Genomic DNA, 115343 nt, shown 5'->3' on the forward strand with positions numbered 1-115343 from the left:
ATACGGCATCGCTTTCCTTTGCAATGGCCCGCGCTAAAGCGCATCTTTGCTGCTGCCCACCGGAAAGTTGATCAGGCCGACGATTGAGCATGGCGCCAAGTTGCAGGATATTTGCAGCTTCTTCTACACGACCTTCAATTTCCGACTTAGCCATACCGGCAACACGCAATGGAGATGCGATATTGTCAAAAACGGTCATATGGGGATAATTCACAAAAAACTGGTGCACCAGACTGATATTTCTTTTCTGGGCGCTAACTTTCGAGATATCGCGGCCGTTCATAATTATCTGACCAGACGCCAAAGGGTCTAATCCGGCAGCCAATTTAATCAGGGAAGTTTTTCCGGAACCTGTCTTGCCCAGCAAGACATTGAAAAATCCCGGCTCAAGCACCAGAGATGTCGGTTTGATATGGGTATTCACCCCGACCTTTTTGGTTACTTCTTTTAACTCAAGCGCCATAGTACAGTCAGTCCCAGCACGTTAAACAAAATGTAAAATCAATGAATTGATAAAATAGGTTGTTGGGGCTCCGAAGAGCCCCAACCTCTCTGTAAGCGTAGGGAAAACGCTTGACAGGGGAGGATATTATTTCTTCCAGCGGGCTACGAGTGCATCGTAGTTTACTGTTTCACCCTGTGGCTTTTCATTTGCCAGTTTGGCTTTCGCGCCACCTTTACCGAGCCATTCAGACGGATCTTTAGGCTCGTTCAAGCGTGGACCACAACCACCATAGACATTTGCACTTTCATCAGCGCGCTGCATGCGGGCCATTGTGATGTCCATTTCTTCAGCAAGACGATCCATCGCTTCCTGAGGTGTAAATGCACCGGAGTTCACGTCACCAATTTGCTGCCACCAGATCTGAGCCAGTTTTGGATAATCAGGAACGTTAATACCGGTTGGTGACCATGCAACACGATCAGGTGAACGGTAGAATTCAACCAAACCACCAAGTTTTTCAGCACGTTCGGAGAATGACTTATGGTTGACGGAGCTGTCACGAATGAAAGTCAAACCAACATGGGATTTCTTCACGTCTACAGTTTTAGACACAACGAACTGCGCATAGAGCCAAGCTGCTTTCGCACGATCCAATGGTGTAGATTTCAGGATTGTCCAAGAACCAACGTCTTGATAGCCAACTTTCTGGCCTTTTTCCCAGTAAGGACCGTGTGGTGATGGCGCCATGCGCCACAATGGCTTACCGCTATCATCAACAGTGTTGTTACCTTCAGATTTTGGTTTCACCATGTCAGCTGTGAAAGCTGTGTACCAGAAGATCTGCTGGGCAACATTACCCTGTGCCAATGCTGGCAGCGACTGATAAAAATCGTAAGATGCTGCACCTGGAGGCGCGTAGTTACGTAGCCATTCGTCCCACTTACGGATTGCGTAGACAGCCGCCGGGCCGTTTGCTGCACCACCACGGGAAACGGAAGCACCTTTTGGATTACATGTGCCGGCTTCCATGCGGATGCCCCATTCATCAATTGGAACACCGTTCGGCTCACCTTTGGAACCAGCACCAGCCATTGAAAGCCAAGCGTCAGTCATACGCCAACCAAGGTCTGGAGCACGCTTACCATAGTCCATGTGACCGTAAATGGTAGTGCCGTCAATTTCCTTGATGTCTTTTGAGAAGAATTCAGCAATATCTTCATATGCCGACCAGTTCACTGGAACACCAAGCTCATAACCATATTTCGCTTTAAACGCTTTTTTCAGGTCAGGGCGATCGAACCAGTCTTTACGGAACCAGTATAGGTTCGCAAATTGCTGATCTGGAAGCTGATAAAGATCTCCGTCTGGGCCAGTTGTGAACTGAGTACCCATGAAGTCATCAAGATCCAACATTGGGTTGGTAACGTCTTTACCATCACCTGCCATGAAGTCTGTCAGGTTGTAAGCAAGCTGCAGGCGTGAATGTGTGCCGATCAAATCGGAGTCATTTACGTATGCATCATACAAGTTACGTTTCGTCTGCATCTGTGTTTGAACAGCCTGCACAACTTCACCTTCACCGAGGATCTGGTGATTGACTTTAATGCCAGTAATTTCTTCAAACGCTTTTGTCAGAACTTCAGATTCATATCCGTGTGTCGGAATACCTTCTGACAGAACGTTAATTTCCATACCTGAGAATGGTTTGGACGCGTTGATGAACCATTCCATTTCAGACATCTGTTGTTCTTTTGTAAGTGTAGATGGCTGAAATTCGTTATCGATCCATTTCTTTGCCGCAGCACTATCTGCATGCGCCGCTGTAGCTCCGGCCATAACAGCACATGCTGCTACAGCAGAGAGTAAATATTTTCGCATCGTTATTCCTCCCTAGGTGTTTCAATGCTCCGAATTTATCGGTCTTCTAAAATTTTAGTAGACACCGCTTTTGTCAACTAATTTATTAGTAGAAGAAATCTGAAAAATCTATCTAATTGAAATTATTATTTTTTTAATCACTGGAAATTCTAAAAACTGTTTTTCGACTTAAACTTTAGAATGAAATTGAAATATAAAACTGTCACATAAATTTATTGAAACGGTCATTTTTGATTCGAGTCGACAGGCTATTCTTTCTTATTTAGCTCGCCGCTTCAAACTTAAACACAACTTTTTTCTAATGTTAATATTCGCCAGCATCTTAAGGTGTTGGAATTGAAGCTTTCACTGGTTAGTTTACAGAAAACAATCTTTGCAAAAGTTCGATCTCTATAAACCGGATATGATAAGATTAAACGAGTTGGGGGCAAGTGTCGTTGAGCAGGCCCTATTCATAATCGGAGATGTTGTATCCTAGGAAGAATACATATTGCGGGTACAGCGGCTTTTGATTTCTTCAATTTGTTTTTGACCTAACTAAGCCTCCGTCAGCATTCTGACAAAATTACTTGCAATAAAGGAAACAATCCAAAGGGCTAAAGAAATTTTCCCATACCTACTTTTTAGTTTTTCAGAAAATTGAGGTTGCCTCTGCCTTCTGATTAAAAATCTATCGACACTTACGAAATACAACCAGGCAATTGAGAACCCTAATGCTGTCACATAGCCCAAGATTAAAATCACATACAAAGCTAAGACCATTTCACCACTCCACCACTGCCATGTCCTGACCATTTGGCGCAGGTTGTAATATCATCACTTTATTGTCCTCAAAGACTTTTTCGCGGAGTTCTTTGGTAGCTTCTTGTTGGTCGCTGAAGGGGAAGATTAGATCCATGGACCAACTGTGATCACCGGAACGCCAATAAGTCGGATCGATTTTGTAGCTTTGGATATAAAACTTTGTGAATGCCATTACTCGCCTACACGCCTTAAAATATGAATGCTTGATGAGTTCAAAATCGCCAACTGCTGTCATGAATGTAAAAAGTCTATCGAACTCCCTTCCCAGTGTTACTTGCCTAACATACACTCCCACCATATCCCGTTTCATGGAAATTTAGTTGTATCCTAGGAAGAATAGATGTAACGGGTTTGAAAATCCCACTAACAATGGATGAATTTGTCTATCATTTTTTTCAGGCATTAACCTTCTCTGCCCTAAAATGATAATAACTTTCGGTCAGCCAGAAAAAGAAGAGAGACCAAACGGCTCCCAGTAAGAACAAATTTAAAATCATCCAATAATTGCCAAAAAGTGAAACCGCAAATTGGATATAGTCCCTCAACAATCCTGCTGGATTTTGGTGCCCCTCAAAAACAGCAATGTAAAAGACTGAAGCCATACAAAGGAAAATGGTAGAACTAAACACCAGATAGCCGATTGAATTTTGAAGAGTGAAAATACGCCGAATTTCAAACAGACGATTAGCGCTACGCGCACCTAACATTACTCTTGAAACACAATATAAAAGAGTACTTATAAAAGGTGTTGTCACAAAACTAATTAAACCAGCGACAGCGTAAACTCTTGGGATATCTTTACAATTATCCACAAAGATTCCCTCACACGTCTTAATCGCTTGCTTAGATACTACTTCCGACACCGAAAGTGGTATGCCTGTCATTACTACCTCGATAATCAACTCATTCATTGAGGCAATCAGCAATATAAAAATACCGACAAGAATAGTAACCAAACCGCTTATTGACATCTCACCACTCCACAAAAGCACTGCCCTGACCATCTGGCGCAGGTTGTAATGTCTTCATTTTTTTGTCCGTAAAGACTTTTTCGCGGAGTTCTTTGGCGGCTTCTTGTTGGCCGCAGAAGGGGATGATTAGTTTCAACACACTCTCTCACCAATTTATTGTATTGAAAAGATTTTAGTGCCATCAAAAATTGAGTGTCAATCATAGAGTTTTGCCCGTACAGTTTTTGCTCGGGTATCCCTACTTTTAATGTGAATTTTTCAGCTCAAAAGCCTTCCACCTATCCCAAAAAAATTCAATTTATTTTATGGGTGACCTTATGTCGGCGGGCGCAGATGAGGACCAGGAATTCTTCTTTGCTTTTTGGGGAAATGGTTGTGATGTTTTCGAGGATTTCGCGCTCGTGCCGTTGCAAGTCGAAATTGCGGAGCAGGAATTTCTTTAGGTGATATATGGATCCGCTGAACCTGTTGCCCGGTTTGAAGACGGTCTCTGAATTTAATCCCGATCTGACACCCTGTTTGAGCTGGTTTATTTCCCGGGATTGGGAATACACAATCTTTTTGAGTTCTGTAATTTCCGTTTGGGCCACTTGCGTGGATTTTTGGCGCATCTGCTCCATCACCATTTCATAACTGAGGCCATGTTTTTGCAGTAATTTTCGGGACATCCGAACGGCGGCCAAGGCTTCATGATCCGCATCTGATGTGGATAATTCCAACAACTTCACCAGTTTTGCAAAATCACGCTCTTCCATCATTTGCCAACCAGTCACTCCGCACGGTTACAGAATTCTATTTGGCAAATATTGTAGCAGATTGAGCATCAAGCACAATATGTTGTTTGCCTAATGAGTGTGTGAAAGGTGTAACTAACTGGCGATGGGCAGATACAACTCAACCGTTGTTCCTTTTCCGGGAGAGGAAGCAACGTTGATCTTACCGTCAACACGTTTAATGAAGCCAAAAACTGTACTTAACCCAAGGCCAGCCCCTGCCCCAAACTCCTTGGTGGTGTAGAAAGGTTCAAACATATGTTTTTGGACAATACTATCCATGCCATTACCAGTATCTGAAATTGAAATAACAGCATGATCTGAATGAAGATCTTCACTGGAAATTGGCGTATATTCCCCTTCTCTGTTTGGAGAATAACTATAGGCCTGAATTTTTAAGACACCGCCCTCTGGCATGGCTTCTTTTGCGTTCATGACCAATTTAAAAAGACAGTCTTCCAGCTCTGACGGGTTTAACAGGCAGGCCGCTAAATCCCCATAGAGCAAATACTCACACGTGATGTCATCTTCTAATGTGCTGAGCAGACGTTCTTTCAAATCGCTCATAAAGGGACGCAATGATACTTCGGTAACTTCGAGTTCTGCCGATTTTGAAAAAGATAACAAAGACGTGGTGAGATTTTTGCCTTTTTCCAAAGACTGAAGTGTTTTTTCGAGATGTTTCAAACCTTCTGAATTAACATCCAGATATCCCATCGCCATTTCAGTATTTCCCATGGCGACATTCATCAGATTATTGAAATCATGAGCAATACCGCCGGTAAGCTGACCAATTGCTTTCATCTTCTCGGCAGATCTAAATTGGCTTTCCATCAGTTTGCGTCTGGTAATATCCTGCCCGGAACTCAAAGTCCCCACGATGTTATCATCTTTATCGAGTATCAGCCTGTTATGCCAAGAAATCATGTGCCTTTCGCCAAAGCGGTCCACAATTTCATTTTCATAATATTCAACAGGTTCAAGGTCGCCTGACATTATCCGTTCATACACGGCAAGGACTTCAGATTGTTGTTCTGCTGGAACGACATTTTCGAACCAGTTGTGGCCGATAATTTCATCCTCTGTGAAGCCCAATGATTTCAGGCCAACGTCACTGATACGCACCACGCAGGCTTTATTATCCAACTCGACGATAATGGCCTCTGAAATATTCAAATACTCTTCTGTTCGCCTCAATGAAGCGACGAGTGTTTCTCTATCCTGTCTATTTTGAATGGCCAGACTGGCAATGTTGGCCTGTTCTTCAATGAGTTTTATCTCAGCTTCTGAAGGGCTTTTTGCCTCGTCATAGTACATCGCAAACGTACCGATGACTTTTTTGTCTCTTGAAAGAATTGGATGGGACCAGCAGGCAGAAAAACCAACCTTCTTGGCTAGTTCGCGAAATGGAGCCCAGTAGTCATGTTCATAGACATTTTCAACGATAACTAACTTGCCAGTGGCCGCAGCAGTTCCGCAGGAACCTATCCCGACACCTGCTTCCAAACCATCAATGGCTTCAATGTAATAATCCGGCAAACTGGGGGCAGCTGCATGAGATACGCAATTTTCTACTTCGTTATAGAACAGAATACTGCATCGCATTCCCGGGTCGTTTTCCTCTGCCAAAGAACACAGCATTTCAAGGCAATCAGACAACTCACCGCCCTGAGCAATTTTCTCAAGAACGGAGGAGCGCGATACTAAAAACTGTTCATACTTATTCATGTAACAACCACGAGAACTAAAAAATATTCTTAGGCGGGACAGCCACAGTACACATACTCAAACTAACGTGTCCAATGGTAAAATGATCCATCCGGCACTGAACCTAAACATTTAGTGTTTGCATACGGTTAACATTTATTACTAATAAGTGTTTTTTAAGTTCTCCCTATTTCTCCGCAACCAATAGGCTTGCCGCCCTCCTGAAGTTTGATTAGGCTGCTATTTCCTTAACTTTTGAGTGTTTCATATGTCTTCATTCGCCACACATTTCACCCACGCCATCTCTCGCAAACCTGCACAGTCAATCACTGAAGGATTACGTGCGGAGGATGTTGGAAATCCCGACTATGATCTGTTTGTTCAGCATCATGATGCCTACGTGATGGCGTTGGAAAATGCAGGCGCACGCGTCACTGTTCTTGAAGCATTAGAAGAGTTTCCAGACTGCGTGTTTGTTGAAGATACCGCCCTTTGCTTGCCCGAGGGTGCCATTGTTATGCGCCCCGGCGCGCCAAGCAGATTGGGAGAAGCTGCGGCGATGGCGCCAAATTTGAAAACCTTCTTCGATGATATCCGGGTTATTGAACAGGGACATATTGAGGGCGGCGATATTCTTGTAACAGCAAAAGAAATTCTTGTAGGTAAATCCGCGCGATCTGATAATGCCGGGATTGAGGCCCTTCGCCAAGTTGTATCCGATTGGGGGTATCAGGTGCGCGCACTTCAAACACCACCAGAAGTTCTTCATTTTAAGACAGACTGCGGTTTGTTGGATGACACGACAATCCTTTCGACCCATCGCTTAGCGGCCTCTGGGTGCTTTGAAGGTTATAAAATTATTGAAACGGCCGCGGGTGAAGAAGCCGCCGCCAATGCCATTCGTTTCAACGATGTCGTTATCATGCCAAAAGGATTTGATGAAACCGCAAATCGTGTGCGGCAGGCAGGATTTGACGTTGTGGAGATCCCGAACACAGAGGCGGCGAAAGTAGACGGAGGCATGTCATGTCTCTCCCTCCGTCTAAATCCAAGTAAATCAGCTTAAAGGCTTATTTCTCTTTTCGGGGGTCTGCCGTTATTTTGTACCAGTCGATATTGCGAGTGATCGCCATGATAAAGGCAAGAACCCCGAAGAGCAGGAACGTCCCCATCAATAGTGCATAATCTTCTGAACGTATCAGCATATAAAGCGCTGCATAAAGGCCAATCAGGACAAGAGCAAAAACTGTCCCTCTGAGCAGACTTTTCAGCACAAAGCAAACGTAGAAACCGAGCAACCCGACACAGGCACCGCTCGCAATAAGATACGCCATCACAAAACTGATATGCTCAGATAGAGAAATCAAAAGAAGGTAAAAAAGAGATAACGCAACACCAACTAACCCATATTGCACAGCATGTATTTTCAGGTTTTTTAAAATCTCAAACAGGAAAAAGGCCACAAAAGTCAGACCCACAAACAATATGGCATATTTGATGGATCGGTCAGACTGCACATAGACATCTACCCCCTGATAAAGAGAGACGCCTAAAAAATTGCTGTTAAATGGATGGCACTTGTCCAAAAGGGCACAATCCTGGAACTGCTGTTTGATATTGCTGGAAAAATAGGAAGTTTCCCATTTGGCTTCAAATCCCTCATCTGACACCTCTCTAAACTCAGGGAGATAACGCCCCATAAAACTTGGATGGGGCCATGAAGAGGATAATTGAAGTGTTGTTGTCTCCCCCAGAGGCTGAAATACAATTTTTTCAATTCCCAGCAGCACAAGATCTATATCGAAGGACAACTGTTTTTGCTTCAGAATTTCTGTTGGAAATTCCGCGTGAACCCCTTCGTTTAGTAGTGACAGATTTGCCCCCGGTTCAAAGCTGTACGCCTGATCATTTACGGATACACTGATAGATTTATTGATACCTCTTACATCCTGAACACCCAGCACCAGATACGGCGCCTTCCAGGTAACGTCACCTAGTTCCTTTAGTTCAGAGAGATCGAAAGCACCGTTCATTTTCAAATCAGAACTATAGCCTGACACCTTATAGATACCTCGGTACCGATCTTGTGGAATAATATCCCCTTTAATATCGAGAGTTCTGGGCAGCAGGTATTTTCTCTTTTGATACACAAACTTTTCTTTTATCCGCTGCTCTTTACCATTTTCAATTTTTCGAACTTCTTTGAATTTTACTTGTTCATACGGAACAACCAGTATGGGGCCAGAAATCCGTTGTGCGCCAACCCAAGTATCTGCAATTTCACGCATAACCTGGTCACGATACCCTGCCCGTTCGTCAATAATTGCACCGATTAACATCAGGGGGATTAGCAATAACAATGCGATGCCCCCGATCACCAAAAACTTCAATAACAATGCACGTTGCATGACATTTCCCCTCTATTAATTTTGGAGAAATATAGGATGCGGCAATGCTCTTATTTTGCTGTGATTTAGGTAAGATTGTGAAATCTCGTATTTAGCTTCAGCAATTCTCAAAGGCATTAGAGGTGCGGATTTTAAACTCTGTTTTCACTTATGAATTTATCAGGAAAAACGCTTAATGCATTGTAAATTATATATTTTTTGAATTTTCATATAATGAATTGCTAAATTATATTTTGTGTGCCAACATACTAAAACGATCGACTTAAAAACATAAAAAAGATCGGATGGAGACAAACTGTTTCATAATTCTGGGAGGGTAATATGAAAACAGGAAAAGCTGGGAGAGGTTCAAAATTTGCCTATGTCTTAGGAGCAATCGCCTTTGGTGTGAAAGATAATGGCTTCACGACTTTTTTGATGATTTATTATAATCAGGTATTGGGGTTGTCAGCTTTCTACACAGGGTTAGCAATATTAATAGCCCTTGCCGTCGATGCCCTAAGTGATCCTTATGTCGGGCACTTATCTGATAACTGGAAATCCAAATGGGGGCGCAGGCATCCTTTTATGTATGCTGCAATCTTTCCAATTGCCCTCACCTACTTCTTCCTATGGAACCCGCCAGCAGACACAACTCAAATGACGCTATTTGTATATCTGGTTACGATGGCGGTTGGGGTGCGTCTCTTGATCACATTCTTCGAGGTACCAAACTCAGCGATGATTGCAGAATTGGCCAGTGAATATGACGAACGCACCAGTCTGGCCAGTCAACGCGTTACGGTCGGTTGGCTTGGCGGAGTGTGTATTGCAATAGCTGCCTATGTTGTCTTTCTGGTGCCGACAGAAGAATATGCCAAGGGTGTCTTGAACAAAGAGGGTTATCAGAATTTCGCGTTTCTTGCAGCAGTTGTCATGACCATTTCCATGCTGGTGTCCGCAATTGGAACCCATAAATTAATCCGTTTTTTGCCCCAAGCCCAAAGCACAACAGGCAACAAACAGAAATTCCTGAGAAACATCAAAATTCTGTTCTCCAATACATCCTTTAGATCTTTATTTGCGGCCTTCCTGTTTTCCATGATGGCCTTTGGCGTTATCATTACGCTACAGATCTATTACGCGACATATTTCTTTGGCATGACCACTAAGGAGATCTCTCTCTTCCCGGTCTTTATGGTATTGGCAGCGCTAATCTCAATGGCTGTAACACCTTTTCTTTCAAAAGGAAGAGAAAAGAAATCAGTTCTGAAAATGCTTACCCTACTCGCGTTTCTGTTAAGTAACCTTACGATTATTGCGCGGCTTATGGGATGGTTGCCCGACAATGGTGATCCACTTCTTCTACCCATATTGCTCGCCCATATTCTTGTATCAACTGCGGTCATGGTGGCGCAGCAATCCCTGTTTTCCTCCATGACGGCGGATTTGGTGGAAGATACGGAACGTCAGGCTGGACATCGCCTGGAAGGGCTTTATTTCGCGACCGTTTCTTTTTCCAAGAAAATCGTATCCGGACTTGGGATATTTGCATCTGGCGTCTTTCTAAGTTCCGCAGGCGAAACCGGACAACAGATGAGCGGTAGTATTATGACCGAAGTTTCCTATTACTACATTCCCTTCGTTTTTATACTATATGCCGCAACTTATGTGTTCGCCGGGCGCTATGTTTTGAACAGAGAACAGCATGAAGCAAATCTCAAAATTGTTCGCGGTAGTCAAATGGCGGAGTGATGTAAAATAGCGACCTGTGACAGAAAATTCCGGTCGCTATTTTTTAAAGGCTTATGTGTTTACAGTGAAAATTGATGAGTAAAATTAAAACAAAAGACAAACTTAAACTGGTCGCCCAACAGCTATTTGCGGAGCGAGGCATTGATGGGGTTAGTGTTCGTGAGATTGTTCACGCAGCGGAGCAAAAGAACATGGCCTCCCTGCACTATTATTTCGGTACAAAAGAACAACTGCTCAAAGAACTGTTGAAAGATGCTGCTGAAGCCATTGAAACAAAAAGAACTGTTTTACTGGACGCCATAGAAGCAAAAGGCGGCCCAGGCTCACCTCTTGAAGTATTGAGGATTTTTATTGAATGCGCAGTCATTGAGGACGACGACCCTCGATCGCTAAGTAATGTAAGGTTATTCCTTATGGCAGCACGCAGTGATCCCTCTCTCGTTCTTGGGACTGTAGAAGATACGCGAAAATCCGCCTACCTGAGATGTTTAGAACATTTGAGGCAGTTCATGTCTCATATGGATGAGACCGTTGTGGAACGAAGACTATTCCTACTTCAGCAATATGTTTTCAATGTACTGGCAACCAGAGAAAGGTCACTTTCTTCAGGCGATCCGCAACAGGCCTTATGGAAGAACAACGATATGCTTCATGAACTTGTAAAGACCGCTCACGGGCTGCTTTTTTCAGAGATCACAAATAAATAAAACAAATGACTTAAATTTTGCTATCATGTTGCCAATGATGTTGAATAATAAAAAGTAAACTGGGGGAATTTATGAATTTTCAGACGCAGCGTGGAGCTCCTGGGAACCGGGAAAAGGACCTAACAAAAGTGCAGGATGTCATTGTCGTGGGGGCCGGATTTTCTGGTGTTTGTATGGGGATCAAACTACTTGAAGCCGGTATTGAAGATTTTGTTATTCTGGAAAAGACTGATGGGATAGGTGGAACTTGGTACAAAAACACTTACCCTGGTGCTGCATGTGATGTCCCTTCACATTTTTATTGTTTCTCTTTCGCCCCTAATCCTGACTGGTCACGCGTCTACAGTCCTCAGGCCGAAATCAGAGACTATATTGAAAAATGCTCAAACGAGTATGGGGTTACCCCCCACATCAAATTCAATACGGAAATCAAAGAATTTGTTTTCGATGATGCCCTGTCTTTGTGGACTGTTACTTTGCCAGACGGAAGCGTCATCAGAGGGCGGCATTTGGTTCTAGGATCTGGTGGCTTGAACACCCCTTCCATTCCACAATTGAAAGGTATGGAAACATACGAAGGTCCCGCTTTTCACACGGCGACATGGCGATCAGATGTTGATTTGAAAGACAAAAATATTGTTGTTATTGGAAGCGCTGCAAGCGCCGTACAGGCCGTTCCAGAGCTTGCGAAAACCTGCAAGAAAGTCACCATGTTCCAAAGGACTCCCAATTACGTCCTCCCGCGCATGGACCGGGAATATACTGACAAGGAAAAAGCGTCCTTTCGAAATAGCAGCTGGAAACAGAAATTTACCAGATGGCGGATGTTCTGGCGCTTTGAGCTGGTCCTGTCACCCATGTTCAAAAAGAAATCCGCTTTCAGAGAACGCATACAGCGAAAGGTAAAAAAATATATCCGAAGCGCTGTTACAGATCCGGTTTTGGCGGAAAAACTTGTCCCGGATTATGATTTGGGCTGCAAACGAATTCTGATATCTGATGATTTTTACGCTGCGCTTAATCGGGACAATGTGGATGTAAACACCGACGGTATTGATCATTTTGTAAGCGATGGCATCATCGATAAAAACGGAACCAAAATTGAAGCTGACGCTGTTATTTTTGCCACCGGATTTGACCTGCAAAAACAAATGCTGTCCATTGATCTGGTTGGTCGCAATGGCGTTTCCCTAAACAAATTATGGTCCGAAAACGCAACGGCATATAACGGCTGTATGGTCAATGGTTATCCAAACGCTTATTTTGTCACCGGCCCTAACACAGGTGTTGGTTCCACATCCGTTGTTTTCATGATCGAAGCACAGATTAAGTTCATCATGGACTGCATAAAACTTTCTGGCAGATCAAAACTGATAGAACCAAAAGAAGATGTACTGACACGTCAAAATGACACTATACAAAAGGATCTGGAAAACACCGTTTGGGCAGGCTCTTGTCATAGCTGGTACAAAGATGAGAATGGGCGTATCCACACGCTGTATCCTCATACAGCGCGACAATTCTTAAAAGAGCGGAAAAAACTAAAACTCGACGATTTCAAGATCGAAGAGAAAACAACAGAACAGATGGCGGGCTAGCGGAGGTATTCATGTTACTAAAAATCCCATATTTCCTGTACAAGCGAAATCGACTGATGAAAGCCAGTGATGCGTACTGGGAAAAGAAAATGAAAGGCAAATGCCTTGAGCTGGACGGCCGCACGATCAAGCCAAGAGCTCAGGCCCTGATGAACCTTCAGGAAATGTTTGCTGTTCCAGTAGAAAAATGGACCCCAAAAAAAGTTCGTTTTGGATATCGCAAGTCTGTTGAACTTTTCGATGGGCCAAAACTTCCCGTAAACGAAGTGCGTGATTTCTCGGTAGATTTGGAAGGGCGCACCCTTGGCGCCCGCCTTTACAAACACCAAACAGCGAATGAAAACAGCCCTGCCATTGTCTATTTCCACGGTGGTGGATTTGTTATTGGCGATCTGGATACACATGATGGTGTCTGCCGTCGTTTGGCACGGGAAAGCGGTTATGCAGTTATCGCGATCGATTATCGCCTAGGCCCTGAAAGCCCCTACCCTGCCGCCATGCAAGATGCGGTCGACAGCTGGGTGTGGCTTCAGCAAAACGCGGACAGCCTTGGCATTGATGAAACGAAAATATCTGCCGCAGGTGACAGTGCCGGTGCTGCCCTGGCAATTGTTGTGGGTTCCGTTGCCTCCAAGGGGGAGATTGGACATAAGCCAACGGCATTGGGTTTGATTTATCCGCCCAGCATGACGGTGGACACAACATCATCTCGCGAATTGTTAAAACAGGAAAATATCGTCCTGAACGAGGAACTACTGGATTGGTTTTCATCTCAGTTCGCAAGTGAAGAAACCACATTAAATCCTTCATATCTTCAGTCATTGGAGAATGCCGTTGCCGGAAACATGCCGCCCAGCTGGATCCTGACATGCGGTTTTGATCCACTGAGAGACGATGGTGGCATTGTTCGTGATCAGCTAACCAAGCTGGGCTCAGAAGTTTCCTTCAAGGAATATGAAGACCTCTATCATGGATTTATTGGTGCTTCGGCTTTGTTCAAAGAAGTAGATGAAATGGCTGCTGATTTATCCGTCTTTATCAAGAAATCCACAGAAACAAGAAAGCAGCCACATGAAGCTGCTGCAGAATAAGAAGACATACCCATGAGATTTGAAAACAAAGTTGCCGCGGTAACAGGCGCGGGATCCGGTATTGGGCGGGCATTAGCCCTGTTGCTTGCAAAAGAAGGGGCGAGCGTTGCGATCAGTGATGTTGACCAACAGGGTCTGGATGAAACAGAGACGCTGATTTCTCAATATAATGTTGGATGCCATAAAACCATTCTTGACGTCAGCGATCGGGAAAAGGTTGAAGAATGGGCAAACAATGTCGTCCAGGAATTTGGCAAAGCAGATTACATCTTCAATAATGCAGGTGTTGCCCTTTTCGACACTGCAGACAGTAACGATTACGCCAACTTCGAATGGATCATGAATATCAATTTCTGGGGTATGGTCTATGGAAGTAAAGCCTTCCTGCAGCATTTCAAAGATCGCGGTGAAGGTCATGTAATCAATGTTTCAAGCCTTTTTGGATTGATAGGCTTTCCCAATCAAAGCGCCTATAATTCAAGTAAGTTTGCCATCCGCGGATATACCGAAGCATTGGCGTTGGAGATGGAAGGCAGCAACATCAAGGTCAGTAGCGTTCATCCAGGTGGTATCAAAACAGATATCGCCCGAAATTGCCGCTTTGCAGATGAAAATCTGACAGGTGGCAATAAACAGGATGCCGTTAAGAAGTTTGATCTGGCAGCTAAGACAACCCCGGCACAAGCTGCAGAAGTCATTGTGAGCGGCGTATTGAAGGGCGATAAGCGTATTCTGATTGGAAAAGATGCTAAAATAATGGACTGGATTCAGCGTTTAATGCCTCAGGGCTATGGCCGATTTATCTCTAAAGCCATCAACAGTAATTGAATAGGAAATCACTACGGCTTGCCCATGATAGCCATAGCATCCTCAGATTGAAGTAAATAGAACAGGCTTATCCGCGCCAATTTTTGGCAAACGGAAAGGTCTGTGCACTTGTTGGTGCCACCTTCAAAGTGATGTAGTCCTGCACTTACCCAGATGACTATTGAGACAGAATAGATTTGTCCGCAATTTCCGCAAGGACGTCTTCGACTGTTTGCTGGAGGGTGCGGCCTGAGGTGTCGACAGAAATATCTGCACGCTCGTAAAGGGCTTCGCGGCTCGTCAGAATGCTTTTAAGTTCATCCATGGCTTCGGGGTTCCCCGCCATCGGACGTTCATCCCCCTGCCCGCGCACACGGGTCATATGGTCCGTTGGTTCAGCCTTCAGCCAAATTGTATGATAGTGACGTAAGAGATAGTTGAAAGTCTCAGGTTCCGAGACAATACCGCCGGCGACTGCTAGTATAATTGAATCATTTGTGGCAACGATCCGTTCTACAGATTGCTTCTCCAGACGGCGATAACCTTCCTGTCCATAAAGGGCGATCACTTCATTGACCGGCATACCTGCGGCTTGTTCAATTTCCTCATTGAGCTCCAGAAATGGCAGATCAATTCGTTCCGACACCAAACGGCCAATGGTAGACTTCCCTGCCCCGCGCAGTCCAATGAAAGCAATACGGCGAGATCTGCGTAAATTGGGATGATCTGGATCCAGAACCTCCAAAACGCGCATCCGCTGCTCTGACGTTGCCTGTTTATAGAGGGAAATGATGGATAGAAGTTTGGAAGAATATGGATCTTCTTCTCCTACCAGCCATTCAATCTTGTAATCAAGAGCTTCTGCAACACGGCGCAAAAGGACAATGGATATGTTTCCTGAACCGGTTTCAAGCTGCGCCAAATAGCGTTGAGAGACGCCAGAAATTTCTGAGAGTTTTTTGCGGGAAATGTTTTTTCTAGCGCGGGCTGATCTTACACGATCCCCAACTAATTCCAGAAAGTCGCTGTTACCATTCGCTGCCTCTACGACATCCTCCTCATTGGGGGATAGAGCTTTACTTCCGAATGTTGCGATTTCATTCACCATGAGTTCTCTTCTGCGTCACATACCGCTCAAATTAAAACGTCAAAACTCTACATATATAAAACACTTACCGACTTTAGCCAACAATCAACGGCCCCACAATGGAGCGAATATCTTCAGGTGCTTTGCGCTTCACAAATTCATCCGCGACAACAAAAACATTTACGAAGTTACCACTAAAACAATCCACGCCATTCTGACGACCTATCACGTGAAATGATATGGAACTTTCCCCCAATTTCTTGAGCTGCACTTCACAAAGCAAAGGATGACGTGGCGTAACCGGGGAATGGAAATCCAGATCCAGATGCACGAAAGGTGTCCCGACATTTCGATCCAGATTAAGCCGATACCAATCATCCCCCACATGTGTTTCCCACCAGGCGTCGATGGCTTCCAAAGCAAAATTGGGAAGACGCCCTGTATAGGCAATCTGTGCGGGATCACAATCAGCCCAACCGACACGAATCTGATGAATAAAAGGCTGTTTCGTCATCGCCGATCCTCAATAAGTTTCCACGTGATAACGACCCTGATCCCGAAGGTCATCCCGGATATCGCTCCAGTTAATTCCGGAAGAGCTGGCAATGGTTTCAAAGGCATCTTCAACACCTTCTTCCATTTCTTTCAGACCACAAACATAGATATACGTATTTTCTGATTTCAGAAGATCAGCAATACGTTCCGCGTTCGCAATCATGCGGTCCTGCACATATTCTTTGTCCTTCCCCTCAAGCCGGGAAAAGACCAGTTCCTTGTGAAGGACATTATCCGGAATTTTGTTGAGTGGTCCAAAATATGGCAGCGAGTCAGGTGTGCGCGCGCCAAAGAACAATGTCATGCTTGCGCTGCTTTCAGGCGATGTGCGTTGACGGCGCATGGTGAAGGCTCGGAAAGGCGCTGAGCCCGTTCCCGTACAGATCATCAATAGATTTGCTTGCGGATCATCTGGCATCAGGAAAGTAGCACCAAACGGACCCGTCAGCTTTACCTCATCCCCTTTTTGCAGATCACAGACAAAGTTAGAGCAAACACCGTGCGGCTCCCGCTTTACTGTAAGGGATAGATTATTAGTATTGGGCCGTTCTCCATCGCGAGGGCTTGAAACGGAATAAAGCCGTGGCAGATACGGATTTCCATTTTCATCAGTGCCGGGCGGCGTAATGCCAACGCTTTGACCTTCCAAAACAGGAAAACGGTTTGATCCCAGATCCAGAATAATATGACGCACATCATTATCGGCATCATCTTTGGTCAACCGATAATTACCCTGCACCGTTGCAATGGCAGGGTTTCCAAGATTAAACAGGTTGATACTTGGTTTCGAAGCTGATGCTGGAGCTTTTGACTTTCCGCCTGCGCCCGCGTGAGCGGCAGCGAGAAGTTTTTCAACTTCGGAATCCAAGGCTTCTACATCACCGCCCTGATCCGGGTTAGAAAACTCAGCCTGTTCAGGCAGATCCAGCCATTCGAACTGTTCTTCCACAGTATAAGGTTTGTCTACGACCCGCCAGTTGTCGATGGATCCGGTCGGACATGGTGCAATGCAATCCATGCAAAAGCCGCACTTTGAAAAATCCACAACAACATTATCATCATTATGAGTAATGGCGTCCGCAGGACATGCCTCTTCACATGTGTAACAGCGAATGCAGATTTCTGGATCAATCACATGTTGTTTGACGGGTGTGCTCATAGTATCTCGCTTCTATACTCAGACCAGTAGAATGAGGCCGGATATACCGGCCCCAAATGCTATTTATCAGTCGTGAATTTCCACATAGGCAAAATCACCTGGTTTATTGTCGATACCAATGCGTGGTGGAGAAATCCAGCTTGCGAATTGGCCCGGCTCCAGACATGGCTTCATGAGAGACTGAATGTAGGCACCATCGTCTTTAGATGGTAGCCACTCATCTTTACGGGCTTCCCATTGTTCATCAGAAATGATCTGACCTTCAGGGTTCGCCTTGATCGCTGAAAACTCACCAATTTGACGGTGGAAAGCCTGATGAGGCACCACAAGTTCAAAATCAATGCCGGCTTTTTTGATAATGGCGTTCCAACGTTTCACCCCACCCGCGGCATCTTTGATGTAATCGTCACGCAGACGCATGTTTATCGCAGACAATGCAGGGACATCTTCCAATGTAATCTGGCCACCCACCAAACGGGTCACCGGATAGGTGGAGCTTGTCAGTTTATGATCATCATCGATTTTTGTTTCCTGATAGCGTCCTTTGATACCGGCGTTAAACGCATTGGCCGCATTTGTAGAAACTTCAGAACCGAACAGATCCAGAGACAATGTGTAGTGCAGGTTCAGTTTCTTCTGAATGGTTGGAAGATCAATGACATCCAACTTGCGCACTGCTTCGATATCATAAGGATCGTCGATGCCTGCTTCTTTCATGGCATCACATGTGCGCTGAATAACACGGCCAACACCAGTTTCGCCAACAAACATATGATGGGCTTCTTCGGTCAGCATAAAGCGGCAGGAACGAGACAATGGATCGAAGCCGGATTGCGCGAGGCTTTCAAGCTGCATCTTACCATCACGATCAGTGAAGTAAGTGAACATGAAGAATGACAACCAATCTGGAGTTTCTTCATTGAAGGCACCCAACAGGCGCGGTGCTTCTTCTGATCCAGATTGACGGCGCAACAGATCATTTGCTTCTTCGCGGCCATCACGACCGAAATATTTCTGAAGCAAGTAAACCATCGCCCAGAGGTGACGCCCCTCTTCCACGTTTACCTGGAACAGGTTGCGCATGTCATAAAGGGACGGTGCTGTTTTACCAAGATAGCGTTGCTGTTCAACAGAGGCAGGTTCCGTGTCGCCCTGAATAACGATCAGACGACGAAGCATGGAACGGTATTCACCTGGAACTTCCTGCCAGACAGGTTCGCCGAAATGCTCACCGCAAGGAATTGTACGACCTTCCACTTGTGGTGCCAGCAGGACACCCCAGCGATATTCAGGCATTTTCACATAACCGAACTTCGCCCAACCTTTGGGATCCACACTCACAGCGGTGCGCAGATATACCTGACTCTCATGAAAACCTTCAGGGCCCAGATCTTTCCACCAGTTAATGTAACCCGGGTGCCAGCGTTCAAGCGCTTTCAGCACACGTTTGTCTGATGACAGTCCAACATTGTTGGGAATTTGCGTGTCATAACTGACGTTAATGAGATCTACCATTTTATCTTCCTCTGCCTGTACGGGAGAAGCCGCTCCACCTCTCCTGAATATCGTTATTGTCTGCGCCGACTAGACCCGGCGCATGTCGTATTCACCTCTAATACCACTTCCATAGCGTTGCAGCGCACCGGTCTCACCAACGGCATTTGGCCGTTGGAAAATCCAGTTCTGCCAGGCGGTCAAGCGCCCGAAAATTCGTGTTTCCATAGTCTCTGGACCGGCAAACCTCAAGTTTGCTTCCATACCCGTCATGGCATCTGGAGAGAAGTTCGCGCGTTCTTCAAGGAAGATGCGCACTTCGTCTTCCCAATCAATATCGTCAAAGGCAAATGTCACCAGACCTAACTCGTCCGCATCCTCGGCTTCAAGTGCTTCCCCTTTGACATTTTCAAGTTTTCCAACCTGATCAGGATTGCCAATAAAGCGTGTTTCAAGACGTGTGAGGTCATTACCCATTGGGAAAGGACCGAAATTGCCATCCGTAAGAGTGATCGTTGCAATCGGGCGATTGTCGCCTTCAAACTCACCTTCTGCCATGTAGCTACGATCCACTGAGAACAGCAGTTCAGCCAGGAAACCAGCAAAGCAAGAGCCTGGCTCAACCATCGCCACCAAAGAACGAGAAGTTACATCCACCCGCTTCAAGACACGTTTCCAGTATTTCAGGATTTCATTTGCAAGCCAGTTATCCTTATTGGCGAGCAGCATCGCTTCATGAGCGGCAACCGCTTCTGGATCACCCTGAGTTTTAAAAATCCAGGTTCCAACTTCCAATTCATTCAAGCGCATGTGAAGAATGGCATCATCCAGTTCACGCGCCAAACGGAGCATCCAGCTTTGATCCCCCATTTCCACCAAAGCAGCCACATCTTTAGGGGCTTCTTCTTTAGGGCCTGAAATATGGAAAGTTCCAAGATTGTTATCGCGGTCAATTTCAACTTCTAATGACGAATAATTCAGATTACCACTTGCATCAATTTCACGCTGTAAAGGATTGAGTGAAATACCTTTTTCCGCCTTGGAAGGACCTGATTTTTCAGCAAATTCTTTTGCGCGTGCAGCAACAGTTTCATCAAATTTGGAGTTAGAGACAACTTCGTCCACCAAACCCCAATCTTTCGCTTTCCTGCCCCGAATACCTTCTTCGAGTGTGCAGAATACATCAGCCAAATCACGGCGGACTTTACGCTTATCGGTTACACGTGTTAGACCACCAGTACCCGGCAGCACAGCAAGCAGTGGTACTTCTGGTAGTGCAACAGAAGAGGAACCGTCGTCCGTTAGCATGATATAGTTACATGCAAGTGCAAGCTCATACCCGCCACCAGCACAGGCACCGCGAACAGCGCTAAGGTACATCTGATCGGAATCTTCCATCGCTGCTTCAAATGTATTGCGTGTTTCATTGGTGAATTTACAGAAATTCACTTTATGAGCATGAGCTGCACCGCCTAGCATTCGAATATTCGCGCCCGCACAGAATACTTTATCCTTGCCGGATTTCATGACCACCACTTTTACTTCAGGGTGCTCAAAGCGCATCCGTTGGACAATGTCAGCCAGTTCAATATCGACACCCAAATCATATGAATTGAGTTTCAGCTCATAGCCATCAAACAGGCCGCCCTTCTCATCAACATCCATGATGAGGTCAGCGACGTCCCCATTATACTCTACCCGCCAGTGGCGATATGCGCTTGGGTCTACCTGAAAATCGATGCGTTTAGTCACAACGCGCCTCCTCTTTGAATCTCTAGATGTAAAATAATGCACTTTCATGCATAATGTCTAGAGTAAATCTTTTGTTTTTTAAATTATTCTAATGATATTTCTAGAAAATATCACCTTATTGTGCATTTTAATGCACTTTTAAGCTCTTCACAAAAGTAGCAATATCTTCAAGCACCCTCTCCTGCTTCTCGAGCGCGGGGGAATGCCCACAATCTTCATAAATCTCGGCCACCAGCAGGGATGACAGATTTCCCTTTAACGCTTCCAGTTGTGCCAAAGTCCCATATGCATCCTCCCGCCCCTGTATAAAGAGTACCGGAACGTCAATTTCTTGGAGGTCTGCTTCGATATTCCAATTTCGAAATTCCGGGTTCAGCCAGCCATCACACCACCCATGAAACGCGCCATCCACATCAGCATGATATTTCGACAATTTTTGACGCAAATCAGTGGTTTTGTAGGCCTCCAAAGCAGAAGTGATGGCTCTGATACTGATATCCTCTGCAAAGAAATGCGGTGCCATTAACACAACACCCTTCAATCTGGGATCATCCTTCATTCCCGCATACGCAGCGGCAATCGACGCACCATCACTATGCCCAACCAAAATCACCTTTTTTAGTCCAGCTACATCCATAACTGGTCCAACCACTTTATCAGCTTCGACATTCATATAGTTCAAGGGACGCGGCAACGTGACAGGGTCGGACTTCCCATAGCCTTGCCGGGAATATGTAAAAACGCCAAACCCGGTTATTTCAGAGAGTTTTTGAGGGAAGTCGCGCCAAAGCGCCACGCACCCCAAACCCTCATGGAGCAATAGAAGTGTTGGTGCATCGTCAGGAGATGGACCAAAACAGGCCCCCTCTAAGCGCACACCAGCCACCATAAGCTCCACAGCTTCTCCACTTTTCCACTCCATAGACCAACTCAAGCCCGAAGTTTATATCGCTGAATTTTACCGGTAGCTGTTTTTGGAAGATCATCGACGATTTCAATCCATCGCGGATATTTCCACTTACCTACAGCTTCCTTTACATGATCCTTCAGCCTTGCCTCCAGATCATCTGAAGAAGCACTCTCGTTCAGAACCACAAAAGCTTTTGGCTTCTCCAGATTATTTTCATCAACAGCCGGCACGACCGCAGCTTCCAGAATATCCGGGTGGGACACAAGCGCCTGCTCAATTTCAAAAGGCGACACCCAGATACCGCTGACCTTGAACATGTCGTCTGTACGACCACAATATACAAGCCTGCCATCCTGCTGAATTTCATACTTATCGCCGGTTCGCGTCCAATGCCCTTCGAAAGTAGAGCGGCTTTTGTTGCGTTGGTTCCAATAGCCATCAGCGGATGAAGGACCATTTACCAGAAGCTCCCCTATACCGCCGGGACCAACCTCCGCCCCCGCCTCATCAACAACGCGAATTTCATAACCGGGAACAGCCGTTCCTGAAGTTCCATACACCACGTCACCTGGCTTATTGGAGAGGAAGATATGCAGCATTTCAGTAGATCCAACGCCATCCAAAATATCTGTTCCTGTGAGCTCCTTCCAACGATTACCAATCTCCGCTGGCAGCGCCTCCCCCGCAGACAATGACCGTGTCAGATTTTCAAAGCCTTCCGGCACACCACTTTTCATTGCCTCAACAAGGGCGGCATATAATGTTGGGACGCCACAGAAAATACTGGGGCGTGCACGCTTCATAATATCAAAGATAGTGTCCGGCGTGGGGCGCCCCGGATAAAGATACGCCGTAGCACCTACGGACATCGGGAATGTCATACCATTCCCGAGACCATAAGCAAAAAACAGCTTAGCCGCGGAAAATATGCTATCTTCTGGTTTAATTTTCAGCACTTGGGCGCCATAGGTATCAGCCGTCGCCTGCAGGTTTCCATGGACATGACGAACACCTTTTGGCTGCCCTGTCGATCCTGACGAATAAAGCCAAAATGCACACTCATCGGATGAGACAGGCAATGTTTCTGAAGGCTCACATCTCGCAATCTCTTTCGAGAAGTTCATATGGCTTCCAGAGGATTTACCAATAACAAATATGGCTTTCAGATCTGGTGCCTCATGCAGGATTGGTTCAACTACTGGAAGCAGCTCTTCTGAGACGAACAAAGCTTTTGCTCGACTGTCTCTCAAGATCACGGAATATAGCTCCGACGACAGCAATGTATTAACCGGCACCGCCACAACACCCGCTTTCAGACTGCCCCAGAAAATGACCGGAAACTCAATACAATCCAGCACAATCATTGCCGCACGGTCTTCTCGTTGAATACCATGCTTATTGTATAGATCAGCCATTTTTGCAGACTGAACCGCTAACTCACCAAAAGTCAGCTCTCTACCACCTTCTATAGCTTCCATAAATGCGGCTTTGGAAGCCTGCGCCCCCTCCCCATGACGGTCCACAAAGTAGACGGCGGCATTTCCGTTCTTTTCGCTCACCTTATCCTCCCGCGCTCAAATCAGAGCAATAAAACTAGCGCTCTATCAACGGCACCATTATTTCTGCACTATTATGCCTATCTGTTTCTTTTTGTGCAAGATATTACCTAGAAATTTTCTACAAAACGCCCGTTAGGTTTATATTTTCTTTTGTTTTTAATGCCTTATCTATATTTCCAAATATATGCATTATATTGCTTGTTATATTTTACTCATTGGGATACGCTAATGAAATAGAAGATGACAAATAATGTCGCTCTACATAGATGGACCTCGGGAGGTTGGAGATGAAAAAACTGTTCGGTTCCGCCCTAATGGGCGCCGCAGCACTCGCGGCTGCAAGCACTGTTAATGCATCAGAAAAAATTGACGTAGGATTATTGTTACCTTACGGCGGCGTATATGCGTCTTTGGGTAAAGAAATTGAAAATGGCTTTATGCAGGCCCTTAACGAATCCGGGATGGCAGACAAATTTAATGTCATCAAGGAAGATACTGAAGTTAAGCCACCAGTTGGATTGGCAAAGGCTCGCAAACTGGTTCTACAAGATAAGGCAGATGTTCTGGTTGGACTGGTATCTTCAGGTGTTCTGGGCGCAGTACGTGACTTCGTTGACGGTGCAAAAGTACCGCTGATCGTTGCAAATGCGGGTAATGACGCGGCAACGGGCGCAAAATGCAGCCCATATATTACACGTGTTTCCTTCTCTAACTCTCAGGTCACGCGCCCGATGGGTCAGTGGATGTATGATCAGGGTATTCGCAAAGTATATACTTTAGGACCTGACTATGCTGCGGGTCACCAGATGATTGAATCCTTCAAAGCAGGATTTGAAAAAGCAGGCGGTAAAGTAGTGGGCGGTGCCTACACACCTTTCCGTAAAACCAAAGACTTTGGCCCTTACCTGACAACCGCCGGTGCTACAGACGCTGAAGCTGTCTTTACTTTCTATGCTGGTGGTGAAGCGATTGCTTTCGTTAAGCAGTATGACGCGTTTGGTTTGAAGAAAGACAAACCTCTTTATGGTGCCGGCTTCCTGACCTCTTCACTTTATGTGAATGCTCAAGGCCCAGCTGCGAAAGGTGTGATTACATCCCTTCACTATGCACCAACACTGGACACTCCTGAAAACAACAAATTTGTAGGTGCTTTCTCTAAAGCAAATGGCCGTGCCCCCTCCGAGTTTGCTGTTCAAGGTTATGATGCCGGACGTACTTTGGTTGAAGCTGTAAAATCTGGCGCCAACGATCCTGCTTCTATCACAGCTGCCTTATCGAAGGTCAGCTACACAGGCCCTCGTGGTCCAATGAAAATCGACCCGAAGACAAACAATGTGGTGCAAAACATTTATGTTTATGAAACGGTCGATAACGGCGGAAAACTGACCCAGAAGATCCTGGGCACAATTCCAAATGTTCAGGATGAAGCAAACGGCTGCAAAATGTAGTTTGGCGTCACTGAACGGGGTCCGGTCCCCTGTCCCGGACCCCTTTTTTGTTTCCTTGTTTAAATTCAGTATTTAATTGCGATAAGAAAATGGACATTTCTTTTTGGGTAGTTCAGACCCTGAACGGGCTGCAACTTTCCATGCTCCTGTTCCTTCTTTCCATCGGCTTGACAGTTATTTTCGGGCTGATGCATTTTGTGAACTTGGCCCATGGTGCACTTTATGCTTTTGGCGCTTATGCCGGTGTTTCTGCTGCCAGCTTCCTAGGATCATATTGGGCAGGCTTTGCAGCCGCACCAGTTGCTGTTGCCGCTGCAGGTTTGGTTCTCTATCTAGGCCTTATTCAGCGCATGAGAAAAGCAGGCCCAATGAACCAGGTGCTTGTTACTTTCGGTCTGATTTTTGTCTTCCTCGATCTGATCCGGCTGATATGGGGGGATTTCGCCCTTGGTGTTTCTGAACCTGCACTTTTCACGGGCCGTAGTGAATTCTTTGATGTGACCTACCCGACTTATCGCTTGTTCATCATTGGACTTGGTGTCTTGGTCATGCTGGGGTTAGGCTTTGTTCTTACCAAGACACAGATCGGCGCCATGATCCGAGCCGGTGTTGATAATGATGACATGGCCTCTTGCCTCGGTATCAATGTAGAACGTCTTTTCTTCTTCGTTTTCTGCTTTGGTTGTGCCCTTGCGGGTCTTGCGGGTGCTGTTGCAGCCCCGGTTTTTTCAGTGACGCCGGAAATGGGCATTGAAATTCTGATCCCAACATTGATCGTAGTGGTTATTGGCGGTTTGGGTAGTTTGAAAGGCGCGATTGCAGGATCCTTGCTTGTTGGATTTATTCAGACCTTTGGCGCCGTCATCGCCCCACAAGTAGCCGCGATTGTGGTATACGCCTTGCTCGCTGCCATATTGGTTTTGCGTCCAGCTGGATTATTCCCGGCGAAGGGGGCGTAATATGTTTTACAATACAAAAACAAAAGCCATTTCCCTTCTTCTGCTGCTGGTGATCTCGATCATCTATACAAACTTCACCGGGTTTTATGGGCAAGAACTAGTCATCGAGGCCGCCATTCTAGCAATCTTAGCGCTTAGCCTTGATATGGTCGCGGGTTACGGGGGAATGGTCTCCCTATGTCATGGTGCGATCTTCGGCCTTGGGGCGTATACCTTCGGTACATTGACCACTCTCTTCGGATGGCAAACGGAAGTCTCCATTCTGGTTGGTATTCTCACCTGCGCAGTGTTTGGTTTCGCTGTTGGCGCTGTCACAAGTAAAACAGCGGGCATCTTTTTCATCATGGCAACCCTCGCCTTTGGACAGATGGTCTATGTTTTGATTTTCGACGCTCGTGCCCTTGGTGGGGACGATGGCATGTCTGGCTTGCCGAGGCTCGATCTTTCCTGGCTTGGTATCAATATGCAGGATGGCCTGACCTTTGCGCTTTTCACTATTGTCATCACCCTGATCGTCTATCTTATCCTATCTCGCGTCATGAGCTCAGGCTTTGGTAGAACTTTGGTTGGCATTCGATCCAATGAAAGCCGTATGCGCGCGGTTGGTCTTGATGTCTGGAAATACAAATCTGGTGCCTTTGCCATCTCAGGTGCCATTGCAGGTCTCGCCGGAACCCTGGCAGGACAGCACACCATGTTTATATCCCCACAGATGTTGGCCTGGACAGGTTCTGGTGAAGCCTTGGTTGTTGTCATCCTTGGCGGTCTCGGCACGCTTATTGGTCCGATTTGGGGGGCAATCCTGTTTGTGTTCCTCAAACATGAAGTAAGTGCCCTCACCTCCTACTGGCATCTGGTGGTTGGTCTTGTGCTAATTGCTACCGTGTTGATGGGCAATCGTGGTATCTACGGCCAAATTGAACATATGATTGAGAATAGAAAAACTCTGAAAAACTCAGATAAAAAGGAGGTGAACAGCCATGCTTGAAGCCTCTAATCTGTATAAATCATTTGGTGCCTTGAAGGTAACAAACGACGTATCTTTCTCACTGGAAAAAGGTGAACGGCGTGTCATTTTGGGACCGAACGGTGCCGGTAAAACGACGTTGTTCAATCTTCTTGTTGGCGAATTGGAACCAACGAAAGGTACCATCAAGCTAGGTGGTGAAGATGTCACCAACATCTCCATGGAAAAGCGGGCTCGTATGGGCATGGCCAGAAGCTATCAGAAAAACAACTTGTTTGAGGACCTGACCATTCGCGAAAATCTGGCACTTGCCGTTTCTGCGGCCCAGGGAAGTTCCAGTTGGATTTCCAGAGACTCTTTAAAAGATAGCGAACTTAACCGGGTCATTGAAGATGTCTCTGATCAGGTATCACTCAGGCAGTTACTTGAGACACCTGTCAACAGCGCTTCATACGGTGTCAGGCGTCAATTGGAAGTGGGTATCGCCCTCGCGACAAATCCGTCTGTCTTGTTGATGGATGAACCTACATCTGGTGTGGGACCTGAAATGATCAAAGGCTTTCATACCCTTTTGAAAACCCTGCCTGAAGATCTGACCGTTCTTATTATTGAGCATGACATGGATCTGGCACTGGATGTGGCAGATCGGGTTACTGTTCTGAATTACGGGGAAGTTGTTTTCGAAGGCACGCCTGAAGAAACACGCAAAAGCCCGCTGGTAGAAGAGATTTATCTGGGAGGATGGGATACAGATGCTTGAGGTAAATTCTCTTCATACCGGATATGGCGAAACTCGTATTATTCGGGGTCTTTCATTTTCATTGCAGTCAGGTCAGGTATTTGCACTGCTTGGGCGAAATGGCGCAGGTAAAACAACAACCCTGAAATCAATTATGGGATTGCTTCCTGCTTTTGAAGGTGCGGTTCAACTGGAAGGACAGGCCATCACTGGCACTAAACCTTTCAATCTTGCCCGCAAAGGTATCGCTTATGTCCCTGAAACCAGAGACATTTTTCCATCCCTGACGGTGAAAGAAAATCTGGAACTCGCGGCACGTCTGATGCCAAAAACGGGCGCGGAATGGACGATGGATCGGGTATTGAACTTCTTCCCCCGTCTCCACGAACGCCTCAGTAATGGTGGTAATCAGCTATCTGGTGGAGAGCAACAAATGTTGGCAATTGCCCGCGCTTTGTTGATGAACCCAAAGCTGTTGATTTTGGATGAGCCTACAGAAGGTCTCGCTCCGATTATCGTGAAACAGATCCACGACAAATTACAGGAACTTAAATCCGAAGGCATGACCATTCTCCTTGTTGAGCAGAATTTCGGCTTTGCCACAAGCCTCGCGGATCAAGTCGCGATTGTCGGAAAAGGACAAATCGTCTGGTCCGGAACTTCCGCGGAAATTCGTGCAGATAAGGAAACACAACATAACTGGTTGGGGGTATAACCCCCAACCGCTTCCCATCAGCCTTCTGGACAAAACATACCGAACCCCATACTTTAGGTTTTAATCAACAAAAACTCCGGAAAAACCGGAAGGGGGAAATATGTCTGCTATTGCTTTTGAACTCGATGAAGAAATCCGTCAGGTGCGCGACGGAATTATCGCCTTCGCCAAATCTGAAGTCATGCCACGGCATGATGCCAATCGTGATTTATTTGATGATGCACGCCGCAAATTCGACGAAAATGGTCGCCTTTCCAAACCTGTCCGTGACTTAATCCGGGAAATTCGTATGGCGTCTGCCGAAGCTGGTTATTACCATATGTGCGTGCCGGAACATTTGGGGGGTGGCGGATTTGGCATGCAGGCGTACTATGCTTGTTGGCAAGCGTTGTTTCATACATGCGGCCCACATAACTGGATGATGCTATACGCTCTCTCCCACTGGGCATTTGGTCCAAGTCGCTTGCTTGAAAAAGTTACAGATAAAGCCCGAGAAGAATTTATGCCCGATTTGATGTCTGGCGAGAAATCCATGTGTTTCGCTTTGTCGGAACCTGGTGCAGGATCTGATGCGACCATGATCAAAACAAGGGCAGTGAAAACCGATGGTGGATGGAAGATTGACGGGAGAAAAATCTGGATTTCAAATGCCCCAATTGCTGATTACAGCGTTATATTTGCAGTGACAGACCCAAACTTGGCGGTACAGAAAAAGGGAGGTATTTCAGCATTTATTGTCCCAACTGATGCGCCCGGCTTTGAAATGCAAAGAGTCGTCAAACTGTTTGGTCACATAGGCGGAGATGAAGCAGAACTTCGCTTTGAAGATCTACATGTTGAAGACTGGCAGTTGGTTGGTGAGTTAAATAACGGCTTTTCCGCCGCCCTTTACGGGGTCTCACTTGGACGAATTTACAATTCTGCGCGTGCAGTTGGTCTTGGTCGCTGGTCTGTAGAATTGGCCCTAGAATATGCCAAAACACGAGAAGCTTTCGGCAAAACCATTTCGGAATATCAAGGGGTTTCCTTTCCCCTCGCAGAAGCCGCCACAGAACTTCATGCCGCTCACCTTATGGGTCTAAATTCCACAAAGCTGCTCGATCAGGGGCATCCAGCCATTAAAGAGCTTTCCATGACGAAGGCATATTCAGTTCAAATCGGCCTAAAAGCCATTGATAGGGCAATGCAAGCCCATGGCGCCATGGGACTTACAAATGAAGTTGGTCTTGCCGAAGCCTGGCAGTATTTGCGCATTATTAATATTGCAGACGGTTCCAACGAAATTCTCACCAAAACCATCGCCCAGCGGCTATTGAAAGGGGATGTGGACCTCTGATCTGCCCCTTCACAAGACAACATCTTTTAAATAGACTTTCCTGATTAGGTTTAGGGAAGTCTATTGTGAAAAAACATATTATCGCCTGTATTTTTGGGATGGCAGTAATGGCACCGCAGATAAGCGAGGCACAAGCGCCCCCCACGCGCTATCACCGTGCAACAGAAGCTGGCGACATTCAACTTCGAGAAGCTGAAATTGATCCTATTACCGCCAGTAAAGTAACGGTGACTGTTAAGGGGGATCGCAGGGTAATATCCGCCAACGGTATTTCAAAGCACAAAACCGGGCGTTTTCCCGGTGAGGGAAACCCAAATCATATCAGTGAACAAAATCTGGAGTTTTCACTTCCCTTAAAGCCAAAGAAAAGCACTGCACCTCGTTTTTATACACTGGGTGTTTTTGGGATCGGTGTAAATGGCGTACTCTTCGACCCACAGGCTGCGGAATGGTATCATGGGGACCGCAATTCCAAATGGCAATATGATCCGTTAGGGAGTGCTTTGCCGTTGGGTTTTGATGCCCATCACGCCCATGTTCAACCCAATGGAACCTATCACTATCACGGACTTCCTACCGGCCTTTTGAAGAATATCGGGTTTTCAAGTGGGAAACATTCTCCACTCGTTGGCTGGGCTATGGATGGTTTTCCGATCTATGCCTTGTTTGGACAAAAAAACGGGCAAATAAAAAAGGTCAAACCCTCTTACAGCTTGAAAAATGGAAATAGACTCTCAGGCGGGAATAATCCTGGCGGTAAATATGACGGTGCTTTTGTCGCCGACTGGGAATTTGTGGAAGGGCATGGTGACCTTGATGCCTGCAATGGGACCATGACCATTTCAAAGGAATTTCCAAACGGAACCTACGCTTACTTCCTGACGGAAACTTTCCCTGTTGTCCCAAGGTGCTTTATGGGCACCCCCGTTGCATTAGGTCCGCAAGGGCGTGGTAGAGATCGCCAAGGGCCCGGCGGAGGGCGACCTGATTTAAATGCAGCGGCAGACAAACTGGGTATTCATGTAAATGACCTTAGACGCGCTTTGGGCCCACCTCCCCCAGATTTCAGAGATGCAGCCCGGCAATTGGGCATTTCAGAAGAAAAACTAAGGCGCGCTTTGCATCCTAGATAAAAAAGAACTCCAGCAAATGCGTTGGCTGCATTCACTGGAGTCAAAGCTGGGTTCGATTAGATTGGATAATGCAGGCCCCCATCCTGAATTGTAACCCATCGAACCTCAGTAAATTCATTTATACCGGCAGAGCCACCAAAACGGCCGTATCCCGACTGTTTAACGCCTCCAAATGGTACTTGTGCCTCATCGTGAACAGTTGGCCCGTTAATATGGCAGATACCACTTTCAATGCGCTTGGCGACTGACATAGCGCGTGTTGTATCTTTACCGAAAACAGCCGCTGACAAACCATATTCGGTGTCGTTTGCGATCCTTACCGCTTCATCAATACTGCCGACACGGAACACACAGGCCACGGGACCAAATACTTCTTCATTAAATATCCGCATGGACGTGTTGACGTGATCCAAAAGGCAGGCGTCCATAATAGTTTCTTCTCTGGCTCCACCGGCAAGAAGAACAGCTCCTTTTGACACAGCGTCCGAAATAAGAGATTCAACACGTTGTGCAGCAGTTGTATCGACCAACGATCCAAGGGGTGTATTTCCTTCAGAAGGATTTCCAGCTTTCAGGCTTTTCACCTTCTCTGTCAGCTTTTCGACAAATTTGTCTGCAATCTCATCAACAACAATGACGCGCTCTGTCGACATACAAATCTGTCCTTGGTTCATATAGGCACCAAATGCGATGGACGCTACTGCGTGATCCAGATCGGCATCATCAAGAATAATGGCCGGTGCTTTGCCGCCCAGCTCAAGAAGTGCCGGCTTCAAATAGCGCCCCGCGGTTTCCGCTATGACGCGCCCTACTCGCGTAGAACCTGTGAAGTTCACGCGGCGAACAGCGTTATGTGCAATCAGTTTTTCAACGATTTCACCAGCTTGTGCAGGGGCATTGGAAATGCCGTTTAAAACACCAGCAGGAACCCCACCTTCCTGTAGAGATTCCAAGATCAGCATATGTGTTTTTGGGCAAATCTCAGACGTTTTCATAACGATGCTATTGCCGCAGGCAAGTGGCGCCGCAATGGATCTGACACCCAAAATAACGGGTGCGTTCCAAGGGGCAATTGAAAGAACGACACCAACCGGCTGACGGATTGCCATTGAATGGCTACCTTTCCTGTTAGAAGGCAAAATCTCGCCGGTAATCTGAGTAGTGATTGAGGCCGCTTCCACCAACATATCAGCGGCCAACCCCACGTTAAATTCCGCCCAGGCGCGGGTTGCCCCGATTTCATCAGCCATTGCCGCCACAAAATCTTCTTTTCTGTTCAGTAGCGCCTGGGAGGCATTTAACAGTATGCTTCTTCTTTCCTTAGGCGTTGTATTTGACCATTCTGGAAATGCCGCAGCTGCACTATTCACGGCTTTTACAGCGTCATCAATTGTGGCAGCGGCTGCAACGGTTGCCAATTCTCCTGTTATGGGGTTTTGGCGTTCAAAACTCTCTCCCGATGATGATCCAACAAATTCACCGCCGATAAGAAGACCCAACTGTTTCATTATAGAAATTCCTTAAACTTTCTAGTGAGAACTACCCAAGAATGCTGTTTTGACATCAGAACTATTCAGTAGCTCTTCTGCTGTACCCTCACCGACAATATCCCCTGTATCAATGAGATATCCTCGGTCGGCAATTTTCAGGCTGATTTTGACATTTTGCTCTACAATGAGCATGGAAACACCGGTTTCCTTTATTCGTTCAAGTGCTTCAAACAATTCGCTTACGACAATGGGCGCGAGCCCCAAACTTGGTTCATCAAGAACCAGTAATTTTGGGTTGGACATCAATGCCCGCCCAATAGCAACCATCTGCTGCTCTCCACCTGACATGGTTCCAACCAACTGCCTTGAACGTTCTTTTACCCTCGGGAAAAGTTCGTGCACCAATTCCAGTTTTTCTTCTTCCAAGCCACGTGAATTCTTGGGGTTCGCCCCAAGTTTTAAATTTTCCAGGACACTTAGTTGCGGAAACAATCCACGACCTTCCGGCACCAGAGCAAGACCTGTTTCGACAATTTTATGATTGGGAATTGCCTTCAGGGAGTTTCCAAAAAAATCAATTTTTGAGCTCGGATCAGAAGGCACAAGGCCTGCGATTGCCTTCATTAGAGAAGTCTTCCCCGCTCCGTTTGAACCGAGGATAACAACTGTTTCATCTTTCTCAACTTGTATTGAAACAGAATTGAGAGCCTGATGTTTCCCATATGCGACAGACAGGTTTGATACATCAAGCATGGTCATCTCCCAGATACGCAGAGACAACATGAGGATCGTTCAGTACATCCCCCGTGGGACCGTCCGCAATTTTTTCACCAGAGTTCATAACGACGCAACGTGGGCAAAGCTCCCTCACCGCATCAATTATGTGTTCAACCATCAAGATACCTATGCCTTCTTTTTGCAATGAACGAATGAGTTCAATACCAGTGTTTAATTCCGTCGGGTTTAGACCTGATAACCACTCATCCAACATCAGAAGTTTTGGCTGCCCTCCCAACGCTCTCGCAAGTTCCAACCGTTTGCTATCGATGTAGGTAAGAGAGCTGGCGCTTTCCCTTTCACGTCCTTGAAGCCCTACTTGTTCCAAAATAGCCAATGCGAGAGATTGCGCTTCATTTCCCCACATTTTCCTTGGGCCAAATGCCAAAGAGGTTTGAATATTTTCAAGAATTGTGAGGCTTGGCAAAATGCGAACCAATTGGAAGGTCCTAGCAATCCCATAATTGAAGATCTGGTCTGATCTCTTTTTTGAGATATCAATATCATCAAATATTATTTGCCCATGCGTAAGAGGAAGTGCACCTGATATCAGGTTCATCATTGTAGTCTTTCCTGAACCGTTAGGCCCAAGCAACCCAATGATTTCACCTTCGTTCATCTCAAAGGAGACTTCATTTACTGCAGCCAAACCGCCAAACCGCTTTACAACATGTTCTACTTTCAGAAGACGTGTCATTTGATGTCTCCTTCTGCTGTATTTCTTCCAATGCGGCTTGAGATTTTTGCATAATTCTCTTCAAAGAATGCCAACACACCTCTTGGCAGGACAAAAACAATTCCGATAAATAGAATGCCCAAAATAATGGAATAGTGGTTCGGGAAGTTTGCCGACAGCCATTCAAACAGCAAAAACAGAGGAATGACGCCAAATACCGGTCCAAATAATCGGTTGGAACCGCCAAACAACGCCATAATCACTGTCAAAAAGGAAACAACCGGATTAAAGACAATGCTTGGCTCCACATATACCCATCTTGGAGCCTGAACAGCACCGATCAAAGTCATAATGGACGCGCTCAATGCAAACAGAATGAGCTTAATGTTTGTGATATGAATACCTGAGTGCTTCGCAACCATTTCATCGTCACCGATAACACGAAGGGCGAGACCTATTCGGCTCCTTTTTATTCCCCATGAAATGAGCAGAGTGAAAATCGCGATGGAGAGAAGCATCCAATAAATGTGCCGCGTTTCCAATTCTAGAAATATGTAACGGCCTAACTCTCCTGTTACATTCACTTCGAACCAGGTTACCAATTGAACAACCAATTCAGTTAGCCCGAAGGAGAAAATTACAAAATAGACGCCTGCCAAACGAAGGGTGGCCACCCCAACAATCAATGAAAGAACCGCACCTATTAACAATGATACCAACAAGATAGCTGGATAAGCTAAATGCTCTCCCAATACTGCCATTGTATAGGCACCAATACCGTAGAACGCGACAGTGGCGAGCGATATATATCTGGTAGGTCCTGAGAAAATTGACCAAGCCGTTGCCAGGCCAACGTAACTTGCAATACCAACCATCAACCCCAAACCATAACTGTCGAGAATATAGGGGGCAGAAAACAAGCCGCCAGAAATTAAGGCAAAGGCTAAATAAGATACTTTAAACATTTGATATACTAGCCTTTTCCATAGAGCCCCTGTGGGCGCCATAGCAATATTACGAGAAAAATAAGATACACAGCGGCCAGCGTTAATCCCGGGTCTATATATGATGAAACCAGGGCTTCAACTAATCCAAGGATCAATCCGGAAAGAAGTGCGCCCATGAAATTTCCAACCCCTCCCATGATCACGACGATCAGGGCTTTCATGGTGAAAATGACACCTGCCGTTGCCGTAAAGGTTTGGAACATGGAGACGATGACACCGGCCAATGCCGCCAACATGCCGCCTACAGCAAAAGCAGTTCGGGCTGTTCTTTCCAGATCAATACCGACAAGTGGCGCATTTTCCGGGTTTGTCGCAACGGCCCGCAAATTCCGCCCCCATCTACTGTTGTTGATAAACAGATAGAGACCGCCGCCCAGCACCACCGCTGCAACAAGTGCGATCAGTCGGTTTGCAGCCAAAACAACACCGAAGATTTCAACCGGTGTATTTAAAAAAGTATAGCTGGTAAAATCCGCTCCAAAAATTACGAGCAAGATACCTTGCAACAAGAACAACAATCCAAAGGTTACAAGAATTGAGTCCACCTCTAGTGCCCCAGCGTCACTTGCCCGCTTTGCCAAAGGCGACATAAGAAGCCCATAGATGACATAGGATAAAATAAAGCCGCCTGTGGCTACTGCCGGCAATGCCAGTAATGGATTGATCTCAAACGTGGAAAACAAAACAAAGGTGGCGAAGGAAGCCGTTATCATTAACTCCCCATAGGCTAGATTCATGATCCGGGCGACGCCATATTGCATGGTCATCCCCAATGCGGCCAATGAATAGGTCCCCCCAAGAACCAGCCCGATCATAAGAGTAGTCATTAACATCTGACACTTCCTTCGACGCGTTACGCTACTTAATTCTTTACCCAGCGGGCTTTAGGAATGACAACATCCGTGGCACCCTCTCTTGAAGACGGAGAGACACCCACGAATTTGTTGTTTTGCCACTGGCCTGCAAACCATAGTGTTCTCAACTGGTTATCCTTAAGTTTGATATTGCCAAGAATGGTGTCAAAACTGCCACTAGAGATTTCCTTGGCAACCGCTTCGCGGTCCAGACCTACTCTTCCAATAGCTTGTTCAAGCATTTGAAGGCTGGCATAGGTTACGCTACTTGCCCAATAGTCTGGAGGACTACCGAGAAGATCCATGTGCGTTTTGGCGTATTTCTGAAAGGCTTCACTTTTGTGATTAACTCCACCCAAACTCATAATGCCATCGATGTTTTTTCCAGCAATTTTCTCGAATACCGGAAAGCCTACGCCAACACCTAAATAGAAGATCTTTGGATTGAAATCGACAACTTGCGCCTGTTTCACCAATGCAAAAGTGTGAGGTGGATAAGAGAAAGCAATAAACGTATCTGCACCTTTGGATTTTGCGTCATTGATCATTGAACTGAAATCTGACGTTTTGATCGGGAAAGTCTTATCGTAAACAAGATCAAACCCTGCATCCTTTAATGCAGGACGAGCAGCTTTGATCAAATCAATACCAAACCCATCAGCAACGGAAACAACAGAAATTTTACCGTTGATTTTTCCTGCATCTTTAGCGGATTTAAGAATGTTGGATAGTTCCGTCGCATAATCCCGACCACCGCCTAAGAACCAGAAACTTTTTTTCCAGCGTTTTGCAAACTGAGGCGCTTTATCGGTTACCGCAGTTACCGCGAGCTGCGGATAGTTATGTTTATCCATCAGCGGGGCGATGGCGAGGTTAAAACCGGTTCCCCATGGCGGCAGAATGAAATCCACCTTGTCCCGGACAGCCAGCCTTTCGACGGCCCTCACCGCTTCTTCTGAGGATGAACGGTCGTCATATTCAATCACTTCAATTTTACGGCGTTCACCACCGGGAAGTTTCAGACCGCCGCCTTTGTTAACCTGATCGACCCAAAGTTTGTAATTCGGAACAGTTGTAATATTAGCGCCCGCGGAATTCTGTCCGGTCTTTGAAACCGCATATCCAATCTTTACTGTTTTTTCCGCACTTGCGGTGCTGACGATCGAAAATGATGATGCAACAATAGCCGTCGCGGCCAGCTTAAAAGCTGCCCCAAAATTTAATTTCTTCATGTTTTCCTCCCGTTTCGAAAGGCAAACTGCAACATCACAATGATCTGGCAGAGGTCCCCTTGTTAGGGTTGCTTTCCGAATACACAAAGAGCTTAAATTTGGAACTTGAGTAGAAAAATAGACTAAAAGAGGAAAAAATTGTACTTTTGCAGGAAAGAAACGGGAAGCGGTAGGCATTTCCATCAATTTTGCCTAATGAACTGACATCCGAATTTCAAGAAGTATGAAATATGCTGCCATATTCGATAAACAACAGCCGATATCTAAGCTCTGACAATACAGAGTCGCATGAAATAATCAGTACACTCGATGCGCAAACATTTGAACTTCGCGGGGGGCGATCCCATTGCTTTATGATTTCGGATGGCACCTGCCAAACCAGTGATGCCATTATTATCCAATCCCCGTGTCTGATCTGGCTTCCTCAAGGGACGAAATCCAGTATTACAGTTCACGCAGGTGGGATGGGCAATGTAATTAGTATACCGGAAGTCAGCCTAGGCGCCGCGCTTCCGGCAGGCGCGCTGGGCAATGAAGTTCGTCTTGCGCTCGGGAAAGTCAATATTTCAAAGAATATCGACCCGAAAACACTAAGCCGTCTACACAGTTTGGCTAGTAATATCTCAGAGGAATTGTATGCAAATCAGCCTGCATCGCAAAGTCTGGTCAGGTATAGTCTAACCTTGCTCATGATTGAAATCTGGCGAATATCCGAGCCTGAATTAACAACAAACAAATCTTTCCCCCGGACGATATATCAAAACTTCAATTCTCTTCTGGATTTGCATTTAACAGATCACTGGACTGTAGAGACTTATGCCAAACATATCGGAGTCTCAAAAGACAGGCTAACATCTGTCATACAGCGGGCAACTGGTCGTACACCGCTTTCAGAAATCCACCATAAAATGATCCAGGAAGCGGAGGAACTTTTGATCAACTCCACTTATCAGATTTCAGAAATTGCGTTTAAGCTGGGTTACAAAGATGCTGCGTATTTCAACCGGTTTTTCAAACGAATTACCGGCAAATCACCCGGAAAATTCAGAGCAGAGTTCCAACGATTGGAGCTTGATAATTCTTTCGCGTCCTGGCCATAAAATTGAAGCCGCTATACCTTTCTGCGAAAGCTATCCAACGCACCCGAATGCATCACCCGCCCCATAAGGCTGCGGCCAATGATCTGTTCCGCCAGACGAGAGGCACTGATTAGTTTTTCAAGATCAATTCCTGTTTCTATTCCAAGTTCATGACACAGCAATACGGCATCTTCTGTACAGACATTACCGGCGGCATTTCCGTGTCCATGTCCTGCAAAAGGACACCCACCCAAACCGGCCACTGAACTTTCAAACAAATCTACACCCATGGAAAGCGCCGCATAGACATTTGCGATCCCCATTCCCCGGGTATCGTGGATATGCATGCCAATTCTGGTATCCGGGGCAAGGTTTCGGACTTCACCAATGAGACGTTTTACGGATTCCGGGTTTCCCCACCCCATCGTATCCGCGAGGAAAAGGTTCGGGATCGGGATATTTTCCTCTTCTGACAAACGGATAATGAATTTGAAATCTTCCATAACCCGTTCAGTGGAAATATCACCTTCCATGTTACATCCGAAAGCCGCCATGACATACGCACTGTCTGGCACCAGATCATGTTCTTTATAAAGATGAACCCAATCGCGCTGACGCTCCCTCATTTCTGAGGCGCGGCAATTGTTATTTTGCTGCGCAAAGGCATCTGATGCGTAAAACAGAAGCTTGGGTTCCATATCGATTTCCGGTATGGAAACAGCCTTCTTGAAGCCTTTTTCATTCAACCATAGAGCTGTGTAGTGCACGCCTTCCTTTCGATTGATGCGCTTGAACAACTCTCCTGTATCTGCCATCTGCGGTACATAAGTTGGGCTTACAAAAGACCCAACCTGGATGGTTTTCAAACCTGTTTCGCTGAGTGCATTAATCAATTCAATCCGCTGCTCTATCGGGTAAATGGTCTTTTCAATCTGAAAGCCTTCCCTTGGGCCTTCTTCACGAAATTCCACAGACTTAGGAAAATCAGTCATGCTTTTACCTTACACCGGATTAATTTCAGCCAGAACCTGACCACGATCCACCATGGCGCCAATAGAAACGCAAAGGCCATCAACTTTGCCGCTTAAAGGAGCTTTCACCGAGATCTCCATTTTCATGGATTCCAGAATTACAACCGTGTCACCGGCAGCAACCTGATCCCCATCTGAACTTAAGATTTTGATGATTGCGCCCGTCAGAGGTGACAGAAGCTGATTGTCTGCCCCCTCACCCGCAGATGCATTTTCAAGGGTCGAAGCAACATTAATATGATACAGCGCGCTTCCAATTTTCAGACACAGGGATGTTTCAGCAAACTCGGTTGAAACCATAAGAACTTCATTTCCGATAGTAACCTGCCACCTGCTTTCACCAAGGGAGGTGATTTTGAGAACAAGATTGTCCTTATTTTCATCAGAAACCAGATAACAATCATCGCCATCAAGCGGCGACACAACAACCTGTTTGTCTATGTCCACACAGGTCAGGCTAAGTGGTATTCCGCTGACCCTACTTTCTTCACCAAGGCCGGAGCGCCACCCCGTAAAACTTTTATCATTTAACCAGAGATCTCCTCCATTGCCATCGCGATTTTTATATCCCCAAAGGCAGCCAGCGATAGCAAAGACCTTAAAGTTCTGACCCCCTGTATTTGCCAGAATATCATCAAGACTTTCATCAATCATTCGTGTGTGAAAATCTAGATCTTGAACCGCAGGGACTTCAATCAGTGATTGAAGGAAATCCTTATTGGTGACCAGCCCATCAATATGGGAATTTTTCAGTGCTTCTGATAATTTCGACAATGCGTCTTCGCGGTTCACTCCATGAGCGATCAACTTCGCAATCATTGGGTCATAGAATGGAGTGAAACTGTCTCCCGCCTCAACGCCGCTATCAATCCGAATGTCCTTTGATAGAGAAATATCAGAAATTTGACCCGTTGCGGGCGCAAATTGCATTTCTGGATCTTCTGCATATAGCCGGGCTTCAACGGCATGTCCCGTCAAGGTCACATCGCTTTGATCAAGGTCCAGACCTTTCCCTATCGCAATAGAAAGCTGCAGAGCGACTAGATCCAGCCCTGTCACAGCTTCAGTCACTGGATGCTCGACCTGAAGGCGCGGATTTACCTCAAGAAAGAAATATTCGTCCTCGCTTACCAGAAATTCAACGGTTCCAAGGCCTCGGTAATTTAATGATTTGCCCAACCGAACCGCATCATCAGCTATTTTGGAAAGAAATGCACGATCAAGCCCCGCAGCGGGCGCCTCCTCAATCACTTTTTGATGGCGACGTTGCAAGGAACAATCCCTCTCAAAAAGGTGAATGACATTCCCGGCCCCATCCCCCGCGATCTGAATTTCGATATGGCGCGCGCCAGTGATCTGACGCTCCAGCAACAAATCACTCCGCCCAAAGGCACTTTCTGCTTCACGGAGAGCCGCTTCGATATCGTCTGAGAGCGTTTGCATTGACGTGACCAGACGTTGCCCGCGCCCTCCGCCGCCAGCTGAGGCTTTCAACAAGACAGGAAGCCCTAGTTCTTTTACAGCCGTTTCGATTTCGGCAGGATTATCATACGCTTTGTCACTTCCCGGGATCACCGGAACCCCTGCGGCGATTGCGGCCTCTTTTGCCCGGGCTTTATCGCCAAACTGAATAAGAGTTTCAGCAGTCGGCCCCATAAAAATCAGCCCCGCCTCTTCTACAGCATTGGCAAATTCAGGGTTTTCCGAAAGGAAGCCATATCCCGGATGAATGGCATCCGCCCCGGCTTGTTTAGCTGCTGCCAGAACTTTTTCAATATTCAGGTAACTCTCAGACGCTGCGCTGCCACCAATATGAATGGATTTACCAATATCTCTCACATGTTTGGCTGTTGCATCTGCATCTGAATGTACACCAACTGGTTCAATACCAAATGCACGAGCGGTTCTTGCGATCCGGCAGGCAATTTCGCCGCGATTGGCAATAAGTAAAGTTTTGATAGTCATGATCACCCCTAGAACCGGAACACACCGAAATTTGTTTCAACTTTTGGACGGCGCGCGGCGACATCTAGAAGCAGTGCCATAACATCCCGGGTCTCAAGTGGGTCAATAACCCCGTCCACCCATAGATTGGACGCAAAATTGTAGGCTGTCTGGAAATCCTCATAGATTTTGCGGACAGGTTTTTTAAATTCTTCCTCTTCCTCCGCCGTCCAGGTCTTACCTTCCCGTTCATTAATTTTAGTGCGTACCTGCGCCAGAACACTGGCAGCCTGTTCAGGTCCCATAATCGCGGAACGCCCACTTGGCCACATAAACATGGCATCCGGTTGAAACGCGCGACCGAGCATGGACAAGTATCCGGCACCGTAAGATCCGCCTGTGATAACAGTATATTTTGGGACCCTTGCCGATGACATAGCGGTGATCATCTTGGCACCGGCTTTGGCAATGCCTGCCTGCTCAGCTTCACGCCCCACCATAAAACCGGTGACATCCACCAAAAACAGCAAAGGAATATCGCGCTGACAACAAAGGTTTATAAAATGGGCCGCTTTGTTAGCGCTTTCCGTAAACAGAACACCGTCATTGGCAAGGATACCAATTTCATGGCCATGAATACGGGCAAAACCGGTCATCAAGGTGTCACCATATTGGGGTTTAAATTCGTGAAACTCACTGCCATCCACAAGGCGCGCCAGGATCTCGCGATTATCTGTTGGAATTTTGGCATCGCGGCTGACAATCCCGTAAATCTCTTCCTCAGGGTATAAGGGCGCACGGCTTTCATCTCTGGTTTTACGGGACGTTGGAGCCTCCCCTAAATGCCCAACGATGTCGCGGGTGATAGAAAGGGCATGGGCATCATTTTCTGCGATGTGATCCGTCACCCCGGAAATGGAGCAATGCATTTTGGCACCACCAAGCGTTTCAGCATCCACTTGCTCCCCTGTCGCTGCATAGGTAAGCTCCGGCCCACCAAGATACATGAACCCCTGTCCACGGACGATGACAACTTCATCACACAATGCTGGAATGTAAGCACCGCCTGCCGTACACGGCCCCATCACCACCGCGATTTGGGGAATATCATCACCAGACATACCTACCTGATGATGAAAAATGGAACCAAACTGACCTTCATCCGGGAATATATTCGCCATATCTGGCAAAAAGGCCCCGCCACTGTCCACAAGCGTGATAACCGGTAGCCTGTTATTCCACGCTATTTTCTGGGCACGTACGTGCTTCTTGCAGGTGAGGCCAAAATAGGTTCCTCCCTTAACTGTGGAGTCATTGGCAATAATCATACAAAGCCTGCCAGAGACAACGCCGATACCCGTAATCAGACTGGCTCCGGGCGGCACATCATCATATTGATCAAGGCCAGCAAGTTCCCCCAATTCTAAGAAAGGAGCGCCGGGATCCAGCAGTGCCTCCACACGGTCGCGAGGCAACATCCGCCCGCGATCCTGATGCCGTTTTCTAACACTTTCAGGTCCACCCTGTTTTTGACTATGGCGGAGTTTGAAAAGCTCAACGAGCTTTTCCTTCATCGCTTCACGGTTAAGCTGAAAGGCTTCATCCGCGGTATTCAGGTTAGATTTGATGACTGACATTTATAGAAACTCCGGCTTTTCGCGGAGGGTAAGCGCTACTTTTGCGGCCCCCGGTTTATCGAAACTATCTGCGGGAACCAAAATAACTTCTGCTCTGAAAACCAACGCGTTACGCAATCTTGTTTCGATTTCAGATTTAAGTATTGGATCTTTTTCCGCCGGCTGATCCGCCCCACGTTCAACAATGACTTTAAGGTTGCCCTGTGTCGTGTGTCCTTCGAAATCAGCGAAAACCCGCATGACGCCATTTGTCTCCGGTGTCATGTCGCCAATGATGCTTTGAATGGCGGAAGGAAACACATTTGCACCACGTACAATCAACATATCATCGGTTCGCCCGGTACAGCGAATTTTTGGACCGGTCCGCCCACAGGCACAATCCGTGCCCAGAACTTCAATATGATCACCTGAGCGAAACCGCATGAGCGGGCTGGCTTCTCTTCCTATAGCCGTGTAGATCAGTTCCCCTTCTGCGCCTTTTTCAAAAGGAATGATACTGTCACTGGCTTCGTCATAAAGTTCCGTGATGATATAATCGGGGCAAAGCATATGCATCCCGCTTTGATCATCACATTCGGACCAATAAGTCACACCAAGGTCGGTTCCCCCTAAAAGCTCGCAGCATTTTGCACCCCAAAGCTCTTCCAGTTTTCTTCGGAAGGCTGGGATCCCGCCGCCCGGCTCCCCGCCTACGATCAAACGTTCGATACCAAGATCTGACGCTTTGCACCCCACCAGCTCCGGCGCTTTTTCTGCCAGATGAAGAATGAAGTTCGGAGCACCGATAATGGCACGGGGTTTTAGATCAACAATGGCGCGCAATAATCTATCAACGCCGCCATCGGCACCAATAGGAACATCTACAGCCCCCATATATTGAACTGCCTGTGTCAATGGAACACCGCCGACAAAACCCTTGGCGAGTGAGAAACCGTGAAGGACAAGATCATTTGGACGAATGCCACCAGCAAACAAACATCGTGCTGACATTTCATTCCACATAACGACATCATTCTCTGTCATCGCAACATAGGACGGACTTCCTGTTGTCCCTGATGAGGCTTGCATCTGGATGATATCGCTCATATCTGCAGCGCGATGATGGCCAAATGGTGGGGCTTCCGACAGGCTATCACGTATTTCAGTTTTATAGGTGAAAGGAACTTTTTGAAGATCTTTCAGTGTTTGAATATCTTCAAATTTAATGCCAGCCTCAGTAAACTTTCGGCGGTAGAATTCGGAATTTTCCTCAAGATACTTCAATTGTCGCCGCAGTTTTTCCTCCTGAAGATGCGAGATATCAACGTGGGAAGAGTGTTCGACATCATGCCAACAGGATGCCCCGATTTTGCTTTTAAAATCAGGACGGCGATAGGTCATTCCGAATTCTGCCATGGAAACTCTCCTTAATAGGACCTTGGAAGGCCCATGACTTTTTCACCAATGAAACTGAGACATAATTCCCTGTTTACCGGCGCTGTGCGAAGAACACGGAGCATCGGATACATTTCAAATATGCCAGTATCTTCGGTGTAGGCAGACCCTCCAAAAGCCTGAATTGCGGCATCCACTGCCTCAATACCTGCTTCGGCGGCGGCATACTTCGCCATGTTGGAGGCTTCGCCCGCGGCAAGGCCTTTATCAAATTGCCAGGCAGCCTTTCTGGCCATCAAACTTGCAAGTTCGATATTCGCTTTTGCTTTGGCAAGGGGATGCTGCAATCCCTGATGGGCCCCAATGGGTTGACCAAATACTTTGCGTTCAGACGCATATTCAACGGCACGTCCAAGGGCATACCGTCCTACCCCCGCGCACATTCCTGCGACCGTGATGCGTTCGGGATTTAGCGTATCAAACAGGATATTAAAGCCTTTATCAACCTCACCAACGACATCTTCCGGCCCAAGATCCACCTCATCAAAGAAAAGTGTCCATTGCTGCTCAGGTACTGGCACAGCGATTTTTACGCGCTGCATATCAACACCCTTTTTCTTGAGATCCACGAGGAAAATTGTAAACCCGTCCGTTTTCTGTGCCACATCGCCAAAGGGTGTTGTTCGGGCGACTACAAGGCAATAATCAGCAAGATCCGCACCTGTGATAAAGGTTTTTTCACCGGAGAGACTGAACCGGTCACCTTTTGGTTTAGCGATTGTGGTGATTTGCATGGAATTGGAACCGGCGCCCGGTTCTGTAATCGCAAAACAAAGCTGCATGTCGCCGCGGCACGCAGCCGGCAGAATTTCTTTTTTATGAAAATCAGTACCATGTGATGCCAGATGAGACATGGCCATACAAGGCCCTACCACCATCATCAAAAGCGGAATGCCGTTATTAGCCGTCCCTTCCATAAACAAGGACATTTCCTGCATCCCAAGGCCTGCACCGCCATATTCTTCGGGAACCATCATGCCAAGGAAACCGTCTTCTGCAATTTGCTTGAACATTTCGGTTGGAAAAGTGTGAGCACGTGCATGTTCCAGCCAATAATGAAAATCAAATTTCTGGGCCAGACTGTCCCCATATTGATAGATTTGACGCAGCTCGTCGTTAAGTTCAAATTCCATGTTTCATCCCTGTTTTTTTATTTGGTTTCGGGTTTTCATGCACCTTGAGAGCTTTAGTATTCCAACATGCCCTTTTACATATTGAGGACAGGTTCAGCCGCTGCATTTCCCGTTTCTTAGTTGTTTTGCCAATTATTCTAATTTTGATTAGAAAAAAAGCAAACAGATTCTCACCCTCAAACCAATTTGTAAGTTTTTTATTCTAACTTATTGCTTTAATTTTAGTTTTTCGATTGAGTCCGGGTTTGACAAGGAAGAGAGATCTCCCGGATTTTCATCAAGATAAGTGGCGCGAATTACCCTTCGCATGGTTTTCATGCTTCGTGTTTTGGGCAATTCCGGGGCAAATAATATCTCTCTGGGTGCGAAGGGTTTACCGACTTTCTCTGCCACCAGAGACCGCAAAGAAACAACAAGATCTTCACTAATGCCAGCTCCTTCTTTCAAGACGCAGAAGCAAACCACAGCAACCCCTTTGATGTCATCAGGTACGGAAATGGCAGCTGCATCTGCAACGATAGGATTTTCCATCAACGCCCCTTCAATTTCAGGAGGTCCCACCCTTTTCCCTGCAACATTGATGGTATCGTCGGACCGTCCGTGAATATGCCAGGTGCCATCTTCATTTCTATGCGCCCAGTCTCCGTGATGCCAAACGCCCGGAAATGTCGACCAATATGTTCGAATATATCGATCATTGTCCTTCCAAAGCCCCATAGTTACTCCCATTGGGGCTTCGGTCATCACAAGTTCCCCTACTTCACCTATATCAGCCTCTGTCCCATCGGCACGCATTACCTTTGCCCCGACCCCAAGGTTTTGTGTTGAAAATCCACAAGGTGGAATTGGTTGCAAAACTGTAGATGTCAGAATAGCTCCGACCAATTCCGTACCTCCTGACATATTCACAGGGACAGCGCGCCTCTTGCAGATATTCTCCAATGCCCAATACCAGGCATCTGGTGTCCACGCTTCCCCTGTTGAGGCCACAATCCGCAATGATGATAAAGACAGGCCCGCCAATTTTGATTGATCCAGTGTCATGAATTGCCGCGCAACTGTTGGCGCAATCCCCAAGTGACTGATTTTCAGCTCATCCACCAAACGAAGCAGTCGGAACGGATCTTCTTTCGTTGTCGGCGCCCCTTCCGCCAGAATGACAGTTGCCCCCGCCAGCGATGAGGACAAAATCGTCAGCGGTCCCATAACCCATCCCATATCAGTCATCCAGATATGCCTGTCCGTTTCCTTCATATCCAGGCACAAGAAAAAGTCTGTAATGGTCTTTCCAATGATACCAAGGTGCCCTTGCACCACTCCTTTTGGCTTTCCCGTGGTGCCAGAGGTAAAGGCAACAAATAGAGGGTCTTTGTAAGTAACGGCGACAGGCTTTCGTGTTGGTGATTGAGAAGACGTAGTTACTGCCCAATCCGATAAACCTTCCTTCTCAGGCAGATCATCTCCCTCGCGTTTCAAACATAGAACGCTCGCAACCGTTGGGCAGGTTTCTACAGCTTCCAGCAAGGCCGGCAGCATTTCAACTTTTCGCCCTGCCCTCACCGTTGATGTTGCTGTGACTACAGCTTTCGCCTCAGCATCTTCCAGACGTAGCGCAATGGCTGGGGCCGCAAAGCCGGAAAATAAAGGAATGGCAACCGCACCCAATCTCGCAATGGCCATAAAAGCCGCTGCCATTTCAGGGATCATCGGCATAAAAATGGCAACCCGATCGCCTTTACCTATTCCCTGTTCAGCGAGAGTGTTTGCCACACGGCAACTTTGTTCGTAATAGTCGCGATAGGTCCAAACCCGATGATTTCCGGCTTCATCAATGGCCTCAATGGCAGGTTTTTCCCATTTATCCGTATTTTCATAACAATCCAGGCATGACGATACCAAATTCATCTGCCCATTGACGCACCAGTCAATAAATTCAATTCCGGCACTCGTATCCCTGATTTTCGTATAAGGCTTTTCGAAGACGATCCCTTGCCATTTAAGGATCATATCCCAGAAAGTATCAGGGTCCTGAATGGAAAAGTCATTGAGCGCCTCATAACTTTCAAAGCCATTTTCCTTTAGGAAAGCACAGAGGTTGCTGTTTTCCTGAATGTCTTTTGGTGGATAAAAATAGTCCAATTGTGACATATGGCCCCTACCTGTGTTATGAAGCGCTTGTTATTATTCTGACAATTAATCTAATTTGAATTAGAATAGCGGTCGCATAGGCGAGGTCAAAGAAAAAGTGAGTACTTCAACTGTCATGCAGCAAAAACCAGCGAACGAAACAGTGCTTAGAAAAAAGGAACGCACTCGCCGCACCATTCTGAATGCCGCCGCCAAGGTCTTTAAACATCTGGGATATAATGCGACCACACTAAAAGACATCGCGGAAGAAGCCGGCCTAAAAGCAGGTAGCATGTATTACCACTTCTCCTCCAAGGATGAGATAATGGATGAAGTGCTGGATACCGGCCTTCGTGCCATCAGTGACGCCGTAAACGAGACCATCGAAGAATGCGCCGATAAAAACGACAAAGAAATTCTGGAAGCCGTTATCCAGACCCATCTTCGCATGTTGTTCCTGCAAGGTGACTATGTGTCGGCAAATATCCGCCTTTACAGTCAATTACCGGAAGAAATTCGCGAAAAACACCAGGATTTGCGGCGCGGCTACGCGAAACTATGGGACAGATTACTACGAAAAGCCCGCGACAGCGGCCACCTCAGGTCAGAACTTGAAATCACCCCTCTTCGTCAGTTTATTCTGGGCGCGCTAAACTGGAGTATCGAATGGTATGATATCGAAAATTATACCGTTGAAGAGTTTAGTGAAAAAGCCATCAAACTCATCGGCCACGGGATGTACACATCTGACTAAATCTTGACCCGGGCCGGGTCAGGATTTATTGCCAAAGGTGGTCTCAAACGCATTACTGCCATCATCGGCCTGCTGCTTTTCAATGAGATGACCAATCAGTTGAATTTCCTGTTCCATCAACGGGGCAATACCGTTATTCAGGCTTTGTTTTACTAGATTTTTGGTTTGTATCATTGCCTCACGTGGATTTTGGGTGAGGATATCAAGTCGCTGTTTAACCGCATTTTCCAGCTCATCTTGGTCTACCACCTGACTTGCAAGCCCTAGTGACACCGCCTCATCCGCGCCTACGCGGCGCCCCATCAAAAGAATATCCATGGCCCTCTGTAGCCCCAATTTTTCGAGCAGAAGACGCGTGCTGGCTCCTTCAGGGACAACACCTAGCTGAATAAACGGATATTGCAGATATGCTTTCTCGCTCATGATCACCATATCGCAATGAAGCAACATTGTAGCGCCACCCCCAACAGCTCCCCCTTGCACCGCTGCCACGATTGGCAACTCACATTCATGTAGGGCTTTGAAGAACCTGAAAGCGTGTCCATGCATGGCTTGAGGCCAGTCGGTAACAAATTCTGATTTCCGATTTCCCGCGCAAAAAGTTGGTCCTTCACTGCGGATAAGAACGGCATTGATTTCTTTATTGTCCACCGCCGTATTAAGCGCCTCTTCAAAGACTTGAAATTCGTTTGTGCCGACAGGATTACGTTTGTCCGGCTCTGTAAATTCAATAATCCGGACACCCACCTCGTCATAATATCTCGCCATTGCACATCCAATCATTAATTCTAACATACGTTAGAATACTAAGATGAGGTTTTCACTTTTGGCAATCACAAATTTTTGTTCCTGCTAATTTATCCTATTGCGCGAGATAGCCACCATCGATCGGAATGGCACTTCCTGTCATGAATTTTGCTTTGTCTGATGCCGCAAATAAAATGCCAGCAGCAATGTCGGCTGGCTCCCCAAAATGACCAATAGGATGCAATGACTTCAACTTATGACCAAAACTTCCTGGTGAGCCTTGTTGGGCCATAACTTCTTCGACCAAAGGCGTTTCCGTATAGCCGGGCAAGATCGCATTGACGCGAATGTTATACTTGTATTGCCCACAATAAAGGGCTGTCGCCTTTGTAAAATTCAAGACAGCGGCCTTACTGGAACAATAGGCTGGAGCCGCAAAAATACCGACCTCACCAGCAACTGATGAGATATTGACGATGGCACCACCGCGCCCTTTCATCTCTTTGATGGCAAAGCGCGTACCAAGGAAAACGGCATCCAGATTAACCGCATGTTGAAGACGCCATTCTTCCAACGACATTTCCTCAAGTGGGGTTGAAATGGCAATTCCTGCGTTATTGACGAGGACATCAAGTGTTCCAAATTCACTTCTGACAAATTCGAACACTTTTTCCCAATCTGCTTCCTCTGCCACGTCCTGTCGGATAAATCTGATGTTGTCAGGGTTTTTTGAAGTGGCGCATACTTCTTCACCTGCCCCAACATTCAAATCCGTAATCACAACCTTTGCTCCCTCTTCCAAAAACTGGCGCGCAGTTTCCTTACCAATTCCGGAAGCTCCCCCGGTTATCAGAACCACCTTATCTTGAAAATCACCACTCATCCCCTCACCCTTATTGTTCTTGATTGCTAGATTGATAAGCTCGCTTATTATCGTTGATCCCTTCAACGGTAGATGTCAAGTTCTACTGCGCTGCTTTCAATTGACCTCTGGGCCTACAATTCAGTCGATTGAACATAAATAAAGGGCGACACTAGTTAGGCCGCCCTTTTGAACTGATGGATTGTTATATTAAATCACTTGCCGCAACTTTACCTGTTCCTGAATTCCTGTTTCTTCTGAGTGGAAGAAACTTATTAAATCATTTAGTGATTGCGCTTCGACACTCAAATTTTCTGCAGAATTCAAGCTTTCCATTACCAATGAAGCATTTTGTTGTGTCATTTGATCCATATCAGAAATGGCCGCATTAGTTTCCTGTATCCCTTGAGCTTGTTCTTCACTCGCCACAGAGATTTCTCCAATAATATCTGTTGCCTTCTTAATGGCTGTAACAATCTCCTTCAATGACTCTCCTGTCTCATTGGTGAGAGAAACGCCTCCTTTTATTTGTTTTTCACTATGGGTAATGAGGGTTTTGACATCTTTCGCTGCCGTTGCTGTTCGCTGAGCCAGTGTTCCAACTTCAGCAGCGACTACGGCAAAGCCCTTTCCAGCTTCACCCGCCCTTGCAGCTTCAACCGATGCATTAAGGGCCAACAGATTTGTCTGAAAAGCAATCTCATCTATGACCCCAATTATTTCAAATACTTTTCTAGAGGACTCTTCAATATCAGACATAGCGTTCATTGATTTCTCGACTACTTGCCCCCCACTTTCAGCAACTCGATATGCTTCGATGGAAAGATCATTTGCATTACGCGCATGTTCTGCATTTTGCTTCACAATCGTAGACAATTCCTCCATTGAAGCAGCAGATTCCTCAAGATTTGCCGCTTGAGTCTCTGTGCGTTGATTTAATCCTCGGCTGCCTGATGTTATTTTTTCTGCAGAAGCTCCTATTGAATGTGAGGACCTAATAATCTTAGTGACAATATCATTCAATTGCTCAGCAGTCCGATTGCTATCTGATTTCAGTTGGTTAAAGGTCCCCTCATACTCCTTGGAGATCCGATAGGTTAGATCACCATTTGCAAGAGCTGAGAGAGCAGCACCGACTTCACTAATAACACTATCAACCGTGTCATTCAGATCATTCATGGCAATAGCCAGGCGTTTCATAAACCCTTCTTTGCCCTCAATAGGCACGGATTTGGTGAAATCACCCGCAACAACCGCTGTTACCATCGCATCAATTTCTTCGCGGACGGATAGCTCTTCGGTAATATCTTCCCACTCCAAAGTCGTGCCGATAACTTCACCTTCACCATTCTTTACTGCAGAAAAAATCACATCAAAAGTAGTGTTACCGAACACAAAACGACCTTTTTGATTGGTGCTAGCCGCGTTCATCAGGCTGTTTTCGAAATTAGCAGCCTGTAAAAGTGGCTGTACCGAGTCGCCAACAAGATTTCCAATGTCAAATCGGGGATAAGATTTTTGAATCTCAATCTGTGTTTTACTCAGCAGATAATAGAGAGCCTTGTTTGCATATAAAATCTGACCATTTGTATCGGTTAAAAGAACACAAGCTGCACAATTATCAAGAGCAATTTTGATCCGCATATTTTCAGCCGCGATTTCTAATTGCTTGGCAACTTTCAGTTTCTCTTCTTCCTGACGGGCTTTTTCCTCCTCCTCTTTTTTGAGCCTTTCGTTTTCCATTCTGGCCATTTCAATCGCATTGTCCTGGAAGATCTTTATGGCACGGGCCATATCGCCAACTTCATCTTGCTTTTCCTGCATTGGAATAGCCGTTTCAGTATCTCCATCTGCTAACTGCTTTGCAGATGCAATTATTGCGATGAGGCCGTTGACTAACTGACGAGAGAAAAACACACCAACCGCGCCAACAATAAACAAAAGCGCTATTCCCAAAACGAGCATATTATTTCTGACATCTGCTATTGGCGCACTATATTCTGCCTCATCTATTTCTGAAAGGATGGCCCAACGAACCCCCATGAATTCAAGTGGGCCATAAATGGATTTCACATCTACACCGCGATAATCCGGTGCAATGATTGCTCCTTGTTCTCCTTTTAGGGCAAGACGGGCTGGCTCTGTATCTACTGTGCGCGCCAATATGGTAGATTTCTCAGAAAATCTAGAGTCGCTCCGCATCAGCAAGTCCTGACCGACAATGTAACTTTCACCGCTTTCACCCAGTCCCGTTGCATCCTGCATTAGTGTATTAATCCGGCTAATCGGCATTTGAAACACGAGTACACCAACGGGAGTACTCTCGTCTAAAATTGGCATTCCGATAAAACTCGCAGGGGCACCAAAACTGGGTGCGTAAGGTTCAAAATCTATAAATATCTGGTGGTCCAATTGAAGCTTGGATTTGGCGGCGCGATATACATCACCAAGACCACTATCTTGCCATTTACCCGTTTCCAGATTGGTTGCGTAATCAAGTTCTTTAAATACGCTGTAGGTCAAGTTTCCCTCTAAATCGAACAGGAAAATATCATAGTACTCGTTGGTATAGAGTTTCTGCCGAAACCAGGGATGGTAACGTTTATGGACATCACTATAAAAGGATCCATCAGCAGCGTAATCCAATTTTTCTTTCTGCCCCGTAGGGAAAGAATTTTCAGTTATGTATAGGGATTGCAGGGTCTTTGTCTGGTCACCAGACAAAGATTTCCAAGAAGAGTTAAATAGCTTAGTCGCCTCAATAACAGCTGGGTTAGAAGCTGTTTCCAACAAATCTTCTTTGATACTGGTCAGATAATTCTCAAGCGCATTAGTTCGTGCCTGTTGCGCTACTTGAAGTTTCTTCGTCACTTCAAAATCAATCGTAGAAGCGCTTTGTATATAGCTAATGCCACCTAGGCTCACGCCCAACAGCAAAGACGAGACAATAATTAGAAGTGGTAGTTTTTGCGAAATTCGCAGGTTCTGGATACTCATGGGGAAGCATCTCCGAAATTATAAATAAATTAAATTAGGGATAAGCGAACTGGAACTGATACGAGGCTCGTTGTTATAGAGAAAGGTCGCCAACCTTTATCCTATGGATAGAATGATCCATACGACTCACACATATATTAGTAATATTAATATTCTCTAAATTGTTGCATCTAAATTCTTCTGATAATGTAATTATAACGGGTGACGGTGTTTCAAATTCCGATCACACTTCACTCAGATAGTTTTTAATTCTTTGCAGGAATCTCTCTGCCACAGGCGTCAAAGGGCGTGACCTACTTTTCGTCGCGGATAAAGTATGTGTTGGCAGTTGCAGAATGTTATCCAGTAACACGAAATCCTTTTGCAAATGCGTAAAAGCAGGATCAACGCCAAAGACCGGAGACGCCGCGTCGGTTCTTCGGACAATATCTCTTACGAGATCAAAATCGTCGCAGAGATAATGAGGACGAAACTGTTTATCACCTAGTGCATTGAGACTTCTGGTAAGGTCACTATCAATTTCCTCGATGGAGGAGGATTGCACCCAAGGGTACTTGGTTAAATTCTCAGGTTTCACTTTCTTCTGTGTCGTCAGCGGATGATCTTTACGGATCATCATTTTGCAATGCAAATCCCTTAAATGAAGAATTTCAAGCTCCGGCCACCTGCGAAACTGGCGGGCTGTCCCAAAAACAAGATCAAGCTCTCCGCTCAATAACTGCGGCGCGTGATTTTCTGCAGATCCGGTATACATTTCAACCTGTATCTGAGGGTGAGTACCGATAAAATCCATAAGGGCAGGAGAGAAGAATTTCTGAAAAGCACCGGGAGAAAACCCAACGCGTAACTTACCCGCTTTCAGGTCTCGATAATCTCGAATGCCTTCCACAAGATCTTCCGCGTCTCCCAGGATACGTTTTGCGGTGGTGACGAAATCCCGTCCTGCATCAGTAAGACGTACGCCCCTCGGAAGTCGCTGAAACAGTTTAACTCCAAGGTCTTCTTCTACGTCTGCAACACTTCTGGTAAGGGCCGATTGCGTGATGGACAAATTATGTGCGGCGAGCGTTATTCCTTCAGACCGCGCAACTTCCACCACATGGCGCATTTTTTTCAAATCAATCATATCGAATGCCATTCATATTATGCATGGCAAAAACTTTATTTTGAATTTGTAAGAATGGCAATTCTGACTTCTAATCAATCTAACTAACAAAAACCCGATAAAGGGAAGCAATAAAACATGAAATCAAAGCTTTGTAGTGATTTAGGAATTGAGTTTCCCTTGTTTGCCTTTTCCCATTGCCGGGATGTGGTTGTGGAAGTGTCTAAAGCCGGTGGCATGGGTGTTCTAGGTGTTGCCGGTCTCACCCCAGAACAGCTGAAACAGGAGCTTGTCTGGATTGACGATCATGTGGATGGGAAACCTTATGGCGTTGATCTGATTGTTCCCGCTGTGTTTGACGGTAAAAATCAAAAAACAAAATCAGATGAAAAACCATCAGAACTGAAAGTGCCGGAAACTCATGCGAGTTTTGTGCGCGAATTGCTGGAAAAACACAACATTGACGCATCAGAGTTCACAACCGAGCGTTTTCAAGGTGGGACGCGCCTTGGCGACAATGCCCGTGATGATGCATCAGCGACAATGTTGGATGTTGCCTTTGAGCATCCAATTTCATTAATCGCGAACGCACTTGGCGTTCCGCCTAAACACATGCTGGAACGGTCCAAAGCAGAAGGTGTTCCGGTTGCCGCCCTTGTTGGTACGCCAGATCAGGCCGTGAAACAGGCCAAAGCAGGTGTTGATTTGATTATTGCTGCGGGCGGTGAAGCTGGCGGCCATTGCGGCAGCATTTCAACCTTGGTTTTAGTCCCAGAAGTCGTTGACGCCATTTCTCATATTGCTGACATACCGGTTCTTGCCGCAGGTGGCATAGTCACAGGCCGACAAATGGCTGCCTGCATGTCCATGGGTGCTGCGGGTGCCTGGACAGGGTCTGTTTGGCTTACCACAGCTGAGGCCGAGACATCAGAAGTCATCAAAGAAAAACTGATCGCTGCCTCATCGCGTGATACCATTCGGTCAAAATCAAGAACAGGAAAGTTCTCGCGGCAGCTAAGAAGTGCGTGGACCGATGCGTGGGAAGAAGAAGATGCACCAACACCCCTTCCGATGCCACACCAGTTTGGGCTCACAGAACGAGCCATGCGAAAAATTCATAAGCTCGCTGACGGTGGACATGAAGGGGCAAGAGAGCTCGTAAGTTATTGGGTTGGGCAAGGCGTTGGCATGATGAATAAACGCCTCTCAACACGTGCGGTCATGTATGAATTTATGGAAGATTTTCTAAAGGCGACAGATCGCCTCAGTGAGCTGACTAGTGAAGACTAAGGGGAAAAAAATGACAATAACAAGCCTCAAAGGTACCTCTGACGATGACCTAAAACATGCGTTGGAAGATGCCAATATCCCAACGTTACTTGCTGTCATAGCCCAAATTACGGGCGACGCAAGTGATCTTACCCGCAACATGCGACCTTCCCGAAGCCTGGAAGGGTTGCGTCATATTTCAGAAGGGCAACAAGCTGAAATTCGCCAAAGCGCATTTGAACTTTTTAGGAAAATTCGAAACGGTGATATCGAAGTCTCCGCTTTGCCAAATCAAGATACGCTTCATGAAATGCTATCCGCCTATGTGGCGGAACCTGTGGGCAAGGAATATGTCCCCATGTTTCTTGAAGATATGGGTTTTAACAACTCCCTTGAAACGCATCTGAATTGGAAGAATGAAAAACCAGATGCAGAAACCTTAAACGACAATCATGTTGTTATTATTGGGGGCGGCCTGTCAGGCATTTGCGCCGCAATCCACCTTCAAAAAGCAGGCATTCCCTACACAATCTTTGAAAAGAACCCCTCAGTAGGTGGCACATGGTATGAAAACACTTACCCGCATTGTGGCGTCGACACTCCGAACCATTTCTACTCTTTCTCGTTCGAACCGAACTACGACTGGTCCGCTTATTATTCCAAACAGCCGGAGCTGATTTCTTACATTCGGCGGGTCGCAGACAAATACAGGGTTAATGAAAATACAGAGTTTGGGGTCAGCCTGAAATCAGCGACATATGATGAAGGCAGGAAATGTTGGAACATTACACTGACTAATGAAGATGGATCGGAACGGCATCTCATCTCCCGCTTTTTAATCAGTGCTGTGGGGCAACTCAATCGGGCAAGTATCCCTGACTTCAAAGGGAAAGATGAATTTGAAGGTCCGTCTTTTCACTCAGCAAACTGGCAATCAGATGTGGATCTGAAAGGCAAAAATGTCGTGGTTGTGGGTACTGGGGCGTCTGCTATGCAGTTCTGCCCAGCGATCGCAGACAGCGTAAAATCACTCACCGTTTTGCAAAGAACACCGCACTGGATCCGGATGCTACCCGATTATCATAAGACGGTTAGTGCTGGTAAGAAATGGTTATTGAAACATATCCCGTTTTATCAAAACTGGTATCGTTTCCGCCTGTTCTGGAGCTACGGCGATGGCGTTTGGGAGTCCCTTCATTATGACCCCAATTGGCCGGATGCAGCCCATTCGCTTAACGCTGAAAATGCACGTCACCGCAAAGCCTATATTCAAAACCTGTCTGACGCTTTGGATGGGGATGAAGAATTATTGAAGAAAGTCGTGCCTGACTTCCCACCATTTGCCAAGCGTATGCTGATTGATAATCACTGGTGCGAAATGCTCAAAAAAGACAATGTTGAGCTTGTCACCGAAGGTGTCAGTGAAATTCGCCACAACGGCATTGTAGATGCGGCGGGCGACTTCCATCAGGCAGACGTCATCATTTATGCCACCGGATTTAAAGCAGGTGAAATGCTGGGATCAATGGAGATCATTGGTCGGGATGGCATCAATATTCACAAGAAATGGGGTACGGATGCTCGCGCCTACATGGGCATGACAGCCCCTGATTTCCCCAATTTCTTTATGTTCTATGGTCCGAATACCAACCTCGCCCACGGGGGTAGTTTGATTTTCCATATCGAATGCCAATCCAGATACATCGCCAAAATGCTGATGCAGATGATTGACGGCGGATATACCGAAGTCGAAGTGCGCGAAGACGTTCATGATCTCTACAATGACAAGGTAGATGCAGAGCATAACAGCATGGTCTGGACACATCCCGGAGTGAACAGCTGGTATAAGAACGACAAAGGCCGAATTGTCGTCAATTCACCTTGGCGATTGGTGGATTACTGGTCCATGACCCATGAGGTCAACATGTCTGACTATAAGTTACAAGGATAGGTCAGATGCCACTAAACATCGCAGAATTAAACGAAGCGATCGCGGACGCCCTCCCCGATCGTGAAGCCATCGTTTTTGGCAAACGACGAATTACTTTCGCTGAGTTCAACGATCGAACACGCAGATTGGCCAACCTGCTTCTGGATCATGGAATAACCGTTCATGCCGAACGTGAAAATCTTCAGAATTGGCAATCCGGGCAGGATCATGTTGGTTTGTACATGTATAACTGCAACGAATACCCTGAAGGGATCTTGGGGTGTTTGAAAGCACGCGCCGTGCCGATTAACATCAACTATCGATATGTGGAAGAAGAACTGATCTATGTCATGCGCGATGCAGGATTAAAGGCGCTCATATTTCATGGATGTTTTGCGGACAAAGTCGATGCGATACGACATCAGCTTCCTGATCTAAAATTACTCATTCAAGTTGAAGATGGATCAAACACTCCTTTGTTGGAAGGCGCCATCGCCTATGAAGATGCACTAACCTCCTCCTCTTCTGAAAAACCGGATGTCATCCCCTCACCTGATGATTTGTACGTGATTTACACAGGCGGAACGACAGGCATGCCAAAGGGGGTCCTTTGGCGTCAATGTGACTTTCTTCCTTCTGTTTTGGGAGGCCGCCATGACGATGGATCCCCGATTGAAGATATCGGAACCTTTATTGATAAGGCTGTAAACTCAAAGTCTTCCTCCTCCCTCGCGGCACCGCCTTATATGCATGGGACTGGGCAGATTGTCTCTTTCGTTGCGTGGCACAACGGAAACACCGTTGTCCTGCAGGATAACATGACCCATATGGATCCCGCTGAGTTGATGGAGGTGGCAGAACGGGAAAAGGTGAAAACCATCGCCATCGTCGGGGATGCTTTTGCCCGCCCTATTGCTGATGAAATTGAACGCAAAAAATACGATCTTTCATCATGGCGATTAATGGTAAGCAGCGGCGCAATTTTTTCAACATCTGTGAAAAACAGGCTGCTCGCGAAAAATCCGAAACTCACTATCATTGACGCGTTCGGTTCATCAGAGACCGGTGCCCATGGTCACAATGTGGCGAGCGGCAACATAGATGACAAAACATCAAAGTTTGAATTCTCCCCAAATGGCGTCGCGCTGAACCAGGGAAAAACCGCCCTCGCAACCTCCGAAGATGAAAGTCTTGGCTGGTTCGCTGTGAAAGGCAACATTCCCCTTGGGTATCTCAATGATGAGCAAAAAACCAATGAAACCTTTCCTGTGGTGGATGGGGTTCGATACTCCATTCCCGGGGATCGGGTAAGGCTGGACCCAGATGGTGTGATGAACTTCATGGGTAGAGACTCTGTCACCATTAATTCAGGTGGTGAGAAGATTTTCGCAGAAGAGGTTGAGCAAGCGATCCTCCATCATCCGGAAGTGCAGGATGTGGTGGTAAGCTCCCGCCCAAGTGAAAGATGGGGCAACGAAGTGGTCGCCATTGTTCAGGCACGAAATGGTAAAACACCATCGGATCAGTCGCTACTTAAAACCGCAGAACAACATATTGCGAGATACAAACTGCCGAAAGCCATTATCCGCGTTGAGAAAGTAAAACGCGGGGAAAATGGCAAAATGGATTACCGCTGGGCAAAGGAAATTGCCTCATCATTGCAGGAGATTTCCCATGCCACATAAAAACACCCCTATTTTGGTTGGTGTTGGTGACATCACTGAAAAAGGCAAAGATCTGGAACATTCCTCATCCCCTATGGATTTGATGGAACAGGCTGTTCGCAATGCTGCGTCTGATGCAGAAGTTGATATTGACGCTTTGCAAAATGCAGATGTTATTTCTGTCGTTAAAAGCCTGTATCCGTTCACAAAAAACCCGCCATATACCCTTGCAGGCAGATTGGGCATTCAAAACGCACGACATATTGAAACGCCCATTGGTGGTAACATGCCGCAGTTTTTGGTGAACAAGTTTTCCGAAGAAATTGCCGAAGGAAAGATCAAACTCGCTATCTTCGCCGGAACGGAAGCAATGGACACTGGGCGTAAACATATCAAAGCGGGCGCAAAACCAGATTGGCGTGAAGATGCCCCTTGCAAAGCTGAAGAAATTGTCGAAGAGCTTCCCATGGCGACAGAACATGAAAAAGCCCATGGGATATGGCCGGCCCGTAACGTCTACCCGCTTTTTGAAAATGCCCATCGCGGACGCTATGGAAACAGCATCGCAGATCATCAATTGGAAATGGGTGAATTGTTTTCCAAATTCTCTGAAGTGGCAGCCGAAACCGATACGGCTTGGTTCCCTATGGCCAGATCTGCTGAAGAAGTTGCCTTTCCAAGCGACACAAATCGTATGGTTGGCTGGCCTTATACAAAATTCATGAATGCAATGAACCAGGTTAATCAAGCAGCCGCACTCATACTAACATCAGTGGAACATGCAAAAGACTTGGGTATACCCGAAGAAAAATGGGTCTATTTGCATGGGTGCGCGGACGTGAATGAAAAATGGCATGTTAGTCATCGGGTTGATTATAGCAGGTCTCCTGCCATCAAAGTGATGGGGGAGCGAGCCTTTTCCATGGCGAAGAAAACTCCGCAAGGTATTGATTATTTTGATCTTTATTCCTGTTTTCCAGTTGCAGTTGAAGCTGCGCGTGATGCACTTGGCATTCCCAAAGGCGATCCACGCCCCCTCACCGTCACCGGTGGCCTTCCCTATCATGGGGGTGCGGGAAGTTATGTCATAAATGCCATTGCCATGATGGTACGGAAACTTAGATCCAACCGCGGTAAATTTGGCATGGTTACCGCAAATGGAGGATATTTAAGCGAACATGCAGCAGGGATTTATTCCACTGAGCCTACTGGCGAGGAGAAGTGGAGCCGCACTGATCCGGCAATAGATCAGCAGATTATAGATGATCTACCCGCGCCGGAATTTATTGAAAACCCTGAAGGACCAGCTGTGATAGAAACATACACTGTAGCCAGTGGCCGTGATGGCCGTCCAAATCTAGGTATCATAATTGGACGCTTAGGGGATGGATCTGATGCGAATGCCCCCCGTTTTATTGCCAATACTCCCGTTAATGAAACACTGCTCAACCGAATGATGGAAGTGGATTATCTGGGGCACCGCGGTTATGTTAAATGCAGTGATAATAAAAATACCTTCACACCCGAATAAAGAATAACAAGGGGGAGCCAATGTCCATTCTGGAATATTCAATCAGTGATCATATTGCCCTGATCAAACTTAACCGGCCAGAAGCCCGCAACGCACTTAATCCGGAAATGGTGGTGCGCCTTGCTGATGCCTTTAAGGATGCCCGTGACAACGAGGATGTTCGGGTCATCGTCCTTACAGGTGAAGGATCCACTTTCTGTGCGGGTGCCGACCTTGGGGAATTGATCCCTATTATCTCTGGGGCGAAAGAGCCAAAGGACGAATGGGATGAACGCGTTGCGGAAAACCGCAACTTGATCTTCGAAGCCTTGCTTCGTGATTTTGACACGGAAAAACCGGTTATCGCAGCAGTTCAGGGTCACGCCATCGCGGGTGGGTTGGAAATCCTGCAAGGGACAGATATTCGTGTCGCGGGACCGGATTTAAAATTTGGTGTTCAGGAAGTGAAATGGGCGATCTTCCCGGGCGGTGGATCAACCGTTCGCATGCCACGCCAAATGCCCTACGCCAAAGCAATGGAACTCTTGCTGACAGGAGATTTGATCCTGTCTGATGAGGCCAAAGAGATCGGATTCCTGAATTACGTCGTACCGGCTGATGAAGTTCTGAACAAAGCCATGGAAATCGCCCGAAAAATAGCGGCAAACGGCCCAATTGCCGTGAAAGCCATTCGGGCGTCAGTGCGCGCCTGTTCTGGGGTCGAAGAAAAAGAAGCCTTAAAAATCGAAACCAAACACGCAAACCCCGTTTTTGCCACAGAAGACGCCCGCGAAGGCCCCCGTGCCTTCATGGAAAAAAGAAAACCGGTTTACAAAGGCAAGTAAACTTCATTTAAAATCTGATAGTTAACTATCATTGATTAAATTATGTGCAATGCAGTATTTATTTTTGCATTGCACAACTTTTTTGCATACGCAAAGATATGCGTATGTCTAGTTCTTCTATTTCGGTCCTCATTCTGGATGAAAATCAAATACGCGCTTCGATAATCGAGGCGGGACTGAAGGATGCCGGACACGAAGATGTTACCATCCTGACTAGTTCGGTAGGTATTGCCCGCGAAATTGAAAATCTGGATCCGGACGTGATCGTCATCGATCTGGAAAACCCCAATCGCGACATGTTGGAAGCCATGTTTCAACTTTCCAAAAGCGTGAAACGTCCCGTTGCCATGTTTGTTGATCAATCTGACGATGCTTCCCTTGTCGCAGCAGTGGAGGCAGGCGTATCCGCATACATTGTTGATGGTCTTAAAAAGGAACGTGTGAAACCCATTTTGGATCTGGCCATTCTTCGTTTTAACGCTTTTGCCAGAATGGAAAGTGATCTGGCTAAAGCACAGGAAGAACTTAAAGGTCGTAAAGTCATTGACCAGGCGAAAGCCATCCTGATGAAAAATAAGGGCCTTAGTGAAGATGAAGCATATAAGCTTTTGCGCAAAACGGCGATGAGTCAGAACATAAAAATATCCGATGTCGCGCAAAGCCTTGTGACCGCAGCCAACCTTCTAGGCCCAGGAAATTAAATATGTCCAATCAACTTCCCAAAATATGCGCCGGGTTCCTCCCCCTCAACGATGCGGCCATTTTAATTGCGGCAAAAGAACTGGGGTTCGATAAAGAACAAGGATTTAGCCTGGACCTAATAAAAGAAAACTCCTGGGCAAACATTCGAGATCGAATGGCAATTGGTCATTTTCAAATGGCTCAAATGCTGGCCCCCATGCCAGTTGCCGCAAGTATGGGGCTAAGCCCCCTGCCACTTGATATCATTGCCCCAATGGCACTTGGCGTTGGTGGTAATGCGATAACCGTATCAACTGCCCTCTCGCATGAAATCCGCTCAATAGCTGGTGAAACCAATCTGTCTGCAAAAGAGACCGGACAGGCGCTGGCAGAAGTTGTTGCTAGTCGAAAATCAAACAACAATACATCACCACTTTGCTTCGGTGTCGTGCACCCCTATTCCAGTCATAACTACGACCTTCGCTACTGGCTTGCGGCTTCCGGCATACAACCGGATGACGACATACAAATTGTCATCATGCCCCCGGCTATGCTCCCCGCCGCGTTGGAGGCCGGAAACATAGATGGGTATTGTGTGGGGGAGCCTTGGAACAGTATAGGTGTTGAAAAAGGTGTCGGAGAAATTCTGACAGTCAAAAGCAACATTTGGCGCCACAGTCCTGAGAAAATCTTGGGTGTATCAAAAGGTTTTGCCGAAGAGGAGCCGGAACTCCTACGCGCAGCTATCCGCGCTTTCTACATTTCAGCCAAATGGTGTCAGGACAGCACCAATCATTGCGAACTTGCAGACCTTTTATCGCAAGACAAGTATATCGGTCAGCCGTCAGACATCATCATTCGTGCCCTGTCAGGTAATCTGAAGATAGACGACCAAAAATCCGTCACGATTGAGGGCTTTTTTGACCCTTATAAAGATCAGGCAACCTACCCCTGGCAAAGTCATGCACTTTGGTTTTATACCCAGATCCAAAGATGGCGGGGCAACAGCTGGGATGAAGAGCAAGCCACAGCAGCCATGCACTCTTTCAGGCCAGATATTTATATCGAAGCACTGAAACCGTTGGCTGAAAACCTCCCGACGGCAGTCAGCAAAATAGAAACATCTGCAAATTTCTTTGATGGCAGGGTTTTTGATCCTGATCACGCAGACACGTACCTTTCTGATGACCAGGCTTTATAATTTGTGCACTGCACAAAAAAACATCAAAAATCACGATCGCGCCAAAAATTTAGACACTTTTCACTGTTATTCAGTTTAGGCCATACATCCAGAAAAACACTCTACCTATTTGTTTTTATTAATAATAATCAGACGTAGAGCAAACTGGCACACTTCTCGCAAATAAAGAAACAGATCAGCGACGATCAAAAAATTTAAGGATATCCGACGTTGGGTATCTCTCTGGCAACGCCGCCTTACCCAGCATGGTATCCGCAAGAACCGTGTGAAGGGTTTGGCGGTTTTTTTATTTAAGGAGATTTGAATGCCTCTCTTTCAGACCATAAGACGCACGACACTGGCGGTCATTGGCGCAGGCTTGCTTTCCGTAACTTCCGCATCCTTTGTTCAGGCAGAAATGCTGGACGTTGAGAAAGACGAACTTAAGTTTGGCTTTATCAAATTAACTGATATGGCGCCTCTCGCGATTGCCTATGAAAAAGGGTATTTCGAAGATGAAGGTTTGTTTGTAACGCTGGAGCCTCAAGCAAACTGGAAGGTTCTTCTGGATCGCGTGATTACAGGTGAATTAGATGGCGCGCACATGCTGGCAGGACAACCGCTTGCCGCCACAATCGGGTATGGCACCAAAGCACATATCGTCACCCCATTTTCTATGGACCTGAACGGCAACGGCATCACGGTTTCCAACGAAATCTGGGAAATGATGAAAGAACATATCCCAACAGGTGCAGATGGGAAACCGGTACACCCTGTAAAAGCTGACGCCTTGAAACCGGTTGTCGAGAAATTCAAAGAAGAAGGAAAACCGTTTAACATGGGCATGGTCTTCCCGGTCTCAACCCACAATTATGAACTTCGGTATTGGCTGGCCTCTGGCGGTATTCACCCTGGATTTTATTCAACAGATGACGTGAGCGGACAAATTGCAGCTGACGCACTTCTTTCTGTGACACCACCACCGCAGATGCCTGCAACTTTGGAAGCAGGAACTATCTACGGATATTGCGTGGGTGAACCTTGGAACCAGGCGGCTGTGTTTAAAGGCATCGGTGTTCCAGTTATCACCGATTATGAAATCTGGAAGAACAATCCAGAAAAAGTATTTGGTCTCACCAAGGAATTTACGGAAAAAAACCCGAATACCACTCTTGCTTTGACCAAAGCCCTTATTCGTGCGGCCAAATGGCTTGATGAAGGCGACAACGCCAACCGCATGGAAGCCGTGGAAATTCTATCCCGCCCTGAATATGTGGGCGCAGACAAAGAAGTCATCGCCAACTCCATGACAGGTTCATTTGAATATGAAAAAGGCGACAAACGCGAAGTCCCTGACTTCAATGTCTTCTACCGTTATTTCGCAACCTACCCATACTACTCCGACGCTGTTTGGTATCTGACACAAATGCGTCGCTGGGGCCAGATTGCGGATCACAAAGATGACGCTTGGTATGACGACGTCGCCAAATCTGTATACCTGCCTGACACATACCTGAAAGCCGCAAAAATGCTGGTGGAAGAAGGCCACGTAGAGAAAGCTGATTTCCCATGGGATACAGATGGTTATCGTGAACCAACAAGTGCCTTTATTGACGGCATTACATACGATGGCAGAAAACCAAACGCCTATATCGATGCCCAGAATATCGGTCTGAAATCCAAACAAATCATCAAAGATGGTGTTGCCGTAGAAGGCTAACCCTTACCAGACCGGATGCGGCTCGCCGCATCCGGAAACACTCGAATTCAATCAAGTACAGGACCCCATCATGTCTGATCAAAGCGTAACACCGGATAAGCTTGACACTGCTCTGGACAAATCACAAACTCGGGAAAAAATCTTCACATTGATTTCTAAGATGGAAGGTTGGCTCAATGCCTTAGGTCTGGTCTGGCTCACACCCCTTTTACGTCTAGCCGCCGGTGACAATCCAAAAGAACAACTTAACGAACTTAAGAAAGTTCTAGTCATTCCACTTTGTGGCATTGCGCTTTTCATCGTCGCATGGGCAGTTCTTGCACCGAAAGTCCATACCTCACTGGGCGCAATCCCTGGACCTGTACAGGTTCTGGAACAAGCTGGAAATCTGGTAGATGACCACTTCCGTGAACGCGCTAAAGCAGATGCGTTTTATGAACGTCAGGATGCACGTAATGCAAAATTGATTGCGGCAGGCAAGGCGGATAAAGTCAAACACCGTCAATATACTGGCAAACCAACCTATTTTGATCAAATTATTACTTCATTGCTGACTGTTGGATTGGGCTTTCTGGTAGGAACAGTTCTTGCTGTGCCCCTAGGCATCGCCTCTGGCCTGTCTCGCACTGTAAATGGTGCCATCAACCCGCTTATCCAAATCTTCAAACCGGTCTCCCCTCTGGCTTGGCTGCCGATTGTGACCATGATTGTCTCTGCTCTTTACGTAAATCCAAGTGACCTGCTTCCAAAGTCACTGGTGATTTCCGCAATCACAGTAACGCTCTGCTCTCTGTGGCCCACACTGATTAATACTGCCCTTGGCGTGTCATCCATCGACAAAGACCTGATTAACGTGAGCAAGGTTCTGCAGCTTCCAACCCCGCAGACCATCACCAAACTGGTTCTCCCTTCCGCCCTCCCCCTTATTTTCACCGGTCTTCGCCTATCCTTGGGTGTTGGATGGATGGTTTTGATTGCAGCGGAAATGCTGGCGCAGAACCCAGGCCTTGGAAAATTCGTTTGGGATGAGTTCCAAAATGGCTCTTCTCAATCCCTGGCGAAAATCATGGTGGCTGTTTTGACCATCGGTATCATTGGCTTCCTTCTGGATCGCGTCATGTATGCGCTTCAACAGGCCTTCACTTTTACATCCAACCGATAAGCTGGAGGCGATGACATGAGTTTTCTCGAAATTTCCAGCTACAGCAAAAGTTACGGCGAAGGTAAATCCAAAACTTCTGTACTGAAAGACGTCAACCTGACCGTAGATGAAGGTGAATTTATTGCCATTGTCGGTTTTTCCGGGTCTGGTAAAACAACATTGATTTCAGCTATTGCCGGCCTTATCGATGGTGATGCTGGTGAGGTTTCTTTCAAAGGAAGCACCGTTACAGGACCGAGCCCGGAACGGGGGGTCGTATTTCAATCCTATTCCCTGATGCCATGGCTTACCGTTGAGGGGAACATTGCCCTTGCCGTTGGCAGTGTCTTTAAGTCCAAATCCAAATCTGAACGTAAAGACATCGTTCAAAAATACATCGATATGGTGGGCCTATCCCACGCTACAGATCGTCGTCCAGCCGAGCTTTCGGGCGGTATGAGACAAAGGGTTGCAGTTGCCCGCGCCCTCGCCATGCAACCTGAACTTCTTCTGATGGACGAACCTTTATCAGCCTTGGACGCCCTCACCCGTGCAAAATTGCAGGATGAGTTTGCTGATATTTCTCAAAAAGAGAAAAAAACCATCATCCTGATCACAAATGATGTGGATGAAGCCATTCTGTTGGCCGACCGGATTATCCCATTGAAGCCAGGACCTGATGCAACACTTGGACCTGATTTCAAAGTGGATATCCCAAGGCCACGGGATCGAGGGGCAATGAATAACGATCCCGCTTTCATTAAGCTAAGAAGTGAAGTTACTGAGTATCTGATGAATGTGGGTATGGAGCGTGGAGCTGATCTTGAAAAGGATATCCAGCTTCCAAATGTGACGCCAATTACCCAAAAAGAACTGCCAAAAGCCTATAAAGAAGCTTCTGCCTCTCACCGGCATGAGAAATTTGTAGAATTCAGTCAAATCACCAAGGTTTATCCAACACCAAAAGGACCGCTCACTGTTGTAGATGGCTTTGATCTGAAGATCAAAAAAGGCGAGTTCATCACTCTTATTGGCCACTCAGGATGTGGAAAATCCACAGTTCTTTCCATGGCGGCAGGCCTTAACAAAATCACTTCAGGCGGTGTCATTCTGGATGGAACAGAAGTGGCAGGCGCAGGTCCGGAGCGGGCCGTCGTATTTCAGGCCCCTTCCCTAATGCCTTGGTTATCCGCCTATGACAATGTGTCGTTGGGTGTGGAGAAAGTCTATCCGGATGCCAACAAGGCAGAACGTAAGGACGTAGTGGAATATTACCTCTCTCGCGTGGGCCTTGCAGATTCCATGCATAAAAGCGCTGCTGAGCTTTCCAATGGCATGAAGCAGCGGGTGGGAATTGCAAGGGCTTTTGCTCTATCCCCTAAACTCCTTCTACTGGATGAGCCTTTTGGCATGCTGGACAGCTTGACCCGTTGGGAGTTGCAAGACGTCTTGATGGACGTTTGGAAGAAAACCCAGGTCACCACCATCTGTGTCACCCATGATGTGGATGAAGCCATCTTGCTGGCCGACCGTGTGGTCATGATGTCCAACGGACCAAATGCAAAGATCGGCAACATCATGGATGTGGGACTGGAACGTCCACGTTCACGCAAAGAACTTTTGGCGCATCCAGATTACTACGCCTACCGCGAAGAGCTTCTTGATTTTCTGGAAGCCTATGAAGGCGGTGCAAACCCAAGCCCGGAATTATTGAAATCCATTCAGCAAAAACGTGCTGATCGTCTGGCTAATCAACAGCCAGCAGCCTGATGGAGGCACAAATGAAAGAAAAACTTGTTGTTATCGGAAATGGTATGGCACCCGGCAGAATGCTGGAATCCCTTATTGATAAAGATGCTGACCGATATGAAATTACAATCTTCAACGCGGAACCACGGGTGAACTACAACCGGCTTATGCTGTCCCCCGTTCTGTCTGGTGAAAAGACCTACGAAGATATCATCACCCATGATGATAACTGGTATGCAGAAAATAACATCACGCTACATAAAAGCGCGTTGGTGACTGACATTGATCGTAACGCAAAAACGGTGACCTCTGAAAACGGGATTACTGCACCTTACGATAAACTTGTTATTGCCACCGGATCCTCCCCATTTGTTATTCCGGTGCCCGGTCATGATTTGGACGACGTTCTGGTTTACCGGGATCTAGATGATGTTGAAAAAATGCTGGCGGCCGCGAAGGATAAAGGCCGCGCTGTAGTTATCGGCGGTGGGCTTTTGGGCCTTGAAGCCGCCGCTGGCCTCAAAGCCCAAGGTATGGATGTCACTGTCCTTCACTTGATGCCCACACTGATGGAACGTCAGCTTGACCCTGCCGCCGGGTATTTGCTTGAAAAAGCAATTACAAACATGGGAATTGACGTCATTACTGAAGCCAACACCCATTCAATCCTCGGCACAGATAAAGTCACAGGTGTTCGCCTGGAAGATGGAACTGAAATTGATGCCTCCATTGTGGTGATGGCTGTGGGTATTCGTCCTTCAACCTGGCTTGCGGATAAAGCTGGAATTGAAATTAACCGTGGTGTTCTTGTCAACGATCGCATGGAAACTTCTGCACCGGATATATATGCCCTTGGTGAATGTGTTGAGCATAACGGTGAATGTTACGGTCTTGTTGCCCCTCTTTATGATATGGCGCAAGTCATCGCCGACCAACTGGTTGAAGGCGATGCAGAATATCAGGGGTCGCAAACAGCCACCAAATTGAAGGTGACGGGGATTGATCTATTTTCCGCCGGGGATTTTGCGGATGGAGATGACCGTGAAGAAATCATTCTTCGAGACGCGACCGCAGGTGTCTATAAACGCCTTGTTTTAAAAGATAACAAAATTATTGGGGCTGTTCTGTATGGCGAGACTGCAGATGGTATGTGGTTCTTTGACCTACTGAAAAAAGGTACCGACATTTCAGAAATGCGGGACACACTGATTTTTGGTCAGGCTTTCCAAGGGGGTGCGTCGCAGGACCCGTTGGCCGCCGTTGCGTCCCTGCCGCCTGATGCGGAAATCTGCGGGTGTAACGGCGTATGTAAATCTACAATCACTGATACGATCAAAGAAAAAAACCTGACCACATTACAGGAAGTGCGCGCCCACACCAAAGCGTCTGCATCCTGCGGAACCTGCACCGGTCTGGTGGAACAGCTTATGACCTTAAGTTTGGGTGATAGCTATGACGCTTCGGCCGTTGCCGCGGTTTGCCCCTGCACCGATCTTGGGCATGACGAGGTCAGAAAGCTTATTAAAGCCAAAGGTTTAAAAACCATTCCCGAAGTTATGCAAGAACTGGAATGGAAAAGTTCCGGAGGGTGTGCAAAATGCCGACCTGCCCTGAATTACTATCTCGTCAGTGACTGGCCTGATGAATATGCCGACGATTATCAATCCCGCTTCATCAATGAACGGGTTCACGCCAATATCCAAAAAGATGGGACCTATTCCGTTGTGCCGCGCATGTGGGGTGGGATGACAACGTCTGATGAGCTTCGTGCCATCGCTGACGTCGTTGACAAGTTCGACATCCCCGATGTGAAGGTTACAGGTGGTCAGCGTATTGATATGCTTGGCGTTAAAAAAGAAGACCTCCCCGCCGTTTGGGCAGATCTTGGCAAAGCCGGTTTTGTGTCCGGTCAAGCCTATTCCAAAGGACTTCGTACTGTCAAAACCTGCGTTGGTACAAACTGGTGTCGCTTTGGAACGCAAGATTCAACTGGTCTTGGGATAAAACTTGAAAAGTTCATGTGGGGCTCCTGGACCCCGGCAAAACTGAAGCTGGCGGTCTCTGGTTGCCCACGCAACTGTGCGGAAGCGACCTGTAAAGACATCGGCATTATCTGCGTGGATTCTGGGTATGAAATTCACTACGCCGGGGCTGCAGGGCTTGATATTCGCGGCACTCAGGTGCTTTGCCTTGTTAAGACCGAAGAGGAAGCCATGGAATATATTTGTGCCTTAACGCAGATGTATCGCGAGCAAGGGCATTATCTGGAACGGATTTACAAATGGGCGGATCGTATCGGCGAGGAAGAGATCAAAAAACAGATCGTTGAGCAAGCTGACACAAGAAAAGCCTATTTTGATCGCTTCGTCTTTTCCCAAAAATTTGCGCAAGTAGACCCTTGGGCAGAGCGCGTTGCGGGCAAAGACCGTCATGAATTTGAACCTATCGCAACCCTTTCACTGGAGGCCGCAGAATGAATGTACAGGCACAAATGTGGTTGCCAGTAGGCACCCTTAACGACATCCCGAAACAGGGCGCACGATGTGTAAATTTTGGTGCGAATAAGTTAGCCATTTTCAGAACCGAAGATGACCAGCTCTTCGCTATGGAAGACAAATGTCCCCACAGTGGCGGTCCATTGAGCCAAGGCATCGTTCATGGGAACTGCGTCACCTGCCCACTGCATAATTGGGTCATTTCACTGGAAAGTGGGGAAGCACAAGGTGCCGATGACGGTTCAACGCTCACCTACCCGGTGAAATGTGAGGAAGGTCAGGTTTTTATCGGCATAGGTTCCAACATGGAAATCGAAGAGGCATGACATGAAGGATGCCTTAATCCCCATACGCCAAAAAACAAAAACCACCTGCCCTTATTGCGGCGTGGGATGCGGGATTGTTATTTCAACATCCGATGGTGGCGTGACCGTTAAAGGTGATGCAGAACATCCCGCAAATTTAGGTAAGCTGTGTTCCAAGGGGTCTGCCCTTGGTGAGACAATGGGTCATGAAGATCGTCTTCTCTATCCAGAAATATCTGGAAAACGAGCGGGTTGGTTTGACGCGATTGATAGTGTCGCCAATGGACTTACTGAAACCATTCAAAAACATGGTCCGGATAGTGTCGCCTTCTACGTTTCGGGGCAGATTTTGACCGAAGATTACTACGTCGCTAACAAGTTGATGAAGGGATTTATCGGCTCTGGCAATATTGACACAAACTCCCGCCTTTGCATGTCCTCCAGTGTCGCGGCACATAAGCGTGCTTTTGGCAGCGATACGGTTCCGGGAACCTACGAAGATCTTGAAACGACAGACCTTCTGATCCTGACCGGCAGTAATCTGGCCTGGTGTCACCCCGTCCTCTTTCAACGTATCATCCATGCAAAAAAAGCAAGGCCTGAGATGAAGGTGGTCGTCATTGACCCCAGGCGCACAATGACGACCGACATTGCCGATCTTCATCTACCCCTGCACCCCGACAGTGATGTGGTCCTTTTTACAGGTTTATTGCGTCAGATAGATCAAGCAAACACTGTGGACCAGGAATATGTTGATAAATTCACAAACGGTTTTGACACGGCTTTATCAGAGGCCCAATCAGCAACCATTGAGGTTGTCTCTCGCATAACAGGGTTATCCCGTCAGGATCTTCAGCAGTTCTATGACCTTTTCATCGCGACAGAAAAAACCGTGACCGTTTACAGCCAAGGTGTCAATCAGTCGGTGATGGGAACAGACAAAGCAAATGCGATTATTAACTGTCACTTGGCGACCGGTCGCATCGGACTCGAAGGGATGGGTCCCTTCTCCATTACCGGGCAACCGAACGCCATGGGCGGACGGGAAGTTGGGGGGCTGGCCAACATGCTGGCGGCCCATATGGACGTTGGAAATGAGGTCCATCACGAGATCGTCTCCCGATTTTGGAAGACCGACAAACTAACCCAAAAGCAAGGCCTTAAAGCCGTTGATATGTATAAAGCTGTTGCGGATGGATCCATCAAGGCGATCTGGATTATGGCGACCAATCCAGTAGACAGCCTGCCTGAAGCAGACATGATCAAAGAAGCGCTTTCGAAATGTCCGATGGTTGTTGTCTCTGATATCATGGGTAATACCGACACGATGGCCTTTGCAGATATAAAACTGCCCGCCGCTGGTTGGGGTGAAAAAGACGGTACTGTCACCAATTCTGAAAGACGCATCTCTCGTCAAAAAGCGTTTTTACCACTCCCCGGTGAAGCCAAGCCAGATTGGTGGATCATTTCTAAAGTCGCCCAGAAGATGGGTTTTGTAAAAGAATTTGCGTACACGTCGCCTGCAGATATTTTCCGCGAACATGCGGAACTATCTGCATTTGAAAATTCCGGTCGTCGGGATTTTGATATTGGTGCCTATCACGATATCAGCGATGAGATGTATGAAGATCTTGCGCCTTTCCAATGGCCACAAGCGAAGGGAGAGCAGCCATCAACTACCCGTTTCTTTGCAGACGGGGGCTTCTATACAAACGACAGAAAAGCGAACTTCATTCCATTGTCACCGGGCGTTCCCTCTTCGCCCTGTTCAAACACACTGATTATGAATACCGGCCGGTTGAGGGATCAGTGGCACACCATGACACGTACTGGAAAAAGTGCGCGCTTGTCCGCGCATGCCGCGGAACCAATCGTCGATATAACATTTGAAGATGCGCTCAAACGTAACATTCATGATGGGGATATTGTAAAGGTAAGCTCCGCCCATGGGGAAATCATCTGCAAAGCCAAAGTAAGTCAGGAGTTACGCGCCGGCGAAGTCTTTGTTCCGATGCATTGGACAGATGAATTCGCCAATCAAGCAAGGGTAAATTCCTTGATCAGGGCCGTAACTGACCCGGTATCAGGTCAACCAGCCTCCAAATTCACCCGTGTCACCATCAGCCCTTTAAATCCAACTATATATGGCTATGCCATTTCCTTTTCGAAACCTATATTCATCCAAGCCGACTACAGAACGACGGTAAGAGTTGAAAATGGCTGGCGAACGGATTTTGCTCTTAGCCTGCAGGTTGATAATCCAGAGAAATACGCATCTGATCTGTTTTCATTGAACGGAGACGAAGACAAACTGGTTTATCAGGACGGACGACAGCAGGATAACCGGATTTTTATCTTCAAAGCGAATAAGCTCATCGCTGCCCTGTTCTTATCCCCTGCTCCCTTAAATCTGTCGAAAGACTGGCTCGGCCAGCAGTTAGGATCTGAAATTGAGGACCCTGTGACACGATACAAGCTGGCGGCGGGCCGTCCGGGCGCAGATCAACCTGATAAAGGCCCCATCATTTGCGCCTGTTTTTCAGTTGGTGCATATGAGATTTCAGATGCTGTTAGGTCCGGTAAATGCTCAACTGTAGAGCAGATCGGTGACGTGCTTAAAGCCGGAACCAATTGCGGATCCTGCAAATCAGAAATTCAGCAGATCATTGCACCAAATCAGATTTTGGCGGCGGAATAAACACTCACAAAAATGCCGCAGGAAACCAAATCTCCTGCGGCATTTTCATTTATTTTTTTACTTCATCCGGCGCTCTGTTACTTGAGCCGCGTTCGTCTTCGGGGTCTGAAGCAGGTTCAAACGGTTCATTCCTTTCCTGCATTTCCGCCCCATCGCCAGAAGCCTCCGCCGGGGCCAAAATTGGTGCAGGTGCATCATCTTCTTGAATAACAACAATCCTCGGGCCACCATCACTACCACCACTTTCAATATCAGATGATGGTGGGGCTGGTCTGCGGCCTGTTTCAATCAACCATTCAACAATGCGATAGTCTGACGCGTATGAGCTATCCATGTATTTAGCGACTCTCAGCCCACCAGTTGGGCCAATACATCGGACGAGACATCCTGTTTCAGGGGTTAAAGGACTTACCTCACGGATACAAGTCATAGACCAGCGTGTCCGACAATTGACCAAAGCAAGTGGTGATGAAGCTGGGGACAGCTCAAGGCTTACAATGTTCTTGATCCATTTAACACTGAATTGCCCCCAATCGAACCCCATATTGGTGGCGGAAGCAATTCCGCCAAAAATTGCGTATCCCGAATAATATCCAACGGAACCCAAATGGTAGAGGGCATACATATGAGTAACATAGACAGCGTACCATCCATACTGAGATCTAAAGAACCCGCCTCGATCTTCGCTCCAATATTCTCGGCGATTACCAAAATCACGGTATGACAAGCCAATTTTCATCAGCAAGCCAGATACCCCGGTGCTGTCCGCCACCAACTGACGGTATGCTGGGTCTGTATCACCTGTCGCGGACCAAGGTTTGGAGCCGTAATAATAAGGCAGCAAATACAGGTTTCCAAATATCGACATGATGGTGTATTGCGCCAGCAAATAGCCTAAATCGCTTCCAAAATCATCTTGATCCAGCATTGGAAAACCGCTGATATAACGCTGAAAATAAACAGCGGCGGTAAACATTGGGACCTGGCCTGCTATTTTATAGACCATCCGTTTCGCAAGCATAATATAGCCGTCTCGAGCTGTTGCCCCCTCTTCCATTGTTTGTTCCCATTGGAGGGCTTCAACGGCTGTATAGGCTTTTCCAAAAGCTGAGAAAATGGTCACTTTGACTGCTGATACGGCAACATCCACCGCATATCCCGGGACAATCGTTTCTCCACCTACGATTTTAGAGCTGGGAAATGCATAGGCCACAATTGGAGCCACTAACAAACTTTGTAGGTAGCCGCCAAATCGTGTCCATCCCTGTACGGATTGGGCGCGATGATACTCATCAAACGCTGCTTTCTCTTCCTCTGTTGGAGCTCCACCCCAATCATCAGGGATAACCTGACGGTTTCTGGCACCGCAACACCGCCAATTTGCAATACCTGTCCAGTTTTTAAATCGCTGCCACCTGCTTAACGGGGCTTCATCTCCAGCACGACCATCCGGATCGATCATCATGATCGGATTTGAATTTGCGTACTCGTAGGGGTTAGCCCTAGATCTTGCTGGATCAGCAGTTAGAAACCTGCCCGCCACCGGGTCATAGTAACGTGCCCCCATGTAATATAACCCAGTCTCCGGATCATATTCGTGCCCTGCAAATACAGGAATACTTTGATCATAGGAAATTCCCGTTTTCTCAAGCTCACCATAAGGAGCGTAAGAATAACTTGCTCTGACCAAGCCACCCTCATCGGTCACCTTATAAACGCTCCCTCTCACATCAGAATGATAATATCGGGTTTCGTTTAATGATGGTGAATGTGCTTTCTCTGACAGGGCTGCTTGCACAGTTGGTGAAAGTGTTGACGCGACAAAAGAGGTAAGGACAAACACTGTCACAAGATTTCCAAACCGGGGTTTTACAGACAAAAATGGACGTATTGGGGTGCGACCCTTTACGGCGGCGATAGCTAAAAGCCCAAGAAATGCACTGAAAATACCAACTGAAACTCCACCAACTACAGTGATCTCAGCGTTTATATATTCGGCAATGCCCCCAGCATTTTTTGTACCGTTTAACGGAATAAATGCCGACAGATCCTTATCAGTAATCTCGGAACTGACCGATAAAATCCGACCGGTTTGATCCCAGACATGCTTTGTCTGCTGCATACGTCCATCGTCAAAAACCCTAAATTCATAAAACGGGTTAATAAAATAGGTGGCAGACCCGTTATCGTTTATTTTTGCAATACGTTGTCCCGTATGGTCATAGACATAATTGGTATGGCCCTGAGTATTTCCAACTATTGTAGTCGATTGAACGAGCTTATTTTCAGCATCAAATGTGAAGGAAGTTTTTTCATGACCTCGCCCTCTCGAAATGACATTTCCTTTTGGATTAATATCAAGCTCAACCCTCTCACCATTTCGCTGAAGCACTTGCTTCACAGGAAGATCTGCAATTGGTTGATCATTATAATAATCACGTTTGACAGAAACATCTCCTGTAAGAGATAACGCGGTCACCAATTCTTCATTTTCGTTAAAAGAATAGAGTATTTCAGCCTTTGTAACACCTCGACCAATCTTTTCAGTTCGAGCTGTTTTTGCAATCAGCTTGGACTTTTCATCTATTTTGTAGGCAATCTTGGAAAACTGCTCCATTTCTACTGCAGAGATTGGACGTGAGAGATCAATGGAGGAAAGATGCCCTTTTTCATTCCAAATCAACCTTTCCAGAATTCCGTTGCCTAGTTTTTTAGAAAGGGTTCGCGCTCCGTTTGCGTTAAGGCGGTAGTCAAATTTTGCGACGACGTCTTCCACTTGCTTGCCTTTATCCCAGGCAATTTGCGTCAAAGATCCTTCGTCGTATTTGTAATCAAGTACTGCCCCATCAGGATAAGAAACCTCTGATAAACGCCCGCCTTCAAAATCAAATCTCGTATCAAAGTTATAGTATTTCCCTTTGGAAACAGGAATTTGAACCTTCTTTCCCGTCACCCTGTCCAGTTTATCGCGGGTGTAATCAATGATAATTCCGGATGGCAATTTAACTGTGGAAATTCGGCGGCTCTTCGGAGTTTCGTAGAAATACCTCTCTACATCCCCTTTGGACAAGGACTTGGTAATCAAACGCCCCTTATCGTCATAATTAAACCGAACGGCTTCACCGTTAGTGTTTACTACCGCTAATCGTGCAAATTCGTCATACTCATATCGGGTAATACCGTACCCTTCTTTTTCCTGGCTAATAACCCTGCCTGCCCGGTCATAATGGTGTACCTCTACGCCTTTTTCAGGATGGGTTACTTGCTTCTGCCATCCCTCAACTGAATAAATATACTGGACGTCACTCTCCAGTAACTTGCCGCGGGCACCAGCTGACAAGTTTGACTTTGCTAACAAATTACCAAAGCCATCCAATTTCACGCTGGTAGTCGCACTTTCATTATCTGCGGCATTTCCAGAAATGGAGACGGACTTTATTTCCTGAATGCGGGTGTCTTCAGTTAGTTTCCACTCTTGCGCTTCAATCACTTGCAAACGCTCATCTCCATCACCCGTTGTCTCAAAAGAGGAAACGGATTTTGTAATACGACCGAAGGGATCTAGTGTATTGATAGTTGTCGTTTGGTTAGGAAGTACCTGACGTAGCACCTGACCATGGGCTGTATCATGTTCGAAAACAGCAACATCGATTTTACTGGCGTTTTCCACAGAGATTTTAGAGGGATAGGTTGCCAGTTCTTTATCAAACTCGAAACGAACAACCGCAGTTTTATCATTGATACGGACTACATTTCCGTAGTCGTCAAGGTAACTGGTTCTATTTGATCCCTTAACGATTTCTCCGTCTCTGGTCTCGTGATATGAGGATGAAGAAATCTGAGCTGAATTAAAGTCGTAACTCCAGTTTTTAGTAAACTGGGACTTCTCTCGGGTATTTGTGTAATGCTCAGAAACTATTAAATTGGACGCATAATCAGGTGAGCCTTTAGTGCGTGCTTCATCAAGGTACTTATACTCAATTTTGCCACTTGCATTTGATGACTGAATTAATCGTCCACGATCATCATGTACGCGCTTGGTCCTTGTGACAGTTTTCTCCGCGCCGTTGCCCTCATATTCTGTAATTTCATTGATGACATAAGAGCTTGCTGGACCACTTGTGAGTTTTTCGTATTTGTATTCTGTTTTTGAAAGTACGTTACCTGGGACTACTCGACCATTTTCTAACATTTTCGCAAATACGCGGCTTTTAGAAAGAACATAATCTGATAAATCACCGGAACCATAAGCCGTAATTTCAAAGGTTTTCGTGCCAATTTCGTGACGAGATACTTTACCAAATGAATAAGACCCGTCGCTCTTCTTAGCAGGTGCATCATAGGCAAACACAACCTGACGAATTGCACGCCCTTGATCGAACTCGGTGATTGATTTTACCGGGCCTGCTTCATTTCGATTGTCATAAGTAATACTGCTTATTCCATCCAGACCATTATCAATATGAGCCAGTCTTGCATTTCTGTTTTCATCTTTGGAAGACTGCCACTTAAACTTAATTGGTGTAGAACAGACCGGTTGATCCCCCCAAGAATACCCGCAGTCCGCATAGGAATTAACAAGTCCCGCTACGCCATGGGAGAAAACATGGCTGCGCACTTTTCTCTCCCCGATCATACTTGTGACAATTGTCCAGGGTTGTTCCTTTGTCCCAAAATCGAACAAGACAGCACGCTGTTCGCCTCCGTCTTCGTTTTTGTGACCATATTTGATGGATTTGATAAGCCCAGTTTGAGGGTCATAACCGTAGTTCAAAAAATTGCCAAAAAGATCACGTGCACTAGTGATCTTCCAGATATTTCCTGATGCGGCTTTTTGATAATTTGAAACATACCCTTTTGAATTTATCTGGTGAAAACCTTGGTTGGATTTCTTAACAACTGTCAGAGGATCATTTGACAGATAAAATACGTTTGTTTCTGATTTGTTATTGCTTTGAATGAGACGCAAACCGTTCAGACATAACGCATTTTCACCGCAATCAGTAATGCGACTTATACCATGAATGTCTATTGGGTTATCCATAGCACCGGTCGGCTCTAAAGTAAGCTGCGGTGTCATGTTATTGGTACCCGGCGCAACAGCAACAGGAAACGTGACTGCCGCCCTACCTGTTTTTTCTTCTACCGTCAGCTCATACGGCTTTTTCGCAAAATAGGCCTTTTTTGGTAGAACGCCCTGATGACTATTTCGACTATCTCCAAAATCCATTTTCCGGGTTTCTTGTAATTTATTGATATGCAGATTTGCACTCTCAGGAAGGGCGTCTACTCCTACTGTTTTCTGTTCTCTCGCTTCAACTGACATCAGGGAAGACGTAGCCAACAGACAGGTCAAAAACAGCCACAGCGATTTAGACTTCGAAATAGATTTCACAGACATGCCAAAAGACTCTTTCGTTAAAGATTACCGTCAATCCATAACGAAGGGAGGATCTGGTCTGTGAGTAAGTGGTAGAAAATTTGTCCCAAAGGATCGGCATAAAACGTCGTTGCTTCGTAATTAAAGAACTCGTTTTCTGCGAATAGGAGCAAATATGTCGTTTAAGAATTTGAAGAAAGCACTGCTTGCATGTGCTGCTTCTGCTGTCCTCATGGGAAGTGGGACTGAAGCATTTGCAGCGGTTACCATCGAAAGGGATCAACATGGTGTTCCCAAAATCACGGCTGATACCAACAATGAGATGTGGATGGCCTTTGGATATGTTCAGGCGCGTGACCGGATTATCCAAATGGACATCTTGCGACAAACGTCTCTGGGTATACTGCCGAAACTTTCCCGATCTGATTTCTTAGATGGGAAAGCACTAGCTGCTCAAAACGATACCCGTGAAATTCGTAACATAAAAGTATCGCATAAATACAATAACTTAAAGCACGAACTTGAGATTGAACTTGCAAAAATTAAACATACCAAGGATTACGCAGTTCTTTCTTGTTTCGCGGAAGGTATCAATGCCTTCCGTAACTTGATTGCAGGAAAAGAACCTTCTAGAAACACTTCATGTGGCGTTACAGAAGCTGAACTATATGACTTAGAGCCACACAAACTTTCTCGTGAAGAGTTTGAAAAAATAAGACAATATGACCATGAACTAGAGTTGGGTTTTGACGCGGAGCCTTGGACCGCCGTTGAGGTCGCTTCCCTGTTTCATCTCCAGGTCATGGATGAGTTTTCCAACCGTAATACGGAAATGAACAACCTACAGCATTTGGTGGATTTGACAAAAGTATTCAGCAGAGGCGAACCTACCCCTGAAGCAGATGTCAAAGCCGCTATGATGTTCAACACCATTAAGTGGGCACAAGATAAAGACGCGGCGACGACTATACCGGCAACAGGTATTTTAAAAGCCAACGCGAGCGCCAAAGCAAAAGAATATCATGCGAAACTTACAAAAAATGTGAATAGCGCGGAGGGAAATTTTAACGGCTGTAAAGTATATCAACCTGATGTTTTCAGGCGTAAAATTGAAGCTGATCTCAAATATGCGATGCATCAAAAAACTGATAGTTTTCCGTATCATGCCAGTAACTGGTGGGTCGTCTCGCAAGCCAGTATGGCGCTTGAAAAACGAAATCAAGCCACTGGTGTCATGTTCAACGGCCCACAGATCACGGCAACTGATCCATCAAAAACTTATCAGGTGGCACTGATCAGCAAAGAAGGTTTTCAGTTTGCCGGTAACAGCTACCCTGGCACTATCAACTTCTGGCAGGGATATAATGGCGATCTTTCCTTTGGTCTTACCGCTGGCAACATTGATGTTTCTGATATTTTCTGTGTTGACCTAAAAAGCGATGAACAAGATATCTATTACGAAACAGCTTCCGGAGAAAAGAAAACCCTTCTCAAATCTGCACTAAATCCTAAGCTTTGGCATACCAAGGATACGAACTGGCCGGTTGTAGCAATAGACTACAATCCAGATAGGAGTGAAATTATTGGGACTGCCTATATTCAACGTTATAATTGGCAAGGCGCTACTGTATCTTCACTGGTAAACTGGTTGCACGCCGTCAATGCGCGGGATATCGACAGCTGGCACCGCAAATTAGATCGCGTTGGCGGTAACTTCAATCTTGTAGCTCTTGATGCATCTGGTAAGGCTTCTTACCGCCTCACAGGTAGCTTTCCTATCAAACATGGTATGGAATATCCAGCATCAGAAAATGCCCAAGTATGGGATTACTACCCTTCATATGATCCACGTCTGCCCGCCCCAATTGCGCCAGATGATGGTTGGGTAAATATGGGTGATTTCTACCATTCACTACGCTTTGATATGAAAGATGGTCATATGGCCAACTGGAACCAAAAGCCGTTTATCAACATGCCTGATGGAGATTTGGATTACGACTCTTACTTCCGCTTTGATCGCGTTCAGTTAATTAAAAACGAACTTGCAGCACAGTCAGACACCCCTTGGACGGTAGACAAGATGCTCAACTTTAATGGTCGCCTGCAACGTTTGGATGTAAATTACTTCGCTTTCAAGCCATTCTTGAAGCGTCTGGTAAACATCGTCAGGGATGCGGAATTGCCTGAAGTCCAGAAAGTGACGCTACTTCAAGCGTTGTTCCACATAAACGGGTGGAACGGTATGCGGGGTGACAATACAAATCCTGAATTGGACGCAATGGGCGCGGAATACGGGCATGTGTTGTTCTTTGAATGGATTGACGCACTCACACAGAATTTTGCAAATCGCATCGCCAACGGTGATCCCAATCTTTCCAAGTTCCTAATGGCTAAACTTCTGAAAACCAAACAGCCATATTTCCCACGCCCTGATAAGACAAAAGATGGAATTCCTGAACAGAGGAAGACTTTCCTGACAAGTCACGGTATTCATATTAATAGCCGCATCATCCTGAATGCCCTGCATTCTACATTTGTCATACCAGAATCCGAAATCGCTGTTGGTGGAGTTGATGACGGTCAGCCTTTGTACGAATATGACCAGTTTCAAGCGAACCTAGGGCAAAATGCTGCTGTTGAAGACATGATTGGAGCGTTGATTGATGCTGTGGCTGCAACGAGTAAATATCCGGGATATAGTGACGCGCAATTTGCACTGGCGGCACCACAACGCCTTGGAAAAGGTATTATCTCCCGCTCCGGTATTTCCAATACCATTGCAGCCGGTGACGTTCAGGTAGGCTTCCGTCCTAAATTGCCAAGTGTTAATCATTTCCGAAATCGGGGGGCCTTAAACATCATCGTCGGCTTCGTCAATGGCGTCGGGGATGCCAGAAACATCACGCAGCCTGGTGTTCGTGAATATCGCGGATTTAATGGGGAACCAGCAATCCATATCGATCAGTTGAAACTGTTCAGTGATAATCATTACCGACATATGTACCGACTGCTACCACATCAAAACATCAAGATCAGAAGCAAACTCTAACTTGCAACAACTGCCATTCCGGAATATCCGGAATGGCTTCTTTCAGGAAACGGTTAATTCAGATGCTTTTTCCTGAAGCCATTTCCATAATCCATGAATAACTGGATCACTCGCGTTTTCCGGTAGTGTTAAAAGATAATATCCAGATTCTAGCACCAGCTTTTCTTCCGAAAGAGACACCAGTCTTCCCTCATCCAGATCTCGTTGTACCAGAGACTGTTTGGCCAGCGCGATCCCTTCCCCATTAATTGCAGCTTCAATGACCATCCATTGTTGAGAAAACTCTCTGAACTTCAGATCATGGGTCCAGTTGAGCCCCAAGTGATGGAGATAATCTTCCCAAGATGGATAGTCCTTAATCACCTTTGGATGCTGATCGATCAGTAGCGGTAAAGTATCCAGCTTGTCCATCACCAGCTTTCCATCTTTCTGCTTTACCAGAGCTGGAGAAGTCACCAACATTAGTTCATCACGCAAGATTTCCTTACACCACATCCCCGCCTGCTTTGCCAAACCGTAACGGATACCTACATCACCATCGTCACTGTGATATTCATTTACCAACTCTACCGTTGTTATGGAAATATCAACATCGGGCCACATCAATCTAAATTCAGTAAATCGTGGAAGCAGGAATTTCATGGCGAAAGAGGCCGTGACAGAAATAACCAGTCCTTTTCGAACGTCAGGCCGGCCTACACGTCTAGTTGCATTTCTAATATCAGATAATGCTTCTGAAACTTCATCAAAATAGGCCTTTCCAGGGTCCGTAAAATCCAAACCTCGATTGCTTCTTTTGAATAATCGGCACCCAATCCACTTTTCCAATGAATGAACCTGCTGGCTGATTGCCCCAGAAGAAACCCCCAATTCCTGCGCCGCCCGGGCAATATTCAGGTGTTTTCCTGCCATCTCAAAGGCTCTTAACGCATTCAATGGTGGGAGTTGATCTTTCATGCTTTGCGTTTAGTTTTTCTAAATTCAATTACAGATTTATTACATTTGGGAAGTGTAATCTAGATCGTAATCTACATGACAGCCCATCAACTGTCGATAGATTTAAAATTGATAACATGGTTCAAACTAGTCCAACAAATACGCTAGAGATACTGGAAAAGCTGATCAGCTTTGACACCACCAGCTATCGTTCCAATTTGAAACTTATCGAATTTATATCTTCCTACCTGTCAGGGTATGGCATTCCCAATCAACTGATCTTTAATGGGGAAAAATCGAAGGCAAACCTTTTTGCTTCAATTGGTCCCGCAACATCCAGAGGTATTGTCTTATCTGGTCACACGGATGTTGTTCCAGTAGATGGGCAAAACTGGACGTCCAACCCCTTCCAACTTCGCATCTCAGAGGGGAGAGCGTATGGCCGGGGCACTTGTGATATGAAGGGGTTTATTGCAAGTGTCCTGGCCGCAGTACCCCAGATGAAGGAAGCCAACTTACAAAGGCCAATTCATCTCGCCTTTTCGTATGATGAAGAAATTGGCTGCGCAGGTGTTGGGCACCTGATCGAACATATTACCCAATCTGGTATCAAAATTGACGCCTGTATTATTGGCGAGCCGTCATCTTTAAAACCGGTCACCGCCCATACTGGAAAATGTGTCTACAAATGTCAGTTTGGTGGCACCGCCATGCATTCTTCGCTCGCACCGGAGGGGGTCAATGCCATCTCATACGCGGCGGATGTCATTCACGAAATTAACGCCATTGCCATTGCAGCAAAAGCCCACCTTGTCGATGACAATCGTTTTAAGCACCCTCACCCGACCATCAATATCGGACAGATACAGGGGGGAAAAGCCGTCAACATCGTCGCAGAATATTGTGAGTTTGATGTTGAATGTCGCTTCCCTCCCGGATGTGACGCCGTGTTCTTTGAAGAAGCACTATATGCCCTTGTTCAAGATGAAGCCCATACATCCATGGTAGCGCAAAGCCGCGGAGCCTATGCCAAATGTGAAAAGGTGGCCAGCTATCCCGCTCTTCAGGGGGATTTTAATTCACCGGCTACCCGGTTAGTTCGTAAAATTACACGCGCCAACACTGATATTGCGGTGAATTATGGCACCGAAGCCGGTCTCTTCCAAACACAAGGGTACTCCAGTGTTGTTTGTGGCCCAGGCGACATCGCTCAAGCACATCAACCCGATGAATTCATCGAGCTCATACAGCTTGAAAAATGCGATCTGTTTATGGCGGCGCTTGTACATGAACTTTCGGTTGAAGAGGTACTGGCATGAACCAAGTATCTCCCTTTCCCGACAACCTTCAGGACATCGCAAACTGGATTTCCAATACAGACAAGATTTCTTCTAAAAAAGCCCTGCAAAGTGCCAAAAAAGCGTTTGTCGATACTATCGCCTGTATCTTGGCTGCATCCAAAGAACCTGTTGTGGAGCGGGTTTTTCAAGGCTTGAGAGGTTCCAGCGGAGGCGTTTGCACAGTCACGGGTCGCATGGAAACCTTTTCCGCTGAAAATGCTGCACTGGTCAATGGCACCGCTGCCCATGCACTTGATTTTGATGATAATTTTATTCCTGCCGTTACTCACGCATCAGCGGTGATGGTCCCTGCGCTCCTGTCTTTGGGAGAAGAAATTGGAGCGACAGGTGATCTCTTACTTGATGCCTATATTGTGGGCCTGGAAACTCAGGCATGGCTTGGTCATCACATGATACCGGCGCACTATGAAATGGGGTGGCACGCCACATCCACCATCGGTGCGGTCGGCGCTGCAGCAGCCTGCATCAGGCTGCTAACCTTGGACACTAAAACAATTAGCAACGCCATCAGCCTTGCCACCAGCATGGCAAGTGGATCAAAAGTCCAGTTTGGCACCATGGCGAAACCTCTTCACGCAGGACTGGCGTCACGCGCAGGTATTACTGCAGCCAAACTTGCCTTGGCGGGCGTAGAAGCCAGTCAAGACCCCTTTGAAGGCCCTTGGGGTTTCATGACCTTGTTTGATGGGTCTCATGAGCCTGATTACCCGCGCCTTTCTTGTCTTTCCATACTTGAACATGGATTAGCGCAAAAAAAATGGCCTTGTTGTGCAAGTGCGCATCGGACTCTGGATGCTGTTTATGACCTCATCAGAAAACACAATCTGAGCGCGGTTGAAATAGAACAGATTGAAACTGTTATTCCCGATTCAAACTGTAAGAACTTGCGTTTTGATAATCCACAAAATGCAAATGAAGCCCGTTTTTCTATGCATTATGCCGTTTCAGTTCTGGTCTGCACAGGTGGTTTGACGCTTGAAGATTTCACGGATGCCGCTGTTTGGCGCCCTGAAATAAGGCAGTTCATGGAACGAGTGAATATGCAAAGTGCATTAGCGGCAGAAACCGTCACGACAAGTATCTGGGACATCCCGGCACGCACAACGATCAAATGCAGAGGTAACAAGCAATATACAAAATCTGTGAAGCAACCAGTTGGAACTATTCACGCCCCTCTAACGGATGCAGATCTCATTTTGAAATTCATGACTTGTGCGGGGCGGCTTTTGTCCAATGAAAAATCGGCGCAACTAATTGAATGTCTTAACGATTTTCAAAATCAGAACATTCGTCATATCGCCTCTTTCATGCGAACGAAAGAGACTAACCGGGACCGCAATATCCATCAGGCGGTTCAGGAATTACAAGATGGAATACTAACATAGGAGTGTTTATCATGAATGTAAGGAGACTTGTTCTTAAAACAGCATTGTCTACCGTCACAGCAGTCGGAATGTTGATGGCGACAAATTCTTTTGCAGCTGAACAGTACAAAATTGATGTCTCTCTGGAAACAGGGCCAAACCATATCCGCAACATCAGCATCAAACGCTGGGCGGATGCATTGAACGCGCAATCCAATGGTCGTTTGAAAATAAATGTCTTCGAGGGCGCTTCGAAGTTTAAAGGATCTGCAGTTCCAACAGCTTTGGCACAAGGAACACTGGATATGGGGGTACCCGGAACCTGGCATCTGACCAAGTTTATTCCGGATTTTGGCATTGTATTCCTTCCAATGTTCTTCGGTCATGAACGCCAAATTTCCTACAAGGTTATGGATGGTGATATTGGAAAAGAACTTATCAAGAAAACTGAAGAAAAACTGAATGTTAAAATTCTGGGCCGATTTATCGACATTGGTAGCGCCATCACTTTTATGAAAACCGATGCTATTCAAGGCCCCACAGACTACAAAGGAAAACGTATCCGTATCGCTGGCAGCGCGGCTCATGCACGCCGATATGAAGCGCTTGGCGCCAATGCTGTGAAAGTGTCCTGGCCTGATGTTCCTCAAGCTCTGCAAACCGGCATGGTTGATGGCGTCATGACAGCTTTTGAATCTGTACGCAGTGCAAAGCTGTGGGATTCTGGTCTGAAATATGTGTATGTGGATAACCACGCTTTCCACCAATACGTCCCAATGATCAATAAGGATCTTTGGAATAAACTGCCGAATGATCTTCAGGAACTCATGCAGTCAACATGGGAGAAATCGGTTGATCCACAGCGTGAGTATACTGCGCAACGTGACAATGAGGCTCGATTGGAAGCGATTAAAAACGGCATTGTTGTGACAGATGCTAATGCAGCCGATATCGGCAAGTTACGTAAAACACTGATGCCAATCCAAAAGGATGTCATTAAAGAGCTTCGTATCGATCCTTCTTTTGCTGAACGTGTAAACGCAGCCATTCTAAACGCCTCCATGTGAGACACCTATGCGGGAGATGCTTTCATGGCATCTCCCCCACATGGAAAGGACTGCAAATGCAAAAATTATTTAAACTAATTGCAGCGATTGAACATGGAATGATTGCAGTATTTGCCGGGATTTCCCTGCTGCTCGCTGTAACTGAAATGTTCATGCGTTACTATTTTGCAAGCTACTTGCCTGATTGGACATCGGAAGTTGTGATTTATCTGATTACTGCTTCGGTGATGTTGTCAGGTGGACGGTTAGTCTCAGAAAATCGACATGTTAACGCCGATATTTTTCTGCGAATGGTGTCACCGGCAAATCAGAAATATCTGGAGATCGCTTTTTGCCTGATCGGCTTGTTTGTTTGCACGGTCATGGTTGGAAAAGGGGTTGGAATTGTTGAGTTTGCCTATCTGCTGGATGAGCGAAGTGACAGTTCCCTACAATTCCCGGTTTTCATTTACTACGCCTTTGTTCCGATCTCGTTCGGGGTCATGTTTCTACATTATCTGGCACGCTTGATCACTTATGTGTTCGCTTATGACGAAACAACAATGGCAACAATAGAGCTAGATCTAGAAAACGCAGATTAATTGCGTACTAGTGGGGTATTACAATGTTTTTTCCAAGTGTATTTGCTGGGCTGTTCGGACTACTTGCGACGGGAATGCCTATATTCCTGGCGCTTGGGTTCTTGAGCATCCTACTCTTCTGGCATGAAGGAACACCGCTTGTCGGATTGCCGCAGCTAGTTGTTGATCACATGAATTCTATCACCTTCCTGGCCATTCCGTTTTTTGTAATGGCCGCCACATTCATGCAAAAAGGAGGCATTGCCAAAGCATTGGTTGACTGCTCTTACGCGTGGGTTGGTCATTTTCGAGGTGGTTTAGCGGTTGTGTGCGTTGTTGCCACAGCTATTTTTGCAGCCATCTGTGGGTCTTCCGTTGCGACAGCCATGGCCATGGGAACAATTCTTGTCCCGGCGATGATGGCCAACCGGTATGAGCGAAAATTTGCCACCGGTATTGTTGGCTCTTCTGGGACTCTTGGTATTCTTATTCCACCCAGCATGGCCTTTATTGTTTATGCCATCATTGCCGAACAATCAGTTCCGAGACTGTTTCTCGCGGGTGTCATCCCAGGCCTTATCCAGGCGGCCTTGTTTATCGGCTGGAGCATGTACTACACCAGTAAGAATAACTATGAAGTTGGTAAACGCCTTCCTGCGAAAGAGTTTCTGAATACAAACCTGAAGGCACTCCCTGCTCTGTCTCTACCGGTCATCGTTCTGGGTGGTATCTATGGAGGTGTGGTTACTGTTACCGAAGCAGCGGCATTATCCGCGCTTGTGGCCATCCTGATAAGCGTGTTTGTTTATAAAGGCTGCGCTGTTGATGAAATAGTCCCTACGATGGTCGAAGCGATCAAACGTGCGGGATCCATTGTCTTTATTATCATGATGGCACTGGCGTTTGGACACTGGATTACAGGTTCCGGCTTTACCCATACCCTTACAAATATGGTAATCGAACATGATATTTCAGGATGGCAATTCCTGTTATTTATCAACTTATTGATGATTTTTCTTGGGATGTTCCTTGAGAATTTCGCTGTCCTGCTGGTTGTTGTCCCGCTTGTACTACCATTGTTGGAGCCACTTGGCATCGACCCTGTCCATTTTGCTGTGGTAGTAACTGTTAATCTGGAGCTTGGCCTTTTAACGCCACCGGTTGGTCTCAACCTCTTTGTTCTAACCTCCATCACAAAAGCACCCATTAAAGAGGTTATACAAGGAACCCTACCCTTCATCATATTGATGGTCATTTTCCTGATGCTTGTTACTTACATTCCGGAGATTTCCCTCTGGTTGCCGAACCTCGTATACGGCAGCTAACCTTCCTCCCTGTTGGTCGCGCTTCTGTTTGGGCGCGGCCATTTTTTTGAAACATACCCGTTTCCATACAACTGAATGTAAAGTTAAACCAAAATACAACTTTAAATTGTTTGCAAAACTATAAAACACCACATGCGTGCTCTATTTCCAACTTACGCACGCGAGGTGTTTTCTATGACAAACCGTAATGTTCTCGTCATCGGTGGTGGCGTTGGCCCAGAAGCCGGTACTATGTTCCATCAAAAAATTATAAAAATGACTGACAATCAAGGCCGAGGTGATCAAGGTCATGCCAATGTCATTCATGCGTCTTTTTCACAAGGTGTTGGGGATCGAACGAAATTTCTATTAAGACCCCTCGCGGAGGTCACTCCACCTAATCCCGGGCAACAAATGGCATATGTCGTTAATAGTGCTATTAGTGGTTATAGTCGCTTAGATGGAGATTTTATTGTTGGCGTTCCATGTAACACCTTCCATTCTGAAGAAATATTTACTCATTTTAAGGGCGCGATCCAAGCCCCTCGAACACATCCTTTAAACATGATTGAATTAACTTCAGCTTACATAGGCAGACGTTTTGAAGGCAAAAAAATAATACTGCTTTCAACAAAAGGCACCAAGGATACTAACGTGTATTCAAGTCAGAAGTTTGCTGGAATAATTACATGCGGTCCAGAGCAACAAGAGAAAATTACTGACGCTATCTACAACAAAGAGGTAGGTATCAAAGGAAACAATCCAAACTATTTACACTCCGCGAACATGTTTGAAAGCATAGTGAGAGAAATTGTAGGTGATCAAAGAAAAGAAGACTTTTGCGTTATTATGGGCTGCACGGAAATTCCTATCGCGTATGACAAACTTATGCGCCAAGCTAAACCATTGAAACCGGAACAAGAAGAAAAACAGCCTCAAGCTCAGGCAGCAGTACCGGCGCCAATAAGACCCCACGTAGCAGCCACTTTTCTGCCACCTGAAAACTATATTGACCCGATGAATATCCTTGCCGCAAATATGGTCATCGCTGGTGGCTATGTGCTCAAAGAAGAATACGACCGATTTAGAATCGTATCCCCTGTTCCAGCACCAAGTGTTGGGCTCTTGCTCTCTAAACTATAACCTGCACTAGTTTATTTGGATCCCACATTACCTGAAGAATCAAAATATTCACAACTGACCAGCCTGCAACGCTCCTATTCCATTGCAAATTCCTCAAGGAATAGGAGCTACCAATGCCACGTCTAACTTTGATCCAGTTATTTAGAATTTATCAGAATCACGATGCCCTTCCAATTGAGGCGCTAATCGCTGAGCTCTCACGGGGGCGCTCTCCCGGCACCATCCTGATTGATTTACTGAATATGAGGGTCGATAACGCAGTGGATGACGGTGGTGATCCGTTGAGTGATATCGATGGCCTTCCCTCTTTGTTTGCACTTGGTGTTTCACATATTGAAGCAAAGGTGGCGCAAAATAAATGGCGACTCATTGCAGCTGTCCTGTCGGGTATTAATGTCTGGCTGACCCGGTGCGCCTCTTGTTCTAATAACGTTATTTTCAACAGCTACTTACAAAATGTAATAAGAGATCTTCGTGACGACTCGTCTGATGAAGAAGATGACGGTGGTGTTCCTGACAATGCCTTTCTACACAACCTTGATCTTGATTATCTGGAAAACCTGAGAAATCAGATGCAGATCCTCTCACACGGCATAGCCATCACCGATCTGGACGCCAACTTGCTCGGAAATCTCACTGAGCAACTTCGAATGGCTATTCTATCCATAAATGCCCTAAGAGACAGATTGACGATGTTGATTTCGGTGCAGGCGGCGCGTATCCAAAATGACTTCCCTCCAATGACCAGCAGCCCGGCGCTAGATGCCCATATCTGGAGTTTCATTATGGATGATGAGCTGGCAATGGAACATCTCACGCCAACTCAAGCAGGGCCTGCCCCCGCAAATCAAAATGAGGAAGAAGAAAAGAAAGAACAGTAACCCTTGCTGTTATTGGGGGCGACTATTGCCCCCACCGGCTGGCTGAATAGTCCAAGGCTTCCTTTACATCCATCTGACGGGTTCAAAAGAAATGGTCTACCTCTATTAAGATTGCACTGCATCTTTTCTAACAGTTTAGATTTCGATTTTTTCAACGCCATCGAAAGTGAGCGTAGCATCACCATCTAATGTAATTGTTCCCGCTGCGTCATCAGAGAGGACAAGTTCTCCGTCCGAGACAGACTGTACAGATCCGGATGTTAGTTCCAACCAATCTCCAACGTCCCCTGACGGTGCCCCATCAGTTAAAACAATGGTGTCCGCCCATCCCCCATCATCACCTCCGATGAAGGTGTCGTGGCCATCAGAACTGCCAAAATGAAAAATGTCATCTCCAGCACCCCCGACCGCATAATCATCTCCTGCCTCACCCAGGAAGACATCATTTCCGTCCCCTCCTTCCAACGTGTCGTTCCCGATACCGCCTGAAAGCGTATCATCGCCTGAGGTTCCAATCACCTCATCATCGTGACGATCTGAGATACTAAGAGTCTCACTTTTTGAGGTAGATTTCAGGGCTCCATTAATTGCATTTGCCGAAATGGCAATTTCTTTTTCCGACCCATTTTTTGGAGAAACATCTATATATATTTTATCTTGATCCCCACCAGATTGTGGATCATCCGAAGCCTCTTGCTCATCATTTTTATTGTTATCGGCACCGGCACCTCTTCCGTTCCCCTTCCCGTTACTTAAAGATTGGAAAACTTCTTGATCTGCATTGTTTGTCTGATCTGCCGGTTCATTGAGTTTTTCACCAACATTGGGTTCAACAGAATCTCCAAGTTGATCCTCGGCTTCATCAGAGTTGGCAGTTTCCTCGAAACTGGTCTCCGTGCCCACCTGTAAATCTGATTGCGCTTGTTGAGTTTCTGCTGGCTCTTCAAAAGCTCCCTTTTCTACTCTATCTGGCAAGGACAACGGTTCGGTATCCTCAACTGCTTCGAATATGTCTTCTATTTCTGTTTCACTTTCTTTTTCCGTTAAAAACTCATTCTGAGTTTCCTCGAGAGGAAGCGGAACATCATCTAGAACCTCATTCGCTTGATAAGTTACGCCTGAATCTGACGCACTTTCCAATGTGTTGGGAATTTTGCTTGGATTGTCTCTCGATACTTGTTCAGTTTGAAAGTGATGGGCTTGACTTACAAAATCGTCTGCTACCCTTTCACCGTCTGCTTTGGACACTCGTATTTCAGCTTAATTGTTTTCCCTGCGGTCCAGAAAATTGTCATCGTCAAAGTCAGCTTCAAAAACTAAATGATCTTGGCTTGAAAATGCTGAACTCTCTTTATCGATGTTGTGTGGGTTTTGGAAATGCTCTTCAGCAAGACGCTGGTCAATTAAGAACTGGCTACCAAATTCGGTATTTTCCACCGAATTTTCATAATTATCTTTACTGCCAGTATGCAAGTTTGAGAGGGAGAAATCTGTAGTTGAAGCCTGAGAAATGTTACCATTCTCCTCATTTCCTTCTAATACCGTTTTATCTTGGCCATCTCGACTAAATGCAAGAATTTCAATGTCTAGAGGTTGCTCCCCTTTAGGAGTTTTTTCATCGCTCATACCAACACCTAGCCCTTAATAACATTAAGTCCATCAAGCTCCACCCTTGCTAGAGTGAGAATATTATTGATATGCTAATTAAATATAGTTTAAAAAATATATAAAACTTTACCGTTTAAACCATTTCATTAATGTCAATCTTATCTCGTTCAGGTTAGCGAAACCCGCTTTGTTCTCTTTAAAAGCTACTTGATCAACAAATAAATGCCTGAACTTGCCTGATAATCAGCCAGCAAAATTTGCGTTTAATTCAATTCTTAATAGCGAAAACGTTTACTCCTGTATTTCTATGGGTTTAAGAAACAAAACCTGGCTCATTTCACCGACCATCGTCTGCAAATTTATTTCAGTATCATTCCACTCTCGGTAAACGTGCATATCTAATAGTCATTCAAGAAATTCTATTTTTAAGTGAAATTGGAATTAATTATGCTTCTCACTATCAAAGATATTAGAAATGCCCTCAAAGGCCCGGCAAGACCCCCAATGCAACATGTCGTTCAACACCTGGCGAATGGGGCCTCACCAGGAGACACCATACTTAGGATCCTCGCATACGGAGCGGAAAACACAGACGCAGAAAATGATGGTGGCCCTGCTTCAAATGAAGAATTTCCTTCAGGATCACCTGTTCTTTTAAGAAGTGATGCGGCTTACAATGTTATCATTGGGATGAATGCCGAATATTATGTGCAAGATATTCTGAACGGAATAATCCTATGGTTGGATCATTGTAATAGTTTGTCTGATGACGAGTTATTCAGACGCTTTATGATGAATTTTCAAGAAAACCCCACCGTTGAAGGGAACGACCTCAATAGATATGCAAATTTAAACATTCAATATCTTACTTTTCTGGGATCACATCTAAACAAAGTTTCCGGAATTATACGTTGTATTTATGGAGGGAACCTGCCAGATGTAGGCATTGGGGAGCGATTAAAAACTGCTCTGCGGAAGACGACCGTTCTACATCAAAAACTTATGATGGTTTTGTACCGAAATGCCAATGCAAATATAGGGTTAGAGCAAAGAACTAATCTGCCAAGAGATCTTCTACAACTCATCCTTGAGTATGGCGGTTACGATCAATTAGCTGGCCAGTTACCTGTACCACCTCAACCACCAACACAGGCTGGTCCTGCTCCTTCTTCTCATGAGGAAAAAAGAGAAAACTAGACCATATAAACACAGTAGCCATTAGCCAAAATACTCCTGATGGCTACTTCACTATATTTACAGAAGGCGTGACATCTCACCATTGATCGTCGTTTTCAGCCGGTACCAGCGTCCCTGCTGCTCCCGACAAGCTATGCCTTGCCGAATTTCAAAACTTCCATCTTGTTCAATACGTTCTTCAAACTCGCGGCACCAATGGCCAGAGGCACTTTTATAGGTTTTTACCGGCTTAAACTCGAATGAGATTTGAGTAATCGGATCGTTATAAAGAAGAGCATGTCCGCTGGAGCGCCCTTCCAATGCCTGCTGGAACATACTTGCGAGCATTGCATTGGAAGATACGCGAGCCTGCTGGATTTCCTGCCGAAGATTATTGGTATGATAGTCAAAAGCGAAAAAAGCTATCACACCACTGAATAGCACTGAAACCAATGATGCTGCGATTGCAGACCGCCAATGATTTGCGAAAGGTTGCGCCTTCTTTCTCTTCTCAAAGCCGGAATGGATGGTGGAAACATGAGTAAGAGGCACAGGTTGGTCCAGCATCTCGCCAAATTCAAGCGCAGCTAACTCATCAGCTTTTTCTATTTGGCTAAGTTTTTCTTTCAACTGATCCTGCTCTGAAAGGTCAGCTTCAATCTGCTTTCTTTCTTCACCGGTCAGCTCACCATCTTTGAATTTAGACAGTTTTTCGAATAACTCTTTATCATCCATCATATTCACCATCATCTCATCTCTGAAAGATTTTGTCTGGCTCGGGCCAGACGGCTGGTCAATGTTCCAATAGGTATTTCCAAAATCTCTGCGGCTTCCTGATAACCATATCCTTCAACCGCAACAAGAAGCAGTGCCGTTTTCTGATCGGAAGGTAGAGATTGCACACCTTTATCCACCTGTTTTAATTCGCTTTTTTGAATAACAGCATCTTCTCCATCTACGCTATTATCCTGCATAAACTCTTTCTCTTCGATAAAAGCAGACTTTACCTTCCGGTGCCGCACTGTATTGAGCCAGGTATTTTGGGCGATCCGAAATAGCCAACTATCCAAACGACTTCCAACTTGCCATTTATCAAGGTTCTCAATGGCTTTCAGATACGTAGTTTGAACCAGATCATCGGCATCTGCGTCATGCCCAGTGAGGGTCAACGCAAAACGACGCAACCGGGGTATATACCCGATCATCTGTTCACGTATCTGATCTTCCACATATACCCCCTTAACGGCACTTACATTGAGAAAACACCTGACAAGGAAAAATATTCCCAAAAAAAATTAAAAAATTTAACATTCCAATGGATGAGAATAAGATCATAAGTGTTGTCTGACTATAGCGGTAACCAAAACCACAGTGGATTGTTACATGAAAGTAAACCTTTTAGGTCGTTTTAAAGCAAGATTATCATTGGGGACATGCTCTTTAGCACTGATGCTCGCCTTATCGCCAATTACCGTCGACTTCGATGATGACAGCTTCGAGATTAAAGACACTTATGCCTATGCCAGTGGTGGTGAAGGTGGTGAAGGCGGCGATGGCGATGGTGATGGCGATGGCGATGGTGATGGTGATGGTGATGGCGACGGTGATGGTGATGGCGACGGTGATAGCGGCGAAGGTGGCGAAAGTGGTGATGACGGCGAAGATGCCGGAGAAAGTGGAGAAAGCGGAGAAAGCGACGACAGTGACGACAGCGATGATGACGACAACGAAGTAGATGATGACGAAAATGAGGATGAAAGCGAAGACGACGACGGTGGAGAAAGCGGCTTCTCCGGATCCTCTGAACGCTCTAGTGACAATCTTTCAGAGGAAGAAGAACAAGACATGATATCAAGGGGTTGGCAGTAATGAATATACGCCAACTATTGACGATCACTCTTCCCTTAACATTTCTAATTTCTGCATGTGTTACATCAGCGCCCGAACAACCAAGGACTATTTCTAACGAAGACCGTCAGGATCTTGTTCAAAAAGCGCTTGAAGGAAATGTCAGCGGACAAAGCAGCGATCTGATTTTGTCACCAGAAGTTAAGATCGTTGTTACACCTGTAGAAACCTGGAAAAGTGTTACAGGCCATTTTTGTCGATCTTTTATCACGGAAGTATGGCGCAATAACAAACTTCAAACAAAAACGCTGTCTACAGCCTGCCGGAACGCTTATGGAAACTGGGTTAATGTGAGTATTTAACATGCTGGAAATTTTCACAAATATCTTAAGCCGTGCTGATCTAAAGCACATCCACAGTCTACTCAAAGATGACGCCTTTATTGATGGCAAGAAAACTGCTGGTTTCAGGGCCAAGCAGGTTAAGAATAATGAGCAAATGGAAAGCGGATCGGATGCCAAGAAAGAGCTCAATAAGCTTGTTATAGATCGGCTTCGTGGGTCCAATGAATTTCAAAAGTTTGCATTTCCAAAAAAAGTACGAAACCCACTCATCAGCAGATATTCCGAAGGCATGGAATATGGGTATCACGTTGACGATGCCCTTATGGGGGGGATTCAAAAATCAAGAACAGATGTTTCCGTAACCGTGTTTTTGAATAATCCTGATGACTATGAGGGCGGCGAACTTGAAATGGAAAGCCCGTTCGGTCCTCAAACGATCAAACTTCCCGCTGGATGTGCGGTTGCCTATCCTTCCCTTACATTGCATCGCGTTGCACCTGTTACAAAAGGGGAGCGTCTTGTCGCAGTCACTTGGGTTGAAAGTTATATTCGGGACCCGCAAAAGCGGGAAATTCTGCACGATATAGATAAGGTCCGTCGGGCACTGCATAAAACAGATAAAAGTGCACCAGAAACCGATCTTGCCTTTAAAAGTTATGCCAATTTGCAAAGAATGTGGGCAGAGACCTAATTTTTTTGGAATAAAATCTGACCTTACGTGTTGTCCTTATATAGATCGAAACGAAAACACCTTGGGCGGTGGATCACTATTAAGGAGAGCCCTAATGGAAGATAAGCAAAAACTTTTCAAACTACTTGGCGGCATCAGCAGCACCAGCGTGCTTGCCCTCACGCTCGCATTGTCTCCAATCACTGTAGATTTTTCCGATAACGGACCTAATATCAAAGAGCCCCTTACTTTTGCCGATGGTGAAGGCGGTGAAGGCGGTGAAGGCGGTGAAGGCGGCGATGGAGATGGTGACGGCGACGGTGATGGCGACGGCGACGGCGGCGAAGGTGGTGAAGGCGGTGACGGCGACGGCGATAGTGACGGCGGCGAAGGCGGTGAAAGCGGCGACGACGGTGGTGAGTCAGGTGATGATGGTGATGACGGCGGCGAAGGCGGCGAGTCTGGTGACGATGGCGATGACGGCGGTGAAGCTGGCGAGTCAGGCGACGACGGAGGTACTGGATCCGGCACAAGCTCAGACGAGCAGAACCTTCCTTAAAAATCTTACTGTGAGTTTCTTACACTAAAAAAGCGCGCTTCCATCGAAGCGCGCTTTTCTATTCGCTCAAATCAAGCCTTATCCGTAACGGTATGGACGACCTGCTTTTTCCATAGCTGCATTATATTCTTTTAGAATTTTAACAACTTTGGCTTTCGTTTCAGATTCAGCAGCGATTTCATCCCAGAATTTCAGAGCCGCTTTTTCAACAGTTGCCCACTCTTGATCTGGAATGGATGTAAGCTGCATCTTTGTGCCTTGTGTACGCAGATGTGCTTCACCGCCCCAGTACCACCACTGACGGTAATAGTGAGAGCTATCCATAGTCAGTTTCAGCAACTCTTGCAGATGTGGTGGAAGTTCGTTGTAGCGGTCCATGTTCGCAAAGAAAGAACCAGCCCACGCACCTGAGATATTGTTAGTCAGGAAGTAGTTAGTAACGTCCGCCCAACCAACAGTGTAATCTTCGGTAATACCGGACCATGCGATACCGTCCAGTTCACCAGTTTGAACGGCAACCTCAATGTCTTCCCAAGGAAGAGAAACCGGTACAACACCAAACTGGCTAAGGAAACGACCCGCAGTTGGGAATGTAAAGACGCGTTTGCCTTTAAGATCAGCCAGGCTGCGAATTGGATCTTTTGTTGCAAAGTGACATGGATCCCACGCACCTGCAGACAGCCATTTAACGCCAACTTTTGAATATTCTTCATCCCAGATTTTATCCAGGCCGTACTGGTTAAACAGTACAGGAACATCCAGTGAATAGCGGCTGGCAAATGGGAAATAACCACCAAAAACAGTGACTTCAGTTGGTGACGCCATGGAGTCGTCATCAGACTGAACAGCATCAATTGTGCCCTTCTGCATCGCACGGAACAATTCACCTGTTGGCACAAGCTGATCCGCGAAAAACAGTTCAATCTGCATTTCATCGCCAGCGACTTTGTTAAAGCTGTCAATAGCAGGTTTGATCACATGTTCCGCAAGAGCTGCACCCGCATATGTCTGCATACGCCAGCGAATTGTGCTTTTCGCGTGAACGGCTGGTGCTGCGAATGAAGCGGCTGCTGCAGTTGCACCCGCGGCACCAGTTAAAAACTTACGTCTGTTTGTCATAAAGACCTCCTCTGTTAGTCCTATTGTAGTTCGCCCAATTACTTCAGGCGTGTCCCATTCCCTTAATTATTTTGAATACACATACTCAGGCAGCCACAGCGCAATCTCCGGGAAGATCATCACAATGACCAACGCGACGACCATGACAGCCACAAACGGTACAATCGAGCTGTAAATATGCTTGAGCGTAATCTCTGGCGGAGCCATAGCCCTCATTAAGAACAGATTATATCCAAATGGTGGCGTCATATAAGCAATCTGTGTCGTAATCGTATAAAGAACACCGTACCACACCAGATCAAAACCGAGAACCTTCACCAGCGGCACATAAAGCGGTGCAACAATCACCAGCATGGCGGTATCGTCAAGGAACGTACCCATAACGATGAACGACAACTGCATCAGCACCAAGATCATCCATGGCTCCAGCCCCAGTTGTTCAGTAAACAAATGTTTGATCGCCTTTACGGCCCCTAGCCCATCAAAAACAGCGCCAAAGCCAAGAGCAGCCAAAATAATCCACATAAACATGCAGGAAATTGCCAGCGTCTGACGGACAGAAACTTCGAACACGCTTTTCGTCATGCGACCTTTTAAGATTGCCGCGACAAATGCGGTCCCTGCCCCAATAGCAGAGCTTTCAACGAGACTGGTCCACCCATTAACAAACGGAACCATCATGGCCGCGAAGATACCGAGAGGCAGCAGCCCCGCTCGCAAAAGCCGAAGCTTTTCCGACATGGGAATGTTGCGCTCCTCCGCTGGAAGAGCAGGCCCGAGTTCAGGTTGCAAACGGCATCGGATTACAACATACAGAATGAACATCGCCGCCATCATGAGGCCAGGAATAACACCCGCGAGCCACAACTGCCCTACTGGCTGACGCGCAATCATCGCGTAAAGCACCAGAACAACAGATGGTGGAACAAGAATACCAAGCGAGGAGCCCGCCTGGATCACCCCTGTCACCATGCGTTTGTCATACCCACGCCTCAACAGTTCAGGCAGGGCAATAGTGGCACCAATGGCCATACCAGCGACCGACAGACCGTTCATCGCGGATACCAGGACCATCAATAGAATGGTTCCGATGGCAAGGCCGCCCCTGACAGGCCCCATCCACACATGGAACATTTTGTAAAGATCATCGGCAATTTTGGATTCTGACAACACATAACCCATAAAAATAAACATGGGCAGGGTCAGAAGCGGATACCATTTCATCAGTTTCATGGCCGCGGAGAAACCAATATCACTGCCACCAGTTCCCCATAGGAGCAAGGCAGACAGTACGCCAACAAAGCCAATGGCACCAAACACCCGCTGACCTGTCATCAACATCAGCATCATGGTGGAGAACATCAAAATGGCAATCAACTCGTATGACATTAGATCTGTGTCCCCCGGATACGCGCTACATCTTTAAAAAACTCGGCAATGGACTGTAAAATCATCAGAAAAATGCCAAAACACATGACTACTTTGATGGGCCACAAATAAGGTCGCCATGCGGAATTGCTCCGCTCTCCATATTGCAGTGAATAGGAGGTACTATCGATACCGCCATACAAAAGGACACCTAAGAAGAAGATAAGGAACATAACGGTAAAGGCATCAAACCATGCCTTTTTGCGGTCCGTCCATTCACCGTAAAACAGATCCATCCGAACATTAGATCCCATTTGAATGGAATATGGCCCACCCAGCATATAGTAGGCGACCATGGCAAACTGCGCCATTTCCAACGTCCAAAGTGATGGTAACAGGAAGGTTTTGGAAAAAGAGGACCACAACAAAATCGCAGCCATTACGAAAATGAAATACATCATTATCCGGCCAAGGGTACGGTTAAACGCATCTACCCAGCGAACATAATGCCTGATTGCTTTCGGCATTTCCCCTCCTGTTTTACATATGTGTCCCTGTTACTTACGGAAACACGGTACAAATACTGTTAGTCAACAAATGTTTTATAGTAAATTATTTCTGGGAACAAGGGTTGGCTGTTCAACTCAAGAACAGACGCAGAATTTTCATTTCATCCTATTTTCCAAATATATAGCTGCCCTATATCATCATAAATATTACAATTTACAGGTCGGAATATGTATGCCAGCATCCAAATCCCATTCTATTGCTAACATGGAGAGAATTTATGAAGGGTAACCCAGATGTTATTAAGGCCTTAAACGGCATCCTTAAAAACGAACTGACAGCTATCAACCAGTATTTTCTTCATGCCCGGATGCTGAAAGATTGGGGTTACAAGAAACTGGCTCATAAAATCTATGAAGAGTCTATCGGTGAGATGAAACATGCCGATTGGATTGTAGACCGCATTTTAATGCTGGATGGTCTTCCCAACCTGCAGGATCTTGGCAAACTTAAAATCGGCCAAAATGTTCAGGAAATGTTTAGCGCGGACAAAGGGCTGGAACTCACGAACCAGGCAGACCTGAAGGACGCAATCGAGCTTTGTGAAAAAGACCGCGACTATGTATCGCGCGAATTATTTGAGAAAATTCTGGACGAAACAGAAGAACATATTGATTGGATCGAAACTCAGGAAGGTCTGATTGATGGTGTAGGTATTCAAAATTACCTGCAGGAACATATGTTCGAAGGTGAAGACAGCTAAAGAATTAAATGCGCGGTTGTTACTCAGCAGCTAATAATGAGGACATGGCAAGACCCTTTTCGTGATGGTCGATCATGTCCTCAATTTCTTCGCGGCAACACCCGCACTGCGCCTCTACCCCACATGCTTTGTATACGGAATCGCTACAGCGATTTCCTTCTGTGATGGCATTTTCAATTCTTTTGTCGCAGACAGCGTTACAGATACAGACATACATTCGGTCAAATCCCTTAAAACCTGACATCACCCTACTCTAGTTAGGAATGATTGTCAATTACATATAGGAATGACTTGCAACTGCATCAAGTGAGCTAAGCCTATTTTTCTTTTAATCCGTCTTGCTTCATCCGCCAGAGCAGAACATCAATCCGATCCTGACCAAAGAAAGGTTCGTCCTTGTAAACCATCAATGGCACGCCCCAATGGCCTGCTTCTTTCTGTGCAGCCTGATTTGCCTCTATCTCTGCCTCTATACTTTCCTTGTTCTGTGCTATTTCACTTTCAAGTTCATCAAGTTCAAGCCCGGCCCTTGAGGTTGCATTTTTAAGGTAATCCCCCTTATCCCAATCCGCCGTCCCGCTAAAAATCAGACTGCTGATCTCATTTAGGAACTCTAGTCCCTTCCCTTTCCGGGAAGCTGCAATTCCAAGATTTGTAAGGCGGAAGATATATGGCTGATCGTCTGAGATCTTTCGGGTCTCGATATCTTGTACAATCGGGTCAGGATTTGGCCACACAAACGGAATACCTTGCATATCCGCAATACGTTTACAGTCCCGTACCAGATAAGGGATCCACTGTGGATCCACTTTTTCAAAGAAATCTGCTTTGCGGATCGCAATCGGGAACACCGGTCTGACAACGATATCCACATCGTAGTTTTCTTTTAATGCCATCAATTTTGGCATTGCCAGATATGAATATGGGGATCTGAAAGACCAGTAGAGATACACAGTATGGGACATGACAGCCTCTTTCTCGTTATTTTTGAAAAAGGTAGCAGCCATCTCCACCCGGGACAACTCACAACAATGTGCGTTTATTAGGAAAGTTGATCTCTTACAGCCTCAAGGATCACCCGCTCTTCATTGGTAGGTAGCAGATAAATTTTGTTATCCCCTGCCCCTGAGAGGTCATATTTCCCTGCTTTGTTTTTCTCTTCATCCAGTTGAAAACCAAGATAGTCCAGTTTTTCCATAACTCTCGACCGGATATAACTTGAATTTTCTCCGACACCTCCACTGAAGATGATCGCGTCAATTCCTTGAAGTACAGCGCTCATTGCCCCGATTTCACGCTGGATACGGAAGACGTAATAATCAATAGCCTCTTTTGCGTGCACATCGTTGGACTGCTCCAACGCACGCATATCACTGGAAATCCCAGAAAGCCCCTTCAAACCACTTTCCTTGTAGAGGAGATTTGAAATTTCCGATGCCGTCATGGCTTCATGCTCCATCAAATACAACAGAACACCGGGATCGATTTGTCCGCTTCGGGTTCCCATTGGCAATCCATCAAGCGCTGAAAACCCCATTGTAGATCCAATGCTTTGTCCTTGGCGGATGGCACAGAGGGACGCCCCGCTTCCAAGATGCGCAATGACAAGACGACCTTTTTCAAGTTCCGGCTGACGCCTCACAACTTCTGCCGAAAGATATTCGTAGCTCAGCCCATGAAAGCCATAACGCCTCACCCCTGCCTCATAAAAACGCCTTGGCAAAGCGAAGGTATCATTTACCCATGGATGTCCCCGATGAAAGGAAGTGTCGAAGCATCCTACTTGTACGGCTTCTGGAAATTCGGCGATTGAAGCACGAACAGCCGCTAGGTTATGAGGCTGGTGTAAGGGTGCCAAGGGTGACAATTCTTCTAATTTATCAATGACTTCAGCATTAATCTTCACAGGTTTTTCAAATTCAATTCCGCCATGAACAATTCGATGCCCGATAGCAGAAATTTGCAGATCAGGTAGCTCATCCTTTATAAAAGTGAAGATCGCCATTAAAGCCTCAGCCGCTGTCTGGGCCTCAACTTTCTTGATGGTTTTCTCATCATTCCGATTAACGATCAACTTCGGCGTAAGCCCGATAGCCTCAACTTGGCCATTATACAGGGGTTGGTCTTTTTCCTCCGCCTCATAAATCGCAAACTTTAAGGAAGAGGATCCCGCGTTGATAGTCAGGAAATGGCTCATGACGCCTGCCAGGTCGCGTAAAGTTCTGCCACCATGGCGGACGCAAGTCGCGCCTTTTCACCGTCTGCACGGCTGGTTAGCATAATGGGAACACGCGCACCGATAACGATACCAGCAGATTCCGCGCCTGCAAGATACATCAATTGCTTGGCGATCATATTTCCCGCCTCCAGATCTGGCGCGATCAAGATATCTGCATCCCCTGCTACATCTGAAATAATACCCTTTGCTGCAACGGCTCTTTTGGAAATGGCATTGTCAAAGGCAAGCGGTCCATCCAAAACACCACCTGTGATCTGCCCTCTGTCGGCCATTTTACAAAGCGCGGCGGCCTCAATTGTGGAAGGAATTTTTGGGTTCACAGTTTCAACGGCAGACAATATCGCCACTTTTGGACATTCCGTTCCCATGGCTTGAGCCAAATCGATGGCGTTTTGCACAATATCCGCTTTAACGGCCAGATTTGGCGCAATGTTGATCGCTGCATCCGTAATCAACAAAGGCTTGGCATATCGCGGAACGTCCAAGACAAAAACATGGCTCATCCACCGTTCAGTACGAAGGCCATTTGTCTTGTCGAGAACTGCTGACATCACTTCATCTGTGTGAAGCGCACCTTTCATCAGGGCAGCGGCACGCCCCTCCCTCACCAACTCCACCGCTTTTTCGGCGGAGGCATGGCTATGCTCTGTATTTACAATTTGGCAGTCTTCAATATTGATATCGTACTCTTTGGCAACCGCCTGAATTCTCTCTTCAGGTCCAATCAGGATGGGATCAATCAGATCACGATTTTTCGCTTCAATAGCACCGCCCAAAGACGCTTCATCACATGGGTGGACAACCGCTGTTGGCGTGGGTTCCAACCCGTCAGTCTTCGCACAAAGCTGGTCATATACCAGACCAGCTTTATGATTATGTGTATCCTGTTCACTAGACAATGTGATGCCCCTTTAACGATTTAATTTGTTCAGTTTAACGCGTTACAAGAAACACTAATTATATCTGAAACCTTTACAAGTAGATGATGGTCACAGTGACCCAAGGCGAAACAAACTAGTCAGTCTTGGCATTTTGAATATTCGCAAAAGCGGTAATTACATCCTGCATTTCGGGTTCATAATTCTTCCATTTACCTATGCGGGACGAACTGAAGGCGATCTCGCTCATATCTCTCGGAACACCAACATCGCTGAAATCAAATATTTTCTCAATCATCTCGTCGGTTTTGGTCACCAGATCTTCATACCGAACTGTCATCATGTTTTCACCATACAGCTGATGCCATTGTTCCATCAAGCTGCGGTAGTGGAACCAGTACTCTCCAGACCAACTGAGATCAGTGGAATAACCGTTCCCTTCTTCATAGTGTTTAAAATAGGTTTCAATCACTTGATCAAGCGGATCACGTCTGCAATCGATAACCTTAAAGTTTGGAAAAACACTAAACATCAGAGCGATGAACATGAAACTGCTTGGAAGCGTATTCACATAAACCTTTGCAGGCCCGTGTATATCAAGCAAGCGGTTCAGATAATTTCGGGTAATTTCTTCCAGCTTATCCCGAGGAATTGTTCCCACAGCCTGTGGTTTAGACCGATTTTTAAGTTTCCGTGACAGCGCCAACATTTCTTCAAACCACATCCGGTCTTCTCCCAACGCAACCACATCAGGGGATTGACGCAAAACCTTTTCCACCAGAGTTTTCCCGGATCGGCTCATACCGGTAACCAGCAAAAGGCGTGGCAGTGGCTCGCTCGCCGTATCTAAAGGAAGTCGTTTCTCCCTAAAAGTTTTGGAAAGGCTCACAATGCGTTGACGATGTGCCTCGATATTAAAATCTTCCTGCGTTTTCATATACTGATTTGCTTCGTGGCAATACCGGAAGGCTTCACGATGTTCCCCGATATCATCCAACGCCTTTGCAAGAGCAATTTTAAGGTGGTTTTGGCGTTTTTCCGTTAAGCCTTTTTGGACCAGAAAATTTCGGATTTTTTCTATGTCAGGATCGCCCTTAACGAAGGACTTGTGCCGCGCATAACTACAAATAGCACTAATTTCGTTGGGGCAGATCTCATAGGCACGCTTAAACGCTTCTGTCGCCTTATGATCGAGATCCAAAGATTTGTATAGATTGCCAAGATTTAGCCAGGCTTCATAGTTGGTTTTATCCAGTTTCAGAACGTTCTCGAAGGCTTCTTCCGCCTCACCAGGCCGACCAACTTTCCTAAGCAATAATCCCTGATCGTTGAGTAATTCCTCATTGTCAGGTGCCAGAACAAGAGCTTGTTTCAGTACTTCATCCGCCTCTTTTAAACGGTTTAAGTGAACCAGGCATTTTGCTTTGGCTTGTAGATAATAAGCCTGTTTCTGGATGTCTTTATCGGCGCTATCCAAAACAGATAAAGCGTCTTCGCCCAGGTTCTTGTCCAGTAAAGATGTAACTATAGATCCATAAAGAATAGATAGTTTTTCTTGATCATCCCTTGAGCAAAGCAGTGCTTCCTTAAAATACTTTATCCCTTCATCAATCTGCTGATTGTCAATTAATACACGGCTCAGATTGATATAGCCTTGGCTATTTTCCGGTAGAAGGGCGATCACTTTGCGATAACAGTAATCCGCTTTTTTATAATTTTGACTATAGCGGTGATAATTTCCCAAGCTATTGTAATAAGCTGCTGTTTCAGGACTTCTTCGAACGGCTTTTTCAGCAAATTCAATCGCTTTAGCGCGTTCGTTTAGCGACCAGTAGAGCTTTCCAAGCTCATCATAAAATCCGGCAATTTGTGGATATTTAGAACTTTGGGTTTGTAGCCTGGATATCGCTTCCAGTTGATGATTTAGGCGCCTTGCGACATCTACATAATCAATGACCACTTGAAAACGGTAGGGTTTGCCGCTGTCGATGGACTTCACGCATATTTCTTCTGCCTTTTCCCATTGTCCAGCTTCCATTAATGCAGACAGTTCTGAAACATCCGACATTAATTAACTTCCCCCGCCTAAACAAAAAAACCCGCCGTCAGCATATACTGCCAGACGGCGGGTTCTTTTAAAATTGATTATTAGCTTACGTCAGAAACAACAATACCAAGTTGTGCAAGCTGATCTGATGTGAAGTCTTCCAAACCGCTATCAGGCAGGTCATCGCCCTGTACAGTGATAGAGAAGTTATCGAGATTTTCAATCGTGATTACATTGCCTTCAATTTCGACATGTGAGGCGCGATCCTCATTCCCTTCGATACCCAAGTTATCAAACAGGGTATCAAGATCAATCACGTCGCCCTCCGCAGCGTTAAAGTCTGTGATGAGATCGTGACCCTCGCTGATGAAAACGCTTTCGTTATTCACAGTTGGCTGGATTTTCACCATTTCGCCTTCTTCACCATCCCCAATTTTTGCAAATTTAGGAGGATACATGTCGTAGTTCCAGTCATCGCTACCTTCATAACGGAAGGTATCAGCACCGGCACCACCTGTCAGGGTATCATCACCCAGCTGACCGGTCAGGGTGTCGTTACCATCATTACCATGAAGGGTATCCGCAAACATGATAGCGTTAGGATCTTCATTGAACGGCATATAGCGATATGGCCCGTCTTGTTCTCCACTATTAATTCTGTAGTTACCTACGAAGTCACCATAAAGAATGTCATCACCGTCACCGGCGCAGAGGTAGTCGTTAAACAGGCTCTTATCGTCTGTATTACCAGTACCGCGCACGTCAATAGTAATCGTAGCCTCACCAGAACCGGACACGAGAAGCGCGTCACCGATCATAATGTCATTACCCGCACCGCCGATCAGAGCATCATTCCACGCTTCAATACGGTTTCCGTTATCCACAGTATTAGGCATCATTTCGCCTGATCCGTAATAACCGCCATACATGCCATCAGTCAGAGTCGCATCGAAGCTGACATCAACCCAGCCTTCAGAGATGGCAATTACGTCACCAACGAGAAGGTCAGAATAGCCTTCACCAGTCTCTGAAATGTCGTCACCGCGAATTGTATCGTTGTAAGCACGTGTTGTGTTGTTTTTCGCTGAGTCTGCTTCGCCACCATACATGAAGTCATCGCCATACATGTTGTCGTAGTAGTAATAATCGTGCGTATTAAACTCAGCATCGATGTCCATTTCAACTTCAACACCTTGACCATAGTCAGAACCAAGGTCAGTCACGATCACATCACCGGAAATAATATCAGAACCACCACGGCCGTCGATAACATCGTTGAAGCCAGAGAATGTATTATTCTCCTCAGCATTGTTTCTGTCTGGGTAACCGTAATTATTGCCTGCATCGCCTGTGAAATCCATTTCCACATCACCGCCACCGTCACCACCAGTATTGGCAACAAATGCATCACCTGCGATCAAGTCACTTTGATTGCCACCGATGATTAGATCATCGAACGCACGTATTTCATTGTTACTCGCAGTCAAACCATCTGAGCTATAGATATACAGGTCCGCTGTCAGACTCATATCCGGTGTTCCGTAGCTCATATCATTGCCTTCTTGGTCACCGATGATTGCAGCATCACCAACAAGCACCTGACTTTTCTCAGATGCGGAACCATCAATAATATCGCTATTCATAGAGACACGGTTGTTGTTGGCCTCTTCGCTTTCAACATCGATATATGTTGACGCACTGATGTCAACCTCACCACCGTCGCGATAGCCACCTGTTTTCTGGAAGATATCGCCTACGATAATTTCAGTATTTGCACCACCGACAAGGCTATCATCCATTGAGTTGGCTTCGTTCCCACTAAATGACGGCGTATCAGAACCATAGATGTGAACGTCATTATCGATGGTTGGGTTTTGTGAAGAATACCCTCTTGTAGCATCGTCATAAACGTCGCCGACAATTACTTTAGTGCCTTGGAGTGCAGTAATATCATCATTAAACGCGCCTGGTTTCGAATTGGACGTTTGAATATCAAGGCTTGCGGATAAATAATCGGACTCATAATACATGTCACCGATCAGGGTTTCGCCACCATCTTCAATGGTGCTCGCATCCATCTTATCGTTGCCCTGCTGCTCCCCTTCACTCAGATAAGCGTAACTTGAACTGTCACCAGCAACAATTTCACCATCCTCGTAAGTCACAAAATCAACAGGTGTGTCATATTCTGGCTGACCGCGGAAAGCCGCGCGGTAAGCGTCAACTTTAGTTTCAAACTCTTTTTCACAAGGAACTTCAGAAACGACAACAGTCTCTTCTTCTTCTTCTTCGACAGTCAGCGCGTCCGGACCGCCTACTGGCTCTGGAAATTCAAGGCCTGTACCTTCCAGCAAACCATCAATTCCAATACCTTCGCCGATACCTTCTTGTTCGTTGGCCGCAAAGCCGGCACCACCACCGGTTCCGCCACCTGCACCAGGACCACCAGCAGCTGGAGCCACATTTCCAAGCGCCTGTGCATCAATAAGAGACTGGATTTCATCGAGGGAAATGACAGTACCATCGTTCAGAGTAAGTTGAGCCGGAAGCTCTGATGCTGCAGAAACAAAGTAGTTTTCTACTTTAATTTCTTCCTGACCTTCACCAAAAGAAATGACAAGGTCAGACCCGTTTTGGGTTAGAGTAGCACCTTCGATAGAAGAAACGGGGAGGAGTACTTTTTCGTTTTTCAAAGCATCAATTACTGACATGGTAACCTCACTCAAATAAGGTCCAGATACTGAAATCCGGACAAACTATTCACATTTGAGTGAATTAATAGCAAAGCACACAACAATCTTCACCCCTCAAACAGGGTATAAAGTAAAATTTTTTTCATTTTTTAACAAAAAAAACATACTCAAACGGGTGGAATTGAATTTTTATCGTACACTAGAGCTCTGATAATACATCATTAATATTATGTTAACCATAATGTAAAGAAATCATGAATATTATACTAATACTCGTAACAGGCGTATCCATTGCCTCCAGTGACATCCTTCAAAATGAATTTGGGGTGGGAATGGAAATGATGCCTGATAAGAGCATAGTACCTGCACAAAACGCAGCCCAGGATATTCCAAGGAGAGATTTCTACCAGAAGCATGCGCCCACAGGGTCTTTAGTTCCCTTACAACAAAGAAATGTAAAAGGTCCAGTTCGATCCAACAGTAGGTTCAATTCATCTGCGGGCCCTCGCGGCAGTACCTTACCGAGCAGAACGTTTAGGTCCACGCCTAAAGCCCCTTCCCGTTTCAACAGATAAGTTGATATAGTCAGCATCCCACCAACTGAAGAACTTAAAAAATGAAAATCATTGAAGCATCTGGCTCCCCGTTTGAAATCGGAAAACATCTAGGATCAGAATTAAAAGAACTGGTTCGAACCCACGCTGAAAACTCAGAGGAATTTGTTGAAATCGAAAAGCGGTGGTCTGGAAGTGCGTATATCCGAAAGATGATGGAAGCCGCGACAGCGTTTTCTTCTTCATATATGGAAGAAATACGCGGCCTTGCGGAAGGACTTTCCATCGATTTTGAACGCGTCTTCCTTTGGAACTGCCGGGGAGATTTACGTTGGCCGGATGACATCTCTCCCTCTTTGGCATATTCCTTATCTGAAGGCTGCACCTCCGTCATGATGCGAAAAGGTGATAACAATGCCACTCTGATTGCTCACAACGAAGACGGATCAGAAGAGTTCGCGGGAATTTGCCCTTGGATAAGAGTAAAACCGGATGACGCCCCGGGATTTGAGAGCTTCATGTATCCCGGCCTTGTCGCAGGTCACAGCATGGGAGCCAATGCTGCAGGAATTGTTCAGACCATTAACAACATCCGTGTTGCAGACCTGAAACCAGGTGTTCCACGGCACATTATTACCAGAGCCGTTCTTGACGCTGAAAATCTGGATCAGGTGTTTGATATAGTAAAACGAGCTGATCGTGCCTCCGGCTTCCACCACAATATTGGATGCGCCAAAACCGGCCGTTTGTTTTCTATCGAAGCGCCTGCCAGTGGATGCAGCATTGAGGAAATCACCAACACTTCTTATGTACACGCGAACCATTTGATCCATGAAAGCGAAAAACAAAAAGAACAGGACATTACCTCGTCCTCAACAAACCGGCAGATAAGAGCAGAAGAATTGAACAATGCGGGGGTGCTAAGAGATGGCGATCCGACTAATATCCTGTTTGATGAATTAGAAGGTCGCGAAATCCTCCGTACACCAAAAGAAAATGGTGACGATTACGGTCAGACCCTCGCCACCGGAATCTTTGAAATGCACCCAGACCGTATCGAGATCAGTCTGATTGATGGTGCGAAGAGGCAAGAACTCCTCAACCGCACCATTACGTTAATAACGTAAATTATTTACCTGCCACTTTGGCGTAATTGACTAAATGTTGCACCATTTCAGTCAAGTTAGCTTTTAGGTCATTAAATTCAGGGATTTTGTCCCCACTGATCTGATCCATATAGAGCTTGCGATTGATTTCAATCTGCAGGCTATGGCGGTTTTGATCTGGTTTACCGTAGCGATAAACCAGTTCAGCGCCCTTATAGGGATCATTAACCGCAACACTGTAACCCTTGCTTTCCAGAAACTCTTTGGCAGCAGCCGTAAAGCCAGCCTCGCATGTAGTCCCATCCCGGTCACCTAGAACGAAATCAGCACGTTCAGCGGTTCCGCCCGGATCTCCTTCAACACCGGCGTTGGGCATGGAATGGCAGTCGATGTGATAGGCATAGCCAAATTTTTCAGTCAAAGCATCGTAGGCGACTGCAATGCGGTCATGATATGGACGCCAGAAAGTTTCAATACGGTGTTTCAGCATATCGGTTGTGATCGGCTGATCATAGATATCGATATCCTGCTTCATCCGCATCCAGACAAGACCTTTACCCATCTGGGTTTTGATGGTTGGGTTTGGCGCTTTACCGTCCCACTGACCACTCAGTTCAGCGAGATCAAAATCCAGCTCGTCCCGATTGGTATCAATATAGGAGCGCGGGAATTTTGCAGCGATTAATTCCGCTCCAAAATCGGGAGCAGCGCTGTATAACTCATCCACATAGGCATCTTCCGCTGAGTGGAGCTCCGAGAAAGGCACTTGATATTTGAAGTCTTCCGGATATTCCTTACCACTGTGAGGACTGTCAAAGAAGATGGGGGCCGCTTCCGTCCCCTCATCTGGTGACAAAACGTAATAAGCAGCAGTTTCTGTTTTTTTCATTAGGCGTCTTCCAGCAAATGGCACGCAGCGAAACGGCCATTTTCATATTCCTTCAATTGAGGCTGATCTGTTTTGCATTTCTCTGTCGCGTAAGGACAACGCGGATGGAAATGACAACCAGATGGTGGATCCAATGGGGATGGGATTTCACCAGAAATGGGTTGATAATCAAGTCCACGATTTTCAATACGCGGCACCTCTTTCAGGAGAGCTTCTGAATAAGGATGCAACGTTTTTTCAAACAGCTGGCTGGTTTCAGCCACCTCGACAATGCGGCCTAGATACATAATCACAACGCGGTCAGAGATATGCTCCACCACTGAAAGATCATGGCTGATGAACAGATAGGTCAGATCCAATTCTTCACGCAGATCCATAAACAGGTTGATCACCTGTGCCTGAATGGAAACGTCAAGTGCCGCAATGGACTCGTCACATACCAGAAACTCAGGCTTTACCGCCAATGCGCGGGCAATACCAATACGCTGACGCTGACCACCAGAGAACTGATGGGGATAGCGGCGGCGATATTCAGGGTCAAGCCCCACCTTTTCCATCACCTCGGCCACATATTCTGCCTTTTTGGAAGCAGGAACAATACCGTGCACCACTGGCGCTTCACCGATGATGTCTTCCACTCGCATACGCGGGTTCAAAGATGCAAACGGATCCTGAAAGATCATCTGGACACGAAGCGCGTCCTTCTTATTGGTTTTTGATGCTTCCGCACTAATGGAGTTTCCTTCAAGAAGAATATCCCCTGCAGTCATCGGCAGAATACCGGCGACCATGCGCCCAAGTGTGGATTTACCGCAGCCTGACTCGCCTACGAGGCCAACCACTTCACCTTTACCAATATGGAAAGAGACGTCGTCCACTGCATGGACACGTTCTTCCTTGTTTTTAGCCCCAAGGGTGTTGGCTAACTTTGCCGCTATATCCAGTTTCTTAACAAACTGCTTGGAGACGTTCTTGATTTCGAGCATTGGCTTAGTCATCAGGATACCCCCACTTGTGGATGGCAACAACGAATAGCACGCCCCGGAACGGGGTTGGAAATCTGCTGTTCCTGTTGGCAGGCGTCTGTCGCAAATTTACAGCGTGGCTGGAACGCACACCCTTTTGGCAGATTGAACAAAGATGGTGCCATACCCGGAATTTGCTGCAGACGATGCCCTTTTGTATTATGGCCCGGAACTGATCCCAAAAGACCCAAAGTGTATGGATGAACGGGATTATCCAGAACGTCATCAATCGCGCCCTGCTCCACCACGCGGCCAGCATACATAACACTGATCTTATCAGCGAGGCCCGCGACCACAGCCAGATCATGGGTTACCCAGATCAATGCTGTGCCCGTTTCCCGGCATAGCTTCTGAGATTCATACAGGATCTGTCCTTGAATGGTCACATCAAGGGCTGTTGTTGGCTCGTCCGCGATAATCAGATCAGGTTTGTTCAAAAGCGCGATCGCGATCGCTACACGTTGACGCATACCGCCTGAGAACTGATGCGGATAAGCTCGCATACGCTCTTCAGCGGCTGGAATACCAACCTGTGCCAAAGCGTCACGAGACCTTTGACGCGCTGTTTCCTTATCCACCTTTTCATGGGCCTGAATGGTTTCGATCATCTGGGTATCAACCCGAAGAACCGGATTGAGGGTCATCATCGGATCCTGAAAGATCATGGAGATACGCGCACCACGAAGTTCCTGCATCCGTTTGTCAGACGCCTGTAGCAAATCTTCCCCCTTAAAGAGGACCTTACCGCCGACAACTTTACCCGGCGCATCCACAAGTCCAAGGATGGAAAAACCGGTTACGGATTTACCGGAACCACTTTCCCCAACAAGGCCCATAATCTCGCCTTTGCCAACTGAGAAGCTGACGTCATTAATAGCCTTGGCAACCCCGTCTTTTGTAAAGAAGTGGGTTTCCAGATTTTGCACATCCAGAATAGGAGTATCAGTCATTCGCATCGCCTCCTATTTCTGCAAGCGTGGGTTAAGAACATCACGCAATTGGTCACCCACCAGATTGATGCTGACGATGGTAAGCAACAAGGCAATTCCCGGGAAGAAACTGATCCAGTATTTTCCGGACATCATATATTCAAAACCGTTGGAAATAAGCAGGCCAAGAGACGGTTCCGTAATCGGAAGCCCCACACCCAAGAAGCTCAATGTTGCTTCCAGTGAAATGGCGTGCGCAGTTTGGACGGTGCCAATAACAATCAAAGGTGGCAGACAGTTAGGTAGCAAGTGACGCAGCAAAATACGGCGATCACTTAAGGCAAGACAAGTTGCCGCTTCCACATATTCCTTGCTTCGCTCTACCAAGGCGCTGGCACGCACAGTACGGGCATAGTAAGCCCACTGCACAATAACAAGGGCAACAATAATCTTATCGATCCCCTTACCCAAAGCAGCCAGAAGAATAAGTGCAACAAGAATAGCTGGGAAACTGAGCTGCAGATCCACGATGCGCATGATGATCGTATCCACACGGCCACCATAATAAGCAGCTGCCAACCCCATCACAGCACCAACGCAAAGTGCAACAACAGCGCTAACGACACCTACCCCCAGACTGATGCGCAGGCCGTAGAAGATAGAACTCAACAGTCCGCGGCCGGCACCATCGGTACCCAGTACATAGGTAATACCAGACAGGCTTTCACTTCCGGGAGGAAGTTTACCATCCAGAATACTGACGGACGCCAAATCATACGGGTTCGTTGGAGAAATCCACGGCGCGAATACCGCAATTCCGACGATAATTAAGAGAACGATCAAAGCCGCCACTGCGATTTTGCTCTGGCAGAAGTCGGACCAGATGCGCTTCATCGGGCTTTCAATCGGGGCCATTTTAATGGCGTTTTCTGTTGTATCAGCCATCAACTTACCCTTTCAGATCCTGAAGCCGGACCCGTGGATCCAGAATTGAATACATCACATCAACAATCAGGTTGATCACAACAAAAATGACCACAATCACCATCAGATAAGCCACCACTAACGGGCGATCCAGGTTGTGAAGGGCATCGATAATCAGCTTACCCATTCCCGGCCACGAGAAGACAGTTTCCGTTACAACGGAAAACGCAATCAGGCCGCCAAATTCAAGGCCGAGCACTGTCACAACCGGGATCATGATGTTTTTCATCAAGTGAACAAAAATGATACGGGACTGGCTAAGGCCCTTGGCACGGGCAAATTTAATATATTCCTGGTGTACAACTTCGCGCGTTCCGGCGCGCGCCAGTCGGATGACCAGTGACATTTTGAATAACGACAGGTTGAGCGCCGGTAACAACAGATGGGACCATCCATCTAACGTTAAGAAGCTAAACTCAACACCGAACAGGGTTTCTGTGTCTCCTCGTCCAAATGAGGGGAGCCATCCCATCATCACTGAGAAGAACATGATCATCATCAACCCGACCCAGAAGGTGGGGAGACTGAACCCCAAAATAGAGCTTGCCATAATGGTCTTGGAGATTTTGCTATCCGGCTTCAATCCCGCAAATACACCAAGTGGAATACCGATAATCACAGCCATGCCAAGTGCGGCAATCGCCAGCTCAAAAGTCGCTGGAATACGCTGTACAACAAGTTTCAAAGCCGGTTCGTTAAAGATGAAGGAATTACCCAAATCCCCCTTAAGGGCATTCATCAGGAAGAACCAGTATTGTTCATGAAGGGGGCGATCGAGCCCCAGATCGCGGATAACCCGCTCGATTTCCGCTTGGTCGGCCTCTGGATTGATCAGCATATCAACCGGATCACCGACGATATGGACACCAACATACACGAGGAGTGACATGATCCAGACCACAAGCAGGGCCTGCATCAAGCGGCGTATAATGAAAACGGACATGCGTCCCTCTCCGCTCTAGAAAAGTGGGGCAACCTAAACGGCTGCCCCTTTTTGATTTTACTTGGAACTGTGGATGAGGTTGATTTGGGTACGCTCATCCGTACGCGCTGTATAGGCGATGCCTTTACGCGCAGCCCAGGTGTTTACCTGGTAGTGAAGTGGGATAATACCCTGCAGCTCACCGATACCCAGTTCAGTGGCTTTAATCAGAAGATCTTCACGTTTCTTCGCATCAACAGTTGTCAGTGCTTCTTCTACCATTGCGTCAAATTTCGCGTTGGAGAAGCGACCACGGTTGGAAGAACCGAAACCTTTTGATTTGTCATATGTGTGAAGTAGGGAACGAAGTGGTGAAGAAGCTTCACCTGTACCTGAACCCCAGCCAACCAGAACAAAGCTAAATTCTGGAAGACCACCTTCTGCACCACGGGATGCACGCTTGAAGTATACAGATTTTGGCATTGTTTCAGGTGTTGCTTCAATACCAGCTGCGCTCAGCATCTGAGAGACAGCTTCTGCAATTTTCGCATCGTTGATATAACGATCATTTGGACCGTGAAGAGTGATCTTAAATCCATCTGGGTAACCAGCTTCAGCAAGAAGCTTCTTCGCACCTGCCGGATCGTATTTTTCAGGTGGCATGTTGGCAGAAACACCAAAGAAGCCATCTGGAAGAAGCTGACCGGCTGGAACGGCAACGCCTTCCATCACACGCTCAACGATCAGATCACGGCTGATTGCCATGGACAGCGCTTTACGAACACGTGCATCCATCAATGGGTTCTTGATTTTAGAACCATCTTTGGCAGTTACGTGAGGGCTGTCTTCACGGAACTGGTCCATGTGAAGGTAAATAACGCGGTTTGAAATACCCTGGCTCAGCTGAAGTTTGCTGTTGCCTTTCAGGCGTTCAATATCGGTTGGCGGTACATTTTCAATAAAGTCAACGTCACCTGCCAGAAGGGCAGCAACACGACCTGGGCCAGATTTAATCGGCTTAACTGTGACTTTGTCCCACTCAGGAACTTCACCCCAGTAGTTTTCGTTCTTTACAAGTTCGATAACATCACCAGGCACCCATTTTACAAATTTAAATGGTCCAGTACCAACTGTTGCTTTACCGGAGTTAAAGTCAGCAGTTGTCGCGCCTTCGGCTGCTTTCTTGGAAATAATCGCAACGTTAGACACATCCTGAGGCATCAAAGGATATGGTTTTTCCGTTTTGATCTGGACTGTGTAG

At 46.4% G+C, this 115343-nt stretch carries 95 protein-coding genes (2 of these 95 running past the window's edge); 43 read left to right on the plus strand and 52 right to left on the minus strand.

The genetic code is table 11. The features are described 5' to 3' along the window. The 7 genes from GUA87_RS11385 to GUA87_RS11415 all read right to left on the minus strand — a co-directional run. A protein-coding gene (locus GUA87_RS11385) for an ABC transporter ATP-binding protein (RefSeq protein ID WP_193716671.1) crosses the window boundary here: on the minus strand, nucleotides 1-463 show its beginning. The gene continues 605 nt to the left of window position 1, outside the view; the window shows 463 of its 1068 coding nt (coding positions 1-463); it begins with the start codon at nucleotides 461-463; its stop codon lies beyond the left edge, outside the window. 126 nt (nucleotides 464-589) lie between these two features. Then, nucleotides 590-2323 carry an ABC transporter substrate-binding protein gene (locus GUA87_RS11390; RefSeq protein ID WP_193716672.1) on the minus strand — a complete coding sequence of 578 codons (1734 nt, stop codon included), beginning with the start codon at nucleotides 2321-2323 and terminating at the stop codon, nucleotides 590-592. A 763-nt stretch (nucleotides 2324-3086) separates the two neighbouring features. Further along, nucleotides 3087-3299 (minus strand): toxin-activating lysine-acyltransferase, encoded by a 213-nt coding sequence (locus tag GUA87_RS11395; protein WP_193716673.1) that lies wholly within the window; start codon nucleotides 3297-3299, stop codon nucleotides 3087-3089. A 223-nt stretch (nucleotides 3300-3522) separates the two neighbouring features. Continuing rightward, nucleotides 3523-4098: a hypothetical protein gene (locus GUA87_RS11400; RefSeq protein ID WP_193716674.1), complete on the minus strand. Its 576-nt coding sequence runs from the start codon at nucleotides 4096-4098 to the stop codon at nucleotides 3523-3525. A 1-nt stretch (nucleotide 4099) separates the two neighbouring features. Further along, nucleotides 4100-4237, minus strand: a complete 138-nt coding sequence (locus tag GUA87_RS11405) for a hypothetical protein (RefSeq protein WP_193716675.1) — start codon at nucleotides 4235-4237, stop codon at nucleotides 4100-4102. 154 nt (nucleotides 4238-4391) lie between these two features. Then, nucleotides 4392-4856 carry a DUF2786 domain-containing protein gene (locus tag GUA87_RS11410; protein WP_193716676.1) on the minus strand — a complete coding sequence of 155 codons (465 nt, stop codon included), beginning with the start codon at nucleotides 4854-4856 and terminating at the stop codon, nucleotides 4392-4394. A 111-nt stretch (nucleotides 4857-4967) separates the two neighbouring features. Beyond that, a complete protein-coding gene (locus tag GUA87_RS11415; RefSeq protein ID WP_193716677.1) occupies nucleotides 4968-6599 on the minus strand; it encodes an ATP-binding protein in 1632 nt (543 codons plus the stop codon). Between the two features lie 247 nt (nucleotides 6600-6846). Here GUA87_RS11415 and GUA87_RS11420 point away from each other — a divergent pair, with 247 nt between their 5' ends. Continuing rightward, entirely contained in the window at nucleotides 6847-7644 is a 798-nt protein-coding gene (locus GUA87_RS11420; RefSeq protein WP_193716678.1) for a dimethylarginine dimethylaminohydrolase family protein, read from the plus strand. Between the two features lie 4 nt (nucleotides 7645-7648). On the opposite strand, the gene creD is transcribed toward GUA87_RS11420, so the two are convergent. Next, nucleotides 7649-8986, minus strand: coding sequence for a cell envelope integrity protein CreD (creD, locus tag GUA87_RS11425; RefSeq protein WP_193716679.1), 1338 nt, complete (start codon nucleotides 8984-8986; stop codon nucleotides 7649-7651). Between the two features lie 321 nt (nucleotides 8987-9307). Here creD and GUA87_RS11430 point away from each other — a divergent pair, with 321 nt between their 5' ends. The 5 genes from GUA87_RS11430 (at nucleotide 9308) to GUA87_RS11450 (ending at nucleotide 14944) form a co-directional block, all read left to right on the plus strand. Beyond that, the gene (locus tag GUA87_RS11430; RefSeq protein WP_193716680.1) at nucleotides 9308-10720 is read left to right on the plus strand and encodes an MFS transporter; all 1413 of its coding nucleotides are present in this window, start codon (nucleotides 9308-9310) and stop codon (nucleotides 10718-10720) included. A 74-nt stretch (nucleotides 10721-10794) separates the two neighbouring features. Further along, complete coding sequence (locus tag GUA87_RS11435) at nucleotides 10795-11427, plus strand: TetR/AcrR family transcriptional regulator (RefSeq protein WP_193716681.1); 633 nt, start codon at nucleotides 10795-10797, stop codon at nucleotides 11425-11427. A 71-nt stretch (nucleotides 11428-11498) separates the two neighbouring features. Continuing rightward, nucleotides 11499-13025, plus strand: coding sequence for a flavin-containing monooxygenase (locus GUA87_RS11440; RefSeq protein ID WP_193716682.1), 1527 nt, complete (start codon nucleotides 11499-11501; stop codon nucleotides 13023-13025). Between the two features lie 11 nt (nucleotides 13026-13036). Continuing rightward, nucleotides 13037-14116, plus strand: a complete 1080-nt coding sequence (locus GUA87_RS11445; protein ID WP_193716683.1) for an alpha/beta hydrolase — start codon at nucleotides 13037-13039, stop codon at nucleotides 14114-14116. Nucleotides 14117-14128: 12 nt separating this feature from the next. Beyond that, nucleotides 14129-14944: an SDR family NAD(P)-dependent oxidoreductase gene (locus GUA87_RS11450; protein WP_193716684.1), complete on the plus strand. Its 816-nt coding sequence runs from the start codon at nucleotides 14129-14131 to the stop codon at nucleotides 14942-14944. Between the two features lie 157 nt (nucleotides 14945-15101). Here the strand turns inward: GUA87_RS11450 and GUA87_RS11455 are convergent, their stop codons facing one another. From GUA87_RS11455 to GUA87_RS11485, 7 genes are all read right to left on the minus strand, one after another. Then, entirely contained in the window at nucleotides 15102-16031 is a 930-nt protein-coding gene (locus GUA87_RS11455; RefSeq protein WP_193716685.1) for a helix-turn-helix transcriptional regulator, read from the minus strand. A gap of 73 nt (nucleotides 16032-16104) precedes the next feature. Continuing rightward, nucleotides 16105-16524: an acyl-CoA thioesterase gene (locus GUA87_RS11460; protein WP_193716686.1), complete on the minus strand. Its 420-nt coding sequence runs from the start codon at nucleotides 16522-16524 to the stop codon at nucleotides 16105-16107. A 9-nt stretch (nucleotides 16525-16533) separates the two neighbouring features. After that, a complete protein-coding gene (gene boxA, locus GUA87_RS11465; protein ID WP_193716687.1) occupies nucleotides 16534-17724 on the minus strand; it encodes a benzoyl-CoA 2,3-epoxidase subunit BoxA in 1191 nt (396 codons plus the stop codon). 66 nt (nucleotides 17725-17790) lie between these two features. Continuing rightward, on the minus strand, nucleotides 17791-19239 hold the full coding sequence (gene boxB / locus GUA87_RS11470; protein WP_193716688.1) for a benzoyl-CoA 2,3-epoxidase subunit BoxB: 1449 nt from the start codon (nucleotides 19237-19239) through the stop codon (nucleotides 17791-17793). 69 nt (nucleotides 19240-19308) lie between these two features. Next, nucleotides 19309-20970 (minus strand): 2,3-epoxybenzoyl-CoA dihydrolase, encoded by a 1662-nt coding sequence (gene boxC, locus GUA87_RS11475; protein WP_321575907.1) that lies wholly within the window; start codon nucleotides 20968-20970, stop codon nucleotides 19309-19311. Nucleotides 20971-21097: 127 nt separating this feature from the next. Beyond that, nucleotides 21098-21892 (minus strand): alpha/beta fold hydrolase, encoded by a 795-nt coding sequence (locus tag GUA87_RS11480; protein ID WP_193716690.1) that lies wholly within the window; start codon nucleotides 21890-21892, stop codon nucleotides 21098-21100. A gap of 8 nt (nucleotides 21893-21900) precedes the next feature. Continuing rightward, nucleotides 21901-23439, minus strand: a complete 1539-nt coding sequence (locus GUA87_RS11485; protein ID WP_193716691.1) for a benzoate-CoA ligase family protein — start codon at nucleotides 23437-23439, stop codon at nucleotides 21901-21903. 287 nt (nucleotides 23440-23726) lie between these two features. On the opposite strand from GUA87_RS11485, the gene GUA87_RS11490 reads away from it, so the two are divergent. From GUA87_RS11490 to GUA87_RS11520, 7 genes are all read left to right on the plus strand, one after another. Then, nucleotides 23727-24887, plus strand: coding sequence for an ABC transporter substrate-binding protein (locus tag GUA87_RS11490; protein ID WP_193716692.1), 1161 nt, complete (start codon nucleotides 23727-23729; stop codon nucleotides 24885-24887). Between the two features lie 89 nt (nucleotides 24888-24976). Further along, on the plus strand, nucleotides 24977-25846 hold the full coding sequence (locus GUA87_RS11495; protein ID WP_193716693.1) for a branched-chain amino acid ABC transporter permease: 870 nt from the start codon (nucleotides 24977-24979) through the stop codon (nucleotides 25844-25846). A gap of 1 nt (nucleotide 25847) precedes the next feature. Next, on the plus strand, nucleotides 25848-26834 hold the full coding sequence (locus GUA87_RS11500; protein ID WP_193716694.1) for a branched-chain amino acid ABC transporter permease: 987 nt from the start codon (nucleotides 25848-25850) through the stop codon (nucleotides 26832-26834). Further along, nucleotides 26827-27573 carry an ABC transporter ATP-binding protein gene (locus tag GUA87_RS11505; protein WP_193716695.1) on the plus strand — a complete coding sequence of 249 codons (747 nt, stop codon included), beginning with the start codon at nucleotides 26827-26829 and terminating at the stop codon, nucleotides 27571-27573. Before GUA87_RS11500 ends, GUA87_RS11505 begins: the two co-directional genes overlap by 8 nt. Next, nucleotides 27566-28267, plus strand: coding sequence for an ABC transporter ATP-binding protein (locus GUA87_RS11510; protein ID WP_193716696.1), 702 nt, complete (start codon nucleotides 27566-27568; stop codon nucleotides 28265-28267). Before GUA87_RS11505 ends, GUA87_RS11510 begins: the two co-directional genes overlap by 8 nt. A gap of 100 nt (nucleotides 28268-28367) precedes the next feature. Further along, nucleotides 28368-29603, plus strand: a complete 1236-nt coding sequence (locus GUA87_RS11515; RefSeq protein ID WP_193716697.1) for an acyl-CoA dehydrogenase family protein — start codon at nucleotides 28368-28370, stop codon at nucleotides 29601-29603. A gap of 65 nt (nucleotides 29604-29668) precedes the next feature. Further along, nucleotides 29669-30736, plus strand: a complete 1068-nt coding sequence (locus GUA87_RS11520; RefSeq protein ID WP_193716698.1) for a YHYH protein — start codon at nucleotides 29669-29671, stop codon at nucleotides 30734-30736. A gap of 56 nt (nucleotides 30737-30792) precedes the next feature. Here GUA87_RS11520 and GUA87_RS11525 read toward each other — a convergent pair whose 3' ends face one another. The 6 genes from GUA87_RS11525 to GUA87_RS11550 are packed head-to-tail and all read right to left on the minus strand — an operon-like array spanning nucleotide 30793 to nucleotide 36772. Continuing rightward, complete coding sequence (locus tag GUA87_RS11525) at nucleotides 30793-32244, minus strand: aldehyde dehydrogenase (RefSeq protein WP_193716699.1); 1452 nt, start codon at nucleotides 32242-32244, stop codon at nucleotides 30793-30795. Nucleotides 32245-32265: 21 nt separating this feature from the next. Beyond that, nucleotides 32266-32979, minus strand: coding sequence for an ABC transporter ATP-binding protein (locus tag GUA87_RS11530; protein ID WP_193716700.1), 714 nt, complete (start codon nucleotides 32977-32979; stop codon nucleotides 32266-32268). Continuing rightward, a complete protein-coding gene (locus GUA87_RS11535; protein ID WP_193716701.1) occupies nucleotides 32972-33700 on the minus strand; it encodes an ABC transporter ATP-binding protein in 729 nt (242 codons plus the stop codon). Before GUA87_RS11535 ends, GUA87_RS11530 begins: the two co-directional genes overlap by 8 nt. Then, nucleotides 33697-34644, minus strand: coding sequence for a branched-chain amino acid ABC transporter permease (locus tag GUA87_RS11540; RefSeq protein WP_193716702.1), 948 nt, complete (start codon nucleotides 34642-34644; stop codon nucleotides 33697-33699). The genes GUA87_RS11535 and GUA87_RS11540 overlap by 4 nt, the downstream gene beginning before the upstream one ends. A gap of 8 nt (nucleotides 34645-34652) precedes the next feature. Continuing rightward, the gene (locus tag GUA87_RS11545) at nucleotides 34653-35519 is read right to left on the minus strand and encodes a branched-chain amino acid ABC transporter permease (RefSeq protein WP_193716703.1); all 867 of its coding nucleotides are present in this window, start codon (nucleotides 35517-35519) and stop codon (nucleotides 34653-34655) included. A gap of 29 nt (nucleotides 35520-35548) precedes the next feature. Continuing rightward, a complete protein-coding gene (locus GUA87_RS11550) occupies nucleotides 35549-36772 on the minus strand; it encodes an amino acid ABC transporter substrate-binding protein (RefSeq protein ID WP_193716704.1) in 1224 nt (407 codons plus the stop codon). A 353-nt stretch (nucleotides 36773-37125) separates the two neighbouring features. Here GUA87_RS11550 and GUA87_RS11555 point away from each other — a divergent pair, with 353 nt between their 5' ends. Beyond that, entirely contained in the window at nucleotides 37126-37872 is a 747-nt protein-coding gene (locus GUA87_RS11555; protein WP_193716705.1) for a helix-turn-helix domain-containing protein, read from the plus strand. An 11-nt stretch (nucleotides 37873-37883) separates the two neighbouring features. Here GUA87_RS11555 and GUA87_RS11560 read toward each other — a convergent pair whose 3' ends face one another. The 6 genes from GUA87_RS11560 to GUA87_RS11585 form a co-directional block, all read right to left on the minus strand. Continuing rightward, nucleotides 37884-38843, minus strand: a complete 960-nt coding sequence (locus GUA87_RS11560) for a hydroxymethylglutaryl-CoA lyase (protein WP_193716706.1) — start codon at nucleotides 38841-38843, stop codon at nucleotides 37884-37886. A 9-nt stretch (nucleotides 38844-38852) separates the two neighbouring features. Beyond that, nucleotides 38853-40847 (minus strand): acetyl/propionyl/methylcrotonyl-CoA carboxylase subunit alpha, encoded by a 1995-nt coding sequence (locus GUA87_RS11565; RefSeq protein ID WP_193716707.1) that lies wholly within the window; start codon nucleotides 40845-40847, stop codon nucleotides 38853-38855. Between the two features lie 8 nt (nucleotides 40848-40855). Further along, nucleotides 40856-42463 carry a carboxyl transferase domain-containing protein gene (locus GUA87_RS11570; RefSeq protein WP_193716708.1) on the minus strand — a complete coding sequence of 536 codons (1608 nt, stop codon included), beginning with the start codon at nucleotides 42461-42463 and terminating at the stop codon, nucleotides 40856-40858. Beyond that, nucleotides 42464-43858 carry a phenylacetate--CoA ligase family protein gene (locus tag GUA87_RS11575; protein ID WP_193716709.1) on the minus strand — a complete coding sequence of 465 codons (1395 nt, stop codon included), beginning with the start codon at nucleotides 43856-43858 and terminating at the stop codon, nucleotides 42464-42466. It lies immediately after the preceding gene. An 11-nt stretch (nucleotides 43859-43869) separates the two neighbouring features. After that, nucleotides 43870-45030, minus strand: a complete 1161-nt coding sequence (locus GUA87_RS11580) for an acyl-CoA dehydrogenase family protein (RefSeq protein ID WP_193716710.1) — start codon at nucleotides 45028-45030, stop codon at nucleotides 43870-43872. A gap of 207 nt (nucleotides 45031-45237) precedes the next feature. Then, nucleotides 45238-47178, minus strand: a complete 1941-nt coding sequence (locus GUA87_RS11585; RefSeq protein WP_193716711.1) for an AMP-binding protein — start codon at nucleotides 47176-47178, stop codon at nucleotides 45238-45240. 97 nt (nucleotides 47179-47275) lie between these two features. On the opposite strand from GUA87_RS11585, the gene GUA87_RS11590 reads away from it, so the two are divergent. After that, nucleotides 47276-47911 carry a TetR family transcriptional regulator gene (locus GUA87_RS11590; RefSeq protein WP_193716712.1) on the plus strand — a complete coding sequence of 212 codons (636 nt, stop codon included), beginning with the start codon at nucleotides 47276-47278 and terminating at the stop codon, nucleotides 47909-47911. An 18-nt stretch (nucleotides 47912-47929) separates the two neighbouring features. Here GUA87_RS11590 and GUA87_RS11595 read toward each other — a convergent pair whose 3' ends face one another. The 4 genes from GUA87_RS11595 to GUA87_RS11610 form a co-directional block, all read right to left on the minus strand. Continuing rightward, a complete protein-coding gene (locus GUA87_RS11595; protein WP_193716713.1) occupies nucleotides 47930-48679 on the minus strand; it encodes an enoyl-CoA hydratase/isomerase family protein in 750 nt (249 codons plus the stop codon). A gap of 94 nt (nucleotides 48680-48773) precedes the next feature. Continuing rightward, nucleotides 48774-49541 (minus strand): glucose 1-dehydrogenase, encoded by a 768-nt coding sequence (locus tag GUA87_RS11600; RefSeq protein ID WP_193716714.1) that lies wholly within the window; start codon nucleotides 49539-49541, stop codon nucleotides 48774-48776. 189 nt (nucleotides 49542-49730) lie between these two features. Then, on the minus strand, nucleotides 49731-52517 hold the full coding sequence (locus GUA87_RS11605; RefSeq protein ID WP_193716715.1) for a methyl-accepting chemotaxis protein: 2787 nt from the start codon (nucleotides 52515-52517) through the stop codon (nucleotides 49731-49733). Nucleotides 52518-52740: 223 nt separating this feature from the next. Next, nucleotides 52741-53643, minus strand: a complete 903-nt coding sequence (locus GUA87_RS11610; RefSeq protein WP_193716716.1) for a LysR family transcriptional regulator — start codon at nucleotides 53641-53643, stop codon at nucleotides 52741-52743. A gap of 117 nt (nucleotides 53644-53760) precedes the next feature. Between GUA87_RS11610 and GUA87_RS11615 the strand changes: the two genes are divergently transcribed. From GUA87_RS11615 to GUA87_RS11675, 13 genes are all read left to right on the plus strand, one after another. After that, a complete protein-coding gene (locus GUA87_RS11615; RefSeq protein WP_193716717.1) occupies nucleotides 53761-54912 on the plus strand; it encodes an NAD(P)H-dependent flavin oxidoreductase in 1152 nt (383 codons plus the stop codon). A 10-nt stretch (nucleotides 54913-54922) separates the two neighbouring features. After that, nucleotides 54923-56842 carry a flavin-containing monooxygenase gene (locus GUA87_RS11620; protein WP_193716718.1) on the plus strand — a complete coding sequence of 640 codons (1920 nt, stop codon included), beginning with the start codon at nucleotides 54923-54925 and terminating at the stop codon, nucleotides 56840-56842. Nucleotides 56843-56847: 5 nt separating this feature from the next. Beyond that, on the plus strand, nucleotides 56848-58506 hold the full coding sequence (locus GUA87_RS11625; protein ID WP_193716719.1) for an acyl-CoA synthetase: 1659 nt from the start codon (nucleotides 56848-56850) through the stop codon (nucleotides 58504-58506). Then, nucleotides 58496-60016 (plus strand): acetyl-CoA acetyltransferase, encoded by a 1521-nt coding sequence (locus GUA87_RS11630; protein WP_193716720.1) that lies wholly within the window; start codon nucleotides 58496-58498, stop codon nucleotides 60014-60016. The genes GUA87_RS11625 and GUA87_RS11630 overlap by 11 nt, the downstream gene beginning before the upstream one ends. A gap of 20 nt (nucleotides 60017-60036) precedes the next feature. Further along, nucleotides 60037-60840: an enoyl-CoA hydratase-related protein gene (locus GUA87_RS11635; protein ID WP_193716721.1), complete on the plus strand. Its 804-nt coding sequence runs from the start codon at nucleotides 60037-60039 to the stop codon at nucleotides 60838-60840. A 104-nt stretch (nucleotides 60841-60944) separates the two neighbouring features. Continuing rightward, nucleotides 60945-61541: an ANTAR domain-containing response regulator gene (locus GUA87_RS11640; RefSeq protein WP_193716722.1), complete on the plus strand. Its 597-nt coding sequence runs from the start codon at nucleotides 60945-60947 to the stop codon at nucleotides 61539-61541. A gap of 2 nt (nucleotides 61542-61543) precedes the next feature. Beyond that, nucleotides 61544-62722 carry a CmpA/NrtA family ABC transporter substrate-binding protein gene (locus tag GUA87_RS11645; RefSeq protein WP_193716723.1) on the plus strand — a complete coding sequence of 393 codons (1179 nt, stop codon included), beginning with the start codon at nucleotides 61544-61546 and terminating at the stop codon, nucleotides 62720-62722. Between the two features lie 304 nt (nucleotides 62723-63026). Next, nucleotides 63027-64421, plus strand: coding sequence for a CmpA/NrtA family ABC transporter substrate-binding protein (locus tag GUA87_RS11650; protein ID WP_193716724.1), 1395 nt, complete (start codon nucleotides 63027-63029; stop codon nucleotides 64419-64421). A gap of 70 nt (nucleotides 64422-64491) precedes the next feature. Further along, complete coding sequence (locus GUA87_RS11655; RefSeq protein ID WP_193716725.1) at nucleotides 64492-65583, plus strand: ABC transporter permease; 1092 nt, start codon at nucleotides 64492-64494, stop codon at nucleotides 65581-65583. Nucleotides 65584-65598: 15 nt separating this feature from the next. Beyond that, a complete protein-coding gene (locus GUA87_RS11660) occupies nucleotides 65599-67332 on the plus strand; it encodes an ABC transporter ATP-binding protein (RefSeq protein ID WP_193716726.1) in 1734 nt (577 codons plus the stop codon). A gap of 11 nt (nucleotides 67333-67343) precedes the next feature. Further along, nucleotides 67344-69788, plus strand: a complete 2445-nt coding sequence (nirB, locus tag GUA87_RS11665) for a nitrite reductase large subunit NirB (RefSeq protein WP_193716727.1) — start codon at nucleotides 67344-67346, stop codon at nucleotides 69786-69788. Beyond that, nucleotides 69785-70132, plus strand: coding sequence for a nitrite reductase small subunit NirD (gene nirD / locus GUA87_RS11670; protein ID WP_193716728.1), 348 nt, complete (start codon nucleotides 69785-69787; stop codon nucleotides 70130-70132). The genes nirB and nirD overlap by 4 nt, the downstream gene beginning before the upstream one ends. Nucleotide 70133: 1 nt before the next feature. Then, nucleotides 70134-72809: a nitrate reductase gene (locus GUA87_RS11675; protein WP_227711836.1), complete on the plus strand. Its 2676-nt coding sequence runs from the start codon at nucleotides 70134-70136 to the stop codon at nucleotides 72807-72809. Between the two features lie 49 nt (nucleotides 72810-72858). Here the strand turns inward: GUA87_RS11675 and GUA87_RS18230 are convergent, their stop codons facing one another. Continuing rightward, nucleotides 72859-78210: an RHS repeat-associated core domain-containing protein gene (locus GUA87_RS18230; RefSeq protein ID WP_193716729.1), complete on the minus strand. Its 5352-nt coding sequence runs from the start codon at nucleotides 78208-78210 to the stop codon at nucleotides 72859-72861. A gap of 154 nt (nucleotides 78211-78364) precedes the next feature. Between GUA87_RS18230 and GUA87_RS11685 the strand changes: the two genes are divergently transcribed. Further along, nucleotides 78365-81238 carry a penicillin acylase family protein gene (locus GUA87_RS11685; protein WP_193716730.1) on the plus strand — a complete coding sequence of 958 codons (2874 nt, stop codon included), beginning with the start codon at nucleotides 78365-78367 and terminating at the stop codon, nucleotides 81236-81238. 42 nt (nucleotides 81239-81280) lie between these two features. On the opposite strand, the gene GUA87_RS11690 is transcribed toward GUA87_RS11685, so the two are convergent. After that, nucleotides 81281-82195 carry a LysR substrate-binding domain-containing protein gene (locus tag GUA87_RS11690; protein WP_227711837.1) on the minus strand — a complete coding sequence of 305 codons (915 nt, stop codon included), beginning with the start codon at nucleotides 82193-82195 and terminating at the stop codon, nucleotides 81281-81283. Between the two features lie 116 nt (nucleotides 82196-82311). Here GUA87_RS11690 and argE point away from each other — a divergent pair, with 116 nt between their 5' ends. The 7 genes from argE to GUA87_RS11725 all read left to right on the plus strand — a co-directional run bounded on the left by argE (nucleotide 82312) and on the right by GUA87_RS11725 (nucleotide 89854). Continuing rightward, a complete protein-coding gene (gene argE, locus GUA87_RS11695; RefSeq protein WP_193716732.1) occupies nucleotides 82312-83493 on the plus strand; it encodes an acetylornithine deacetylase in 1182 nt (393 codons plus the stop codon). Further along, nucleotides 83490-84920, plus strand: coding sequence for an MmgE/PrpD family protein (locus tag GUA87_RS11700; RefSeq protein ID WP_193716733.1), 1431 nt, complete (start codon nucleotides 83490-83492; stop codon nucleotides 84918-84920). Before argE ends, GUA87_RS11700 begins: the two co-directional genes overlap by 4 nt. Nucleotides 84921-84931: 11 nt before the next feature. Then, a complete protein-coding gene (gene dctP / locus GUA87_RS11705) occupies nucleotides 84932-85966 on the plus strand; it encodes a TRAP transporter substrate-binding protein DctP (RefSeq protein WP_193716734.1) in 1035 nt (344 codons plus the stop codon). Between the two features lie 56 nt (nucleotides 85967-86022). Then, complete coding sequence (locus GUA87_RS11710; protein ID WP_193716735.1) at nucleotides 86023-86547, plus strand: TRAP transporter small permease; 525 nt, start codon at nucleotides 86023-86025, stop codon at nucleotides 86545-86547. Nucleotides 86548-86570: 23 nt separating this feature from the next. After that, nucleotides 86571-87851, plus strand: a complete 1281-nt coding sequence (locus GUA87_RS11715; RefSeq protein ID WP_193716736.1) for a TRAP transporter large permease — start codon at nucleotides 86571-86573, stop codon at nucleotides 87849-87851. Between the two features lie 174 nt (nucleotides 87852-88025). Further along, nucleotides 88026-88973, plus strand: a complete 948-nt coding sequence (locus tag GUA87_RS11720) for an aspartate/glutamate racemase family protein (protein ID WP_193716737.1) — start codon at nucleotides 88026-88028, stop codon at nucleotides 88971-88973. A 113-nt stretch (nucleotides 88974-89086) separates the two neighbouring features. Continuing rightward, nucleotides 89087-89854, plus strand: a complete 768-nt coding sequence (locus GUA87_RS11725; RefSeq protein ID WP_193716738.1) for a hypothetical protein — start codon at nucleotides 89087-89089, stop codon at nucleotides 89852-89854. Between the two features lie 135 nt (nucleotides 89855-89989). Here GUA87_RS11725 and GUA87_RS11730 read toward each other — a convergent pair whose 3' ends face one another. After that, complete coding sequence (locus tag GUA87_RS11730; protein WP_321575908.1) at nucleotides 89990-91102, minus strand: hypothetical protein; 1113 nt, start codon at nucleotides 91100-91102, stop codon at nucleotides 89990-89992. A gap of 12 nt (nucleotides 91103-91114) precedes the next feature. Then, nucleotides 91115-91480, minus strand: a complete 366-nt coding sequence (locus GUA87_RS11735) for a hypothetical protein (RefSeq protein ID WP_193716739.1) — start codon at nucleotides 91478-91480, stop codon at nucleotides 91115-91117. A gap of 429 nt (nucleotides 91481-91909) precedes the next feature. On the opposite strand from GUA87_RS11735, the gene GUA87_RS11740 reads away from it, so the two are divergent. Next, nucleotides 91910-92659, plus strand: coding sequence for a hypothetical protein (locus GUA87_RS11740; protein ID WP_193716740.1), 750 nt, complete (start codon nucleotides 91910-91912; stop codon nucleotides 92657-92659). 57 nt (nucleotides 92660-92716) lie between these two features. On the opposite strand, the gene GUA87_RS11745 is transcribed toward GUA87_RS11740, so the two are convergent. Together GUA87_RS11745 and GUA87_RS11750 are read right to left on the minus strand one after the other, a co-directional pair. After that, nucleotides 92717-93388, minus strand: a complete 672-nt coding sequence (locus GUA87_RS11745) for a hypothetical protein (RefSeq protein WP_193716741.1) — start codon at nucleotides 93386-93388, stop codon at nucleotides 92717-92719. Continuing rightward, complete coding sequence (locus GUA87_RS11750) at nucleotides 93385-93867, minus strand: RNA polymerase sigma factor (protein ID WP_193716742.1); 483 nt, start codon at nucleotides 93865-93867, stop codon at nucleotides 93385-93387. Before GUA87_RS11750 ends, GUA87_RS11745 begins: the two co-directional genes overlap by 4 nt. A gap of 154 nt (nucleotides 93868-94021) precedes the next feature. On the opposite strand from GUA87_RS11750, the gene GUA87_RS11755 reads away from it, so the two are divergent. The 4 genes from GUA87_RS11755 (at nucleotide 94022) to GUA87_RS11770 (ending at nucleotide 96059) form a co-directional block, all read left to right on the plus strand. Next, complete coding sequence (locus tag GUA87_RS11755; RefSeq protein ID WP_193716743.1) at nucleotides 94022-94507, plus strand: hypothetical protein; 486 nt, start codon at nucleotides 94022-94024, stop codon at nucleotides 94505-94507. Continuing rightward, complete coding sequence (locus tag GUA87_RS11760; RefSeq protein WP_193716744.1) at nucleotides 94507-94848, plus strand: hypothetical protein; 342 nt, start codon at nucleotides 94507-94509, stop codon at nucleotides 94846-94848. The genes GUA87_RS11755 and GUA87_RS11760 overlap by 1 nt, the downstream gene beginning before the upstream one ends. Before the next feature lies 1 nt (nucleotide 94849). After that, complete coding sequence (locus GUA87_RS11765) at nucleotides 94850-95521, plus strand: Fe2+-dependent dioxygenase (protein WP_193716745.1); 672 nt, start codon at nucleotides 94850-94852, stop codon at nucleotides 95519-95521. A gap of 94 nt (nucleotides 95522-95615) precedes the next feature. Further along, on the plus strand, nucleotides 95616-96059 hold the full coding sequence (locus GUA87_RS11770; RefSeq protein ID WP_193716746.1) for a hypothetical protein: 444 nt from the start codon (nucleotides 95616-95618) through the stop codon (nucleotides 96057-96059). A gap of 78 nt (nucleotides 96060-96137) precedes the next feature. On the opposite strand, the gene GUA87_RS11775 is transcribed toward GUA87_RS11770, so the two are convergent. The 3 genes from GUA87_RS11775 to GUA87_RS11785 form a co-directional block, all read right to left on the minus strand. After that, nucleotides 96138-97178, minus strand: coding sequence for a TRAP transporter substrate-binding protein (locus GUA87_RS11775; RefSeq protein WP_193716747.1), 1041 nt, complete (start codon nucleotides 97176-97178; stop codon nucleotides 96138-96140). Between the two features lie 66 nt (nucleotides 97179-97244). After that, a complete protein-coding gene (locus GUA87_RS11780) occupies nucleotides 97245-98567 on the minus strand; it encodes a TRAP transporter large permease (RefSeq protein WP_193716748.1) in 1323 nt (440 codons plus the stop codon). Then, nucleotides 98567-99073, minus strand: coding sequence for a TRAP transporter small permease subunit (locus tag GUA87_RS11785; RefSeq protein ID WP_193716749.1), 507 nt, complete (start codon nucleotides 99071-99073; stop codon nucleotides 98567-98569). The genes GUA87_RS11780 and GUA87_RS11785 overlap by 1 nt, the downstream gene beginning before the upstream one ends. Nucleotides 99074-99333: 260 nt before the next feature. Here GUA87_RS11785 and bfr point away from each other — a divergent pair, with 260 nt between their 5' ends. Further along, nucleotides 99334-99816 (plus strand): bacterioferritin, encoded by a 483-nt coding sequence (gene bfr, locus GUA87_RS11790; RefSeq protein WP_193716750.1) that lies wholly within the window; start codon nucleotides 99334-99336, stop codon nucleotides 99814-99816. A gap of 19 nt (nucleotides 99817-99835) precedes the next feature. Here bfr and GUA87_RS11795 read toward each other — a convergent pair whose 3' ends face one another. From GUA87_RS11795 to GUA87_RS11820, 6 genes are all read right to left on the minus strand, one after another. After that, entirely contained in the window at nucleotides 99836-100060 is a 225-nt protein-coding gene (locus GUA87_RS11795; protein ID WP_227711838.1) for a bacterioferritin-associated ferredoxin, read from the minus strand. Between the two features lie 73 nt (nucleotides 100061-100133). Continuing rightward, complete coding sequence (locus GUA87_RS11800; protein ID WP_227711839.1) at nucleotides 100134-100823, minus strand: 2-hydroxychromene-2-carboxylate isomerase; 690 nt, start codon at nucleotides 100821-100823, stop codon at nucleotides 100134-100136. 35 nt (nucleotides 100824-100858) lie between these two features. Continuing rightward, entirely contained in the window at nucleotides 100859-102013 is a 1155-nt protein-coding gene (locus tag GUA87_RS11805) for an acetate/propionate family kinase (protein ID WP_193716751.1), read from the minus strand. Continuing rightward, nucleotides 102010-102954 carry a bifunctional enoyl-CoA hydratase/phosphate acetyltransferase gene (locus tag GUA87_RS11810; protein ID WP_227711840.1) on the minus strand — a complete coding sequence of 315 codons (945 nt, stop codon included), beginning with the start codon at nucleotides 102952-102954 and terminating at the stop codon, nucleotides 102010-102012. Before GUA87_RS11810 ends, GUA87_RS11805 begins: the two co-directional genes overlap by 4 nt. Before the next feature lie 115 nt (nucleotides 102955-103069). Further along, complete coding sequence (locus GUA87_RS11815; protein ID WP_193716752.1) at nucleotides 103070-105001, minus strand: tetratricopeptide repeat-containing sulfotransferase family protein; 1932 nt, start codon at nucleotides 104999-105001, stop codon at nucleotides 103070-103072. Nucleotides 105002-105081: 80 nt separating this feature from the next. Then, on the minus strand, nucleotides 105082-107691 hold the full coding sequence (locus GUA87_RS11820) for a calcium-binding protein (protein ID WP_193716753.1): 2610 nt from the start codon (nucleotides 107689-107691) through the stop codon (nucleotides 105082-105084). Nucleotides 107692-108289: 598 nt separating this feature from the next. On the opposite strand from GUA87_RS11820, the gene GUA87_RS11825 reads away from it, so the two are divergent. Further along, nucleotides 108290-109354, plus strand: a complete 1065-nt coding sequence (locus GUA87_RS11825) for a C45 family autoproteolytic acyltransferase/hydolase (RefSeq protein WP_193716754.1) — start codon at nucleotides 108290-108292, stop codon at nucleotides 109352-109354. Nucleotide 109355: 1 nt separating this feature from the next. Here the strand turns inward: GUA87_RS11825 and GUA87_RS11830 are convergent, their stop codons facing one another. The 6 genes in view from GUA87_RS11830 to GUA87_RS11855 are tightly spaced (at most 57 nt apart) and all read right to left on the minus strand, a layout consistent with a single transcriptional unit that may run on beyond the window. Beyond that, nucleotides 109356-110222, minus strand: coding sequence for an N-formylglutamate amidohydrolase (locus tag GUA87_RS11830; protein WP_193716755.1), 867 nt, complete (start codon nucleotides 110220-110222; stop codon nucleotides 109356-109358). Further along, on the minus strand, nucleotides 110222-111220 hold the full coding sequence (locus GUA87_RS11835) for an ABC transporter ATP-binding protein (protein ID WP_193716756.1): 999 nt from the start codon (nucleotides 111218-111220) through the stop codon (nucleotides 110222-110224). Before GUA87_RS11835 ends, GUA87_RS11830 begins: the two co-directional genes overlap by 1 nt. Further along, a complete protein-coding gene (locus tag GUA87_RS11840) occupies nucleotides 111220-112197 on the minus strand; it encodes an ABC transporter ATP-binding protein (protein ID WP_193716757.1) in 978 nt (325 codons plus the stop codon). Before GUA87_RS11840 ends, GUA87_RS11835 begins: the two co-directional genes overlap by 1 nt. Before the next feature lie 12 nt (nucleotides 112198-112209). Further along, the gene (locus GUA87_RS11845; RefSeq protein WP_193716758.1) at nucleotides 112210-113121 is read right to left on the minus strand and encodes an ABC transporter permease; all 912 of its coding nucleotides are present in this window, start codon (nucleotides 113119-113121) and stop codon (nucleotides 112210-112212) included. A gap of 4 nt (nucleotides 113122-113125) precedes the next feature. Further along, a complete protein-coding gene (locus tag GUA87_RS11850) occupies nucleotides 113126-114103 on the minus strand; it encodes an ABC transporter permease (protein WP_193716759.1) in 978 nt (325 codons plus the stop codon). Nucleotides 114104-114160: 57 nt separating this feature from the next. Next, nucleotides 114161-115343, minus strand: the 3' portion of a protein-coding gene (locus GUA87_RS11855) for an ABC transporter substrate-binding protein (RefSeq protein WP_193716760.1). The gene runs 410 nt beyond the window's last position; only the last 1183 of its 1593 coding nucleotides appear in the window; its start codon lies off the right edge, out of view — the gene reads right to left on this strand; the stop codon is at nucleotides 114161-114163.

This window comes from Sneathiella sp. P13V-1, assembly GCF_015143595.1.
In the GTDB taxonomy this organism is placed as follows: domain Bacteria; phylum Pseudomonadota; class Alphaproteobacteria; order Sneathiellales; family Sneathiellaceae; genus Sneathiella.

What these genes read in the sequence shown, in the direction of transcription:
- GUA87_RS11555 (WP_193716705.1), top strand. Translation starts at nt 37,126, where the DNA reads ATGATTTCGGATGGCACCTGCCAAACCAGTGATGCCATTATTATCCAA.
- GUA87_RS11440 (WP_193716682.1), top strand. Translation starts at nt 11,499, where the DNA reads ATGAATTTTCAGACGCAGCGTGGAGCTCCTGGGAACCGGGAAAAGGAC.
- argE (WP_193716732.1), top strand. Translation starts at nt 82,312, where the DNA reads ATGGTTCAAACTAGTCCAACAAATACGCTAGAGATACTGGAAAAGCTG.
- GUA87_RS11460 (WP_193716686.1), bottom strand. Translation starts at nt 16,524, where the DNA reads ATGACGAAACAGCCTTTTATTCATCAGATTCGTGTCGGTTGGGCTGAT.
- GUA87_RS11615 (WP_193716717.1), top strand. Translation starts at nt 53,761, where the DNA reads ATGAAATCAAAGCTTTGTAGTGATTTAGGAATTGAGTTTCCCTTGTTT.
- GUA87_RS11560 (WP_193716706.1), bottom strand. Translation starts at nt 38,843, where the DNA reads ATGACTGATTTTCCTAAGTCTGTGGAATTTCGTGAAGAAGGCCCAAGG.
- GUA87_RS11550 (WP_193716704.1), bottom strand. Translation starts at nt 36,772, where the DNA reads ATGAAGAAATTAAATTTTGGGGCAGCTTTTAAGCTGGCCGCGACGGCT.
- GUA87_RS18230 (WP_193716729.1), bottom strand. Translation starts at nt 78,210, where the DNA reads ATGTCTGTGAAATCTATTTCGAAGTCTAAATCGCTGTGGCTGTTTTTG.
- GUA87_RS11740 (WP_193716740.1), top strand. Translation starts at nt 91,910, where the DNA reads ATGCTTCTCACTATCAAAGATATTAGAAATGCCCTCAAAGGCCCGGCA.
- GUA87_RS11815 (WP_193716752.1), bottom strand. Translation starts at nt 105,001, where the DNA reads ATGTCGGATGTTTCAGAACTGTCTGCATTAATGGAAGCTGGACAATGG.
- GUA87_RS11480 (WP_193716690.1), bottom strand. Translation starts at nt 21,892, where the DNA reads ATGGAGTGGAAAAGTGGAGAAGCTGTGGAGCTTATGGTGGCTGGTGTG.
- GUA87_RS11655 (WP_193716725.1), top strand. Translation starts at nt 64,492, where the DNA reads ATGTCTGATCAAAGCGTAACACCGGATAAGCTTGACACTGCTCTGGAC.
- GUA87_RS11575 (WP_193716709.1), bottom strand. Translation starts at nt 43,858, where the DNA reads ATGGCAGAATTCGGAATGACCTATCGCCGTCCTGATTTTAAAAGCAAA.
- dctP (WP_193716734.1), top strand. Translation starts at nt 84,932, where the DNA reads ATGAATGTAAGGAGACTTGTTCTTAAAACAGCATTGTCTACCGTCACA.
- GUA87_RS11650 (WP_193716724.1), top strand. Translation starts at nt 63,027, where the DNA reads ATGCCTCTCTTTCAGACCATAAGACGCACGACACTGGCGGTCATTGGC.
- GUA87_RS11390 (WP_193716672.1), bottom strand. Translation starts at nt 2,323, where the DNA reads ATGCGAAAATATTTACTCTCTGCTGTAGCAGCATGTGCTGTTATGGCC.
- GUA87_RS11490 (WP_193716692.1), top strand. Translation starts at nt 23,727, where the DNA reads ATGAAAAAACTGTTCGGTTCCGCCCTAATGGGCGCCGCAGCACTCGCG.
- GUA87_RS11710 (WP_193716735.1), top strand. Translation starts at nt 86,023, where the DNA reads ATGCAAAAATTATTTAAACTAATTGCAGCGATTGAACATGGAATGATT.
- boxB (WP_193716688.1), bottom strand. Translation starts at nt 19,239, where the DNA reads ATGGTAGATCTCATTAACGTCAGTTATGACACGCAAATTCCCAACAAT.
- GUA87_RS11845 (WP_193716758.1), bottom strand. Translation starts at nt 113,121, where the DNA reads ATGGCTGATACAACAGAAAACGCCATTAAAATGGCCCCGATTGAAAGC.
- GUA87_RS11785 (WP_193716749.1), bottom strand. Translation starts at nt 99,073, where the DNA reads ATGCCGAAAGCAATCAGGCATTATGTTCGCTGGGTAGATGCGTTTAAC.
- GUA87_RS11630 (WP_193716720.1), top strand. Translation starts at nt 58,496, where the DNA reads ATGCCACATAAAAACACCCCTATTTTGGTTGGTGTTGGTGACATCACT.
- GUA87_RS11545 (WP_193716703.1), bottom strand. Translation starts at nt 35,519, where the DNA reads ATGTTAATGACTACTCTTATGATCGGGCTGGTTCTTGGGGGGACCTAT.
- GUA87_RS11835 (WP_193716756.1), bottom strand. Translation starts at nt 111,220, where the DNA reads ATGACTAAGCCAATGCTCGAAATCAAGAACGTCTCCAAGCAGTTTGTT.
- GUA87_RS11780 (WP_193716748.1), bottom strand. Translation starts at nt 98,567, where the DNA reads ATGTCATACGAGTTGATTGCCATTTTGATGTTCTCCACCATGATGCTG.
- GUA87_RS11690 (WP_227711837.1), bottom strand. Translation starts at nt 82,195, where the DNA reads ATGAAAGATCAACTCCCACCATTGAATGCGTTAAGAGCCTTTGAGATG.
- GUA87_RS11500 (WP_193716694.1), top strand. Translation starts at nt 25,848, where the DNA reads ATGTTTTACAATACAAAAACAAAAGCCATTTCCCTTCTTCTGCTGCTG.
- GUA87_RS11675 (WP_227711836.1), top strand. Translation starts at nt 70,134, where the DNA reads ATGAAGGATGCCTTAATCCCCATACGCCAAAAAACAAAAACCACCTGC.
- GUA87_RS11455 (WP_193716685.1), bottom strand. Translation starts at nt 16,031, where the DNA reads ATGGTGAATGAAATCGCAACATTCGGAAGTAAAGCTCTATCCCCCAAT.
- GUA87_RS11600 (WP_193716714.1), bottom strand. Translation starts at nt 49,541, where the DNA reads ATGAGTGGTGATTTTCAAGATAAGGTGGTTCTGATAACCGGGGGAGCT.
- nirD (WP_193716728.1), top strand. Translation starts at nt 69,785, where the DNA reads ATGAATGTACAGGCACAAATGTGGTTGCCAGTAGGCACCCTTAACGAC.
- GUA87_RS11645 (WP_193716723.1), top strand. Translation starts at nt 61,544, where the DNA reads ATGTCCAATCAACTTCCCAAAATATGCGCCGGGTTCCTCCCCCTCAAC.
- GUA87_RS11685 (WP_193716730.1), top strand. Translation starts at nt 78,365, where the DNA reads ATGTCGTTTAAGAATTTGAAGAAAGCACTGCTTGCATGTGCTGCTTCT.
- GUA87_RS11850 (WP_193716759.1), bottom strand. Translation starts at nt 114,103, where the DNA reads ATGTCCGTTTTCATTATACGCCGCTTGATGCAGGCCCTGCTTGTGGTC.
- GUA87_RS11535 (WP_193716701.1), bottom strand. Translation starts at nt 33,700, where the DNA reads ATGACACGTCTTCTGAAAGTAGAACATGTTGTAAAGCGGTTTGGCGGT.
- GUA87_RS11515 (WP_193716697.1), top strand. Translation starts at nt 28,368, where the DNA reads ATGTCTGCTATTGCTTTTGAACTCGATGAAGAAATCCGTCAGGTGCGC.
- GUA87_RS11825 (WP_193716754.1), top strand. Translation starts at nt 108,290, where the DNA reads ATGAAAATCATTGAAGCATCTGGCTCCCCGTTTGAAATCGGAAAACAT.
- GUA87_RS11800 (WP_227711839.1), bottom strand. Translation starts at nt 100,823, where the DNA reads ATGGCTGCTACCTTTTTCAAAAATAACGAGAAAGAGGCTGTCATGTCC.
- GUA87_RS11430 (WP_193716680.1), top strand. Translation starts at nt 9,308, where the DNA reads ATGAAAACAGGAAAAGCTGGGAGAGGTTCAAAATTTGCCTATGTCTTA.
- GUA87_RS11805 (WP_193716751.1), bottom strand. Translation starts at nt 102,013, where the DNA reads ATGAGCCATTTCCTGACTATCAACGCGGGATCCTCTTCCTTAAAGTTT.
- GUA87_RS11700 (WP_193716733.1), top strand. Translation starts at nt 83,490, where the DNA reads ATGAACCAAGTATCTCCCTTTCCCGACAACCTTCAGGACATCGCAAAC.
- GUA87_RS11510 (WP_193716696.1), top strand. Translation starts at nt 27,566, where the DNA reads ATGCTTGAGGTAAATTCTCTTCATACCGGATATGGCGAAACTCGTATT.
- GUA87_RS11745 (WP_193716741.1), bottom strand. Translation starts at nt 93,388, where the DNA reads ATGATGGTGAATATGATGGATGATAAAGAGTTATTCGAAAAACTGTCT.
- GUA87_RS11830 (WP_193716755.1), bottom strand. Translation starts at nt 110,222, where the DNA reads ATGAAAAAAACAGAAACTGCTGCTTATTACGTTTTGTCACCAGATGAG.
- GUA87_RS11770 (WP_193716746.1), top strand. Translation starts at nt 95,616, where the DNA reads ATGGAAGATAAGCAAAAACTTTTCAAACTACTTGGCGGCATCAGCAGC.
- boxA (WP_193716687.1), bottom strand. Translation starts at nt 17,724, where the DNA reads ATGAGCACACCCGTCAAACAACATGTGATTGATCCAGAAATCTGCATT.
- GUA87_RS11450 (WP_193716684.1), top strand. Translation starts at nt 14,129, where the DNA reads ATGAGATTTGAAAACAAAGTTGCCGCGGTAACAGGCGCGGGATCCGGT.
- GUA87_RS11495 (WP_193716693.1), top strand. Translation starts at nt 24,977, where the DNA reads ATGGACATTTCTTTTTGGGTAGTTCAGACCCTGAACGGGCTGCAACTT.
- GUA87_RS11605 (WP_193716715.1), bottom strand. Translation starts at nt 52,517, where the DNA reads ATGAGTATCCAGAACCTGCGAATTTCGCAAAAACTACCACTTCTAATT.
- GUA87_RS11585 (WP_193716711.1), bottom strand. Translation starts at nt 47,178, where the DNA reads ATGTCACAATTGGACTATTTTTATCCACCAAAAGACATTCAGGAAAAC.
- GUA87_RS11530 (WP_193716700.1), bottom strand. Translation starts at nt 32,979, where the DNA reads ATGCTTGATGTATCAAACCTGTCTGTCGCATATGGGAAACATCAGGCT.
- GUA87_RS11635 (WP_193716721.1), top strand. Translation starts at nt 60,037, where the DNA reads ATGTCCATTCTGGAATATTCAATCAGTGATCATATTGCCCTGATCAAA.
- GUA87_RS11620 (WP_193716718.1), top strand. Translation starts at nt 54,923, where the DNA reads ATGACAATAACAAGCCTCAAAGGTACCTCTGACGATGACCTAAAACAT.
- GUA87_RS11565 (WP_193716707.1), bottom strand. Translation starts at nt 40,847, where the DNA reads ATGACTATCAAAACTTTACTTATTGCCAATCGCGGCGAAATTGCCTGC.
- GUA87_RS11640 (WP_193716722.1), top strand. Translation starts at nt 60,945, where the DNA reads ATGTCTAGTTCTTCTATTTCGGTCCTCATTCTGGATGAAAATCAAATA.
- GUA87_RS11760 (WP_193716744.1), top strand. Translation starts at nt 94,507, where the DNA reads ATGAATATACGCCAACTATTGACGATCACTCTTCCCTTAACATTTCTA.
- GUA87_RS11795 (WP_227711838.1), bottom strand. Translation starts at nt 100,060, where the DNA reads ATGTCAGGTTTTAAGGGATTTGACCGAATGTATGTCTGTATCTGTAAC.
- GUA87_RS11820 (WP_193716753.1), bottom strand. Translation starts at nt 107,691, where the DNA reads ATGTCAGTAATTGATGCTTTGAAAAACGAAAAAGTACTCCTCCCCGTT.
- bfr (WP_193716750.1), top strand. Translation starts at nt 99,334, where the DNA reads ATGAAGGGTAACCCAGATGTTATTAAGGCCTTAAACGGCATCCTTAAA.
- GUA87_RS11540 (WP_193716702.1), bottom strand. Translation starts at nt 34,644, where the DNA reads ATGTTTAAAGTATCTTATTTAGCCTTTGCCTTAATTTCTGGCGGCTTG.
- GUA87_RS11840 (WP_193716757.1), bottom strand. Translation starts at nt 112,197, where the DNA reads ATGACTGATACTCCTATTCTGGATGTGCAAAATCTGGAAACCCACTTC.
- GUA87_RS11755 (WP_193716743.1), top strand. Translation starts at nt 94,022, where the DNA reads ATGAAAGTAAACCTTTTAGGTCGTTTTAAAGCAAGATTATCATTGGGG.
- GUA87_RS11610 (WP_193716716.1), bottom strand. Translation starts at nt 53,643, where the DNA reads ATGATTGATTTGAAAAAAATGCGCCATGTGGTGGAAGTTGCGCGGTCT.
- GUA87_RS11445 (WP_193716683.1), top strand. Translation starts at nt 13,037, where the DNA reads ATGTTACTAAAAATCCCATATTTCCTGTACAAGCGAAATCGACTGATG.
- creD (WP_193716679.1), bottom strand. Translation starts at nt 8,986, where the DNA reads ATGCAACGTGCATTGTTATTGAAGTTTTTGGTGATCGGGGGCATCGCA.
- GUA87_RS11415 (WP_193716677.1), bottom strand. Translation starts at nt 6,599, where the DNA reads ATGAATAAGTATGAACAGTTTTTAGTATCGCGCTCCTCCGTTCTTGAG.
- GUA87_RS11570 (WP_193716708.1), bottom strand. Translation starts at nt 42,463, where the DNA reads ATGTCAGTCATCAAATCTAACCTGAATACCGCGGATGAAGCCTTTCAG.
- GUA87_RS11725 (WP_193716738.1), top strand. Translation starts at nt 89,087, where the DNA reads ATGCCACGTCTAACTTTGATCCAGTTATTTAGAATTTATCAGAATCAC.
- GUA87_RS11410 (WP_193716676.1), bottom strand. Translation starts at nt 4,856, where the DNA reads ATGATGGAAGAGCGTGATTTTGCAAAACTGGTGAAGTTGTTGGAATTA.
- GUA87_RS11660 (WP_193716726.1), top strand. Translation starts at nt 65,599, where the DNA reads ATGAGTTTTCTCGAAATTTCCAGCTACAGCAAAAGTTACGGCGAAGGT.
- GUA87_RS11775 (WP_193716747.1), bottom strand. Translation starts at nt 97,178, where the DNA reads ATGACAAACAGACGTAAGTTTTTAACTGGTGCCGCGGGTGCAACTGCA.
- GUA87_RS11715 (WP_193716736.1), top strand. Translation starts at nt 86,571, where the DNA reads ATGTTTTTTCCAAGTGTATTTGCTGGGCTGTTCGGACTACTTGCGACG.
- GUA87_RS11525 (WP_193716699.1), bottom strand. Translation starts at nt 32,244, where the DNA reads ATGAAACAGTTGGGTCTTCTTATCGGCGGTGAATTTGTTGGATCATCA.
- GUA87_RS11765 (WP_193716745.1), top strand. Translation starts at nt 94,850, where the DNA reads ATGCTGGAAATTTTCACAAATATCTTAAGCCGTGCTGATCTAAAGCAC.
- GUA87_RS11395 (WP_193716673.1), bottom strand. Translation starts at nt 3,299, where the DNA reads ATGGCATTCACAAAGTTTTATATCCAAAGCTACAAAATCGATCCGACT.
- GUA87_RS11735 (WP_193716739.1), bottom strand. Translation starts at nt 91,480, where the DNA reads ATGAGCGATGAAAAAACTCCTAAAGGGGAGCAACCTCTAGACATTGAA.
- GUA87_RS11595 (WP_193716713.1), bottom strand. Translation starts at nt 48,679, where the DNA reads ATGGCGAGATATTATGACGAGGTGGGTGTCCGGATTATTGAATTTACA.
- GUA87_RS11580 (WP_193716710.1), bottom strand. Translation starts at nt 45,030, where the DNA reads ATGGAATTTGAACTTAACGACGAGCTGCGTCAAATCTATCAATATGGG.
- GUA87_RS11400 (WP_193716674.1), bottom strand. Translation starts at nt 4,098, where the DNA reads ATGTCAATAAGCGGTTTGGTTACTATTCTTGTCGGTATTTTTATATTG.
- nirB (WP_193716727.1), top strand. Translation starts at nt 67,344, where the DNA reads ATGAAAGAAAAACTTGTTGTTATCGGAAATGGTATGGCACCCGGCAGA.
- GUA87_RS11720 (WP_193716737.1), top strand. Translation starts at nt 88,026, where the DNA reads ATGACAAACCGTAATGTTCTCGTCATCGGTGGTGGCGTTGGCCCAGAA.
- GUA87_RS11625 (WP_193716719.1), top strand. Translation starts at nt 56,848, where the DNA reads ATGCCACTAAACATCGCAGAATTAAACGAAGCGATCGCGGACGCCCTC.
- GUA87_RS11505 (WP_193716695.1), top strand. Translation starts at nt 26,827, where the DNA reads ATGCTTGAAGCCTCTAATCTGTATAAATCATTTGGTGCCTTGAAGGTA.
- GUA87_RS11420 (WP_193716678.1), top strand. Translation starts at nt 6,847, where the DNA reads ATGTCTTCATTCGCCACACATTTCACCCACGCCATCTCTCGCAAACCT.
- GUA87_RS11435 (WP_193716681.1), top strand. Translation starts at nt 10,795, where the DNA reads ATGAGTAAAATTAAAACAAAAGACAAACTTAAACTGGTCGCCCAACAG.